The 91,708-nt window shown below is 47.3% G+C and carries 95 protein-coding genes, 1 tRNA gene and 2 pseudogenes; 79 read left to right on the top strand and 19 right to left on the bottom strand.

Annotated features, from left to right (window positions below; translation table 11 throughout):
* Together Q0274_RS07780 and Q0274_RS07785 are read left to right on the top strand one after the other, a co-directional pair.
* Window positions 1–567, top strand: a pseudogene (locus tag Q0274_RS07780) (NADP-specific glutamate dehydrogenase); the annotation flags it as partial.
* Between the two features lie 470 nt (window positions 568–1,037).
* Window positions 1,038–1,769, top strand: a complete 732-nt coding sequence (locus Q0274_RS07785) for a DUF4197 domain-containing protein (protein WP_298028722.1) — start codon at window positions 1,038–1,040, stop codon at window positions 1,767–1,769.
* A gap of 451 nt (window positions 1,770–2,220) precedes the next feature.
* Here the strand turns inward: Q0274_RS07785 and Q0274_RS07790 are convergent, their stop codons facing one another.
* From Q0274_RS07790 to Q0274_RS07835, 10 genes are all read right to left on the bottom strand, one after another.
* Complete coding sequence (locus Q0274_RS07790; protein ID WP_298028724.1) at window positions 2,221–2,493, bottom strand: hypothetical protein; 273 nt, start codon at window positions 2,491–2,493, stop codon at window positions 2,221–2,223.
* Window positions 2,494–2,556: 63 nt separating this feature from the next.
* Complete coding sequence (gene imm45, locus Q0274_RS07795) at window positions 2,557–3,342, bottom strand: Imm45 family immunity protein (protein ID WP_298028726.1); 786 nt, start codon at window positions 3,340–3,342, stop codon at window positions 2,557–2,559.
* Between the two features lie 69 nt (window positions 3,343–3,411).
* A complete protein-coding gene (locus Q0274_RS07800; RefSeq protein ID WP_298028728.1) occupies window positions 3,412–4,044 on the bottom strand; it encodes a hypothetical protein in 633 nt (210 codons plus the stop codon).
* 67 nt (window positions 4,045–4,111) lie between these two features.
* Entirely contained in the window at window positions 4,112–4,648 is a 537-nt protein-coding gene (locus tag Q0274_RS07805; protein ID WP_298028730.1) for a hypothetical protein, read from the bottom strand.
* Window positions 4,649–4,677: 29 nt separating this feature from the next.
* Window positions 4,678–4,953, bottom strand: coding sequence for an Imm53 family immunity protein (locus Q0274_RS07810; RefSeq protein WP_298028732.1), 276 nt, complete (start codon window positions 4,951–4,953; stop codon window positions 4,678–4,680).
* A 92-nt stretch (window positions 4,954–5,045) separates the two neighbouring features.
* A complete protein-coding gene (locus tag Q0274_RS07815) occupies window positions 5,046–5,399 on the bottom strand; it encodes a hypothetical protein (protein ID WP_298028734.1) in 354 nt (117 codons plus the stop codon).
* Window positions 5,400–5,517: 118 nt separating this feature from the next.
* Window positions 5,518–6,870 (bottom strand): coproporphyrinogen III oxidase family protein, encoded by a 1,353-nt coding sequence (locus Q0274_RS07820; RefSeq protein ID WP_298028736.1) that lies wholly within the window; start codon window positions 6,868–6,870, stop codon window positions 5,518–5,520.
* Between the two features lie 69 nt (window positions 6,871–6,939).
* Window positions 6,940–7,287, bottom strand: a complete 348-nt coding sequence (locus Q0274_RS07825; RefSeq protein WP_298028738.1) for an AzlD domain-containing protein — start codon at window positions 7,285–7,287, stop codon at window positions 6,940–6,942.
* Window positions 7,287–8,045: an AzlC family ABC transporter permease gene (locus Q0274_RS07830; protein ID WP_298028741.1), complete on the bottom strand. Its 759-nt coding sequence runs from the start codon at window positions 8,043–8,045 to the stop codon at window positions 7,287–7,289. The genes Q0274_RS07825 and Q0274_RS07830 overlap by 1 nt, the downstream gene beginning before the upstream one ends.
* A 220-nt stretch (window positions 8,046–8,265) precedes the next feature.
* Window positions 8,266–9,828, bottom strand: coding sequence for an inorganic phosphate transporter (locus tag Q0274_RS07835; protein ID WP_298028743.1), 1,563 nt, complete (start codon window positions 9,826–9,828; stop codon window positions 8,266–8,268).
* Window positions 9,829–10,001: 173 nt separating this feature from the next.
* Here Q0274_RS07835 and Q0274_RS07840 point away from each other — a divergent pair, with 173 nt between their 5' ends.
* Genes Q0274_RS07840 through Q0274_RS07910 form a run of 15 tightly spaced genes read left to right on the top strand, consistent with a single transcriptional unit; the run spans window position 10,002 to window position 25,119 of the window.
* Window positions 10,002–10,391, top strand: a complete 390-nt coding sequence (locus Q0274_RS07840; protein WP_005869774.1) for an NAD(P)H-quinone oxidoreductase subunit 3 — start codon at window positions 10,002–10,004, stop codon at window positions 10,389–10,391.
* Window positions 10,373–10,882 carry an NADH-quinone oxidoreductase subunit B family protein gene (locus Q0274_RS07845; protein ID WP_005869772.1) on the top strand — a complete coding sequence of 170 codons (510 nt, stop codon included), beginning with the start codon at window positions 10,373–10,375 and terminating at the stop codon, window positions 10,880–10,882. The genes Q0274_RS07840 and Q0274_RS07845 overlap by 19 nt, the downstream gene beginning before the upstream one ends.
* Complete coding sequence (locus Q0274_RS07850; RefSeq protein ID WP_298028745.1) at window positions 10,882–11,670, top strand: NADH-quinone oxidoreductase subunit C; 789 nt, start codon at window positions 10,882–10,884, stop codon at window positions 11,668–11,670. Before Q0274_RS07845 ends, Q0274_RS07850 begins: the two co-directional genes overlap by 1 nt.
* On the top strand, window positions 11,670–12,896 hold the full coding sequence (gene nuoD / locus Q0274_RS07855) for an NADH dehydrogenase (quinone) subunit D (RefSeq protein ID WP_298028747.1): 1,227 nt from the start codon (window positions 11,670–11,672) through the stop codon (window positions 12,894–12,896). The genes Q0274_RS07850 and nuoD overlap by 1 nt, the downstream gene beginning before the upstream one ends.
* A complete protein-coding gene (locus Q0274_RS07860; RefSeq protein ID WP_295151097.1) occupies window positions 12,893–13,123 on the top strand; it encodes an NADH-ubiquinone oxidoreductase subunit E family protein in 231 nt (76 codons plus the stop codon). The genes nuoD and Q0274_RS07860 overlap by 4 nt, the downstream gene beginning before the upstream one ends.
* A complete protein-coding gene (locus Q0274_RS07865) occupies window positions 13,120–13,827 on the top strand; it encodes a hypothetical protein (RefSeq protein WP_298028750.1) in 708 nt (235 codons plus the stop codon). Before Q0274_RS07860 ends, Q0274_RS07865 begins: the two co-directional genes overlap by 4 nt.
* A 1-nt stretch (window position 13,828) precedes the next feature.
* The gene (locus tag Q0274_RS07870; RefSeq protein WP_298028752.1) at window positions 13,829–16,525 is read left to right on the top strand and encodes an NADH-quinone oxidoreductase subunit G; all 2,697 of its coding nucleotides are present in this window, start codon (window positions 13,829–13,831) and stop codon (window positions 16,523–16,525) included.
* Window positions 16,522–17,517 carry an NADH-quinone oxidoreductase subunit NuoH gene (gene nuoH / locus Q0274_RS07875; RefSeq protein WP_298028754.1) on the top strand — a complete coding sequence of 332 codons (996 nt, stop codon included), beginning with the start codon at window positions 16,522–16,524 and terminating at the stop codon, window positions 17,515–17,517. Before Q0274_RS07870 ends, nuoH begins: the two co-directional genes overlap by 4 nt.
* A gap of 11 nt (window positions 17,518–17,528) precedes the next feature.
* Window positions 17,529–18,443 carry an NADH-quinone oxidoreductase subunit NuoI gene (gene nuoI, locus Q0274_RS11125; RefSeq protein ID WP_367271921.1) on the top strand — a complete coding sequence of 305 codons (915 nt, stop codon included), beginning with the start codon at window positions 17,529–17,531 and terminating at the stop codon, window positions 18,441–18,443.
* Window positions 18,440–18,967, top strand: coding sequence for an NADH-quinone oxidoreductase subunit J (locus tag Q0274_RS07885; protein WP_297989298.1), 528 nt, complete (start codon window positions 18,440–18,442; stop codon window positions 18,965–18,967). Before nuoI ends, Q0274_RS07885 begins: the two co-directional genes overlap by 4 nt.
* Window position 18,968: 1 nt before the next feature.
* Complete coding sequence (gene nuoK, locus Q0274_RS07890) at window positions 18,969–19,292, top strand: NADH-quinone oxidoreductase subunit NuoK (protein WP_005869753.1); 324 nt, start codon at window positions 18,969–18,971, stop codon at window positions 19,290–19,292.
* A complete protein-coding gene (gene nuoL / locus Q0274_RS07895; protein ID WP_298028756.1) occupies window positions 19,285–21,132 on the top strand; it encodes an NADH-quinone oxidoreductase subunit L in 1,848 nt (615 codons plus the stop codon). The genes nuoK and nuoL overlap by 8 nt, the downstream gene beginning before the upstream one ends.
* Window positions 21,133–21,139: 7 nt before the next feature.
* A complete protein-coding gene (locus Q0274_RS07900; protein ID WP_298028757.1) occupies window positions 21,140–22,669 on the top strand; it encodes an NADH-quinone oxidoreductase subunit M in 1,530 nt (509 codons plus the stop codon).
* Entirely contained in the window at window positions 22,659–24,464 is a 1,806-nt protein-coding gene (locus Q0274_RS07905) for an NADH-quinone oxidoreductase subunit N (protein ID WP_298028759.1), read from the top strand. The genes Q0274_RS07900 and Q0274_RS07905 overlap by 11 nt, the downstream gene beginning before the upstream one ends.
* Before the next feature lie 52 nt (window positions 24,465–24,516).
* Entirely contained in the window at window positions 24,517–25,119 is a 603-nt protein-coding gene (locus tag Q0274_RS07910) for a hypothetical protein (protein WP_298028761.1), read from the top strand.
* 147 nt (window positions 25,120–25,266) lie between these two features.
* Here the strand turns inward: Q0274_RS07910 and miaA are convergent, their stop codons facing one another.
* Window positions 25,267–26,172 carry a tRNA (adenosine(37)-N6)-dimethylallyltransferase MiaA gene (gene miaA / locus Q0274_RS07915; RefSeq protein WP_298028763.1) on the bottom strand — a complete coding sequence of 302 codons (906 nt, stop codon included), beginning with the start codon at window positions 26,170–26,172 and terminating at the stop codon, window positions 25,267–25,269.
* A gap of 96 nt (window positions 26,173–26,268) precedes the next feature.
* Between miaA and mqnP the strand changes: the two genes are divergently transcribed.
* The 18 genes and pseudogenes from mqnP (at window position 26,269) to trxB (ending at window position 39,696) form a co-directional block, all read left to right on the top strand.
* Window positions 26,269–27,138: a menaquinone biosynthesis prenyltransferase MqnP gene (gene mqnP / locus Q0274_RS07920; RefSeq protein ID WP_298028765.1), complete on the top strand. Its 870-nt coding sequence runs from the start codon at window positions 26,269–26,271 to the stop codon at window positions 27,136–27,138.
* 9 nt (window positions 27,139–27,147) lie between these two features.
* Entirely contained in the window at window positions 27,148–27,507 is a 360-nt protein-coding gene (locus Q0274_RS07925) for a hypothetical protein (RefSeq protein ID WP_005869739.1), read from the top strand.
* 80 nt (window positions 27,508–27,587) lie between these two features.
* Window positions 27,588–28,553 carry a GTP 3',8-cyclase MoaA gene (gene moaA / locus Q0274_RS07930; RefSeq protein ID WP_298028766.1) on the top strand — a complete coding sequence of 322 codons (966 nt, stop codon included), beginning with the start codon at window positions 27,588–27,590 and terminating at the stop codon, window positions 28,551–28,553.
* Window positions 28,550–28,792: pseudogene (locus tag Q0274_RS07935) on the top strand (7-carboxy-7-deazaguanine synthase QueE); the annotation flags it as partial. The gene moaA and the pseudogene Q0274_RS07935, both read left to right, overlap by 4 nt.
* Entirely contained in the window at window positions 28,772–29,515 is a 744-nt protein-coding gene (locus Q0274_RS07940; RefSeq protein WP_298028871.1) for a 4Fe-4S cluster-binding domain-containing protein, read from the top strand. The pseudogene Q0274_RS07935 and the gene Q0274_RS07940, both read left to right, overlap by 21 nt.
* Window positions 29,512–30,093, top strand: coding sequence for a 6-carboxytetrahydropterin synthase (locus Q0274_RS07945; RefSeq protein WP_298028768.1), 582 nt, complete (start codon window positions 29,512–29,514; stop codon window positions 30,091–30,093). Before Q0274_RS07940 ends, Q0274_RS07945 begins: the two co-directional genes overlap by 4 nt.
* Window positions 30,093–30,314 carry a hypothetical protein gene (locus Q0274_RS07950; RefSeq protein ID WP_298028771.1) on the top strand — a complete coding sequence of 74 codons (222 nt, stop codon included), beginning with the start codon at window positions 30,093–30,095 and terminating at the stop codon, window positions 30,312–30,314. The genes Q0274_RS07945 and Q0274_RS07950 overlap by 1 nt, the downstream gene beginning before the upstream one ends.
* Before the next feature lie 377 nt (window positions 30,315–30,691).
* Window positions 30,692–31,174: a hypothetical protein gene (locus Q0274_RS07955; protein ID WP_298028773.1), complete on the top strand. Its 483-nt coding sequence runs from the start codon at window positions 30,692–30,694 to the stop codon at window positions 31,172–31,174.
* Window positions 31,174–31,830: a 16S rRNA (uracil(1498)-N(3))-methyltransferase gene (locus tag Q0274_RS07960; RefSeq protein ID WP_298028873.1), complete on the top strand. Its 657-nt coding sequence runs from the start codon at window positions 31,174–31,176 to the stop codon at window positions 31,828–31,830. Before Q0274_RS07955 ends, Q0274_RS07960 begins: the two co-directional genes overlap by 1 nt.
* A 340-nt stretch (window positions 31,831–32,170) precedes the next feature.
* On the top strand, window positions 32,171–32,371 hold the full coding sequence (gene rpmE, locus Q0274_RS07965; RefSeq protein WP_005869728.1) for a 50S ribosomal protein L31: 201 nt from the start codon (window positions 32,171–32,173) through the stop codon (window positions 32,369–32,371).
* The gene (gene rsmI, locus Q0274_RS07970; protein WP_298028776.1) at window positions 32,372–33,187 is read left to right on the top strand and encodes a 16S rRNA (cytidine(1402)-2'-O)-methyltransferase; all 816 of its coding nucleotides are present in this window, start codon (window positions 32,372–32,374) and stop codon (window positions 33,185–33,187) included.
* Between the two features lie 35 nt (window positions 33,188–33,222).
* Entirely contained in the window at window positions 33,223–33,924 is a 702-nt protein-coding gene (gene rlmB / locus Q0274_RS07975; protein WP_298028778.1) for a 23S rRNA (guanosine(2251)-2'-O)-methyltransferase RlmB, read from the top strand.
* On the top strand, window positions 33,896–34,915 hold the full coding sequence (locus tag Q0274_RS07980; RefSeq protein ID WP_298028780.1) for a hypothetical protein: 1,020 nt from the start codon (window positions 33,896–33,898) through the stop codon (window positions 34,913–34,915). The genes rlmB and Q0274_RS07980 overlap by 29 nt, the downstream gene beginning before the upstream one ends.
* Window positions 34,916–35,442: 527 nt before the next feature.
* Window positions 35,443–36,648, top strand: coding sequence for an LL-diaminopimelate aminotransferase (locus Q0274_RS07985; RefSeq protein ID WP_298028782.1), 1,206 nt, complete (start codon window positions 35,443–35,445; stop codon window positions 36,646–36,648).
* On the top strand, window positions 36,648–37,916 hold the full coding sequence (locus tag Q0274_RS07990) for a homoserine dehydrogenase (RefSeq protein ID WP_298028784.1): 1,269 nt from the start codon (window positions 36,648–36,650) through the stop codon (window positions 37,914–37,916). The genes Q0274_RS07985 and Q0274_RS07990 overlap by 1 nt, the downstream gene beginning before the upstream one ends.
* A 1-nt stretch (window position 37,917) precedes the next feature.
* The gene (locus Q0274_RS07995) at window positions 37,918–38,256 is read left to right on the top strand and encodes a YraN family protein (protein WP_298028786.1); all 339 of its coding nucleotides are present in this window, start codon (window positions 37,918–37,920) and stop codon (window positions 38,254–38,256) included.
* A gap of 70 nt (window positions 38,257–38,326) precedes the next feature.
* The gene (gene trxA, locus Q0274_RS08000; protein WP_005869718.1) at window positions 38,327–38,641 is read left to right on the top strand and encodes a thioredoxin; all 315 of its coding nucleotides are present in this window, start codon (window positions 38,327–38,329) and stop codon (window positions 38,639–38,641) included.
* 110 nt (window positions 38,642–38,751) lie between these two features.
* Window positions 38,752–39,696, top strand: coding sequence for a thioredoxin-disulfide reductase (gene trxB / locus Q0274_RS08005; RefSeq protein ID WP_298028788.1), 945 nt, complete (start codon window positions 38,752–38,754; stop codon window positions 39,694–39,696).
* A gap of 156 nt (window positions 39,697–39,852) precedes the next feature.
* Here trxB and Q0274_RS08010 read toward each other — a convergent pair whose 3' ends face one another.
* The 5 genes from Q0274_RS08010 to Q0274_RS08030 all read right to left on the bottom strand — a co-directional run bounded on the left by Q0274_RS08010 (window position 39,853) and on the right by Q0274_RS08030 (window position 44,934).
* Complete coding sequence (locus Q0274_RS08010; RefSeq protein ID WP_298028790.1) at window positions 39,853–40,269, bottom strand: hypothetical protein; 417 nt, start codon at window positions 40,267–40,269, stop codon at window positions 39,853–39,855.
* 128 nt (window positions 40,270–40,397) lie between these two features.
* Window positions 40,398–40,580 carry a hypothetical protein gene (locus tag Q0274_RS08015; RefSeq protein WP_298028792.1) on the bottom strand — a complete coding sequence of 61 codons (183 nt, stop codon included), beginning with the start codon at window positions 40,578–40,580 and terminating at the stop codon, window positions 40,398–40,400.
* 276 nt (window positions 40,581–40,856) lie between these two features.
* A complete protein-coding gene (locus Q0274_RS08020) occupies window positions 40,857–43,604 on the bottom strand; it encodes an MMPL family transporter (RefSeq protein WP_298028794.1) in 2,748 nt (915 codons plus the stop codon).
* Between the two features lie 23 nt (window positions 43,605–43,627).
* On the bottom strand, window positions 43,628–44,212 hold the full coding sequence (locus Q0274_RS08025; protein WP_298028796.1) for an ABC transporter substrate-binding protein: 585 nt from the start codon (window positions 44,210–44,212) through the stop codon (window positions 43,628–43,630).
* Window positions 44,213–44,214: 2 nt separating this feature from the next.
* Window positions 44,215–44,934, bottom strand: a complete 720-nt coding sequence (locus tag Q0274_RS08030; RefSeq protein WP_298028797.1) for a VacJ family lipoprotein — start codon at window positions 44,932–44,934, stop codon at window positions 44,215–44,217.
* A gap of 183 nt (window positions 44,935–45,117) precedes the next feature.
* Between Q0274_RS08030 and Q0274_RS08035 the strand changes: the two genes are divergently transcribed.
* From Q0274_RS08035 to Q0274_RS08120, 18 genes are all read left to right on the top strand, one after another.
* On the top strand, window positions 45,118–45,906 hold the full coding sequence (locus Q0274_RS08035; protein ID WP_298028799.1) for a TOBE domain-containing protein: 789 nt from the start codon (window positions 45,118–45,120) through the stop codon (window positions 45,904–45,906).
* Between the two features lie 100 nt (window positions 45,907–46,006).
* On the top strand, window positions 46,007–46,774 hold the full coding sequence (gene modA, locus Q0274_RS08040; RefSeq protein WP_298028801.1) for a molybdate ABC transporter substrate-binding protein: 768 nt from the start codon (window positions 46,007–46,009) through the stop codon (window positions 46,772–46,774).
* Window positions 46,774–47,166 carry a hypothetical protein gene (locus Q0274_RS08045; RefSeq protein ID WP_298028803.1) on the top strand — a complete coding sequence of 131 codons (393 nt, stop codon included), beginning with the start codon at window positions 46,774–46,776 and terminating at the stop codon, window positions 47,164–47,166. Before modA ends, Q0274_RS08045 begins: the two co-directional genes overlap by 1 nt.
* Window positions 47,153–48,001, top strand: coding sequence for an ABC transporter ATP-binding protein (locus Q0274_RS08050; protein WP_298028805.1), 849 nt, complete (start codon window positions 47,153–47,155; stop codon window positions 47,999–48,001). The genes Q0274_RS08045 and Q0274_RS08050 overlap by 14 nt, the downstream gene beginning before the upstream one ends.
* 1,017 nt (window positions 48,002–49,018) lie before the next feature.
* Window positions 49,019–49,708 (top strand): molybdate ABC transporter permease subunit, encoded by a 690-nt coding sequence (gene modB, locus Q0274_RS08055; protein ID WP_298028807.1) that lies wholly within the window; start codon window positions 49,019–49,021, stop codon window positions 49,706–49,708.
* Window positions 49,709–49,759: 51 nt separating this feature from the next.
* Window positions 49,760–53,827 (top strand): diguanylate cyclase, encoded by a 4,068-nt coding sequence (locus tag Q0274_RS08060; protein ID WP_298028809.1) that lies wholly within the window; start codon window positions 49,760–49,762, stop codon window positions 53,825–53,827.
* Window positions 53,824–54,687 carry an ATP phosphoribosyltransferase regulatory subunit gene (locus Q0274_RS08065; protein WP_298028811.1) on the top strand — a complete coding sequence of 288 codons (864 nt, stop codon included), beginning with the start codon at window positions 53,824–53,826 and terminating at the stop codon, window positions 54,685–54,687. Before Q0274_RS08060 ends, Q0274_RS08065 begins: the two co-directional genes overlap by 4 nt.
* Window positions 54,684–55,934 carry an adenylosuccinate synthase gene (locus Q0274_RS08070; RefSeq protein WP_298028814.1) on the top strand — a complete coding sequence of 417 codons (1,251 nt, stop codon included), beginning with the start codon at window positions 54,684–54,686 and terminating at the stop codon, window positions 55,932–55,934. The genes Q0274_RS08065 and Q0274_RS08070 overlap by 4 nt, the downstream gene beginning before the upstream one ends.
* Window positions 55,935–56,025: 91 nt before the next feature.
* Window positions 56,026–56,577: a DUF507 family protein gene (locus tag Q0274_RS08075; RefSeq protein ID WP_291938351.1), complete on the top strand. Its 552-nt coding sequence runs from the start codon at window positions 56,026–56,028 to the stop codon at window positions 56,575–56,577.
* Window positions 56,577–57,695, top strand: coding sequence for a glutamine-hydrolyzing carbamoyl-phosphate synthase small subunit (gene carA / locus Q0274_RS08080; protein ID WP_298028817.1), 1,119 nt, complete (start codon window positions 56,577–56,579; stop codon window positions 57,693–57,695). The genes Q0274_RS08075 and carA overlap by 1 nt, the downstream gene beginning before the upstream one ends.
* An 852-nt stretch (window positions 57,696–58,547) precedes the next feature.
* Complete coding sequence (locus Q0274_RS08085; protein WP_298028820.1) at window positions 58,548–59,231, top strand: response regulator transcription factor; 684 nt, start codon at window positions 58,548–58,550, stop codon at window positions 59,229–59,231.
* Between the two features lie 278 nt (window positions 59,232–59,509).
* On the top strand, window positions 59,510–62,419 hold the full coding sequence (locus Q0274_RS08090) for a PD-(D/E)XK nuclease family protein (RefSeq protein ID WP_298028823.1): 2,910 nt from the start codon (window positions 59,510–59,512) through the stop codon (window positions 62,417–62,419).
* Window positions 62,406–65,324 (top strand): RecB-like helicase, encoded by a 2,919-nt coding sequence (locus tag Q0274_RS08095; protein WP_298028826.1) that lies wholly within the window; start codon window positions 62,406–62,408, stop codon window positions 65,322–65,324. Before Q0274_RS08090 ends, Q0274_RS08095 begins: the two co-directional genes overlap by 14 nt.
* Window positions 65,325–65,439: 115 nt before the next feature.
* Window positions 65,440–65,865 carry a 50S ribosomal protein L13 gene (gene rplM / locus Q0274_RS08100; RefSeq protein ID WP_005869672.1) on the top strand — a complete coding sequence of 142 codons (426 nt, stop codon included), beginning with the start codon at window positions 65,440–65,442 and terminating at the stop codon, window positions 65,863–65,865.
* Between the two features lie 2 nt (window positions 65,866–65,867).
* Complete coding sequence (gene rpsI / locus Q0274_RS08105) at window positions 65,868–66,257, top strand: 30S ribosomal protein S9 (RefSeq protein ID WP_005869670.1); 390 nt, start codon at window positions 65,868–65,870, stop codon at window positions 66,255–66,257.
* A 99-nt stretch (window positions 66,258–66,356) separates the two neighbouring features.
* Window positions 66,357–67,379 carry an OmpA family protein gene (locus Q0274_RS08110; protein ID WP_005869668.1) on the top strand — a complete coding sequence of 341 codons (1,023 nt, stop codon included), beginning with the start codon at window positions 66,357–66,359 and terminating at the stop codon, window positions 67,377–67,379.
* A gap of 66 nt (window positions 67,380–67,445) precedes the next feature.
* Complete coding sequence (locus tag Q0274_RS08115; RefSeq protein WP_298028830.1) at window positions 67,446–68,495, top strand: HAD family hydrolase; 1,050 nt, start codon at window positions 67,446–67,448, stop codon at window positions 68,493–68,495.
* A gap of 988 nt (window positions 68,496–69,483) precedes the next feature.
* Window positions 69,484–69,557: transfer RNA gene (locus Q0274_RS08120), tRNA-Gln, on the top strand.
* A gap of 166 nt (window positions 69,558–69,723) precedes the next feature.
* On the opposite strand, the gene Q0274_RS08125 is transcribed toward Q0274_RS08120, so the two are convergent.
* Together Q0274_RS08125 and Q0274_RS08130 are read right to left on the bottom strand one after the other, a co-directional pair.
* Window positions 69,724–70,185, bottom strand: coding sequence for a DUF411 domain-containing protein (locus Q0274_RS08125; protein ID WP_298028832.1), 462 nt, complete (start codon window positions 70,183–70,185; stop codon window positions 69,724–69,726).
* A gap of 167 nt (window positions 70,186–70,352) precedes the next feature.
* Window positions 70,353–70,781, bottom strand: coding sequence for a hypothetical protein (locus Q0274_RS08130; RefSeq protein ID WP_295151029.1), 429 nt, complete (start codon window positions 70,779–70,781; stop codon window positions 70,353–70,355).
* 219 nt (window positions 70,782–71,000) lie between these two features.
* On the opposite strand from Q0274_RS08130, the gene rplU reads away from it, so the two are divergent.
* The 5 genes from rplU to fmt all read left to right on the top strand — a co-directional run bounded on the left by rplU (window position 71,001) and on the right by fmt (window position 74,320).
* Window positions 71,001–71,309, top strand: a complete 309-nt coding sequence (rplU, locus tag Q0274_RS08135) for a 50S ribosomal protein L21 (protein WP_040303368.1) — start codon at window positions 71,001–71,003, stop codon at window positions 71,307–71,309.
* A gap of 10 nt (window positions 71,310–71,319) precedes the next feature.
* On the top strand, window positions 71,320–71,577 hold the full coding sequence (rpmA, locus tag Q0274_RS08140; RefSeq protein WP_291938329.1) for a 50S ribosomal protein L27: 258 nt from the start codon (window positions 71,320–71,322) through the stop codon (window positions 71,575–71,577).
* A 110-nt stretch (window positions 71,578–71,687) separates the two neighbouring features.
* Window positions 71,688–72,743 (top strand): GTPase ObgE, encoded by a 1,056-nt coding sequence (gene obgE, locus Q0274_RS08145; protein ID WP_298028834.1) that lies wholly within the window; start codon window positions 71,688–71,690, stop codon window positions 72,741–72,743.
* A 126-nt stretch (window positions 72,744–72,869) separates the two neighbouring features.
* Window positions 72,870–73,211: a hypothetical protein gene (locus tag Q0274_RS08150; RefSeq protein WP_298028836.1), complete on the top strand. Its 342-nt coding sequence runs from the start codon at window positions 72,870–72,872 to the stop codon at window positions 73,209–73,211.
* Window positions 73,212–73,399: 188 nt separating this feature from the next.
* The gene (gene fmt / locus Q0274_RS08155) at window positions 73,400–74,320 is read left to right on the top strand and encodes a methionyl-tRNA formyltransferase (protein WP_298028838.1); all 921 of its coding nucleotides are present in this window, start codon (window positions 73,400–73,402) and stop codon (window positions 74,318–74,320) included.
* A 326-nt stretch (window positions 74,321–74,646) separates the two neighbouring features.
* Here the strand turns inward: fmt and Q0274_RS08160 are convergent, their stop codons facing one another.
* On the bottom strand, window positions 74,647–74,811 hold the full coding sequence (locus tag Q0274_RS08160; protein ID WP_298028840.1) for a hypothetical protein: 165 nt from the start codon (window positions 74,809–74,811) through the stop codon (window positions 74,647–74,649).
* A 41-nt stretch (window positions 74,812–74,852) separates the two neighbouring features.
* Between Q0274_RS08160 and Q0274_RS08165 the strand changes: the two genes are divergently transcribed.
* From Q0274_RS08165 to Q0274_RS08265, 21 genes are all read left to right on the top strand, one after another.
* Complete coding sequence (locus tag Q0274_RS08165; RefSeq protein WP_298028842.1) at window positions 74,853–75,488, top strand: biotin--[acetyl-CoA-carboxylase] ligase; 636 nt, start codon at window positions 74,853–74,855, stop codon at window positions 75,486–75,488.
* Window positions 75,485–76,276 carry a ParA family protein gene (locus Q0274_RS08170; protein ID WP_177389424.1) on the top strand — a complete coding sequence of 264 codons (792 nt, stop codon included), beginning with the start codon at window positions 75,485–75,487 and terminating at the stop codon, window positions 76,274–76,276. Before Q0274_RS08165 ends, Q0274_RS08170 begins: the two co-directional genes overlap by 4 nt.
* Window positions 76,264–77,127 carry a ParB/RepB/Spo0J family partition protein gene (locus tag Q0274_RS08175; protein ID WP_297989228.1) on the top strand — a complete coding sequence of 288 codons (864 nt, stop codon included), beginning with the start codon at window positions 76,264–76,266 and terminating at the stop codon, window positions 77,125–77,127. Before Q0274_RS08170 ends, Q0274_RS08175 begins: the two co-directional genes overlap by 13 nt.
* Window positions 77,128–77,201: 74 nt before the next feature.
* Window positions 77,202–77,624 carry a F0F1 ATP synthase subunit B' gene (locus tag Q0274_RS08180; RefSeq protein ID WP_298028845.1) on the top strand — a complete coding sequence of 141 codons (423 nt, stop codon included), beginning with the start codon at window positions 77,202–77,204 and terminating at the stop codon, window positions 77,622–77,624.
* A gap of 10 nt (window positions 77,625–77,634) precedes the next feature.
* Window positions 77,635–78,150 (top strand): F0F1 ATP synthase subunit B, encoded by a 516-nt coding sequence (locus tag Q0274_RS08185; RefSeq protein WP_298028847.1) that lies wholly within the window; start codon window positions 77,635–77,637, stop codon window positions 78,148–78,150.
* The gene (locus Q0274_RS08190; RefSeq protein ID WP_297950556.1) at window positions 78,150–78,680 is read left to right on the top strand and encodes a F0F1 ATP synthase subunit delta; all 531 of its coding nucleotides are present in this window, start codon (window positions 78,150–78,152) and stop codon (window positions 78,678–78,680) included. Before Q0274_RS08185 ends, Q0274_RS08190 begins: the two co-directional genes overlap by 1 nt.
* Window positions 78,681–78,691: 11 nt before the next feature.
* Complete coding sequence (gene atpA, locus Q0274_RS08195) at window positions 78,692–80,206, top strand: F0F1 ATP synthase subunit alpha (RefSeq protein WP_298028849.1); 1,515 nt, start codon at window positions 78,692–78,694, stop codon at window positions 80,204–80,206.
* 12 nt (window positions 80,207–80,218) lie between these two features.
* Window positions 80,219–81,127: an ATP synthase F1 subunit gamma gene (gene atpG / locus Q0274_RS08200; protein ID WP_005869637.1), complete on the top strand. Its 909-nt coding sequence runs from the start codon at window positions 80,219–80,221 to the stop codon at window positions 81,125–81,127.
* An 11-nt stretch (window positions 81,128–81,138) separates the two neighbouring features.
* Entirely contained in the window at window positions 81,139–82,536 is a 1,398-nt protein-coding gene (atpD, locus tag Q0274_RS08205) for a F0F1 ATP synthase subunit beta (protein WP_298028852.1), read from the top strand.
* 10 nt (window positions 82,537–82,546) lie between these two features.
* Entirely contained in the window at window positions 82,547–82,951 is a 405-nt protein-coding gene (gene atpC, locus Q0274_RS08210; protein ID WP_297881207.1) for an ATP synthase F1 subunit epsilon, read from the top strand.
* A gap of 2 nt (window positions 82,952–82,953) precedes the next feature.
* The gene (locus Q0274_RS08215) at window positions 82,954–83,529 is read left to right on the top strand and encodes a MotA/TolQ/ExbB proton channel family protein (RefSeq protein WP_005869630.1); all 576 of its coding nucleotides are present in this window, start codon (window positions 82,954–82,956) and stop codon (window positions 83,527–83,529) included.
* Window positions 83,529–83,927: a biopolymer transporter ExbD gene (locus Q0274_RS08220; RefSeq protein WP_298028855.1), complete on the top strand. Its 399-nt coding sequence runs from the start codon at window positions 83,529–83,531 to the stop codon at window positions 83,925–83,927. Before Q0274_RS08215 ends, Q0274_RS08220 begins: the two co-directional genes overlap by 1 nt.
* Window positions 83,920–84,900 carry a TonB C-terminal domain-containing protein gene (locus Q0274_RS08225; RefSeq protein WP_298028857.1) on the top strand — a complete coding sequence of 327 codons (981 nt, stop codon included), beginning with the start codon at window positions 83,920–83,922 and terminating at the stop codon, window positions 84,898–84,900. Before Q0274_RS08220 ends, Q0274_RS08225 begins: the two co-directional genes overlap by 8 nt.
* An 18-nt stretch (window positions 84,901–84,918) precedes the next feature.
* Complete coding sequence (locus Q0274_RS08230; protein WP_298028859.1) at window positions 84,919–85,332, top strand: hypothetical protein; 414 nt, start codon at window positions 84,919–84,921, stop codon at window positions 85,330–85,332.
* On the top strand, window positions 85,329–86,576 hold the full coding sequence (gene tolB / locus Q0274_RS08235; RefSeq protein ID WP_298028861.1) for a Tol-Pal system protein TolB: 1,248 nt from the start codon (window positions 85,329–85,331) through the stop codon (window positions 86,574–86,576). The genes Q0274_RS08230 and tolB overlap by 4 nt, the downstream gene beginning before the upstream one ends.
* 55 nt (window positions 86,577–86,631) lie before the next feature.
* Complete coding sequence (locus Q0274_RS08240) at window positions 86,632–87,105, top strand: OmpA family protein (RefSeq protein WP_291938293.1); 474 nt, start codon at window positions 86,632–86,634, stop codon at window positions 87,103–87,105.
* Window positions 87,083–87,925 (top strand): tetratricopeptide repeat protein, encoded by an 843-nt coding sequence (locus tag Q0274_RS08245; protein ID WP_298028863.1) that lies wholly within the window; start codon window positions 87,083–87,085, stop codon window positions 87,923–87,925. The genes Q0274_RS08240 and Q0274_RS08245 overlap by 23 nt, the downstream gene beginning before the upstream one ends.
* Window positions 87,926–87,975: 50 nt before the next feature.
* Window positions 87,976–88,590, top strand: a complete 615-nt coding sequence (locus Q0274_RS08250) for a peptidylprolyl isomerase (RefSeq protein ID WP_298028865.1) — start codon at window positions 87,976–87,978, stop codon at window positions 88,588–88,590.
* Between the two features lie 8 nt (window positions 88,591–88,598).
* On the top strand, window positions 88,599–89,543 hold the full coding sequence (gene fabD / locus Q0274_RS08255; RefSeq protein WP_298028867.1) for an ACP S-malonyltransferase: 945 nt from the start codon (window positions 88,599–88,601) through the stop codon (window positions 89,541–89,543).
* Window positions 89,540–90,238, top strand: coding sequence for a 5'-methylthioadenosine/adenosylhomocysteine nucleosidase (locus Q0274_RS08260; protein WP_298028869.1), 699 nt, complete (start codon window positions 89,540–89,542; stop codon window positions 90,236–90,238). Before fabD ends, Q0274_RS08260 begins: the two co-directional genes overlap by 4 nt.
* Window positions 90,235–90,984, top strand: coding sequence for an ATP-binding protein (locus tag Q0274_RS08265; protein ID WP_298028870.1), 750 nt, complete (start codon window positions 90,235–90,237; stop codon window positions 90,982–90,984). Before Q0274_RS08260 ends, Q0274_RS08265 begins: the two co-directional genes overlap by 4 nt.
* The last annotated feature ends 724 nt before the right edge of the window (window positions 90,985–91,708 follow it).

Below are 91,708 nucleotides of genomic sequence, written 5' to 3' on the forward strand. Positions count from 1 at the left end.
TTTATCTATGATGCCGAGGGAATTGACGTGGCGCTTCTTAAAAAGCTAAAAGAGCAGCTGCGCGTAGGGCTTTGCGAATATATCAAGGAGCGCCCTGGCGCAAAATTTATCCCCGTAAGCGCCTATCCCGCGGGGCGTAACGGCGTGTGGAGCGTGCCGTGCGACGCGGCATTTCCGAGCGCTACGCAAAATGAGCTTAATCTGCAAGACGTAAAGACTCTCTATGCCAACGGATGTCGCATGGTTTGCGAGGGCGCGAATATGCCAAGCACGCTTGAGGCGATCGATTTTATGCTCGCGCAAAAAGACTTTCTTTTTGGCCCTGCCAAAGCGGCGAATGCGGGCGGCGTGGCTACAAGCGGGCTTGAGATGGCGCAAAACGCGCAGATGGCGTCGTGGAGCTTCGAGGAGGTCGATAGCAAGCTGCGCGAGATCATGCGCCACATATTCCGCACCAGCTACGAGACCTCGAAGGAATTCGGCGCGGAGGGCAATCTCGTGTTGGGCTCGAATATCGCGGGATTTCGCCGCGTAGCCGATGCGATGCTGGATCAAGGTTTGGTTTAAGCTCAACTCGCTTTATTTTGTAAAAAGCGGTAGCTCGCTTTTAAATTTAAGCTCTTTAAATTTACGGCGAGCTTTTTGGCTGCAGCGGGTTTGATAAAATTTCAATCGTTTGCGCCGAGGATATAGCCGCTCATCGCCATAATTCACTCTGCGCGGTTTGCGTTGGTATCTTGCGCGCTGTGTAAATTTTAAATGGCACTCAGGCGCAGTGCGGTTTTAAAATTTTAGCTCGTCGTAGCGATACTTTTAAAATTTAGCCGCAAGCATGACAAAGACCGCCCAGCCAAATTTCATCTTTAAATTTGGCTGGTAAATTCCGCCCGTTAAATTTAGCTTTGAAATTCTGCGTTTAAATTTAGCCTAAATTTTATCTCAGCTCGCCCGTGCAGTGCATAAATTTACACCGCGCACGGGCTGAGCGTTTACCGCAGTTTGGCATAATGGCGCAAATTTTATCCAAAGGTTGCAATATGAAAAAATTTATGATTTTGTTTGCCGCTGCGGCTCTGTCGCTTGCGCATGCGGACGTGACGGATATTCTAAAGCAGGGCGCAGACGCGCTCGGTGCGACTAGGAGCGGAAACTACAAGGATCTGCTCGCTTCCGCCGCAAACCGCGCCGTAGCCGAGCTCGCCAAGGGCTACATCCACAGCAAGACCGCTAAAATCGAGCTTCCTCCTTCGCTGAAGGCGGCTGCGAAGCTTGCGAGAAAGGTGGGTGGCGATAAATGGGAGCGCGAGCTCGTCATGAGTATGAACGATGCCGCTACCAAGGCGGTAAGCGGCGCGAGCAAGATATTTTTGCAAGATCTGAAATCGATGAGCGACGCCGACGTTAAAAAGCTCATCGGCGGCGGTGACACGGCGCTTAGCGAGTATCTGCAGAGCAAATCGGGCGCGAAGCTGCGGGCGGTTTTTAGGCCGATCGTAAGCGATATGATGAGCAAAAACAGCTTTGCGACAGCGTATAACGGGCTAAATTCCTTCGCGCAAAACAAGATCGCGGGCAATGAAGCGGTGCAAAATATCGCGCGCGGGCTGGGCGCGAGCGAGTATCTGCCTAAGCAGGGCGAGGATTTGAACGATTACATCACGCAAAAGACGCTGGACGGGCTATTTGCGGTGATGAGAGAAAAAGAAAGCACGCTTCGCGACAGCGCCGTCGGCAAAGGTGCAGGGATTTTAGGCAAGGTGCTGAAATAAAACTTGCGGCGAAGGCTGCGTAAATTTCGCCGCATAGCCGCTTATAATTGCTTTGCGCCGTAAGCTTGGGTAGCCTAAAGCTGTGCGCAAAGCGCCCTCTCGTGCAAGACAGCTGCTTGCGCCAAAGCGGGCGCGCGGCGGAATTTAGAGGTTCATTTGTCGCGCGTTTTCGCGCGATCGATTTTATACGATAATCTTGTACGGAGTTTAGTCTGCGAAATTTGAAACTGTAAAATTTAGAAATTTAGCAAGACGTAAAAGATTTGAAATTTTAGAATTCCATGCGGTATTTAGATGCGCGCATAAATTAGCGCTACGTCTGAAATTTTAAAAAACGGCGAAGTATCGGGAAGTAGAGCGGTAACAGATAAGCGCGTAAAAGTAAAGCAAGAAAGTCGTCTTGTAAATTTCGCTTCTTTCATATCTCTTTTTATGTTCCGCAAAAACCGGTTTACTCATTAGTTCTGTTATTTTCCGATTCCATTTTTCTTAATTCTTTAAGCGCTCTATTATGGACATCGGCTTTCTTGCAAACTCTGCCCTGGACGGCAACATATCTTACTAAATTTATATCATTTGTATCGATTGCTATCAATAATCTACCCATAAGCCTTTCCTCTACAAAAAACGTATAATCGCACTTTGCACACAAAGTACTTTCATAAATTATAAATAATAACAGAACTACTACGGCGCAAATTATAAATTTTAATGCTTTAACCATATTTTCTCCTTGTGTGTATTCTTGCCCGTATATATTGATAATGTCGATTAGCGAGGCATTATATCACTTCTTATTTTTAAATTTTAATCTCTTTCGCTTTATTTTTATGAAATTTTCTAACTGCTTATCGGTAAAATTTAAAACCTCTTTTCGGTTTTGCAAATTTACGTAGGTGTGCCTTATATCACAGCATCTATAAAAAATATATTTCCAATTTTTAATTAGCCAGTCCGCTTCTACCATATTTTTATCTGTTTTAAATAAAAACGGCAGAACCCATAAGCCTGCCTTGTAGCCGCTAATTACGATCAATTTTATAAAATTTACCTCATCATCGTCTTTTGCTTTTACTACGATAAAGCTTACATTTTTCTCATATGGATAGCTGGATTTTCTACATTCGATAATATCTCCGATCTTGATCTTTTCGAGGAATTTCAAGAGAGGAATACTAAGCTTTTCTATCAAATTTGTCCTTATGCGTCTATTGCGTCCGAATTTATCCCTAGATTTTGTCAGTCTGAAACCAGGGATTGTTTCGTCGCAATCTTTTAGTTCATCGCTACTAAGATAATTATCGGAGCATATAAATACCTCCTGGGGGCTTGCATTGATACCGAAATTTGCTAAATTACGAATCAATTGCTCCTTGTCCACGACAAATCCCGCTTTGCTTGATAGCATCTCGCTAGGAAGCTCAAAATATCTGGTATCTTTTAAATTTAAAAGACAAGGATTTTCTGTCCAGAAACAGCGCTCATCGCAGACCATAAGCTCATCGTCGTTAAATTTTATAATATCGCCTCTTTGTAAATCATTGTCGAAGGTTGATATTGGTAAGATAGTCATTCAAAGTCCTTTTTTGCTTGCTAGATTAAACATGTTCATAATAAATTTTCGTTATTTGTAATCGCTAAATTACACCTCTATAACCACATCCTTATACTTTTCATAAAGCCTCGGCTTTAAAATTTTATCACGATACTCTTTGCCCGCCTTAGTCATACACATCCAGTGGCTAAATCTACTCCATGTGTTAGGGTCTTTCCAAGTTATCTCTGCTTTGGGAGTTATGTTCTCCTCTTCTAAAAATTTATACCCAAAAAAGAAATTATCTCTAAAATAGACCCACTTCTCATAAAGCGACATACCTAGATCGATCTTGGATAAATTCGTATCGAAGTCAGCCCATTTCTTTCTTAAATTTTCGCCCTCTATGCCGAAGTCTATCATACCCCCTAAAAACAGCTGACCCATTACTCCGAAATACTCTCCCGCGTATGTCGGATAGGCTGAAATTTCAGGATTATCTTCGTCCGCTAGCTTATAGTCGCTTTGGATAATCCAATGTAGTTCAAACCATTCGTACCAATCAAAGATTTCATATTCAATGTAATCCAAAATATCTTTTTTTCTGGTACCGGGAATTTGAGCTAATATGCGAATAAACGAATCCATCCAGCAATCAAATCCTAAAGCCTTATAAAGTTCTTCATCTTTGTTAAAAACCCAGCCGTATAGTTCATTCGGTTTTAAAATTTTAAATTTCATAGTATCTCCTTTTTAAATTTAATCGGTTGGCGATATAAATTTACCTCATCGATCTGTTTAATTGATCTCATATAAACTCGCTAATATAAAAATTATTTGATTCCGAGAGTTTAGGCATACTTTTTATTATTTCATCTAAATCGACGCTCTTTATTTCGGCGCAATTTTTTACATCGCCGCAGATACCGATAAAAACAAGATCGTCTCTATTTTTGCCTATAAATTTACCCTTTGCATAATAGCCGCCTTCGAATCTTTCATAGGCTATATAATATAGTATTTGCTTTAAAATTTCACTTTGATCCAGCTTGAAAAAGGTGCAGAATTTCGCGCCCTTCATATCTTGCGATATGTCGGTGGCGCCTACGGAGCTTTTTTCATATTTTTTAAGATCTATTTTTCCGATATTGTTTTCATATCCTTCGCCTATTGCTCCAAGCACGTGAAAATCCCTATCTATCTCGCCGTAAATATCAAAAAACAGATAGCTACCCTTAAAGCTTTTATAGGCGAATTCCTTTACGGCGTCCTTAATGATTTCGATATTTGCAAGCGTTACTTCGGTCTTTTTGCAAGATTTGTTTTTTATCTCGACTTCGATCATCTAGGCTCCTTTATTTGCCTTGCTAAATTTTAATCCATTAGCCATTTTACCACGTATTCCAATAATTCCTCTAAATTCTCGGCTCCGCAACTTCCTTTGAGTTCGTTTTCCGTGGCATTGATGAAAAACCAATCCTCGTCATCTCTATCGACATTTATTTTGATCGGCTTTTTCCCGCTCTCGCCATCGATTTTAATCAACCAACCGGGATTATCGACCGTTTCTAGCGTAAGGCCATATTCATGCTCCCATTCTCCGTCGCATTTGGAAGCGTACCAGTTTTGTATGAGTTTTAGATTACTCATTGTTTCCTCCTTTAATTTTATAAATTTTAAAATTCTCGATTTGTTAGGCTTGGATATTGCAATTGAAGCAGGGCTTCTTTGCTATTTAAATTTTAATCGCTTATTAGAAATTTCTTTTCTACGCCATCTTCCTTTATGTCGATTATCTTCCATCCCGGTCTATTTAAAAATTTTATAGCTTTTTCATCCAGTTCGGACAATGGCTCCTCAAGATTAAATTTAGTTTTATAGTAATATAGCGAAATATCTCTTTTATTGCCCTGCTCCATAAGCTGCATTATGCACTTGTCGTTTGAATCACCGGTTATATGGCGGTTTATCATCATAAACGCCTCGCAGCTTTTATGAAACGGGAAGCGGCCGAAGTTAAAAAGATTGCCGACGAGCTCAAATACAAGGACAAAAAACAGAAATAAAATGAATAGTTTAATTCCTCTGCGTTTCATTGCGGCGCTTCCTAAATTTTGAAATCAAAGATTCGTTTGTGTTTTAAATACATAAACGGTATTTGCGCTCAAGTCGCGGGTGTACTCAAACGCTAGTAGTAGCAACCGGGCGCAAAATTTACGATGCTATCTCGCCTTTTGCGCCGCCGGTTGCGGTGGATTCGCTTTCGTCCATAATGATGAGCTGTTTTGCGCGTTTAATCTTGGCGTCGTCGCGAAACGCCCCGCGCACCTTGTCCATGCCGGTGTAAAATTCCTTCATCAAAACAAGGCACAAATACGCGCCAAATTCCGTCGTGTGGATGATCTCGCCCTCGATCCGCACGGCGCCTGCAAGCCTTAGCAGGCTAAGCTCTCTGCCTAGTTCGCGGCGCAAATTTAGATCGTTTGCGGCGTTAAATTTAGCGATGTTGATCTCGCCGTTAAAAAGCTCGGTCAAAAAGAGGTATTTTGCGCGCTCGGATCTGCTAAAATCGCAAGTGGCGATGACGGTGCTTTCGTTTTTGCGCACCCTGCTTGCGTACTCTTCGAGGTTGAACGCATTTACGAGCAGCCTGCCGCCTAGGAAACTAAACGCGCCGCTTCCGATGCCTACGTATTCGTGATTTGTGCCTACGTATTCGTCGCTCATATTTGATTTTTCGCGAGCAAAAGCCCATGCGTTGCTGCGGTGCCAGCTTGCAAATTCCTTGCAGATGATGGAGTAAAACTCCTCCTCGTGATCTACATTGCTAACGCCGAGGCTTCGCGCTATTTGATCGCGCATCAAAGGCGATTTCATCAGCGGATACAGCGTGATCTGCTCGGGCTTCACCGCCTTTGCCGCTTCGATGTCGCGAAGTAAAATTTCGCGAGTTTGAAACGGAAAATTAAAGATCAAATCCAGGCTTAAAATCGGCAAAATTCCAACCGCTCGAGATAGCTTTTCTTGCAAAATTTCGCCCGAGCCGAATTTGTCATAGCGCGAAGCTTTGCGTAAAATATCATCATCAAAGCTCTGAACCCCCACGCTTAGGCGGTCTATAAGCCCGCGAAATCGCAGCAAACTCTCAGGCTCGATGTGGTTGGGATCGCTCTCACACGAGACCTCTTTGATGCTAAAAAGCGACTTGGCAAGCTCCAGCGTGCGCGCTAGCTCATCCTCATCGATAAGCGTCGTGCCGCCGCCTACATAAAGCGTCTCAAAGTCGTAGCCTGCGTCCTTCGTGCGCTGCATCTCGGTGCGTAGCGCGCCGAAATACGCCTTGCACGCGCCGCGTTCGTAGGCGTATTTGTGAAAGGAGCAGTACGGACAAAACGTGTGGCAAAAGGGTATGTGCATGTAGAGCATATATTTTTTATCGGGGTTTGGAATTTTGGCGATATTTTCCTGCGTGATGTCGATTCTAAGGGAATTATATAGAGATTTTTGCATAGTTTCGGCGGCGTATTTTTTGGCGAAGCTATGTACCATTTGACTGATAAAATTCATAAAACTTTAACCTTTTTTAAACTTAAAAACTAATTTTTGAAGTTTATCGAAAACTAACTTATAAATTTATCAATAATTTAATAAAAAGCGTAGCGCCGCCATATATATTAGCGTAGGAAGCGCTATCGTAACGAGCGAATTGCGAAATTTAGCATGCACGACAAACGCAATAATTAGGCAAAATAGCAGCGTCGCCGTTTGCAGGACGTCCGCGCTAAAAGCCCGCTCGCCCGAAAAGCTAGGCAGCATCGTCTTAAGCGCATAGATCGTCAAAACGACCATTATCAAAAGGCCCGAGTTTTTCTGCAGATACGATAAGCTTGGACTCGCGGTCTTTTTCTTAAAAAGTAGCAGCGGCAAAAATCGCGTCAAAATCGTAGCGAGCGAGGCTAGAAAGATATAGGGCAAAATTTCCACTACCTGTTCCTTTTTAAGAATTTTCGCAGCCTGCGTCCCGCGAGCGAAGGTCGCTCGAAGTATTTACGAAAGAGCAGCAAAACCGCAGTACCAAAAATCAGAGTACCAAATAAAAAGTATTTTGTAGGAAAGATAAAAAGCCCCGCAAATGCGCAGGCAAAGCCCAGCAATAGCACTTTGTATTGCGGATTTGCTTTAAAAACTTCATAGGTTAGCATCGCGAAAAGCGCCGTTAGGCTAAACTCGACCCCGCTAAAATCAAGCTTCAAGCTTGCTCCTAAAACAGCCCCCGCAACGACGCCCGCGACCCAGTAGGAATGATTTAAGACCGCGGTTAGATTATAGAGCAGATCAAGCTCTTTTAATCTTTGCGGCGTTACGGGCTGTTCGCCGCTAAGCTCCTCGGGGCGCAAAAACGCGCGAGCTTTTAGCAGCGCAAAGGTTTCGTCCGTAAGGGCATATACGGCGTAAATTTTATGACGCACGAAGCGCAGCTCGTCCAGTAGCGACATCGTGTAGAAAAAATGGCGAAAATTTAGTAAAAACGCCACGACGAAGGTATCTACGAGCGAGGCGTGAGTTACGATGAAGGCAATCAGCACGAACTCCACGCTGCCTGCGTAGATCAGCAGCGAGGTTAGCACGAGCGCCCATACGGGCAGGTCTTGGCTGATGCCGTAGATACCAAACGCCAGCCCCAGCGGCACGTAGCCCATCATCACGGCGAGGGTGGATCTAAAAATTTCAAATTTACTCATAGCTTTCCTAAATTTAAAAGCGCGATTGTAGCTAAAATTTGATTAAATTTTATAGGGCGTGCGGGCAAATCTGTGCCGCTGCGAGCGAGTTTTGCGCTGTGATTCGCCGCAAGAGGAGCTGTAAAATTTGCTCGCTTCGGCGCCGTAAAATTTTAAAATTTAGCTTGCATAGAATTTTGCGAAATTTTAAAATTCCGGGGAGCGGATTTTTAAATTTAGCCTAAAATACGTGGCGCAAAAGCACGAATGCAAACGCCGAAAGCAGCGCCGAGACGGGCAGGGTGATGATCCACGCTAGCCCGATCGGCTTCATCAGCGACCAGTTCGTGCTGTGATTTACCAAGCCGATTCCCAAAATCGCGCCGATTAGCACGTGGGTCGAGGAGATCGGAAGCCCCAGCACCGATGCCGCCATGACGACGACGGCGCTTGCGAGCTCGGCGCTAAAGCCCGAGGCTGGGTGGATTTTCGTAAGATTGGTGCCTACGGTGGCGATCACCTCTTTGCCGATGAACCAAAGCCCCGCTATGAGGGCTACTGCGAACATTATCATAATCTGCTGCGGCACGGGAGTGGAGGGATTGATACTATTCGTAGCCATCGTATCGATGATGGCGGCAAACGGGCCCACGGCGTTTGCGATGTCGTTGCTGCCGTGCGAAAAGGCAAAGCCGCTAGCGGTGAGCACCTGTAGCCAGCTAAACATCAAAAACGCGGATTTGTTTAAATTTGAGCGGCGCAGGGTTTTAGCGAAAATAAACATCAAAAGCCAGGTAATCAGCGTCGACATACCGATGATGAGGTAGTTGTAAAAATTCGTAAGCCCGAAATTTAGATTATGCAACCCCTTAAATATCAGCATTGCAGAGATTACGAAAGCGCCGATACCCGCTACGGCGGGGATCCCGTACTCTAGGGCCTTGTGGGATTTGAGCTTCTCTTTTTTTGCGTCAAGCTCGATCACCTTTTTATAATACTCGCTATCCAGCTCGCTTGGATCGAAATCGGGATCGCGCATCGCGTAAATATCGTGATTTAGCGCCTCTGCATAGGCGATCTTTTGAATGTCGTCCAGGGTCTCGAAGGTCTTTTTATGCAATTTGCGGAGAGATTTTTTTTCGCGCTTTATGCGGTCGATCTTTATTTGAGCGTAGCGGTTGTAATCCAAAATATAATGTTTGATAAGCCAGAAAATTCCAAAGGAGATCACTCCGCCCAAAATCGGCGAGAGCACCCAAGAGATCGCTATTTTACCGATCTTATCCCACTGCACGAGCCACAATGCGGAAGTCTCTGCGGTATTAAGCAGGGCGCCTAGCGTAAGCCCCGAGCCCACGATACCGCCGATGATCGCATGAGTAGTGGATACGGGCAAGCCCTTTCTGCTGGCAAAAAGCAGCCATGCGCCAGCCGCAAAAAGCGCGCTCATCATTACGTAGATAAAGTCTCTCGGATGCACGTCCATTTTGCTAAGATCGATTATGCCGCTGCGAATCGTCGAAGTTACTTCGCCACCTGCGATTACAGCGCCGCTTGCTTCAAATACCGCCGCGATACAAAGGGCTTGCGCGATACTAAGGGTGCCGCTTCCGACGCTGGTGCCGAAGGAATTTGCCACGTCGTTTCCGCCGATATTAAAGGCCATAAAGATGCCCAAAAATACCGAAACCAAAAATAGCATTTTATCGCCGCTTCCTATAAAACCGAATCCCCAGATAAGAAAATAGATTGTTACGCCGCAGAACATGCCGTAGAAAATGAGACTTATCTTGCTAGATTTCATAGCTCTCCCTTAAAATCCGCGAAATTTTACCACACGCGCCTTAATCCCCACTAAATCGCACGGGCGAGGTATATAAATTTTAATTTTAAAAGCGAATTTAGTGGCGCGCGCTAAGCTTTATTAAATCAATACTTCGTTACAATCCACATTAAATTTTAAAACCGAGGCGAAAAATGTCTAGAATTCCGCTGCAAAGCCCGTATTTCGGAATATTCGTAATGCTAATCCTAGCCTTTTGCGTCTTTTCGCTCATCGTTAAACTATCCTCTTTGGTAGGCTCGCGTTTGGCAGACAGGCGCGATGAGCGGCTAAAGGGCGAAATTTACGAAAGCGGCCCCGAAGCCGTAAAACAGCCTAACCGAATGAACTCCCACTTTTTTTTGATAGCCGTGCTTTTCATACTTTTTGACGTCGAGATTATCTTTATGTTTCCGTGGGCGGTAAATTTTAAAATTTTAGGCGTGTTCGGGCTTGTAGAGATGGCGTTTTTCATCGTATTATTAGGCATCGGTTTCATCTACGCCTGGAAAAAAGGAGCGCTAAATTGGCAGAGCATAAGATAAACTACGCGCGCGAAAACGGGCTTCCAGTAGTTCTTACCACCGTCGATAAGCTGATCGCGTGGGGCAGGAGTAACTCTTTGTGGGCGATGACGTACGGGCTTGCTTGCTGTGCGATTGAGATGATGGCGGCGGGTGCGGGCAGATTTGACTTTGACCGCTTTGGCACGATATTTCGCGCAAGCGCCAAGCAATCGGACGTGATGATAATCGCAGGCACGCTTAGCAAAAAGCACGCCGAGTTTACGCGCCGCCTATACGACGCGATGCCCGAGCCCAAATGGGTTATCAGCATGGGCAGCTGCGCCAATACCGGAGGGATGTTTAATACCTACGCGACCGTTCAAGGCTGCGACCGCATAGTGCCTGTGGATATCTATCTGCCCGGATGCGCGCCGCGCCCCGAGACGCTGCAGTTTGCGATGATGGTGCTGCAAAAAAAGATCCGCACCCAAACCCCGCGCCGCGCGCAAAAGGCAAAAAGGCTGATCTGATGAGAAAATTTAATCCCAAAGGCGATCAGAGTAAAAAAAATTACTACAAAGATAGATTTTTCATTCCCGAGGAAACGCCTAAATCCAGCGCAAACGAGAGCGATTTCAAAGACGATCTAGACACGCTTGAAGGCGTTCAAATTTTAAACTCATATGTAGAATTTAACACTCTCGTACTCTATGTGGAGCCTGCGCAAAATTTAGCGGCGCTGCGTGCGCTTAAGGGCGCGGGATATGAAATTTTATGCGAGCTAAGCGGCGTGGATTTTACCGAGGCTCGCGGCGGCATCGAGGTTTTCTATCAGCTTTTGGATATCAAAAGAGCGCGCCGCGCGCGGCTAAAGTGCTTCGTGCCGAATGAGAGCTTTTTGCAAAGCGCTGCGGGCATCTATAAAAGCGCGAACTGGGCGGAGCGCGAGCTATACGATATGATGGGCGTTTGGATTGAAAATCATCCAAATTTGGCGCGCCTAATAATGCCCGATGATTGGTTCGGACACCCGCTTTTGAAATCCTATCCGCTGCAAGGGGACGAGTTCGCCAAGTGGTACGAGGTGGATAAAATTTTTGGGGTTGGCGCACGCGAGCGGATCGGCGAAGAGAACCGAAATTCCGCATTCGTAGATGAAAAGGATACCTTTAACTTTACGCGACTCTATCACGAGGGCGCTAGAGGCGAGCCGCGGCCGCAAGAGAAAATTTTACAAGAATACCAAGAAGAGGGCGGCGTGCGCTTCGTAAAACGCGCTAAACGCGGAATTTACAAGATCATCACAAAGAGAAAATAATGCAAAATCCAAGCAAGCTAAGACCTTTTTTCGAAAACATCGAGTACGAGCGCGAGGGCGCGAATATGATCTTAAATTTCGGTCCTCAGCATCCAAGCGCGCACGGTCAGCTAAAGCTCGTGCTGGAGCTTGACGGCGAGCGTATCGTGCGAGCCCGCCCCGGCGTGGGCTACATGCACCGAGGCATCGAAAAGATGGCAGAAAATATGATTTACGCGGAATTCGTCCCCGTAACAGACCGCGTCGATTATGTCGCATCGGGCTCGAACAACTACGGCTTTTGCGCTGCGGTCGAGAAGCTCTGCGGCATCGAAGTGCCGCGCCGCGCGCAGATCATCCGCACGATCCTACTGGAGCTTAATCGCATCAGCTCGCACCTTCTGTTTTTGGGTACGCATGCGCTTGATATCGGCGCGATGACGGTATTTCTCTACTGCTTTCGCTCGCGCGAATATATACTCGATCTGATCGAGAAATACTGCGGCGCGCGCCTTACGCACAATAATATCAAAATCGGTGGCGTATTTTTGGACCTGCCTGCGGGCTGGATAGAGGAGATGTTGAAATTTTGCGACGAATTCCCAAGCGACATTAAAGAGCTTGAAGATATGCTAGATACGAATAGAATTTGGCTAATGCGAACCGAAGGGGTGGGCATGATCTCGCACGAAGACGCTCTTAGCTGCGGCTGTAGCGGCGTGACGCTCCGCGCTAGCGGACATGCTTGGGATATCCGCAAAGAGGAGCCCTATCTCATCTACGACGAGCTTGATTTTGACGTGCCGTATGCGAGCGAGGGCGATTGCTACGCGCGCTATAAGTGCTATATGGCGGAGATGCGCGAGAGCCTTAAAATTTTACGCCAGTGCGCGAAACACTATCCGCTAAGCGATCCGCAAATTTTAGCGATCAATCCCGCTTACGTAAATCCGAGCAAAGAGCAGATCATGACGCAGAACTACTCGCTGATGCAGCATTTCGTACTGGTTACGCAGGGTTTGCGCCCGCCCGTGGGCGAAATTTACGCCGCAAGCGAGAGTCCTAAGGGAGAGCTTGGATTTTATATCCGCTCAACGGGCGAAAGCCGCCCGTACCGCCTTAAGATTCGCACGCCGAGCTTTTGGCATTGCGCGGTCTATGAAGAAATTTTACCCGGGCAGTATCTTGCCGACGCCGCGGCGATCATCGGCAGCACGAATATCATTTTAGGCGAGGTGGATCGATGAAACGCTACGATTTGAGGCATCTGGGCGATAAATTTTTAAACCGTATGGGCGAAATTTTAAAAAATTCCGCTCACGGCGAGACAATGATCTTTATGTTTGAGATGGGCGATTTTAGCGCAGTTCAAAAAAGCGCCGATCTAGTGGAGGGGCTAAATTCTACGCTATTAAGCTCGATTCGTTATAACCAAGTCGATTGGATGGTCGTCGCCAAAAAGGGGAGAGGATGAAAATTTTAAATTTCGCGTCGCTGCTTAGCTTGCAAAATCCCGCGCTTGCAGAAGGTTTTAAGAGCGCTGAAATTTTAAGCGTATCGCCGCTGCAAGACCCGCATCTTTCCGGCGAGTTGATAAAATGCGAGATCGGCGCGCAAAGCTTCGTGCTGGCGCTAATCTGCGCTAGTTTTTGCGACGAGCCCTATTTTGCGGATCTGGATGCGGAGTACCTAAGCGGCGAAAGCAGCGTGGGCGAGGAGGAGATCGAGCAGATCGCGGAGTTTCTGCAAAGCGGCTGCGACGCGCTTTTAATCGACGATGCGCTCATTAAAACCCATCCCGACGCTGAAAATATCAGAGCTTTTATATCTATCATAGCGGCAAAATTCGGGATTAAAATTTTAAGCTTACGCGGCGAGCGAGCAGATTTGGGCGCGCAAGGATGGGCAAATTTAAGCCCTCTAAAAGAGCCTGAGAATTTCGACGGCGCCGTGGTTTTCAAACACGATGCGAACGAGCGGCTCATCGGCGGAAGGTATTTTTGCATGGTCGCAAAGATCAAGGGCGGCGATCGCGTCCGTATCAAAACGCCGCACTTAAATTTAGAAAAAGAATTTATTTTGGATGAGGAGCTAAAGGGCACGATCGCGCTTTTGGGCTCGGGCGGGCAGGGCTTTAGCGGCTATAATTTCGAACTCGCAGAAATTTCTAAGGTTTAAAATGGCAAAGATCACGATCGACGGTAAAGCTTGCGAGTGCGACGAGGGCGAGTACATCTTGCAGGTCGCGCGTCGCTGCGGCGTTTTTATCCCAGCGCTTTGTTATCTAAGCGGCGGTACGCCGACGCTCGCATGCAGGCTTTGTATGGTCGAAGCGGACGGCAAGCGTGTCTATAGCTGCAACGCCAAAGCCAAAGACGGCATGGTCATCTACAGCCGCAGCCCCGAGATTGACGCCGAGCGCGAGGCTATTACACAGGTTTATTGCATCAACCATCCGATGGCGTGCGGGGTTTGTGATCAAAGCGGCGAGTGCGAGCTTCAAAATTTAGCCCATCTAATGCGCACGAACGCCCAAAGTTACGCTATCCGCGATACGGCGCGCGAGGTGCAGGATTGGGGGTATTTGAGCTACGATCCTAGCCTTTGCATCGTTTGCGAGCGCTGTATTACCGCCGCAAAAGACCGCTTGGGTGTAGATGCGTTTAAGCTCGTTCCGCGCGGCGGAGACGCGCTTAGCAAGGAGCAAAAGGACGCGATGCCCAAAGATGCCTACGCCGTGTGGAACAAGCTGCAAAAAAGCCTAATCGCGCGGGTTAACGATGAGGATGATTGCGTAAACTACGGCGAGAGCGCGGCGGTCTGCCCGACGGGGGCTCTGGTAGAGCGCGCGTTTAAATACGTTTCAAACGCCTGGGAGCTGCGTCAAATCCCCGCTTCCAACCCGCACAGCAGCGATTGCGAGCTACTTTATTACGAGATCAAGCGCCGCGGCATAGGCGAGCCGCGTGAAAAAATTTATCGCGTTAGCAGCGACATAAATTTTAGCGTCCTGCACGCCGCAGCACGCTTCGGCTGGGATTTTTCAAACGAGCGGGCGAGCAAAAACGAAGCGGTTTTTAGCCGCATCGTGCGCGGTATCGAGGATGGCGAGATCAAAAATATTAAATTTAATAGTTTCATCACCAATGAAGAAGCTCGGATTTTAGAGCTTTTGCGGCAAAAATTTAAACTCGCTCTGATCAACGACGAAGCGCTTGCGTATCAAAAATTCCTGCGCGAATTTTCAAAGCTTAGCGGCACGAAATTTTATAATGCGGATTCACAGACGATTAAAAACAGCGATTTCATCGTCGTTTGCGGCACATTTTTGCGCAGCGACGCTCCAAATCTAGGCTATGCGGTAAACAGCGCCTGCAAGCTAAATAAGGCAAGCGGGATCTATTTTCATCCGTTTTGCGACGAGGGTATTAAGGGCTTTAGTAAAAATTTCATCCATCAGCCGCACGCCGCGGGGTTGGAGGCGCAGATCCTGCTTTGGATCTTGCAAAAGTTCGGGCGCGATCTGCCTGAGTGGCTGGATGCAAAACTCGTGGCGGAATTTAAAATTTCGCGCGCCGCGGCGGAGGAAAATTTAGACGAGAAACCCGCAGATTCGCAAGATCTTGAGAATTCTGCGGAGGCAAATGGCTCTGGAAACGTTGCGAGTGCGAGCGGTGCCGAAAATTCCGCAAGTGCTGACGGCAACGCTGAAAATTCCGCGCAGAATTCCGAAAATCCCGCGGAAAGTAAAATTTCAAATTTTGCCCGCACGCTCGGGCTGAACGAGCAGAAAGTGGATGAGCTTTTGGCTAAAAAGGAGAGTTTTTCGCTCATCATCGGTGAGGATTTTATCCGCACGCCAAATAGCGCCACGCTCGCGCGCCTAGCGGGTTTGGTGCAGCGCTACACGCCGCTAAAAGTGCTAGTAGTGCCGCCGCGCACGAACAGCCTTGGCGTCGCGCTCATCTGTGAGCTTAGCGCGCAAATGAGCGCGGGCGAGACGCTAGGCTACAACGAAGCGGGCGATATAAGCTTTGGCGTGCTGGAAGCCGATTTGGACGCACCTAGCTTGGTGCAGCAGGAGGGCACGTTTACGAACTACGACAAGCGCGTAGTGCCTACGAATGCGGCGCTTGATTACGGCGGATATGAGCTAAACGACATCGCCTGTGCGCTGGGAGTTTGCGCGGAACACGCGATCAGTTATACGCCGAGCCTGGGCGCGGATTTTGAGCAGGTTAAATTTGACGATTTAGAAAATTTTTACGACAACGGCGGCGCAAATCACCGCGGATATGAGCTGCGAAATGAGGAGTTCGCCGCTAGCGAGGAGGAGTTTGAAATTTCGTCTTCCGCGCCGCTTAAAGCAGGCGAGGGCGAAATTTTAATCTATGAGGCGAATCCGCTGCATCAATTCAATAAATTTAGCGGCGCAAGCAGCGCTCTGGGCGAAGCGGGCGCACTGTATCTAAGCCCTAGCATCGCCGAAGCTCTGGGCGTAAGCGCAGGCGACGTCGTTAAAATTTATCAAGCAGACGATGCGGGGCATAATGAAAAAACTAGAGACGCGGGCAAAACGGGCGCTGCTAGCAACGAAAGCGACAAGGGCGGCGCCGGTTGTGCAAAAAAAGCGGATCGTGCTAGCGACGCGCATAAAGCCGATGCCTTCGGTGATGAAAATAGCGAAAGCGGCGCAGAGGGGCTCGTAAGCTTAAAGCGCGAAATCGTCGCTAGCGTAAAGATCGATATGGGCTTTAGCGGCGCGTATCTGCCGTATTTTGATGAGAAACTACGCGGCGAGATATTTTTCAAAACCTCGCGCTACGCCATTGTAAAAATCGAGAAAATTTCAAATTCCAAAGGAGAGGGCAGATGAGCGATAATGCATTTTATTTCGTAGCCACCGTCTTAAAGGCGCTCTTGATTTTAGCCGTCATCGCGCTACTCTCAGGGCTTGCGACCTATGCCGAGCGTAAGGTGCTTGCCTTTATGCAGCGCAGGATCGGGCCTTCTATGGTTGGACCTGCGGGACTTTTGCAGGTGGGTGCGGATATGATAAAGCTTTTTACAAAAGAGGATGTGATTCCTGCGCGGGCAAATAAGCTTCTTTTTAAGATCGCGCCGATCATATCGGCTACGGGAGCTTTCGTGGCGCTTTCGGTAGTGCCGCTGCTGCCGGAGTTTACGATCGGCGGACGGACGATACAGCCGATTTTAAGCGATATAAATGTGGGAATTTTGTTCCTACTCGGGGCTAGCGGCACCTGCGTTTACGGGCTGCTGATCGGAGGGCTTGCGAGCTACAATAAATGGGGCACAATAGGCGCGTTTCGCGCGTTTTTGCAGATTACCTGCTTTGAGGTGATAAACGGGCTTAGCCTGATCCCTATCGTGATGATCACGGGCTCGCTCTCACTTATTGACATCGTAAGCGCCCAAAGCGGCGGCATCGACAAGTGGTTTATCTGGAAAGAGCCCGTCTGCTTCGCGCTATTTCTCATCGCCGCTTTCGTAGAGTGCAACCGCACGCCGCTATGCCTTACCGAAAACGAAACCGAGATCGTAGCGGGCGCAGGTACGGCGTATTCGGGAATGCGCTGGGGTATGTTTTTTATCGGCGAATACGCCAATATCATAACCTACTCCGTCGTTACGACGCTGCTGTTTTTGGGCGGATTTAACGCGTTTTGGTTTATCCCCGGCGGCATTATGATGGTATTAAAATCAAGCCTCGTGTTTTTCTGCTTCCTATGGGCGCGCGCGGCGTGGCCGCATCTGCGCCCCGATCAGCTGATGGGGCTTTGCTGGAAAGTCTGCATGCCGTTAGCTCTTGCTTGCGTGCTAATTACCGCGCTAGCGATCGTTTAAGGAAGGGTGCGATGGCAAGATACGCTCAGATCGATAAACGAACCCCTATTAAATCCGGCGGCGATAAGCTGCGCAGATTCCTCTCCCGCACCTTTAACGGCGAGCTTTTCGTGGGGCTGTGGGTGGTGCTCAAAAATATGTTTAAGCGTGGCGGCTCGCACACGCTTCGGTATCCTATGGAAAAATTTGTTATGTCGCCTAGATATCGCGGCGTGCATAAGCTAATGCGTCTGCTCGAAAGTGGTAGCGAGCGCTGCATCGGATGCGGCTTGTGCGAGAAGATCTGCGTGGCGAACTGCATCGCGATGGAGACCAGCCTCGGCGCCGACGGCCGCAAAAAGGTAGATAACTACTCGATAAATTTAGGGCGCTGCGTCTACTGCGGGCTTTGCGCGGACGTCTGCCCCGAGATCGCTATCGTGCACGGCTGCGAATACGAGCTTGCGAGCGAACAGCGGGCATACTACGGCTTCAAAGAGGATCTTTTGATTCGCGGCGAAAATTTATGCTTAAATGGCGCGGCGCAGGAGTTTGCGGGCTACGGCAGCCTGGATGAAAACGCGGGCGCGCGGATCAAGATGACGCCGAACGCCTATATAAAAAGCGACGCCGCAAGCGACGAGTCAAGCTTAAAGAGCGCAGGTTTAAATTTAAAAAGTAGCGCCGTGGAAAGCTCCAAAAAAGAGGGTGCCGCTAGCGATAAAATTCTATTTTCAAAGGGTGCTGGCTTAAGCGGCGAAATTTTGACCGAGCGACAAGACGCCGAGCTGGCAAGCTTAAAGGAAAGTTCCGCCGCAAACGCCGAAAATTCTAAAGAAAATTCCGCTGTCGCTAAAAATTCTACGCTTGATTCGCAGCGAAATTCCAAAGAAAATTCTGCTTCGCAAAGCGCAGAAGATTCCGCCGCGCAGGGGGAGGAGCAATGATACAAACGCTTGCATTTTATTTTTTCAGCGCGGTTTGCCTGGCGCTTTTTTGCATCAGCGTTTTTAGCAAAAACGTTCTTTACGCCCTTAGCGCGCTGGCCGGCGGCATGGTATTTATGAGCGGATTTTTCTTCTTGCTGGATGCGGAGTTTTTGGGCGTAGTGCAGATCATAGTTTACACGGGCGCCGTGATCGTGCTTTACGGCTTCGCACTGATGTTTTTGGGCGCAGATAAAAACGTAAGCGAGCCGAAAAAGGGTGCAAGGCTATTTTTCGCGCTTAGCGGCGTGATCGCATTTTTGCTCGTGATTATCGTGCTTGGCGCGGTGGTTGCGAACAACGTAGAAACGCTTAAAATTTTAAACACCGACGATACCGAGGCGCTTGGGATGATTATCTTTACGAAATATCTAGCGATTTTCGAGCTTGCAGCCGTGATGCTGCTCGTGGCGATGATCTGCGCTATCGTGCTTGCGCATAAGCAGATGGACGCGAGCCTGACATACGAAGAGAGCGAGGGGTAAAATGGGTCTAAATCACTATCTGATCGTCGCTGCGATGATGTTTGGGCTCGGGCTTGCGGGTATGATGAAGCGACGGAATTTAATAATGCTCTTTTTTTCGAGCGAAATTTTATTAAACGCCGCAAATTTAGCCCTCGTCGCCGTGGCGAAATTTTACGACAATATAAACGGCGAAATTTTTGCGCTTTTCATCGTAGCGATCGCCGCGAGCGAGATGGCCGTGGGACTTGGGCTGCTCATCTTGTGGTATAAGAAAACGGGCAGCATCGAACTTGACAGTTTCGTAAATTTTAAAAATCCTTCTAAGGATGGGCCGGATGCTTGATACCGTTTTTGTATGGCTCTTAATCGCCCTTTTCGCACCGCTTGCCTCGGCGATCTTCGCAGGCGTTTTCATTCGCGCCAAAGATAAGATGTTTATTGGCGTAGTCTGCTCGGCGCTGGTGATTTTAAGTACTATCGCGTCGCTTGCTTTGATGGAGCTCGTCTCTGACAACCGCCTAATCAGCGTAAGCTTAGCCGATTTCATAAGCACGGGATTTTTGGACGCAAAATTTAGCTTTCTCATAGATAGCGTAAGTGCGGTGATGATGGTGGTCGTAGGCATCGTTTCCAGCGTAGTGCACGTGTACTCGATCTACTATATGTGGGATGATGAAAACTTCGCTAAATTTTTCAGCTTCCTGGGGCTTTTCGTTTTTTCGATGCTGGTTTTGGTAACGAGCGATAATTTTTTAGGACTTTTCATCGGCTGGGAGGGGGTCGGACTCTGCTCGTGGCTGCTGATTGGCTTTTGGTATGATAGGGAGGGTTACAGCTGGTGCGCCAACGAGGCTTTCATAATGAACCGCATCGCAGACCTTGGGATGCTGCTTGGAATTTTTCTGATCTATTTAAATTTCGGCTCGCTGCGCTACGAGGTGGTGTTTGCGAACGCAGCGAGCTTAGAGCCTGAAATTTTAACCCTGATCGCAGCGCTTTTATTTATCGGCGCGATGGGCAAAAGCGCGCAGTTTCCGTTTCATACCTGGCTAGCCGACGCGATGGCGGGTCCGACGCCCGTATCTGCGCTTATTCACGCAGCGACGATGGTTACGGCGGGCGTTTATCTGGTGATCCGCGCAAATGCGATTTTCGCGCTCGCGCCCGAAGTAAGCGGTTTTATCGTCTGCTTGGGCGCTTTTGTGGCGGTCTTTGCGGCGTCGATGGCGCTGGTTCATAACGATCTTAAAAAGATCATCGCCTACTCCACGCTCTCGCAGCTTGGCTATATGTTCGTAGCCGCGGGGCTCGGGGCGTATTGGATCGCGCTATTTCATCTGGCGACGCATGCGTTTTTCAAGGCGCTTTTATTTTTGGGCGCGGGCAACGTAATGCACGCGATGAAGGATGATCTAAATATCCAAAATATGGGCGGATTATACAAGTTTATGCGGCCGACGGCGATTTTAATGTGCGTAGGCTCGCTCGCGCTTTGCGGATTTTATCCGTTCGCGGGTTTTTTCTCAAAAGATAAAATTTTAGAAGCGGCGTGGAGCGCGGACGCGTATTTTATCTGGGCGCTGCTGTTTGCGGGCGCTGCGATGACGACGTTTTACAGCGTGCGTCTGATAATGCTCGTGTTTTTCGATAAGGCAAAATACTCGCACCATCCGCACGAGGCGAAAGGCTTTGTCCTTATCGCGATGGACGTATTAGCCGTGCCTGCGGTGATCGCGGGCTTTTTCGAGCACGATTTTGCGGAGTTCGTGCTTAGCATACTTCCGGGCTTTAAAGCTTCGATCCCGCACGGCGTAGAGGTAATTTTGATCGCCATAACGCTAGCGATGATAAGCGCGGTAGCGATCGGCACGATTTGGACATACGGCAAAGGTAAATTTAGCCAAAATTTAAAGAACTGCAAATTTTATAAAATTTTGATCGCGCAGTATTTTATCCCGCAAATTTATGAGCGCGTGATCGTGCGCGGATACGCCAAGCTTAGCGAGATCTGCGCTAAATGCGACGGCGCGATCATAGACGCCAGCGTTGATCTGATCGCTCGCATCGCGGTAAAAGGTGGTGAAGGAGCGGATCGCGCAAGCAATAGCGGAGATTTGAGCGCAAATTTAAGGTGGATGGTTTTGGGATCTTTCATTTTGCTGATTTTGGCGTTTGCGCTGTGAGGTGGGCATGGAATACTTTTTAAGTTTGGTTATATTTTTTCCGGCGGTAGCTGCGGTTTTAGGCTTTTTGATCGACGAAGCGAGCATCAAGACCTACGCCGTTACGATGAGCTTTATAGAGTTCGTGCTTTCGCTAGTTTTGTGGATACTCTATGAGCCGGTGGACGGCATCGCGTTTAGCGTGCTGCACCCTTTCATAAGCGAATACGGCATCAATTACTTTATCGGCGTGGATGGAATTTCGCTGTTTTTGGTGATCCTAAGCACGCTGGTTACATTTTTGGCGCTGCTTAGTCTAAGCATTAAAGAGCGCGCGAAAAATTTAATCATCTGCATTCTGTTTTTAGAGATGACGATGGTGGGCGTTTTCGTGGCGCTGGATGCGATACTTTTTTACATCTTTTGGGAGCTTTCGCTTATTCCGATGCTCTATATCATCGGCGCGTGGGGCAGCGGCAAGAGAATTTACGCCGCGGTAAAATTTTTCATCTACACCTTTCTAGGTTCGATGTTTCTACTCGTAGGACTCGTAGCGATGAGCTATTTCTATCACGAGGCTACGGGCGAGTATAGCTTTAATATCCTAAACTGGCAGAGCCTGTCGCTGCCGCTTAGCACGCAAATTCCTCTATTTTTGGCATTTTCGCTCGCCTTTGCGATCAAGACGCCTTGCTTTCCTTTTCATACCTGGCTTCCGTACGCGCACGGGCAGGCTCCTACGATAGGCTCGGTTCTGCTTGCCGCGGTGCTTCTTAAGATGGGCACATACGGCTTCGTGCGATTTTCGCTGCCGCTATTTCCCGACGCGAGCGTCTATTTTAGCGGGATGATGTGTGCCGTAGCGATCGTTATGATCATCTACGCGAGCTTCATCGCCTTTGCGCAGAAGGACATCAAACAGGTAATCGCGTATAGCTCGATCGCGCATATGGGCGTCATAATGCTAGGAATTTTTTCAATGAGCCGCGAAGGAATTAGCGGCGCGGTATTTTTGATGATCAGCCACGGTATCGTAAGCGGCGGGCTTTTTATGCTCGTAGGCTTTTTATACGATCGCAAGCATACGAAGCTTTTCAGCGAGTTCGGCGGGCTTGCGCGGGTGATGCCGCTTTATGCGTTTTGCTTTTGCGTCGTACTGCTAGGCTCGATAGGCCTTCCGCTTACGATCGGCTTCGTGGGAGAATTCCTAAGCCTTGTAGGAATTTTTAAAATAAGCTTTAGTTACGCGCTCTTGGGTGGACTCGGCATCATAATGGGCGCGATCTATTCGATGAATCTTTATAAAAAGACCTTCTTCGGCGCGCTCGTGCATGAGGAAAATAAAAAGCTAAGCGATCTAAATAAAACCGAGCTTTGCTCTATTATCCCTATCTGCGTGCTGGTGGTAGTGCTGGGCGTCGCGCCGAATCTGATGTTAAAGAGCATCGAGCCCAGCGTGACGCAAAGCCTTGAGCTGATGTTTAATAAAGCCTCTCAGACCGCAACTCGCGCCTATATGGAAAAAGCAAATTTTAAGGTAAGAAGCGATGCAAAATAATCTTTTAAATTTAGCCTCGATCGCGCCTATGGCGATACTCGGAGGATTTGCCCTACTGATGCTCGCGGTTTCGCTTTTTGCGCGCACGCTATCGTATAAATTTTACGCCGTCATCACGATACTAGCACTAGCTCTTGGCTTCGGGCTCGTTTTTGGTTACAACAGTGGCATACGCGGGCTTTTCGACGTGATGCTAGTGGACGGAATCGCGACGCTATCGATGCTTATCATGCTCGCAGGCTCGATATTTTTCATCTTTCTGTCTTTGGGTGCAAGAAGCGCGCACGAGTACCACACCGCGGAGTTTTTCGTGCTGTTTTTATTCGTGCTCGTGGGGTATGAGTTTATGGTCGCGAGCGAAAGCTTAATGATGATCCTCGTGGGGCTTGAGACGGGTTCGCTGGCGCTTTATACGCTAATTGCTCTTCATAACCGCGCCAGATCAATCGAAGCGGCGCTAAAATACTTCATAATGGGCGCGCTGGGATCGGGCTTTTTCGCATTCGGCGCGGCGATGTTCTTTCTATCGACCGGCTCTATGGAAATTTCAAACATCGCGCAGATCGCTAAGAGTTCAAATTTACAAACCAGCGTCCTGCTTTTCGCCGCCTGCTCATTTATGATCGTCTCTATAGGATTTAAGCTCTCGCTGATCCCGTTTCACACCTGGACGCCCGACGTTTACGAGGGTGCGAGCTCGGCTATGGCGGGCTTTTTGTCCGTCGTGCCCAAGATCGCGGGCTTTGTCGTGGCGATCAGGCTGTTTGAAGCGCTGCAAAGCATCGGCGTGCAGTGGCTGAACATCGTACTCTACGCCGTAGCGGTGCTTACGATGAGCTTAGCGAACCTTATGGCGCTCGTACAGCGCGACGTCAAGCGGATGCTCGCTTTCAGCTCCGTTTCGCACGCGGGCTTCGTACTCTGCGCGATCGTGATCGGCTCGACGCAGGCAAATGCGGCGCTTTTCACCTACTGGATCCTATACGCCGTGGCGAACCTCGGGGCGTTTGCCTTCATCTGGTGCGTACGGCAAAGGCGCGCACGCTCGTTAAATTTAAAATTTAAAGCCCGAAGCCCCGCTTTAAATTTAAATGCAAACGGCGACGAGGATGGGAATTTTATCTCAAACGCAAAGCTTTCTTTTTCGCAAAATCACGAGTTAGGTTCTGCCGGCGAGTTAAATTTGGGCGCGAACGGAGAAAATTTAGCTTGCGGCGAGCAGAGCTTTAAAGCAAGCGAGCAGAATTTTAAAGTAGGCGAGCAAAATTCCAAAGAAAACGAGCAAAATTTTAAAGCGAGCGAGCCCGGCGCGGAAGTGATCCCTTTCGGCACTGAAACTTGCGAGCCCGGCGCCGAAATTTGCGCGCAAAGCTCCAAGTTCGCGGCTCGCTTCGAGCATCCGTTTGAGAAATTTGACGGACTGATCCGCACCCATCCGCTCTTTGCGCTATGCTCGGCGATCTTTATGCTCTCGCTTGCGGGCATTCCGCCGTTTAGCGTGTTTTGGGGCAAGATGTATCTGCTAAGCGCCGCGGTCAATTCGGGCTACTTTGCCCTCGCCGCCATCATGGCGGTAAATAGCGCGCTCGCGCTGTATTACTACCTGCGCCTCATCGTGCGTATGTTTTTGCACGAGCCGCGGACGGATGCGGAGCTTGACGGCTCGCTGAGCGCGGTATCGGTGCAGATAAAATTTGCCGTCGTGCTAGCTAGCGTGGCGTGCGTGCTGGCGCCGTTTTTGGTAAAATTTCTAACCGGCGCGGTAAACAATTTCGTCTTTTTAAGCGGATATTGAGCTAAAATTTAAGCGCGAGCTGAACCGCCGCGCTTTGCTGGCAAGGAGAGATATGTTTTTGGGCGAGCTAAGTGCTGACGGCTACGGTTTTGCGCTGCTTGATGTGCGCGATTTGAGTGAGTTTTTAAAGGAGCGAAAATGCAGAGCAAAAAAGCTTCTAAGCTACTGGGACGCGCACAAGCAGCTGTTTTATGACGCCGTAAAGGGCGCTAAAGTTTTACCCTTCTACCCGCTTACGGTGCGCAGCTATGAGATCTTCGTTTGCACAGACGGGGATTTTGCGCCGCCTGCGGGCTACGAAGTAGCTTTCAAGCGCGATAGGCTGTATTTCGCCCCGCAAAGCGACTCCGTGATCCTATCTAGCTTCGATGCTTTGCAGCATCGTTTCGATAAGCTAAAAAGCGGCGAACTCGAGCTAGGCTATGAGTGTCAAAGTGGCGTTGCGGGCAAGATACGAAAATTTAATTCCACGCTCAAGCTTGGCTTGCAAAGTGGCGCTTACGAGCTTTGCGTCGTTGGGCTAAAAAACAGCTCGTCGCACTCCGAGAAATACGGCTACGCCTTTATTTTCAAGCGCAACGCAAGCGCGGAAAATCAAAATTTCAGTAGGCTTGATAACGATAAATTTAGCTTTGATATTTGCGAAGGTGATTAAATTTAACCTGAGCTTCGCGCCGCACGAGATCTCGGCGCGACCCGCAAAATTTTAAAGATACGACCGGCGCGGTAAATTTAAATCTAAATTTTACTTCCTTGTCTCACTTTTTTCTAGCAAGCGCACAAATTTTGATAAATTTTGATTTTAAATCTCGCGGCGAAGGAGCTTTAAAATTTCACGCTCCAGCTCTTGCGGCGGCGCTGAAATTTTATCCGCAAACTGCGAGCGGTTGAAGGTACGTTGGCGCTTTGCAAGCTGTACCGTGTGCAGGCTTACGAGCTGCTCGCACTGCGCCCGCGAGATCTGCCCGCGCAAAAGCTGCCCGCACTCCTTTAGTCCGATGCAGCCTAACGCCCTGCACTCCGCGCCATAGCGGGCGAATAAAAATTCCGCCTCCTCCAAAAGCCCGCGCTCAAACATCGCCTTCGTGCGCGCCTCGATGCGCTGCGTAAGCCACTGCTTAGGTGCTTCAATCTCAAAAATTTTAATATCCGAAATCACGGGCGGAGCGGTGTTTTCGCGCAGAAATTTACTCGGAGCCTCGCCGCAAAATTTATAGATACTGAGCCATTTTTTTAAACGAAAGCTGTCCTCCGCGCTAAATTTCGCGGCAAATTCCGGATCGATCCGCTGCACTAGGGCGTAAATTTCATCGTTTGAAATTTCGCTTTTAAAATCGGGAACCTTCGGCGCCAGCCCGCTTAGCATCGCTTTGAGATAAAACCCGCTACCGCCCGTGATTATCAAAGGCGCGCCGCTGCGCCCCGCGAAAGCCCGCGCGGCTACGTATTCTTTAATAAACTCGCCGACACTAAAGTATTCGTTTGGATAGATTAAATTTACGCCGAAGTGCTTGATCTCTCGCAGCTGCTCCTCGCTAGGCTTGGCGCTTGCGATGTCGATCTGGCGGTAAATACAGAGCGAGTCAAGGCTCAAAATCACGGCGCCGATTTCGCGCGCGATACTTAGCGCAAGATCGCTTTTGCCGCTTGCTGTGGTGCCGATGATAGCGATCTGCGGGCTTGTGTGCGAGTTTTGATTTTGGCTCAAGGCGTTTCCTTTCGTAAATTTTTCGTTCAAATTATATCAAATTTAGAGCTATTCTTACTTTTTTTTGATACAATGGTGCCCAAAATAAGGGGCAAAATGGCTAAATTTAAAGAAATTTTATCCGATATCAACGAATTAATAATTTTTAAACACTCGGTTTTCGCGCTGCCGTTTATCTTTACGGCGATGATTACCGCGAGCAAGCTGCAAAACGGCTCGGTATGGTTCGGCTGGAAGTTGCTTTTTTTAGGGACTTTATGCGCCGTGAGCGCAAGAAGCTTCGCTATGGCGCTAAATCGCTACTTGGACGAAGACATCGACCGCACCAATCCGCGCTGCGCTTCGCGCCCTAGCGTGGACGGACGGATCGGGCGCGGGAATTTGCTGCTTTTCATCATCGCAAACGCGGTGGTTTTCATAGCGGTTTCGGCGCTTATAAATCCTTTGGCGTTTAAGCTTTCGGTGCCGATTTTAGCGGCATTGGGCGGGTATTCGTATTTTAAGCGCTTTAGTGAGACTGCGCATTTGATGCTCGGCTTTTGCTTGGGGCTTGCGCCGATTGCGGGCGCGATCGCCGTTAGCGGCGGAATTCCGCTATGGTCGGTGCTGTTGTGTCTCGGGGTAGTATTTTGGGTAGGCGGCTTTGACGTGCTGTATTCGCTTCAAGATATGGAATTTGACCGCACGGCGGGGCTTTACAGCATCCCTGCGCTTTACGGCAAGGAAGCTTCGATGTTTATCTCTAAAATTTTTCACGCCGTAGCAGTGCTTTTTTGGCTGCTGTTTTGCGCGGCGGCAAATTTAGGCTTTTTTGCCTATCTTGGTGTGGCTGCGTGCGCGGCGATCCTGTACTTTGAGCATAAGATAGTGCGGAAAGATTTTAGCAAGATCGATCGCGCGTTTTTTACGCTGAATGGCTACTTGGGCATTGCGTTTTTCGCTTTTATTTTTGTAAATTTATTTTAAGGAACCCCTATGGATCTTAACACTATCATCATTTTAGGACTTTGCGTCGTTATATTTTTGATGTTTTTCGTCATATATTTTAAGGATAAGCAAGCGGATAAAAAATTCGAGCGATTCGATCAGGTATTGACCGATGCTATGCAGGAAAACTATCTGCTTAAAAAGAAGGTCGAGGAGCTAAAAGAGATGATCGATTCGGGCGGCAAAGTCGCTCCTAATATCGATATAAACGCGATTGCAGACGTAATCGACGAGACGATAGAGCAGAGACTAGACGTAGTGCCTACGATGATCGACGAGCGGGTAGAAAAGCAGATCAGACCGCTTCTGGATCAGCTTAAAGAACTCATCGGCTCTGTAAGAAAATAGCCAGAGCAATATAAAAATAAAATTTTGCAAAATCGCTTTGTTTTTTATATAATCGCCGCAAATTGATATTAAGGTAAAATATGCTAATTGATAAATTTGGACGAACGATCGATTATTTGCGCATTTCAGTTACGCAGCGGTGTAATTTCAGATGCAGATATTGCATGCCTACTACGCCCTTTAATTGGGTGCCGCGAGAGAATATTTTAAGCTTTGAGGAGATGTTTTTATTCGTCAAGGTTGCGATCGACGGCGGCGTAAAAAAGATCCGCATCACCGGCGGCGAACCGCTAGTGCGAAAGGGGATCGAAGATTTTATAAAGATGATCGCGGATTATGCTCCGGACATCGATCTTGCGCTTACTACCAACGGATATTATCTCAAAAACTACGCGCGCGCCTTGAAAAACGCGGGGCTAAAGCGCATCAATATGTCGCTTGACTCTCTGCGTCCGGAGCGGGCTAAATTTATAGCTCAGCGCGGCGTGCTTTATAACGTCTTAGAAGGCCTTGACGCCGCGCTTGAAGCGGGATTAAAAGTCAAGCTAAACACCGTCGCGCTAAAAGGCATCAACGACGACGAGCTGATCTATTTGCTGGAATTTGCCCGCGAGAAGGATTGCCAGATCCGCTTCATAGAATTTATGGAAAACACCCATGCCAGCGATCTTACAGGCTTAAAATCAAACGAAATTTTAGATATTTTAAGGCGTAAATTTATCTTTACCGCTCTGCCGAAATCGCAAAGCTCGCCCGCGTCGCTTTACGCGCTAGCAGACGGCTACACTTTCGGTATCATCGATCCGCACAAGCACGATTTTTGCGAGAGCTGCAACCGCATCAGACTAAGCGCCGAGGGGCTTTTGATCCCGTGTCTTTACTTCGAGGACGCGCTAAGTATCAAAAAGGCGGTCAAAGAGGGCGACATTGCCGCAGCCGCCGAAATTTTGGCTAAAATTTTAGCGAATAAGCCCGAAAAAAATCGCTGGCAAGCGGACGCTTCGAATGAAATTTCAAGCCGTGCATTTTACGAGACGGGCGGATGAGGCTTGTTGAGAGCTTTTTAAGTATCCAAGGCGAGGGCAAATACGCAGGCAGGCTCGCGTTTTTCTTTCGCTTTGCGGGCTGCAATCTGCGCTGCGGGGGCTTCGGCGGCGAGCGCATTTCGCCAAAGACCGGCGAGATCTTGCGCGGCTGCGATACGATCCGCGCGGTTTTTACAAATCACTTCGAGCATGAAGAAATTTTAAATTTAGCGCAGCTTTTGAATAAAATTCCAAATTTATCAGGTTCGTCCTGTTCCGCACCCGCATGCTCTGCGCTGGGTTTTTGCGCCGCGGAGTCTTTTTCTGAAAGCGATACGTTAAATTTCGCCGCCGCACAAACGCCTCCCCGCTCAAACAGTAATGCAGAAAAATCTTTAAATTTAACGAGCGAGAATTCTTTAAATTTCGCGGCGCAGAATTCTTTAAATTTAAATCCGCAAAGCTCCGCATCACCGCAGAGCGCTAAGCTTTATCAAAAGCCGATCGTCGTTATTACAGGCGGCGAGCCGATGTTGCATCACAAAGAGGCGCTATTTTACGAGTTCGTCTGCGAGCTGCTTGCGCGCGGATACGAAGTGCACTTCGAAACCAACGGTACGATTTTAGTGGATTTTGAAAAATTTCCCGCCTACAAAAGCTGCGTCTTTGCGGTCTCGCCTAAGCTTTCAAACTCCGCTGAGCCGCGCGAACGCAGGTTAAACTTCGCCGCGCTGCGAAGCTTAAAACAAAACGCGAAGGATAGCTTTTACAAGTTCGTCATCTCGCCCGAGTTTGACGCGCAGCCCGAAATTGCCGAAATTTTAGCGGCGTGCGAGAGCGAGGTTTATTGTATGCCGCGCGGCGCGGATCGTCGCGAGCTGGAAAGCGGCGCGCAATTTTGCGTGGATTTTTGCCTAAAAAACGGCTATAATTACTCCGATCGCCTGCACATTAGAATTTGGGGCGAGAAGGACGGGGTATGATAATCAGGAAATTATACGAATTCGAAAACGCTCACATCGTGCGCCTGTGCGGCTCGAAGCGGTGCCGCACGAGCATCCACGGCCACTCCTACAGATGCGAAATTTTGCTTAGCTCAAATTTTTTGGATGAAGCAGGGATGGTATATGATTTCGGCTACATGAAGCTCGGTATCCGCGAGCTTATCGACAGTTTTGACCACGCCGTGACGATCTATGCGCGCGATGATGCGAGCTACATCGCGGATCTGAAAAAACACAGCGCGCGCTGGGTGCAGATACCGCTAAATCCGAGCGCAGAGCAGTTTTGTAGAATTTTTTTCGTTCTAATCGACCGACTTTTGAGCCTGACTCAGATGCAAAACGGCGAGCGCGAAGTAAAGCTTCACAGCGTCATCGTGCACGAAACCGCGACCGGCTACGCGCAGTGTTTCCGCGAGGACGCCTACAACGCGCAGATGGGCGAGATCGCGCTGGAAGAGATAGAATTCTCGCCGGCCGTGCGCGAGGAATGGAGGCAGCCGGAGCTTTGGCAAAAGCTTCTGCGCGGCGAAAAAATCATCTATCCAAAGGATTGCTGATGAGAAATTTCTTTAAATTTGACGCGGTGTTTATGCGCGTTTTTGCCGCGTGCGCGATCTTTGCCTGCGCGCTTGCTTTGAGCGGCTGCGACGATGAGAAAAAGGACACCTTGCAAAAGCCGCCGGTAGATAGCGAGGTGCCGAAGGACGTACCTATCGCGCCTAGCGAGCCCAAAGTCGATATAAATGCCGATATGCTGCCGCTTCCGGTGACCGAATAGGACGGAGCGTTGAAAAATCGGCGGCTAAATTTGAAAATTTTTAAAATTTGCGTGGTTTGTATGCGGCGCGTAGGCGCGATTTTAGCGTCTTTTTTGCCCGTGCGATCTGCGCAGAGAAATTTTAAATTTTATAAAGCTTTATCTGCAAAATTTCATTCTTGGCGCGAGATATGCTGCGCGAAACCGAGGTTAAGAGAGCGTGCGATAAATTTTAACGCAACAAATATCCGCAGCCGCTTTGAAGAGTTTTTAAAATTTCAAAGGCGCAGAGCCGATCCGTTTTATCTCGCGCCGAAAAAGTTTGCGTTGAAATTCGGTCGTTTCGGCTCTAGTCACGCAAAATTTTATACTGTAAATTTAACTCCCTGGCGGAATTGATGGATTATCTGTATCAAAGCGCTCTGGGCTTTCATAAGTTTTTTGCGCTAGCTGCGACAATTTTAACGATAATTTATCTGATATTTACCCAGCTTAAGATCGATACGGCGACGGAATTTTGCTCGCGCGGCAAGGCTTTAAATTCCGCCGCCTCTGCGCCGCAAGCTGAAAATTTAAAGCAAAAGAGCAGATCGGGACTTAGATTTCTTAGGCGCATCAGGCTGTTTTTGCCGATCTATTATTCGTGCATCGCGGCGCTGATAATTAGCGGGAGCGTGATGCTAGCGGTGCTGCGCTTTGATCTGAGCTTTAGAATTTATTTCATGGCGGCCGCAGCTCTAGCGATGATCATACTTGGCGCGGCGTCTTACAAGCGGCTAAAAATCGCGTATCTGAGCCAAAACTTTGCGCCGTATCAGCGCAAAATGCGGGTGATTTTGGGGCTAAGCTTAGCGATAATTTTGATAGCGAGTGTTATTTGATGGTATATTTTTACGATAAGCTTGCAGGCGAACAGAGCCTAGTTTTGCAGAATGATCAGTTTTTACACCTAAAGGCCAGGCGGGCAAGGGCGGGCGAGCGCATAGACGTGCGCAATCTTGAGGACGGGGCGAGTTATCTATATGAGATCGCCGAAATTTCGCGCAAAGGCGCGGCTCTGAATTTAGTTTTTAAAAGCTCTGTTTTTACGCCGCCGCACGATTTTTGCGTCGCTTGGGCGGTCGTCGAGAGCGCCGTGATCGAAAAGAGCCTGCCTGCGCTAAACGAGATGGGCGTCGGGCGGCTTGTTTTGGTCTATGCCGATCTGTCGCAGAAAAACGTGCGGCTCGATCCGCAAAGGATGGAGCGGATTTTGATCAACTCGTCGCAGCAATGCGGGCGAAATTCCATCATGCAGATCGAGGTTTTGGGCGGCTCGGACGAGCTTGCACAAAGATATGAAAACGTAAGCCTGATCGATTTTGGCGGCAAGAACATCGACATTTTCGGCGGCGAGGAGATCGCGTTCGTAGGCCCCGAGGGCGGATTTTCGCCGCGCGAAAGGGAGAAATTTAAAAACGCCTATGCGCTTAATAGCCCCTATATTTTGCGCTCAAACACCGCGCTGATCGCAACTTGCGCAAAATTGATGTTTTAAGCGCTCGGCAAATTTTAAAATTTAAAAAGATCGCGCGTTTTAAATTTTGGAATTTAAAATTTACTCTGCGCGACCCGCTATGTTTATCGGCGGCTTGATGCACTGCGCGTATTTGCCGCGGCGTATCTTCGCGCACTTGTATTTTGCACGCCGCAGTAGGCTGCAGTGAAATAAAATTTTACCCGCAAGCGGGCTAAATTTTAAAATTTTGCGTCCAAAAAGCTTGCTCGAAAGAAAATCCGCCGCTTCGCCGAGAGATTTTTAAAACCCTTTAAATTTGCTTTTTAGATAAAAAAGTTGTATAATCGCTGCCTTTTAAAATCATCAAAAAGGATTAAAAATGAAAAAAGATATTCACCCAAACTTTGTCGAAACGACCGTTACTTGCGCTTGCGGAAATACTTTTAAAACGCGCTCGAACAAGGCCGAGATCCGCGTCGATATCTGCTCCAATTGCCATCCGTTTTTCACAGGCAGCGAGAAGATCGTAGATAGCGCGGGCCGCGTCGAGAAATTTAAGCAAAAATACGGAATGAAATAGTTGCTATATCTCATTCCTACGCCGATAGGAAATCTAAGCGATATCTCGAGCCGCGCGCTTGAGGTATTGCAAAGCTGCGAAATCCTAATCTGCGAGGATACGAGGGTTTCAAAAAAACTTCTAAACTTATTATCCGATAAATTTCAAATTTCATTTAAAATTTCACAGTTTTACTCGCTGCACACGCACAACGAAGCGGAATTTTTCGCTGACTTTGATCCGGCGCTTCTGCGCGAAAAAGCTTGCGCATACGTAAGCGACGCAGGCATGCCTTGCATCAGCGATCCGGGGATCGCGCTCGTAAAATTTGCGCAACGAAGCGGTGTGCCTTACGAGGTGCTTAGCGGCGCAAACGCTCTGCTGCTCGCAGCCGCCGCAAGCGGGCTGGTGGAGAAAGAATTTAGCTTTTTGGGCTTTTTGAATAATGACGGCGCGCAGCGCAAAGCTCAGATCTTAAATTTAATGCAAAGCCCCTATCCGTGTGTGCTCTACGAATCCCCAAAACGCGTGGTAAAGCTAATAGAGCAGATCGCGGGGATCGATGCGCAGCGCAAAATTTTTGCGATCAAAGAAGCTACGAAAAAATTTGAAACAAAATTTTTCGGTAGCGCCGCAGAGGTTCTATCTAGTCTAAACGGCGCAAATTTAAACGGCGAATGGTGCGTCGTGATTGACGGCGCAGGCGAGAAAAGCTTTGAAAAAATCACGCAGGAAGATATTTCGTCGCTTGAGATCGCGCCGAAAATAAAAGCGAAACTGCTCTCAAAAATCAGCGGCGAACCCGCCAAAGAAATATATAAAAATTTGATACGCTAAGTCATATTTTAACCGTTTTTCGCTAAAATCCTAAAATGATTATTTACGGCAAGCAGCTGTTTTTGCACCTTTTAAACCGGCATCCGCAGAAATTTATCCGCATCATCCTTGCAAAGGAGTGCGAGAAAGAAATTTTTAAAAAGATCGCCGCGACCGGCGTAAAGATTGAGCGCGCCGATGCGAAAAAAGCTCAAGCCCTCGCTCGCGGCGGCAACCATCAAGGCTTCTTGGCCGAGGTGGAGGAGTTTAGCTTCGGCGATCTGGCTAGTGTCAAAGACGATAAATTCGTGCCGATCCTTTATGGACTTACCGACATCGGGAACATCGGCGCGATAATGCGCAGCGCCTATGCTTTGGGCACAGACAGCGTGATCGTCGTCGCAAATAATCTAAATATGGCGGGCGTAGTGCGCGCGAGCTCGGGCGCGGCGTATGAGCTAAACGTCGTTAAGGCCGCAGACGGGCTTAACGTGATAAACGAGCTTAAACAGAGCGGCTTTGAAATTTACGCCGCGAGTGCGGACGGGACGAGCTTTAAGGAGTTAAAGCTCGGCGCGAAAAACGCACTCGTAATGGGGAACGAAGAAGAGGGGATACCTGCTAGAGCACTTAAAAAATGCGACCGCGCGGTATCAATAAAGATGCGCGAAGGCTGGGATTCGCTTAACGTAAGCGCAGCATTTGCGATACTATGCGATGGAATTTTAAATGGAAGAAATAGAAGAGAAGTTAAATAATACGGACGAGCAGGCGGAACAAACCAAGAAGCCGGAGCAAACACAGCAGCCAAAAAGCAGCGATCTGGATAAATTAAAATCTATGGATCTGATCGAGATTGCGCGCACGACGCGCATCGACGCGCAAAATTTAGAATACATCATAAACAAAGACTTCGAGAAGCTGGCAAATTTTAACGTGAAGGGTTACATTAAAATTTTAGAGCGCGAGTTCGGGCTGGATCTATCGGACTGGCTTAGCGAGTTTGAGAGCGCCAAAGCGAGCTTTGCGCCTGTTAAAAAAGCCAAAGTCGAGCAGGTTTATGGTCAAAGGGTCAGCCCTAACAAAAGCGGCAGCGGTTGGCTTTTATGGCTGCTTGCAATGGTATTAATCATAGGCGCAATCTTTTATTTCGGACTTTATAAAAGCTTCGGCGAATTTTTGGGCTCGCTTTTATGGGAACAAAACAAAACCACCTACTCGGACGCTCCGATCGTAAATAACACTCAAAAAAAGCTTGAAAACATCGGTATCGACGTCGTTTCGCACAACGCTACAGATGAAAAATTCGCACTAAAGTCAGATGCCAATGCAGCCGCTGCTGCGGATGAAAATTTAAGCTCGCTAAACGCGCTGGACCGCTCTATCAGGATCGAGCGCGCGAGCATTAAGACTGAGGAAAATTTTACCGACGAAAACGCCACGCAAAGCAAACCCGCGCCGAGCAAAGATATCGTGCTTAGCCCGCGCGGTAAGATGTGGATAGGCGTTATCGATCTAAAAAGTGGCAAGAAGCGCGAGATGGTCATAAATTCCCCTTACGTCGTCGCTTCGCAAGGAGATGAGGAGCTGCTAATCTCTACCGGTCACGGGATGTTTGAGCTCGGTAAAGCCGATGGCAACGTAACTTTCAGCGAAAGGAACACTCAAAAATTTCACGTTAAAGATGGCAATATCACTAAAATTTCGGCCGACGAGTTTCTGCGCCTAAACAAGGGTAAGAAGTGGTAAAATCCTCGCTGTCGCGCGGTTTTTCACTGGTAGGGCTTCGCCGCCGCCGAGGATAGAATTTTGGCCCGCTGCGGCGAGTGCGACTTAAAATAAACCCACGAGGGTAAATTTAGAGGGTTTTGAACCGCGCCGCCTTAGATAGAATTTTAAGCGGCGCAGGTAAAATTAGCGGTGCGATAAAATTTTAAGCGGTGCGGGCGCTTGCGGTAGCGCGCTAAATTTAAGAGGTGTAGTCCACGGCGCCGTGCAAAACAGAAGCTTTGATCGTTATCGTTTTGATCGGACGTAAATTTAAACAGCGCCGCAAAGGGTCGCGACGCGATAAATTTAAACGATCAACGCCTCCGCCCCCCGCGGTTTTAAAATTTTAGCGAGGTAAAAGTTTAAATTGCTCGAGCAATATAAAAAGCGCCGCCGCATCGCCGCTAAGGCTTGAAATTTTGCCTACGTGCGCACGCACAGATCGCGCATTAAGGCGCTAAATTTTAAATAAAGCTTGAAAATTACTTTAAGATAAGAGGTTTGAGATGTTTGACGAAATCCGTTTTTCAAAAATCGAGCGTTTGCCCAATTACGTTTTTGCCGAGGTCAATGCCATAAAAATGGCGGCGCGCAGAGCTGGCGAAGATATAATCGATTTTTCGATGGGCAATCCCGACGGCAGGACGCCGCAGCATATAATAGACAAGCTTTGCGAAAGCGCGCAAAAGGACAAAACGCACGGCTACTCCGTAAGCCAGGGCATCTACAAGCTGCGACTTGCGTGCGCGAATTGGTACAAGCGCAAATACGGTGTGATCTTAGATCCGGAAAGCGAGATCGTCGCCGTGATGGGCTCTAAAGAGGGTTTCGTGCATCTAACAAGCGCGATCGTAAATCCGGGCGATGTCGCGGTGGTGCCCGATCCTGCCTATCCGATCCACACTCAAGCCTTCATTATCGCAGGCGGTAACGTCGTTAAAATCCCGCTTGCCTATGATGAAAATTTAAATTTTAATGAGAATAAATTTTTCATCGATCTGCAAAAAACCTTCGACGAGAGCATTCCGCGCCCAAAATACGTCGTCGTAAATTTCCCGCACAACCCCACCACTGTCGTCGTGCAAAAAAGCTTCTACGAGCGGCTCGTGGCGATGGCGCGGCAGGAGCGGTTTTATATCATCAGCGACATCGCTTACGCGGAGATCGCTTTCGATGATTACAAAACGCCGTCGATCTTTGAGGTTCAGGGCGCGAAGGACGTCGCAGTCGAGGCATACACTCTCTCTAAAACCTACAATATGGCGGGCTGGCGCGTAGGTTTTGTTAGCGGCAACAAAAAGCTCGTCGCCGCGCTTAAAAAGATCAAGTCGTGGTTTGATTACGGCATGTTTACGCCGATCCAAGTAGCCGCCACGATCGCGTTGGACGGGTCGCAGGAGTGCGTAGAGCAGATCCGCGCGAGCTATGAGAAGCGTAGAAATTTTTTGATTGACGCTTTTGCGGACGCGGGCTGGCAGATCGCAAAACCTAGCGCGTCGATGTTTGCGTGGGCGAAATTACCGCCAGCGGCGGCTCATCTAAGAAGTATGGAGTTTTCCAAGCAGCTTCTTACCAAGGCGCGCGTCGCCGTAAGCCCGGGCGTTGGCTTTGGCGCGGCGGGAGACGATTACGTGCGGATCGCTTTTATCGAAAACGAAAACAGGACCCGCCAGGCTGCTAGAAATATAAAAAAATATTTGAAAGAGATCTGATGAAGGTAGCGATTTTAGGCGTCGGCACCGTAGGTAGCGAAGTTGCAAACATTTTGATCAAAAACAAAGATATCATCCTTGCGCGCGCAGGCGTTAGCATAGAGCCCGTAATCGGGCTCGTGCGCGATACGAGCAAAAAAAGGGGCGTGCAAATTCCGCTTAGCAGCGACGCACAAAGTATCATCGAGCGCGATGACATCGACGTTTTTGTAGAGCTTATGGGTGGGGTAGAAAAGCCCTACGAGATCGTAAGCGAAATTTTAAAGCGCAAAAAGGCGGTCGTTACAGCAAATAAGGCGCTTTTGGCTTATCATCGCTACAAGCTCCAGGCTTTGGCAGGCGATACGCCTTTTGGTTTTGAAGCGAGCGTAGCGGGCGGAATTCCGATTATCAAAACCCTGCGCGAGGGGCTAAGCGCCAATCGTATCGAAAAAATAATCGGCATCGTAAACGGCACGAGCAACTTTATCCTTACGAATATGATGCAAAAAAACGAGAAATTTGAAGACGCGCTAAAGAGAGCTCAAGAGCTCGGATACGCCGAAGCCGATCCAAGCTTTGACATCGGTGGGTTCGACGCAGCGCATAAGCTTTTGATCTTAGCTAGCATCGCATACGGCGTGCACGGCGACCCCGAAGATATCCTAATAGAGGGGATCGAGGAGATCACGCAGGAGGATATCTATTTTGCGCGCGAATTTGACTTCATAATCAAGCTGCTTGCGGTAGCCAAGCGCGCGTGCGACAACAAAGTCGAGCTGCGCGTCCATCCTGCGCTCATTTCAAAAGATCAAATGCTTTCAAAAGTAGACGGCGTGATGAACGGCGTGAGCATCTACGGAGACTGTGTCGGCGAGAGTATGTATTACGGCCCCGGCGCGGGCGGAAGCGCTACGGCAAGTGCGGTTATAAGCGATCTTATCGACATCGCGCGCGATAATAAAAATCCAATGCTCGGCTATAAAATTTTGCCGAGCGAAAATTTTATGCAAATTCTGCCGAGCGAGCAGATCCGCACGAAGTATTATTTCAGGCTGCGCGTGCGCGACGAGAAGGGCGTGCTGGCGAAGCTTACGAACATTATGAGCTTAAACGATCTTTCGATCGACAGCTTTTTGCAAAAGCCTAAGCTCAAAACGGACGAGGAGGTGACGCTGTTTTTCACGACGCATACGTGCTGCGAGAAAGATATCAAGCGCGCAATAAGCGTGATTAGCGGCGAAAATTTTATCACGCAAAAGCCTTTTATGATCAGGATCGAAAGCTAACTTGAGCTTAAAAGAATATCTTTTCGGCTTTGCTTGCGAGGACTGTGCGGCGGAATTTTTACGCGGCGAAGGGTTTGAAATTTTAAAGCGAAATTTCCGCTGCCGCTTCGGCGAGATTGACATCGTCGCGCGCAAAGACGGGATTTTGCACTTCGTCGAGGTGAAGGCCACGAGCGGCGATTACGACGCCGCAGAGCGCGTGACGGGCGTCAAGATGGCTAAAATTTTAAAGGCGGCGGAATTTTATCTGATGAGCTGCGATACGGACGAGCCGTGGCAGATCGACGTCGTGGAAGTTTATCCAAAGCAGATAAAATTTATCGCCAACATATCTTTTTAAATTAGAATTTTTATTATTTATTTAAGATAATGAACTATAATCCGCAGAATTTTAACACAAGGAGAACATTATGGGGAAGTATATAGAGCTTACTTCGGAGAATTTCGACGTTACTAAAGAGGGTGTCGCGCTAGTCGATTTTTGGGCGCCTTGGTGCGGACCGTGCCGTATGATCGCCCCGATCATCGAGGAACTTGCGAACGATTACGACGGCAAGGCTAAAATTTGTAAAGTAAATACCGACGAAGCGCAGGATCTTGCGGTGCAGTTCGGCGTTCGCTCGATCCCAACGATACTATTTTTCAAAGATGGCGAGCTAAAAGCTCAGCTCATCGGCGCGCAATCCAAGCAGATTATAGCCGACAAGCTAAACTCGCTTCTGTAAATTTCAAAAGGGCGGCTTTCGCCCTTTCTCCTCTCACTCATCGTTTTATTAATTAAACTCGTAAATTTAACGCTCGCGGCTTTACTTAATAAAATAATTAAGGAGAAAAAATGTTAGATTTAGCAATTATCGGCGGCGGTCCTGCGGGGCTAGCGGCGGGGCTTTATGCTACAAGAGGCGGTTTAAAGGACGTCGTGATGTTTGAGATGGGGATGCCCGGCGGGCAGATCACCTCAAGCTCCGAGATGGAAAACTACCCGGGCGTCGCTGCGGTGACCGACGGGATGAGCTTTATGGCGCCTTGGCAGGAGCAGTGCTTTCGCTTCGGGCTGAAGCATGAGATGGTGCGCGTGCTGCGCGTTTTAAAAGATAGCGACGGAAATTTTACGATCTATCTTGAGGGCGATCAAACGCGTCGCACTCGCGCCGTTATCGTGGCTACCGGCTCTACTCCGCGCCGCGCGGGGATCGAGGGCGAGGATGAGTTCTTCGGTCGCGGCGTTAGCACCTGCGCGACCTGCGACGGATTTTTTTACAAAGGCAAAGAGGTTGCCGTCCTCGGCGGCGGCGATACGGCGCTAGAGGAGGCGCTGTATCTAGCTAAAATTTGCTCTAAAGTCTATCTGATCCACCGCAGGGACGAGTTTCGCGCCGCGCCTTCGACCGTGCAAAAGGTGCGCGAAAGTGAAAATATCGAGCTCATCACAAACGCGCTCGTAGAGCAGATAAAAGGCGATGCAAGCGGCGTAACTGGCGTCGTAGTCAAGGATAAAACAAGCGGCGCCGCGCGCGAGCTGCAGCTGCCTGGGATCTTCGTATTTGTGGGGCTTGACGTACGAAACGAGGTGCTAAAAGACGAAAGCGGCAAGTTTATCTGCGACGTCACGCCGGGCGGACAGGTCGCGGTAAATTTAAAGATGCAAACAAGCGTACACGGGCTATTCGCGGCGGGCGATATGAGACAGGATGCGCCTAAACAGGTCGTTTGCGCGGCAGGCGACGGCGCGGTTGCCGCACTTAGCGCGATTGCGTATCTGCAAGGACACGATAAATAAACCTATCTTCGGAGCAAAATTTCACGGCGCGGCGGGCAAAACTGCTTCCGCCGCGCTTTAAATTTAAAACTTCACATAAAATTTTGAATGAAATTTTGATATAAAAAAGCGGCTAAATTTTAAAATTTCATAAAATTTAGCCGCGAGATGAGGCGCTTATTGCCTTTCGTAGAAGCCTGCTATGACATCTTTTGACTTCATTTTATTCACGGGATCTTCTTTGCCATTCGTGATAAGTTTAAATTTATCAGACAGATTTACGCTTTTACCCTCATTTACGATAAAATTTAGCTCGATAGCAAGCTTTGATGATCCGCCTTCTTTATGTCCGAAGCTCGCGTCCAATTGTTCTGCGGTTATTTGCGAGTAATAAATGGCTGCTTTTAAGCGCTCCATAATAGAGTCTATGTAGATTTCTGTGTTGCTCTCTTTTAGTATCTCCCCTTTTAATTTGTCGTCACAATCGACCGACTTCCATTTCTCCTCAAAAATTCTATTTTGCCTTTGGTTTTTAAGCGCTTCTTGAAATTTAGCTTCGTTTAATTTGCAGTGTTCTTTTGCCAGCTTAAGCAAACCCTGCGCGTCGTAAGCCTTACCCTAATAAAAAGTCATAACCCTTTTTAAAGACGAGTCCAACATCTCTTGTTTATATGATTTAAGCCTCTGCTCTACATCCACGTCGCAGACCATCTTAACCGTTTTTAATCCGCTATTTTCCTCTTTACTCCACGTGATATTTTTGCAGATTTTCGAACCTCGATCGCCGTACCGATACTCATAGATTCAAAATCTGGCAGAGTGTAGTTTTTCACAAGTCCCACATCGTCATCGCCGCATCCTGCAAAAATAAATGCCGCAAGTGCAGCGCCTAATGCGTATTTCATACTCGCTCCTTCAAGAAAAGTTAACGAGCAATGCTACCCATCTCTGTTTAATAACGGATAAATTTAGAGCCGAAATTTGAGATAAATTCGTGAAGCACGTGGTTAAAAGCGTGAAAGATAAAATTTAAAGATGGAATTTTTAAAAGAATTCGGCGAGAGAGGGAGGGAATCGAACCCCCCGGAAAACGGTCAACCGCCCTCCTATCGGATTTGAAGTCCGCAGACGCCACCAGGTCGCCATCCTCTCCAAATGCGGGAATTATAGCAAGATAAAATTTATTTAGCTTTAAAGAGGCTAAATTTTAAGCCCTTTCGGCTCATTATTAGCGACGGCAGGATTATGAGCGCGCCCAAAAGCAGCAGGCTCATCACCAGACATATCAGCAGGCCGAAGTAGATCGTAGGCCAGAAATTACTCATCATCATCACGCTAAAGCCCAAAATGATCGCAAACGACGTATAATACATCGCGTATCCGATGCTTGCGTGGCTCGCTCGGATCGCCGCAGCCTCGTCGCCCAGGCGCGCAAACTCCCGCTTGTAGCGGTAGATGTAGTGGATGACGTCGTCAACGCCGATACCGATGCTAATCGCCGCTATCGTGATGCTCATAATATCTAGTGGAATGCCCGCAACCCCCATAATGCCGAAGCAGGCGCAAAGCGGGATCAAATTTACGACGATCGCGATAAGAGCGTATGAAAACGAGCGAAAGATGATCACGAAAAGCACGAAAAGCACGAGCACGGTAATACCCAGAGTGCCTATCTGCGAGCTCATCAGGCTTTGAAGCATATTGTTATAAAGCACCATTATGCCGCTAATCTGCACCGTGACGTTATCATTGGCGAGCAGGGAGTTCAGATCGCGCTTAAGATCGGCTAGGAATTGCGCTCTGCGAAGATTCGGATCGCTATCTATCGTGCGGATGCTAAAGTGCGCCTCGTTTGCCTCAATATTTACAAAGGGCGAAAGCACCAATTCGCGGTAGTTTGCGGGCATTTCAGAGTAGATCAAAGCAAGGCTTAGATCGTCCAGATCGCGCCCCTGATTAATCTGCTTGCCGAGCTTTAAAAGCGATGCGAGCGAGCTTACGTTGCCGATAAACTCATGCCCCGTGACGTTTTTATCCTTCAAAAAATCATCTATTTTGCCGATGATACGCATCTTTTCGGAGGTGAACCAATACTGCGGCTTGTTTTCGTTGGCGGCGTATTCGGCTTCGAAATCGCCAAAATCGTCGCTCGCGGTGGAATTCTGCTCTAAATTTGCGGCGTGGGTTTGATCCGAATTTGCGGCGTCGCTTGGTTGTGTTGCCGCAGCGGAGTTTTGCTCGGAAAAATTTTGATCATTGAAATTTTGCGCGATAGAATTTTGCTGAGTAGAATTTGCAACAAAATTTTGTCCTGTGGGATTGGAATTTTCGCCACTCTTAGAATTTGCGCTGCCGCTTGCGGAATTTTCGCTCTCGCTAGCGGGATCTGCGCTGCTCGCGCTTTTAAATTTAACGACGATATCAAGCGGGATCGTTCCGCCGAGATTTGTATCGATGACCTCCATACCTGCGCGGATGTCGGTGCTTTTTTTGAAGTAGCCGATGAAGCTATTTTCGACGCGCAGCTGCGAGATACCGTACAGCCCAAAGATCACCGCCGCAGCGCACACTCCATAGACCGCGCCTCTGCTACGCAGCGCCGTTTCGGCGCACCAAAGCGTAAATTTAAAGTGCTGCTCGAAGCTGCGGTTATTGTGCGTGCGCGGCAGAAGCGACATAACCGCGCCGAATACTCCAAACGCCGTAACTAGCGAGATACTGATGCCTACGCTCATCATAATTCCCAGAGAAATTACGGGTTTTATATCGCAAAAAATTAGCGACATAAAGCCGATAACGGTCGTAAAGATCGCGAAAAAGCAGGGTCTTGCGCGTTCGCGAAGCACTGCGTAAACGAGCTGGCGCTGCGAAAATGCGTGAAAGCGCGCGCTAAACTCGCGGTAGGCGACGATTAGGTGGATACAGACCGAAACCGTGATGATGAGCTGAAGCGCTATAAAATTTGAGCTAATCACCGTGACCTCAAAGCTCAAAAAGCCGAATAATCCCGCTGCGAGCACGACCGAATACGCGCAGATGATAAGCGGCAGTAGGATAAATTTGGCCTGTCTAAAAAAGAGCCAAAAGCAAGCTAGCAGAAGCACCAAAGCGCCGAGTCCGTAGGTCGCCAGATCCGAGCGGACGTAGCCTACCATATCGTCTGCGATCATATTCAGTCCGCCTAGAAACAATCGGTCGCCCGCGAATTCCTTCTCAAAGCCCGCGATCAGCGCGCGCAAAGCCATGATATCGCGGTGATCCTTTTCGCGTAGTTCGTCGCGGTAGGATTTAAAATTTTGCTCCGCAACTTTAAGCGTGTCTTTGAGCTCTGAAATTTGAGCCCCCGAGCGGTTGCCCTCGTGCTCCGCTTGCTCTAGAGCGCTTTTAGCTCCGTCTCTTAGGCGCAAAAGCTCCTCGTAGCGGGTCTGCGGTTTTAAATTTATCAAAATTGCGGTAGTGCGAAAATCGGCGCTTACTAAATTTGACGCGTAAAAGGGGCTCGTGGCAAACTCGCGTCTAGCCGCAGTTAAATTTACGTCCGCGTCGGTAAGAGTGGGTATGTGCTTAAGCAGCTCGCTCATGCCGCCACCTTTGTTTAGCAAAAGCGGTACGTTCGTGATGTCCGTGACGCTAGCGACGAAATCAAGCTTGGAAAAAGCCGCGTCCATCTGCGCTATTTTGCGGATCGTCTCGGGCGCTAAAAGATCGCCAGCGGGAGTGTATGCAAGCACCAAGAAATTTGGCGTTTCGTAGCGTTTAGATACTTCGCGCCAAATTTGAAGGTCTTTGTCATTGTCTAGTAGAAGCGTCTGGCTTGAAGCGTCGATCTCAAGCTTTGTGGAGTAATATCCGAAAAACAGCGCCAGCGCCGTAAAAAGCGCAAGCGTGATTTTCGGAAACGCGACGATTAAGCGAAAAATTTTTTTCAAATACCGCTCTTTTAGGCGCGCTGCTATTCGCCGCTATTGATGACGGTGGAATTTAGCCGCTTTATAAGCTCGTCAAAGCCCAAGCTTTGCGTTACGTCGCCTAGCTGCGAGCGGTAGGTCTGAATGAGGCTGACGCCCACGATATCGACGTCGTAGATGCGCCAATCAGAGCCGGTAGGATAAAATTTAAAATCTATGTCGTAGTTTTTCTGCTCGCCGATGACCTGCGTTTTCAGCACGCGGCGCTTATCGCTCGGGCTTTGTTTACTTAGCACCTTCATATCTTGATCGGTATAAAGCGAAAGCTTTTCGATAAAGGAGCGCTTTAGATGCGCCTCGAAGGCCTTATCAAATTCTGCGATCTGCGCCGGGCTAAGGCTAGCGTAATGCTTCGCAAGGGAGAGCTTTGCCATCATTTTATAATCAAAATAGCCGTCAAAAAGTGCAAAAATTTTTGCGGGCTTTGCGTCTTTTGGAGTACTGCTTCGCATAATATTTACGGCCTCGGCAACCTTTTGGCTCATCACCGGCTCGATATCCGCATCGCTAATAGCGTGCGCCGAAATCAAAAGCGCTCCGCAAAGCGCTAGAACTTTTAAAATTTTCATTTTTATTCCTTTATTAATTTCTCGCGATTTTGCTCGTAAGCATCGCGCAAAAACGGATATAGATCCACTGCATCTTTGGTCATTTTTTCATAAAATTTCGGATCGCGCGAGTAGTCGTTAAATATTCTAAATCCATTGACGGAGTTTCGCACCGTGCCATCTTTAATATAATTTATCGGGTTTGAAAAATAATCTCCGACAAGTCCTGCTGTATCGCGGAGATTGCTCTGCCCCAAAATCGGCCAGACGATGTGCGGACCTGCCGGCACACCCCAGTATCCTAGCGTCTGCCCGAAATCCTCGTCGTGGCGCGGAATTCCGTAGTATTTGCCCGCCATATCGTTAAGCCCGCCGAAGCCCACAGTCGAGTTGATCAAAAACCGCTTCGTCTCGTCCCAAGAATTTTCAAATTTACCCTGCAATAGGTTGTTTACGAGCCTCATCGGATATAAAATATTATAGAAAAAATTTGAAAACGCGCCCTGGATCGGATCGGGCATTACGTAATCGTAGCCGCTGGCTACGGGGGTTAATATGTATGAGTAAAATACGTCGTTAAAGCTCGTCATAACGCGGTTATAGCCGCTAAGCGGATCGAAAACCTCGCGCTTGGCAAACTCCTCGTCAAAACCATCTGTATCGCCAGGCGCTATGTCTTGCTTTTGCGAGCAACCGCAAAGTGCCAATGCCGCGGCTAAGAATAGAATTTTTATAAATTTCAAATGCGACCCTTCTTTATAAATCAAAGTGGCGATTTTACAAATTTAAAGAAATTTTGTCAATAAGGGTAAAATTTCGTATAGAATTTTCCTCTTTATATCGCAGAATAAAGCCCGTAGCTGTTTAAGAAATATATCAGAGGATATATTATAAAATCACGCGAAAGTAAATAAGAAAGGATGAAAATGGACGCAAAATTTGCTTTGGAATTTCTGCTTGGCAACGAAGCATCGCTTTTAGCCAAGCACATTAAGCTGCTTAAGGCTGTGGACGAAACTAAAAGTATTACAAAGGCCGCAGAGATCGTAGGAGTGTCGTATAAAAACGGCTGGGACGCGCTAAATTTAATCAACAACGCGAGCAAAAAGCCGCTCATCGTCCGCACTCAAGGCACTAAGAAAAATAGCGGCTCCGAGCTTACCCCTTACGCTCACAAGCTGATTCGCGCTTATGATGCTATCAGCCACGCGGGCGAGACGTTTTTGAGTGAAATTTTAAAGCTTGATGAGATCACCGAAGAGAGTCTTTTAAGCTTAGAGAAGATCGGTATGAAGCTTTCTGCACGCAATCAGCTAAGTGTTGAGATTACGGATGTTCAAACAGGCGCTGTAAATTCTCAAATCACGGCTAAACTCGCAGGTGGTGAAATTTTATGCGCGACGGTAACCGTAGAGAGCGAAAAAAATTTAGGGCTGAAGGCTGGCAAGGATGTGCTGTTTTTATTCAAAGCCCCAAGCGTCATCATTGCCAAAGGAAGCTCGGAGAAGCTAAAACTTAGCACGACGAATCAAATCAAGGGCACGATTAGCGAGGTCAAAATCGGCGCGGTAAACGCAGAGATCTGTCTAGGCACAAGCTCGCATCAAAACATCACCGCGATCATCACGCGAGAATCTGCCACCGCGATGGGTCTAGGAGTAGGAGATGAAGTGACGGCGATCATCGAGCCTAGCGAGATCATTATTGGCGCGTAATAGGATGAGATCGGGTGCGCAAAATCTTAAAATTTAAGGCGCAAATTTAAAATTTTAGATACAATTCAATTCTGGCGAGAGCCGAAACGAAAGGCATAAAATGAAGTTGAAAGCAGTGCTTTTAGGAATTTTAACCGCAGGCGCGCTTAGCGCAGGCGAGGTCAGCATCGCAGCCGCTGCGAACACGACGTATGCGTTTGACGAGATCAAAGCGGAATTTGCCAAGCTACATCCGCAAACCACGCTAAACGTGAGCTTGGGCGCCAGCGGTGCGCTTAGCACGCAGATCAAAAACGGCGCGCCGTTTGATATTTTTATGGCGGCGGATATGAAATTTGCAGACGATCTGCATAAGGAGGGCTTTGCGACGGCGCCTGCCAAAACCTACGCAAAGGGCAAGGTCGCGATGTTTAGCGTGCGCGGTGTAGATCTTAGCAAGGGGCTTGAAGCTTTAAAAGACCCTAGCGTCAAAACGATTTCGATAGCAAATCCAAAGACTGCTCCTTACGGCACTGCAAGCGTGGAAGCTTTCAAAAAAGCGGGAGTTTACGATGAGATCAAAGGCAAAATCGTAGAAGCAAAATCGATCGGCGAGGCTCTTTCGCAAGCGCTTAAGGCGTCTGACGTCGGCTTTATCGCGGCCAGCGCGATGTATGCGCCTAAGATGGCAAAGGACGGCTGCAACGGCAAGCCTTGCAAAGAGGGAGAGAATTTTATTTTAGTCGATACCAAGCTCTACGAGCCGATAGCCCAAGGTATGGTCGTGCTAAACCGCGCCAAAGACAATGCCGAAGCCAAGGCATTTTATGATTTTATCCTAAGCGACAAGGGCAAAGAGATCTTTGCTAAATACGGATACGAGTTTTAATGATTAGAGCGAGAATCAACGAAATTTTACAAAAAGACGGCATCCATTCTGTAGGATTTATCGCGGGCGGCATCAAGCTACGTGGCGTATTTCTGCAGCTAAGTAGCGAGCTTAAGGTGGGTAGCGAAGTTTACGTGGGCTTTAAAAGCACCGATGTGCTTTTATCTCGCGAAGCCCTAAGTGGTGTATCTAGCGAAAATGAAATTCACGGCAAGATTATGAGCCTAAGCTTAGGTGAAATTCTATGCACGCTCAGGTTTGAAGGCAAGATAAGCTTTGATGTGCTCATTAGCGCGCATTGCGCGCAGGAGCTTGCTTTACGCGAGGGCGACGAGGTTTTCGCATACGTTAGCGCCACTGCGATATATATAGAAAAATATGATAACGATTGATTGTAAGAAAAAAATCAGTGATGATTTCTCGATTGATGCTCGCTTAGAGATTAACAAAGGCTCGTTTGTGTGCCTATATGGGCGCAGCGGCAGCGGTAAGACTACACTGCTGCGCATTTTGGCTGGATTTTTGCGCGCAGATAGTGGTAGCATAAAAGACGGCGATCGCGTGCTACAAGAAGGCAATGAATTCTTAAGTGCGGGCAAGCGCAGGATCGGCTTTTTGTTTCAAGACTACGCACTTTTTGAGAATATGAGCGTGACAGGCAATCTGCTTTTTGCCAGAAACGATCCGCAAAAAGCTGCGATGCTGCTTGAAATTTTAGAGCTTAGCGAGTTTGCAAAATCTGGTGTCGAGGGTCTTAGCGGCGGACAGAAGCAGCGCGTAGCACTTGCTCGCGCACTGATGCAAGAGCCTGAAATTTTGCTACTTGACGAGCCGCTTTCGGCGCTTGATTTTACGATGCGTGAAAAAATCCAAGAATATCTGCTAAAAATCCACGAGCAGTTTCATCAGACCGTGATTTTGGTAAGCCACGACGTAAGCGAGATTTATAGACTTTGCAAGCGGGTTTATGAGATGAAGGACGGCAGGATCGTCCGCACCGGTACGCCGGAGGAAATTTTTCTTAAAACAAACGGCTCGCAGAAGTTTTCTTTCGCGGGCAAGATTGTCGATTTGCAAGCACGCGACGGGGTCAAAGTGGCTGTCGTAGCGATCGGCAGCCAGCTATGCGAAGTGGTGCTAAGCAATGCAGAAGCCGAGGGCTTGCAAGTAGGCGATGAGGTCAAAACAGGCGCTAAAGCTTTTAATATCACTCTGCGTAAAATTTAAACTTGCAGACAGGCTTTTGAATACGCCTAAGTGAGAAATTTCAACTGGATTAGAGATTTTGACGTAAACCCTTGGAATTTTGCGAAATTTTAGCTAGATTTGTCCGCAAAATACGGTGAGATTTTAAAATTTCATTCGCATCGCGCTTAGATTTTCATGAAACACAAAATTTAAACGCAGGCTAGAGTAAAACCGCAACGCGAGACTAGATAGCGTGCGGGAATTAAGCTTTAAATTTTAGATTTTGCGCAGACAGGCGCCGTTAAATTCCTTCTTTGAATTTATTAATTGGTGCGGTAGGTTTATTTTTAAATTTAGCGGCTTTTAGCTTACTTTTTTGGCAGGAGTTGCTTGAATTCTATCATGCGATCTTGGTAAAAAATTTAATGTGAAGTTTCGCGCAAACTTAAAATTTTTAGATTTGGAATTTTGCCTGGATTTTATGGCTTTGAAATTTTAAAAGCTTTAACGGCTCGAAGCTTGCGTGCTAAACTCGCTTAATTTGCAAGCTGTGGCAAGGTTTCGTTAACCCGGTCTTTTAAGTTTGCGAAATTTTAAAATTTTGTTTTGTCAGGCTCAATGTAATTCCACTAAGTTGTTCAGAGAATGCCGTTTGGCTATATCTTGCGTGAAATTTGCGCTCAGATGAATTTTGCCCGCTCAAGTTTTAAAGCCGAGCGAAGCTTTTTAGAATTTAGCTCGGTAAACGTGGTCTTAAAAATTTGCTAGCTTGGTAGGGCTTAAAAGTTTGGCAGAATTCGCACGCTTGAAGGAATTTATAGCCAAGCACTTTTATAAATTCCGCCCAGTTTAGCTTGCACGGAATTTTTAAAATCTCATTTGGCTAAAGCTCTTGCGCAGCTAGGTCTGCGCAGAATTTTTCAAAATTTTATTTTGCAAGACCTTATGGCTATGAGGTTTGCGCAAATTCTATCTAGCTTTGCCTCTAAATTTTAAAGTAGGGCTAGGCTTTTAAGATTTTATAGTTTGGGCCCAGCGGCTCGGCTCGGAGGATAAATGTTTGAAATTCTAAAGGGGCTCGATTACACGCCGTTTCTCGTTTCATTAAAGCTTGCCAGCTTGACGACGCTCGCGTTGTTTATCATCTGCGTGCCGCTCGCGTTTTTTATGGCGAGAAAAAATTTCCGCGGCAAAAGCGTAATCGAATCGATCATCTCGCTTCCGCTGGTGCTGCCGCCCTCGGTGCTAGGCTTTTACCTACTCGTTTTTTTATCGCCGTATTCGGTGCTAGGGGAGTTTTTTGACAAACACTTCGGACTTCGGCTCGTATTTAATTTCAGCGGGCTCGTGATCGCAAGCTGTATCTACTCACTGCCGTTTATGTTTTCGCCGCTGGTTTCGGGCTTTCGCTCGCTTCCTCGCTCGCTTTTTTGGGCGTGCGATTCGCTAGATAAGAGCTATTTTTCCAAGCTTTTTCGCGTCGCGTTGCCTGCGATTCGCCACTCCCTGCTTAGCGCCTTGGTGATCTGCTTTGCGCACACGATGGGCGAGTTTGGCGTCGTGCTGATGATCGGCGGTAGCGTGAGCGAGCAGACCAAGGTCGCTTCCATCGCGATTTATGAAGCGACTGAGACGCTCGATTTTGCGCAGGCTCACGCGTATTCGGCGCTGATGCTTATCTTTAGCTTCGCGGTACTTTTAATGATGCATTTTTTGGGTGCGCGCGGAGCGAAAATCAAAGCTTAAATAGGCTTTAAAACGAAATTTGCTAAAATCCCGCAAAATTTGGAATTTGGCATGAAAAACAAAAAAGACTTCGTTACCGAAAGATTTAACGCCGCCTTGATTTTAGGCGCTGCGCTACTTACGCTTGTAGTAGTTTGTGAGATTAGCTTTTTGCGCACCAGGATCGCTACGCAGCTTGATTTGCGGACGCGCACGGCGATTACTTTACTCAAAAATACCGACGAGTCGCTTTTTAGCGAGCTTGAAATTCTAAAAGAAAATATCCTTTCTTTGGACGCAAGGCATGAGGCTGCGCAAAGCGAGCTTTATGCGGATTTGATCCGCAACGTCGTAAAATCTTCTCATAGATTTGACGCTATTTTTTATCTGCGCGCCCACGGCGCGGAACAGGAGAGCTTGGCGCATTTTTCATCGGATGCGCGCATTTCGGATCTTGGTGAGATACGGCTTGAGGATATCGCAAGCGAGCTAAAAAAGGATGAATGGGTATCGCGCTATATGATGATGGACGGGGCGTGGCGGTATTTTTTGATCAAGCGCGTAAACGCTGATTCATATCTGCTAGGCTTTGCCAATACCGCTAGGCCGATTGCCAGGCTCTCTTCGCTGGGAGATATCTTGGTCTTTAATACCGAAGGCAAATTTTTTAACGCTCCTGGCAGCGCAACCGATATATTAGGGCAGGATTTTGATTTTTCGCGCCTAGGCGAAGTGGTAAGCTTCGAAGACGAATCTGGGCTAAGCTTTGCCTATCTTGCGAAATTTGGAGATAATTTCGTAATGGCTCGCGAACGAGCCGGCTATTTTTTGGGCGCGGACGATTTTATCGTCGTAGCACTAGCAGCGGCGATTTTAGCTTATTTAATCCTTCTAATTTCAAATTTTACGTTTTTAAAAAAGCGCGTTTTTATCCCGCTTGCGGCAGTTCAAAACGCTCTGCGCCAAGGGGATTACCACTCCAAAATTCGCGATATAGAAGCGCTAAATCCGCTAAGCTCCGTCTTAGAAATTTCTAAATCCATAGATGAGGTTTTGAAGTCTAATTTGCGCCACGGCGATTTTAGCCTCAGCTTTAAAGATGCGCTAAAATACAGCTCCCTTTCGGTGCTTAGTATCGATAACGTCGCAGGTACGATCGAAAGCGCTAGCAATGGCGCGCGCGAGCTTTACGGCGATGACGTCGTGGGGCGAAATATCTTCGCGCTGCAAGCAGGCTCGTTTTACGATCACGCCTATCAAACCCAGCGTGCAAACTACGTCAAAGAAAACTACGTCGTAACCCGCCAAGAGACCAAAAACGGCGTCAAAGACCTTTATGTTAAAAAATCTTATATCCGCGACGGAAGTAAAATTTCAACCCTTTTTGTGGTGCTGGATGCGTCAAAATATCGCAGATTTTACGATGAGACTAAGCAAAAATATGAGTATTTAAATCACGCGCCTATCGTTACGCTTGTGTTTGACTACACTTCGGGCAAGATCGTAGATGCTAGCAAAAATATAAAAGAGCTTTGGGGTTACGAAGCGGCGCAGTTTTTAAGCGGCGAGATAAGGCTATGGGATTTGCTGGATGAAAAGGACGCGAATGAGGCTAAAAATGAAATTTTAAACCGCTTAGCCGATATGCCCTCAGAAGAGCTAAGCTTTTCTCAAAGCTATAAAATTCGCCACAACGACAATATCCGCTATAGCTACGAAGTGAGCATCTATGTCAAAAAGTCCGCCGCCAGGGCTGCGTTTTATTTTCAAAATATTGATGACGATGTTAAGGCGATCCGCGGCCTGCAGGAGGATTTGGACTTTTACCGCACCGTAATCGAGACTAGGAATTTTTGCACCTGCTTAATCGATCTTGACGCGCAGACGCTGTCGTTTGATAAAAATTACTTTAAAATTTTAAAATATCGCGGCAAAAGGCTAAACACTGCGATGAGCTTTGGGGAGTTTAGTTATGAAATTTACTTCGCGGATTTAGAGAATTTCAATAAAATGATCCGCGAATGCACCGCCGGGCTTAGAAATGATTTTAGCTGCGAATTCCGTCTGCGAAATGCCGCTAATGCCTATACCTGGATCAGTATGCAAGGCTACGTCACCGAAAAGCACGGCTCTCGCTCTCGCCTTGTAAAAACTACGCTCGAAGATATCAGCTCGCGCAAGCAGACGGAGCTGGAGTTAAATTTAAACGCTAACGTGTTTTCGCGCTCGCTAGAGGCGATCTTAATCACAGATGAGAGCGGTCGCGTGCTGCGCGCTAATAACGCCTTTTATGAAATCACTGGCTATAGCGAAAGCCAAACCATCGGCAAAATTCCAAATTTCTTCGCTCCTACGGAGGGCGGGGCAGACGTGATGGAGAGGATTAGAAAAAATCTCGTCGGCAAACAGACCTCTTACAAAGATGAAATTTACGGGCTAAAAAGAGGTGGTGGCACCTTTCCTGCGCTATTTACGGCAATTGCGATAAAGGATGATTTTTCGCTTACTTCAAATTTCATTCTGATGTTTACCGAAATTTCGCAGATCAAACAAAAGGAGAGCGAGCTAGCCAAGATCGCCCATCACGACGCGCTTACCGGGCTTCCAAATAGAGTGTATTTTATGAAGGCTGCGCAGAGATTTACCGCAAACTCGGGCGAAAATTCCAAGCTTATGGCAGTGCTTTTCATCGATTTTGACGGCTTTAAGGCGATCAACGACACCTACGGGCACGAGGTCGGCGATATGTTTTTGCAGGCTATCTCAAAGGCGATGAGCGGACTGCTGCGTAAAGGCGATATTTTAGCGCGCCTAGGCGGTGATGAGTTTGGCGCCATTATCGGCGATCTGCAAAGCAAGGATGCCGCGCATGTGCTATTAGATCGTCTGCTTGGAATTTCAAAGATGAAATTTAACCTCAAAGGCAACGAAATTAGCGCAAGCATCAGTGTTGGCGCAGCGTTTTACGACGGCAGCGAAAAGATCGATTTTCCAGGACTTTTATCGCGCGCCGATAGAGCGATGTATCGCGCTAAAACGAGCGGTAAAAACCGCTACTGCATCTTTGAGCGCGCCGAAGCAGAAGAACCTAGCGAGGAAGGGATTGCTGCAGCGATCGAAGAGGGAGAGTTTTTCGTGCTCTATCAGCCGATCATTAGCGGCGCACAGATTTACGGATATGAGCTGCTTTTACGCTGGGATCGAGGAAAGCGCGGAATTCTTGCCCCGCAGGATTTTGCGCAGATATTAAGCGAGCCGCGATTTGAGTTGCCGATCTCAAAATTTGCGTTTTCAAAGATGATGAAATTTAACGCTCAAACGGGCGCAAACTGCTCGATAAACGTAAGTCTAGCCGTGCTTGCAAACGACGAATTTTACGATTTCGTAGCTCACAGCTTGCGAGACAGGGCTAATGCAAAAGGCGAGTTGATGTTTGAGATAACCGATTTTAGCGAGCAAAATTTTAAGGAATTCGCCCCTGCGCGTGGGCGTTATGCAGATCTTGGGGTTAAATTTGCTCTTAATAGCGCAAATAAAAATAATATCCCATTCCTGAATGCCCAGCCTTTCGATATCGTTAAAATCGACCGCGAGCTCTGCCTTGACATAGGCAAGAAAAAAAATGCTATCCGAACGATGGTGGAGATCACGGGCAAGCTAAAGCGGGAGTTTGGATTCGCTCTGGGCGCTCAAGGGGTAGAAAACGCGCTATCGCTGCGGCTTTTAAACAATTTGAAATTTAACTATCTGCAGGGAAATTTTATCGCAAAAGCGCTGGATCGCAAAGAGATAGACGCTTTCATCGCGCGATTTAAAGATACGCCCAAGCTCGCAGCCATCGACAAAGATGAGTTTATCGGCTTTTTAAACGCGCTTGATTACAAAGAGCTTGCTTTAAGCTTCATCGCGCGCGCCGATGCGGGCGATCTGAGCCCCGGAGAGTTTGAAGGCTTTAGAGCGAAATTCGGCGAAATTTTAAATAAAACTCAAAGCGCGGGCAGCGAAAAATTTGCGCTAAATACAGAAATACGTAAGCAAATTTTAGATATTCTTTCGCTTGATTACCGCGTTTTGGCAAGCTTCATTCAGAGCTTTAAAACGCGGCTAAATCAGTTCATAAGCGATTTGGAGGCAGCATGATAGATAGCGTTAGCGCCGATTTCGATCACGAGATACCAAACGGCTCGAGGCTGTATTTCGGAAAGAGCGCGCAGCTCAAGCGCGAGCTGGAAAATAAAGCGAGCGAAATCCTCGTTAAAAACGGCTTTAGCGAAATTTTAACGCCATATTTTTCATATCATCAGCACCTAAGCGTCGCGCCGCAAAAGCTTCTTAAGCTCTCCGATCCCACGAACCACGAGCTTGCGCTTCGCGCAGACAGCACCGTGGACGTCGTGCGTATCGTGCGCAAACGGCTGAAAGACGATAAGCTAAGGCGGCTATTTTATGTGCAGCCGACCTTCAAATACCCAAGCGACGAGTTTTATCAGATCGGCGCGGAGCTGATCGGAGAGAAAAATTTGCCCCTTGCGATTAAAATCGCGCAGGAATTTTTTAAAGAATTTGATCTTATGCCCGCGCTTCAGCTAAGCAATATCGAAATTCCGAAAAAAATTTGCGAAATTTTAAACCTGCCGCTTGAAATTTTTGAAAAGGGTAAGATTGAGACGCTGCTTGAGCAAAATTTGCCCTGGTTGGACGCTACAGCTCGCGCCACATCGCTAAAGGACGTGCAAGCTCTGCGCGCGCAGGTGCCTGAAGAGCTAAAGCCCTGCTTAGATGAAATTTTAAACCTAGGCGTGGATTACGAGCATATCTGCGTTTCGCTGCTGTATTACTCCAAAATGCGCTATTATGACGCGCTATTTTTTAGATTTTTAGATGCGGGCGCGGTGTATTGCAGCGGCGGAAATTACGAGATAGACGGGCTAAAATCCAGCGGCTTTGCGCTGCTAGTGGATGCTTTGATAGAAAAAATTATGCAAAAGGATGAGAAATGAGCAAAGTTGACGTAGTCATCGGCGCCCAGTGGGGCGATGAGGGTAAGGGTAAGATCGTAGATATGATAAGCGCGAATTACGATTTCGTATGCCGCAGCAGCGGCGGGCACAACGCAGGCCACACCATCGTTATAAACGGCGAGAAATTTGCGCTGCATCTGGTGCCTAGCGGCGTGCTTCATAAAAATATCATCAACATCATCGGAAACGGCGTCGTGATCAACCCCGACGTACTGATTACGGAGATGGCGCAGTTTGAAAATTTAAAGGGCAGATTTTTCATAAGCGAGAAGGCGTTTTTAAATTTACAGTACCACTCGCTGATCGATCAGGCGCGCGAAAAAAGCAAGGGCGAGCTTGCGATCGGCACCACCGGCAAGGGCATAGGGCCTGCGTATGCCGATAAGATCGCACGCACGGGACACCGCGTAGCGGAGCTTTTGGAGCCTGAAAGGCTCGCCGAGGCGCTATCGCGCGATTTTGCTTCGCATGAGAGCGTTTTTGAAAAAGCGGGGGTTAAAATTCCTAGCAAGATTGAAATTTACGAGGAGCTAAAGCGCTATAAAAGCGCGCTCGAGCCATACATCGCCGATACCACGCACATGCTGTGGAAGGCGCTTGATTACGACAAGCGCGTGCTCGTAGAGGGTGCGCAAGGAAGCCTGCTTGATATCGATCACGGCACCTATCCTTACGTCACGAGCTCGACTACTATCGCGGGTGGGGCTTGCAGCGGGCTCGGGCTCGCGCCGAAAGATATCGGCACGGTGATGGGAATTTTAAAAGCCTACACCACCCGCGTGGGCAACGGCGCGTTTCCTACCGAGGATAAGGGCCCGCAAGGCGAGGCGATGCGCGAGATCGGCAAAGAGTACGGCACCACGACGGGCAGGGCGCGCCGCTGCGGTTGGTTCGACGGAGTGGCTACGAAATACGCCGTGCGCCTTAGCGGCATCGACAAGCTCGCGCTGATGAAGCTTGACGTCTTAGACGGCTTTGAGAGCATTAAAATTTGCCGCGCGTATCGCTATAAAGGCGAGGAGATCGATTATTTCCCGATCGATTTGGAAGCTGCCGAGCCGGTTTATGAGCAGATGCCGGGCTGGGATAGCGTCAAGGGAATTTCAAAATTTGAGGATCTGCCGCAAAGCGCGCAAAATTATATCCGCAAAATAGAGGAGCTAAGCGGCGCGAAAGTGGGTTTCATCTCCACCAGTCCCGAAAGAAGCGACACGATAATTTTATAAAATCGGGCGGAATTTTAAGAATTTTAAAATTCCGCCGTTTGCAAACGCGGGCGGCGCGACCGCTCATAGAACTGAATTTAAAGGAACGATCATGCGAATACGACTACCACACGTGCCATATATCGCGCATAAAATAGCGCTGGATCTGCTAAACTCGGGCTGCGTTACGCTGAGTGCGGGCATAGAGCCCGTCGCGAAGGAAGCCGACGAGATCATAAGAGCCGATCTGCAAAAAGAAAGAGCGATAGACGAGCGCGCAAACGAGCTGATAGATGAGCGCATAAGCGAGCTAGATGAGATGAGCGTGAATAAAAAAGATATGTTTTGGCTCATCAAACGCCATATCGCAAACGACGAGAATTTCGAGCTAAATTTCGAGGATCGCTACGGCACCATATCGCATAAAATTTTAGAAACCGTTTGGAAGAAAAATTTGATCGATTACAAAGTCTCGGAAAATAGGCTAAAGACAATAATTTATAACGCGATCGACGAATATCTTAAAAATTATCAAAAGATTGAGGATGCGGTCTATGAAAAGATCGATGGCTACAAGCAAAAACTGATCCCCGGCACCGAAGAATACGAGCTTGTGTTTGAAAAGCTCTACGAAGAGGAGCTAAGAAAACGGGGCATGCTGTAATGAACGCGTATATCTATATAGAAAACGGCATCTATCTGCAAGCCAAGGCGTTCGGCAAGGGCGGCAGCGCATTCGGCGAGCTCGTGTTTAACACCTCCGCCACCGGCTACGAGGAGATCATCTCCGATCCGAGCTACGCGGGGCAGTTTATTATTTTCACTATGCCTGAAATCGGTATCGTAGGTATCAACGAAAACGACAAAGAAAGCTCCAAAATCCACGCAAGCGGAATTTTCATAAGAAATTTTAACAACGAGCCTTCAAATTTTCGCTCGCAGATGAGCTTGGAGGATTACTTTCTGCAAAACGGAAAATTCGGCGTTTACGACATCGACACTAGATTTTTAACCAAGATGCTGCGCGATCAGGGCAGTCTGCGCGCCTTCGTCTCTACCGAGATCAGCGATAAGGCGGCTCTTAAAAAGGCGCTTAGCGAGTCTGCGCGCATAGAGGAGATCAACTACGTAAGCATCGTAAGCACGAAGGCGCCGTACAAGCACACCTCCGGTCGCTGGGACGCCGCGCGCGGAAGCTACGCTCAGCCCGCAAGCTGCGGCAAAAAGATAGCCGTGATCGATTACGGCGTCAAGCGAAACATCCTAAATGAGCTTTGCGATCTAGGGCTCGGCGTCGAGGTTTTCCCGCACGACGTTAAAGCGGAGAGCTTGATTGCTAAGCTTAAAGAGGGGCAGATCGACGGCGTGTTTTTATCAAACGGCCCGGGCGAGCCTCGCATGCTTAAAGAGGAGATCGCACAGATCAAAAAGATGGTCGAAGCGCGCGTGCCGATTTTTGGAATTTGCTTGGGTCATCAGCTGCTAAGCAATGCGATGGGATATGAGACCTACAAGCTGAAATTCGGCCAGCACGGCGCAAACCACCCCGTGCAAAATTTGCGCACCAAATCGATCGAGATCACCGCGCAAAACCACAACTACAACGTCCCAGAAACGATCGCGCAGATCTGCGAAATCACGCACCGCAATCTTTTCGACGGCACGATCGAGGGTGTGCGCTACAAAGACTATCCCGTATTTTCGGTGCAGCACCACCCCGAAGCCAGCGCGGGGCCTACCGAGAGCAAGTATATCTTCAAAGAATTTCTTGAAATTTTATGATTTTTGAAATTTTGCCCGCATGAAATTTTACCGCGGCCCTGCGGTAAAATTTTAAATTTGCGGGAAGCTTTAAATTCTGACGCGGTCTTTGCATTGTAAATTTAAAGCCCGTCGCAGCCTGGGTAATTGCAGGCTGGAGCGGTACGCAAAGCGCGCTTTTGCGGGCTAAGGATTGCTGTAATGATTTTGAAGTAAGTGATTTTTGGATAAACGAATCTGTGCTAGTCGCGATTTTAAATTTAAACTGGCTATCGCGTCGCATGCTTTTCATTCGTGCGATTTTGCTTCCACATAGCTTTTAAGCGCGCGCTCGGCTAAATTTCGTGCGTTTTAAATTTAAAAATTGGACTTGGTGCGCTTAGCCCTTTCAAAACAGATCCTACGGTACATTTAGCATGGTTTCAAGCTCTTAAATTTGACGAACCATTTTGTTGCCGTTAAAAGTTACGCTAGTAAGCTGCCTTGCCGCCTGTAAAATTTTATCTAACGCCGTTTACCTACTAAAACCTTATCGGCGCCGTTTCATTTCCCTCTAAAATATTTGCCTAAAATAAAATTCTGCCCCGCCGCGTAGCGAAATTTTACCTGCGCCAACTTTGAAATTTTACTTTCAGCTGTTATTAAATCTCTTTCGCACCGATAAGATTTAGCTCGCGTTACTTTAAATTTTTGCTCCATTCCTAGGCTACAGTTTTTACTCACGCTTGTTTTTTAATCCCGCCCATATTTGCACCTAAAATAAGAGTTGTGTTACTTTATGAAATTAAATTTTTAACTTAACATTATTTTAAGCTCAATAAAAGAGAAAATTTGAAAGAATTTCGTTTGAAATTTCGCCTTGAGGGGTCTGCTATGAGCTGCGCTTTAAAAGAGCTGGACGTCTTGCTAGTCGAGGATGATACTAAATTACTAGCCTCGCTACATAAGGCGTTTGAGGGTATTTTTAACAACGTTTACAATGCCCAAAACGGGCTTGAAGGTGTGAAAAAATTCAAAAAATTTAGCCCTAATCTCGTCATTACCGACATTCTAATGCCGATTGAAGATGGGCTAGCGATGATACGTCAGATCAAGCAGATCTTTCCGCATGCCCCTATCGTGGTGCTTAGTGGCTTCAGTAGGGAGGAGCAGTTAAAAGGCGTTATGGAGATTGGCGTCGAGCGGTATTACTTTAAGCCGGTAGATATCGCCGCATTTGCGCTAGAGATAAGTGCACTGATGAAGTCTAAGCTGGACTCTGTGCGAGTCGTAAATATGGGCGCAGGCTACGTATTTGACGGGCTTCGCCGTATTTTGTTGAAGGATGGCGAGCAGATCGTGCTTACTAAAAAGGAGCTTTCTTTTGTCTCGCTGCTAGCCAGTCGCGTGGGCGAGCTGGTGCTTTACGAGGAGATCAAGCGTTACGTCTGGACTGAAGGAGCCGTGAGTGATACGGCGCTTCGCACCTTCGTCAAGCGTATCCGCGATAAAGTGGGAGACGAAATCATAAAAAATGTCCCAAGCCTGGGATACAAGATCGAGCTTGAGCCTGCTTAAATTCCGTCGCTTTTTTGCCGCTTTGTAATTTACGGAATTGCACTCGTAAAATTTTGCGTCGAAATATGCCGCGATTAATGCGGAGCGAGACAGAATTCCGCGCTCAAAGCGCAACAGATTAAAATTTTACGCTCATCCAAAATTTGCTAAATTTGACTTGATAAAATTTAGCCTCTCAAGCTTTTCAAAAACTTCTTTGCTTAAAAGCCCAAACTAAAAATTTCTTGCTAAAATATCGCAAAATTCCGCGTTCTGCAGATCGCTCTAAAGGATTTGTTTTGAAAAATTTGCCCTCTAAAAATCTCTTTGTCTACACCAGCTCGCGTGCGCTACGCGCGGCGCTGCAAAACGAGAGCGGCGGCGTGCTGGCGCCTAGGATTACTTTGGCGGAATTCTACGAAAAGGCGCTTTTTGTACCGGATCTTGTCGCTTGCGGCGAGATAGACCGCGCGCTTTTTATGAAGCAGGCGGTGAGCGAGAGCAAGCGCGCAGGCGAGAGGCTTAAATTTCCTAGCGAGCTTTACGAGTTTATGCGTAACCGTGAGTATCTTTTCGGCTTTTTCAAGGAGCTTGCGACGGAGCGTGTGAGTATCGATGCGCTCGATCTTAGTGACACTTACACGTGGTATGTCGAGCATTTTGAAATTCTGCGAGAGCTAGCGGGGGCGTATGCAAGGATTCTGCGCGAGCATGGATTTTACGACGAGATCACGCTGCCCGCGCTTTATGAGATAAATAAGTCCTACTTGCGCGGCTTTGAGCGCATAGAAATCAAAATCGACGGCAATCCTAGCGCATTTGAGTTCGAGATTTTTAAGCGCGCTGCGGAGCTTAGCGAGGTTGTGTTGAGCTTTAGAGCCACGACTTTAAATTCTAAGCCCGTGCGCGCGGTGGAGGAGCTTTGCGGCATAAGTTTAGAGTTAGGTTTTGCATACTGCGTAAATCTTGGTACGGGTGAAATTTTAAGCCGCGAGCCGCTAAGCGTGGGCGGAGCGGTCGTGTGTAGAGGCTTTGAGCTGCGAAGCTTGCAGGCTAGCTACGTTTTTGAAAAAATTTCATCTTTCGTGCGCGCGGGCATTGCGCCGGAGCGCATCGCGGTGATTTTGCCCGACGAGAGCTTTGCCGGCACACTGCGGCTTTACGACGAGCGCATCGCAAGGGCTCGTGGCTCGCACCGCATGTTAAATTTTGCGATGGGAGAGAAGCTTAAAGATAGCCTATTTTACGTAACGCTAGAGAAAATTTCGCAGTGCTTAAAAGAAGCGCGCATGCCGAAATTTGGCGTAGATTACCGCACATTAAAAAGCCCGGACGGAGAATTTTTGGATACGGGGGATTCCGCGATACAGCAAAATTTAGCGCTTGGGAATTTCGCTTTGGAGAATTCTATTTCACAAAATTTTGCACAGCAAAATTCCGCGTTTGATTTCGAAATTTTTTCAAATTCTAAAGCGGATTTAAATTTTATGTCTGCGGGGGCGTTTGAAAATACGGAAAATTTTGAAATTCTGCGCGAAATTTCGGCAGAACGCATGCATAGTGCGGAGGAGCAAAGCTTTTCGGTAGAGTTTGCAGAGTTGCAAGAGCCCTTAGAGTGTTCGCAGCAGCGCGATTATTCGGTTAGCGCAAAACAGCAAGAGCTTTTAAAGCAGCAAGAGAGCCTACGACACTCTATGCAACTTGAGCATATAAAGCTTGAGGAAGAAGACGGGCATTCAAAAAGTCCTAAACAGCGCGATCGCTTTAGGCGCTCTAAAATACGCGAGGGCGCAGATGAGTATCCGCAGCGCCCAAACCCACAGGAGCTTGATCTGTTTTTTGCAAGTGTGGGCGTGGATGAAGCGCTTTTTGGCGAGTTCGCGCGCGATTTTGCAAAGCAAGTAAGCTTCGAGCATTTTGAAGCGCTAATTACCAAGCTCGCCTGTTTACCTAAAATTAGCGACGCGCTGCTACAAGAAAAGCTAAAAGAGCCGCTATATCTAATTAAAATTTTACTTCGAAAATTTAAGGACGAAAACCTAAGCTTAGGCAATCTGATCGATCTTTTTTTATTAGAAATTTCGCGCATCAAGCTCGATGATGTTCGTGGTGGAAAGGTCACGGTAATGGGGCTTTTAGAGAGCCGCGGGCTGCAATTTGACGGCGTGATAATCCCTGATTTTAACGATGATCTGGTGCCTAAGCGCAGTAGCGGAGAGATGTTTTTAAACTCCGCTTTGCGCGCTAGAGCAGGGCTCATCAGCCACGCAGACCGCGAAAATTTACAAAGATTTTACTACGACGGCTTGCTAAGAGGCGCTAAAAAAAGCGCGATTTGCTATCTGCAAAGCGTCGAGAAATTGCCTTCGCGGTTTTTGAGAAGCTTTGAAGTGCAACAAGACGCGGAATTTTCGCAGGAGGATTATTTGCGGCTTTTTGGGAGAGAGGAATTTAAGCCCGCCTTATGCGGACAAGAAGATCCCGTGGCTCGCCATGATTTTTTTGCCGAGGAGCTGTCGTTTTCGCGGCTGGATACGTTTTTGGAATGCAAGAGGAAGTATTATTACCGCTACGTTTTCGGGCTGAGGGAGGGGCTAAAATTTGGCGAGGACAATGCGCTTTTAGGCAAAATTTTGCATACGAGTTTTCAGCGTTTATATGAGCGAGCGGGGATAAAATTTAGCATGGAAAAATTCCGCTCTATTTATTCGCAGCTTGCGCGAGAAGCGGGCATCGCGCGCTTTGATGCGGAGCTTGAGCTAAAATCGGTAGAAAAGCTAGCTAGGCTTTTGGAAGGGCATGAGCAAATTTGGAGCTTTAGCGGTAGTGAAGTATCGCTAAAAGGCGAGCTTGACGGGGTGCGACTGAGCGGGCGGATCGACCGCATCGACGAAGACAAGACAGGGCGGAAGTTCATCATCGATTACAAACGTGGTTCAGCTAAAAAGCATATGGAAAAATTTCAGCTTACATTTTATCGTGCGCTTTTAGCCCAGGAGTGCGAATGCGCCTATCTATCGCTAAAAGACTGTGCGTTTGCGGCTCCTGGCGATAAAACGCCTAGCTTAGAAAATCTGCGCGAGACGTTAAGCTCTATCGGCAAGGAATTTGCAAGCGAGGTCGCTTTTACGCGCACGGAAGCGGTGCAAAGCTGCGAATACTGCGATTATAAAATCATTTGCAAGGGGCAGATTGATGGCAAAATTTGAAAATTATCTGGCGCTTGAAGCGAGCGCAGGCAGCGGCAAGACCTTCAATCTCGCGGTCAGGTTCATCGAGCTGGTGCTAAAAGGCGAGCCGATCAATGAAATTTTAGCGCTTACCTTTACTAAAAAAGCGGCTGCTGAGATGAAAACGCGTATCGTGGAGAAATTTCAAAATTTGCTGCTTTTGCAGGATGGCTCGCTAAAGCCTAGCGCCGAGCTGGAGCAAATTTGTGCTGATTTGGGGCTAAGCGTGGATGAGGTTATGGCGGCTCAAGAGCGGCTGAGCCCAAAATATTTAAGCGAAAGCTTAAATATTTTTACCTTTGATGCGTTTTTTGCAAAAGCTCTGCGCTCTTTTGCGCTAAACAGCGGCATTGACCCAAGCTTTGAAAACGATGAAGGGATTTTGGGTGTGCAGCAGGCGGCGTTTTTAGGCGCGATTTGTAAAAACGAAGCGCTACTAAGAGAGGTCGTGGACTACGTAAGCGACTCAGGAATGACAAAGGGCGAGTTTTTAAATAGCTTACAAAGCATTTGGAGAGGCGATATAAGCATAAATCCGCCCACACTTCCCGCAAGCTCCGCGCTAGCAGAGATAAATGAAATTTTATCCCACTTGCAAAAAGCGGCGAGAGATGCGGGCGTAAGCGCTGGAGCCGTAAATGGGCTAAGCCCTGTTAGCGATCTTTCAAAATTATCCTCTGGTTTCATTCTTTCGGCTCTTGCTAACGGCAGTTTCGATTATCCGCGCTCGCAGCTTAAAAAAATTTCGCATTTTGACGGCAAGTTAGCAAGGCTAAAAGACGCCATAGCTCGCGAAATAGCGTGGATGGATGCGACATATGCGGCTAAGCTGGCAGGACTAATTAAAATTTATGCCGAAGCACTTAAATCGGTGCAGCGCAAAAGCGGCAAGCTCACGTTCGGCGATATCACCGCAGCCGTGCACTCGCTGCTAAATCCGAGTGCAGAGGCGTCGCGGGGCAACCGCGAGCTTTTGTATTTCAGGCTCGATTCTAAAATCACGCATATTTTAATAGACGAATTCCAAGATACCGACATTTGCCAGTATGAAATCATGCTGCCGCTAATCTCCGAGGCGCTTGCCGGCAAAGGGGCGGAAGAGCGCTGCGGTAGCTTTTTTTACGTAGGCGATAAAAAACAGAGCATCTATAAATTTCGCGGCGCAGAGAGAAAAATTTTTGATATTTTGCGCGAGCAGTTTAGTCAAATCAAAACGCAGAGCCTGCCACGCAATTATCGCAGCTTAAAACTTATCGTAAAATTTGTAAATGAGATCTTGCGCGATCAATTCGCAGCTTATGAAGATCAAATCGCAGCAAATAAGCTAGATAGCGATCTGCCCGCTTCGGTGCTGCAAAAAATCAAGGATTATCCTCTTTCTCATCCACAAATGCCACTATTTGAGGCGCAAAGCGACGATTACGGCTATGTAGCAGCGTTTTCATACGACGACGTGCTAAAGGGGGCTGTGGAGCAAGCGCGCAGACTTGTTGAGGAGTGCGGCGTAAGAGCTGATGATATAGCGATTTTATGTTGGAAAAACGAGCATGTAAGCGCGCTAAAAGAGATGCTATCGGAATTTTGCGAGGTGTGTAGCGGCTCAAATAAGGCCCTGCGTTGCAGCGAGCAGGTAAATGCCGTAATTCAGTACGCGAAATTTTGCGTAGGTGGCGATGAAATTTATCTGCGAAATGCCGAAGTGATTTTGGGTAGGCGGCTTAAAAAAATAGCGGTTGATCTGCATAAAAACGCGCAAAAAACGGCGGAATTTATCGCTAGTGCGTTGAAATTAAATTTCGTCGATCCGGATCTGCTGCTATTTTTCGAGACGCTGGCAAAATTTAATAGTTTTAGCGAGTATCTGTTTGCAAACGACGAAACGGAGGTATTTGTCAAGGAACAAAGCGGCATTAAAATTATGACCGTGCATAAGTCCAAGGGGCTTCAGTTCCCACACGTAATCGTTTGCGACCGCATCGGGGGAAAAGATCGGGGCGAGAGCTCAAAGCTCGCGACGGACTATGATTTCGCCACGCATAAGTGGAGGATTTTTTATAAATTTGCGAGCAGAAAGAGCCTGGATACGGAATTTGCAGCATTAATGGATGAAAACGATCGCTCTGCGCATGAAGAGGATATAAATAAGCTCTATGTGGCATTTACCCGCGCCGAACGCTCGCTCGTAATCGTAAAACGCTCCGAGGCAAAAATAGATCAATACAATTATAGCTTTTTTTCGCCTTACGCCAAAAAGACCAAAGGCGCGGGCGTCGTGGAGTGGCTGGATATCCCGGATTTTCAATACGGCTACGTAATCCCAAGCTCCGTAAAATCAGAAGAGCAGCCACCGCGTAAAAAGATCGCGCTCGTAGCGGGCGAGCTTCAAGGCGCGCAAGAAAAAGCAGGCGGCGGCGAAACGGAGGCGCTAAGCGCGATATATTTCGGCGAGGCGCTGCACTATGCTCTGGAGATGAGCGAAAGCTTTACGGCAGATGAAATTTTGCGAGGAGTGAGTCTTGCAAGAGGTCGCTACGCCAAATTTTTAAATGATGCGGATTTTGAAAATATCGCGACGCGGGCGCTAGGATTAAGCAAAAACGAGGAATTTTTAGCTCTGATAAGAGGCGCTCAAGCTTATAAAGAGATGCCGATCAAAAGCGCGGAGGGTGATCTTTTGCGCGTGGATTTGGCGTGCTTTGGGCAGGATGAAATTTTGCTTTTTGATTACAAAAGCTCCGAAAAATACCTCGCGCAAAACAAAGCTCAAGTGGCGCGGTATAAAAGCGTGATCCGCGAGTTTTATCCGCATGCGCGAGTGCGCGCCTTTGTGCTGGCTCTCGAAGCTGCGGGCGCTAAGCTGATCGAAGTAAATGAAGAGGGATAAAATTTTAAAGCTTAGATGGAATTTGAGTGCAGACAGATTAAAAATAGCTTAAATTAAGCTATACGTAAGGATATTTCTATATAATCACAGCTCAAATTTTAATAAGGCGGAAACCATGACAGAAATTACAAAGCCTAGCGAAGTTAAGCGCGACTGGGTCGTTATCGACGCGACCGACAAAAGATTCGGTAGGATGCTTACCGAAGTTGCGGTATTGCTACGCGGCAAACACAAACCAAGCTACACTCCAAACGTGGATTGCGGAGACTACGTCGTTATCATCAACGCTTCAAAAGCCGTATTTACCGGCAATAACAAAGGCGACGATAAACTTTATCACAGCTACTCGGGCTATTTCGGAAGCGTAAAGAGCGTGAAATTTCAAGACCTGCTTAAAAACAATCCTGCAAAGCTCTACAGACTTGCGGTTCGCGGCATGCTTCCTAAGACGAAGCTCGGCAAGGCGATGATCAAAAAGCTATTCGTATATGAAGGCGGCGAGCACCCTCATACTGCGCAAACAACTAAAAAAGGAAAATAATCATGGCGACAATTTATGCAACCGGAAAGAGAAAAACTGCCGTAGCTAAGGTTTGGGTAAAACCTGGAAGCGGCAAGATCGTAGTAAACGGTATGGATCTAAATACCTGGCTAGGCGGTCACGAAGCGATCAAACTAAGGGTCGTTCAGCCGCTTTTGGCGACTAAACAAGAAACCTCGATGGATATTACCGCGCAGACTTTGGGCGGCGGATATTCGGCCCAGGCGGATGCGCTAAAGCACGGAATTTCAAAAGCGCTTGCCGCAATGGATAAGGATTTTAGAGCGGCTCTTAAGCCAAAAGGTCTGCTAACTCGCGATAGCCGTGTGGTCGAGCGAAAGAAATTCGGTCGCCGCAAAGCGCGTAGAAGTCCGCAGTTCTCTAAGAGATAATGTTTTTTACAAATTTGTGGCGAAATTGTCGCAAATTTGTAAATTCTTTAAAAATTTTATGGTAATATCGAATTACAACTTTATTTGAAAGGATGTTTAATGAAGAAAGTTCTACTTGCATTAAGCTTGTGTGCATCCGGCGCATTGTTTGCTAGCGATGCTGATTATCACTGGGAGATTACCCCTACTGTTGGCGGAATGACTCATGAGGGAAATATGGATTTAGATTCGAATTTTATGTTCGGTCTACGCCTTGCTAAAAACCTACAGAATTCATTCATTGATCAATTAGAGGCAGGTTTCGATTACTCTCGTCATATCGGGGTAGAGGATCTAGCTTACAGAGCCGGCAATGCTAAGCCTAGCGCTAGATACTACCACATCAATGCTGTAAAAGACTTGGTAAATTTCACCGATAATTTCAAATTATACGGCTTGCTAGGTCTTGGATATATGGATTACACTAAAGACGTTTACAACGATGGCGACCAAGATAGCGGCTTCGGTCAATACGGCTTGGGTCTAAAATACTATATCACCGACAACTTCGCTACAAAGCTTGAAGCACGCGATGCTATCAGATTTGACGACGGCAACCACGTATTGTTCTATACTCTAGGCTTTGCGGTTGATTTTGGCAAGAGATATGCTGACGCAGCTCCAGCTGCCGCTCCGGCTCCTACAGGCTGCAAAGACGCAGATAACGACGGCGTATGCGATAATGTCGATAGATGCCCAGGCACGCCTGCCGGCGTAGTTGTTGATGAATACGGCTGCGAGAAGGTTATTAGATTAAATTTGGGCGTAAATTTCGCTACAGATAGCTCAAAAATTTCCCCTGAGTTTATGAACCAGATCAAAAACGTAAGCGACGTGCTAGTGGCTCACCCTGATTACAAAGTAATTCTAGAGGGTCACACCGATAGCACCGGTTCGAATGCATATAATCAAAAGCTTTCCGAGCGCAGAGCTGCTGCTGTTGGAGGTGCGCTTAAGAGCTTCGGCGTAGATGCCAGCAGAATCACCACTGTAGGATACGGCGAGACTAAGCCTATCGCTACAAACGCTACTAAAGCAGGCCGCGCTCAAAATAGACGCGTTGATGCTAAATTTAGAAAATAATCTTTTCTAGATCCACATAAGCGGAGCTTCGGCTCCGCTTTTTTTATATCCAAATTAAATTTTAAAATGCCAAAATTCCAAATTACACTGCTTTTCGATCTGGACGGCACGCTCATAGACTCCACGCCCGCGATACTGGACGGCTTTCACTACGCGTTTGCGCATTTGGGCGCCGCAGAGCCTAGCGACGAAGCGATCAAAAGGCTTATCGGCCATCCGTTAGAGGTAATGTTTGAGCGTCTAGGTGTGACGCGCGATGTGCAGAATTTCGTGCTCGCTTATAAGCAACGATACGCGCAGATATTTTTGGATCAGACCGTTCTGTTAAGCGGTGCGTTCGAGGCGGTTCGTGCGGCGAGCGAGTTTGCAAATTTAGGCGTCGTAACCACTAAAACGTCGAAATTTTCTAAAATTTTATTGCAGCATCTGGGTATCGCGGAATTTTTCGGCACCATCGTCGGACGAGAGGATGTGAAAAAACCCAAACCAAGCGCCGAACCGATCTTAAAGGCGCTCGAAAATTTAGGAATTTGCGGCGCGACCGCTAGCAAAAGCCCGCATGCGGCTCGCGGTAAAACTCACGACGCGACTGCCGATGAAAATACAAGCGCTACTAACAGGAGTACGATTTTGAGCGAAATTCCGCCATCCAATCTACCGAGTATTCTTGCGCTTGATCCTGATTCTAGCAAAGTTTTCGAGCAAAATTTAAGCAGTATTGCGAGTAAAAATTCCGATACAATTTCGCTTAAAAATTTAAGCGAAGTAAAGAGCGATAGATATGAGGCTGGCAATAAGAGCCAAAAGAGCGGTGTCAGCATCGAGGGCGAGAGCGATAAAGGCGGAGCGCGCGGCGGTAAAATTTATGATGCACATGAGCTAAATTCCACTCCTTGTTATGACAAAATTTGCAGTGACGAAATCCTGCCTTCTGTTGGCCAAAATATCTTTATGATCGGTGATACGTCGCTTGACGCCATCTCGGCAAAGTCGGCAGCGGTGCGAAGCATCGGCGTGAGCTGCGGCTACGGCAGCGCCTCGGAGCTACGGGCGCACTTCGAGTTCGTATGCGCGGACGCAAAAGAGGCGGTTGAGTTGATACGCGAAATTTCGTAGAAATTTTAAAGCGCGACGGAGCGAAATTTTACCTAGTTTTGATGCGCTATTTTTACAAATATTTAAGCGAATTCGCGCTCGAGATTTAAAATTCCAATTAATTCGCTTTTTAAACAGCACGCGATATAAATGTCCGCGCTATTTAGCTGGAGAGCAAGACGCTTTCTAAGTGTTCAAACGATAGGCGGAGTTAAATTTCGCATATTTCTACTCTGGTCTAGCAATAGCCTGTGCTGAACTAACAATGTACGGGAATATTTCACTTTGTCCATAGTACTTGATCTGATTCGTCAATGTTCGGTATTAACGACGTATGGGAAAATTTTGCTACCTCGAGTAATTGTGTTCTATTCACTTTCGGTTTGTATTAACACAATGTATGAGAAAATTTCACCGCAGTCAAATTTTATGTAATTTCGCAATATCTTTTGAGCTTGTGAACGGCTTTTGCAAGAAATTTAATGCAAGCTTCGCACTCAAATTTTGGCTTTGATTCTAGTTAAACCCAACTTAATCGCGATAAATTCTATGTTACGCTTGAGGCAAGTATTTGGTAAGACTTTTTTTGTGCGATCTTGTCGCAAGCATATTTGACGCTTATTTAGGCGCCGTATTCGGGTTTTTCACAATTATGCTCGCTGCGAATTTTCGGTGAGATTTATAGTATTTACGGCTGTGCTCACCAGGCGAGCATTAAATGGTATATGTTTTTAAAGTAGGTTTATATGCTAAAATTTCATCCTGCGACAAATAGCTCGCAAAGGCGCAAATATAGGATAAACTAGCCAAATTTTAAAATTTAGCTCCTCGGCGAGCAGTCATATTCTTTTATCGAAGCCTATGAAAGCAGCGTTAGCTTTTGCGTTTGAATTTTATCGTTTCGGCGCAGCAGGGCTTTAAATTTGATCTAAAATTTTACGAAATTTTAAAATTCCGCCCGCTCTTATGCTTTTTTAAAGCAAAATGCTATAAAATACCGCTTCCGCAATGGGCTATCGTCTAATGGCAGGACAACAAACTCTGGATTTGTGAATATAGGTTCGACCCCTATTAGCCCATCCACTTAAATTTTGAATCCCCTTTATCATAGTTAGTGTTTGAAATTAATTTGCGCGTTATTTTTGCAGATCGTGACAGCATTCGCCGGCTAAAGCAAATTGCGTCGAGCCATAAAATAGGCAAAATTTTAGCGAGCTAATAAGTAAGTTTGCCGCTTTGAAGCGGCGGATTATTTGATTTTTTCTTTGCCTTTGTAAGTGGCAATGCTTTGATATGAGCCGTCTTTTTTAAACGCTACCACGTCATAGACCTCGGGCTGAGAGCCTTGCTCCATACCTGGCGCTTCTAGTGGCATGCCAGGTACTGCTATGCCGATGACGTCTTTAGGCTTATTTTTTAGTAACGTGCGGATCTCACTTGCTGGCATATGCCCTTCGACTACATATCCGTCTATGATCGCGGTGTGGCAGCTAGTGAGTTCCAGCGGAAGCCCAAGCTCATTCTTCTTCTGGATAAGCGGCTCGTCAGCCAGCGAAATCATCTCGACTTCAAAGCCATTTTGCTCCATATATTTTGCCCAGTTGTGACAACAGCCGCAGCTCTCGCCGTGATAGACCTTGATGTGTTCGCCCGCCGCCGCATAGCTACCTAATGCCGCTAAAAGCGCACCTGCAAATAAAATTTTCTTCATATTTTGCTCCAGTGATTAAAGGTCCTCGATTATACAATACGAATAGTAAATTTTTAAGAGTGAACCGTAGAATGTTAAGATTAGATTTGGCGAAGCATACCCGCTCGTAAGCCGAAATTTTAAGAAATTTCAAAATTTCGGCGTCGCGGATAAAGCGGATAAATTGGTTATAGGCACTGAGACAGTGCTGATTTGATAGCGGATTTTGATACGTAGCCTTCCGAGTCGCTGGTAAGTGATACGTCGCAGCCCGGCTTATAGTTTTTCCAGGTGTAGATATTACCATTGTCTTCGGTTGTTTTGATGGAGTCTGGCTGTTTATTCCACGCAGAAATTACTTGATTGATGTGAAATGCATCGCTGCGATCTTTCGGCGCATTAGTCATACCTGTGCTATCGGGTAAGGTCGTTTCGACCATATCAGTGGTGCCTGCGGTGGAGACCTCTTGGACTTTATCATTTACGCCGCCGATATTTGTTTTGCTGCTTTGGGATTTTGTTTGATTGCGTACTCCGCTTGGTTCGTTGGATATATTCCAGTTGGAACAACCGATAAAAAATACCGCTGCTATGAGCGCAGCTATTAAATTTCTCATAAAATTCTCCTTCAAAAATTTCGTTGCGATAGTAGCACATTTATCTTTAGTTTAAAATAAATCCGAGCCCTTGAAATTTGAAATTTCGTAGGAATTTTGCGAGGCGTTTCAGTAGGAATTTATAAAATTTCGGATAATATTCAAAGTTTCATACCAAACGGGCTTTTAAATTTTGCACGGCAAATGCCTTTTTGGCTACCAAATTTTAAAGGATTTTTGATGTATGCTATCATCAAACACGGCGGCAAGCAGTATAAGGTCGAAGAGGGTAACTACCTAAATTTAGACCATTTTAATGCTGAGCCGAAAGCAAAGCTCGAGCTTAGCGAAGTTTTAGCGCTAAACGACGGCGAGTTAAAGGTAGGAGCACCGTTCGTAAAGGGTGCCAAGGTGGTTTTGGAGGTCGTTTGCGAAGGCAAGGATAAAAAAGTCGTTATCTTCAAAAAACGCAGACGTAAAGATTCAAAAGTAAAACGCGGCTTCAGACGTCAATACACCCGCGTCAAAGTTGTTTCGATTAACGCATAAAGGATAGGAAATGGCACACAAAAAAGGTCAGGGCTCAACCCAAAATAATAGAGATAGTATCGGGCGTCGCTTGGGCGTCAAAAAATTCGGCGGCGAGTTCGTTCGCGCGGGCAACATCATCATCCGCCAGCGCGGCACTGCGACGCACCCGGGCTGCAACGTAGGCATGGGTAGCGATCACACGATTTTCGCGCTGATCGACGGCGTCGTAAAATTTGAGCGAAAAGATAAAAACCGCAAAAAAGTATCGGTTTATCCAGCCGCGTAATTACCGCTAAAATCTTCGGGGGCGCAAGCCCCTCTTTTAAAATTTCATCCGTTTAAAAATTATCTTCAACTCATTTGGCTATAATTGCCGTTTTAAATTTAAGGATAGTTATGTTCATAGACAGCGTAAAATTTAGCGTCAAATCAGGGGACGGCGGCGCGGGCTGCGTCAGCTTCCGCCGCGAAAAATTCGTCATCTTAGGCGGTCCCGACGGCGGCGACGGCGGCGACGGCGGCGACGTGTATTTTAGGGTTGATAAAAATTCCCACACCCTCTCATCCTACAAGGGCAAGCGGGAGTTTAAAGCGCAAAACGGCGCGCCCGGCGAGGGTCGCAAAAAGACCGGCAAAAGCGGCGAGGATCTCTATCTCATCGTCCCTCCCGGCACCAGCATTTACGACGAGGATAGCGGCGAGCTGGTGCTTGATATGCTAAATGATGGCGAGACGAGGCTTTTTTTGCAAGGTGGCAAAGGCGGGCTTGGCAACGTGCACTTTAAAAGCTCGATCAACCAAGCCCCCGAATACGCGCAAAAAGGCCTAGAGGGGCAGACGCGCGAGGTGCGCTTGGAGCTAAAGCTCATCGCAGACGTTGGGCTCGTGGGCTTTCCAAACGTCGGCAAAAGCACGCTCATATCCACCGTCTCAAACGCCAAACCTCAGATTGCTAACTACGAGTTTACCACGCTCACGCCAAAGCTCGGCCTCGTCGAGGTGGACGAATACAGCGGCTTTGTTATGGCCGATATCCCGGGCATCATCGAGGGCGCAAGCGAAGGGCGTGGGCTTGGCGTGCAGTTTTTAAAACACGTCGAGCGCACTAAAATTTTGCTTTTTATGCTCGATCTTGCGAACTACCGCAGCCTTGAGGAGCAGTTTGACGCGCTGAGGGCCGAGACGGCGAAATTTTCCGGAGAGCTTGTAAAAAAAGATTACGCGATCGCTCTAACTCGCGCGGACGCGGCCGAAAATTTGCAGGAAAAATTTGACGCGTTTTTGTCGCATTTGGGGCTTGTAGTCACGGCGGGCGAGATGAAATTTAAACAAGATATTTATGAATTTGACGCCGCTAAGCCGTTTTTCGTGATGCCGATATCTTCGGCTACGGGACAAAATATAAACGAGCTAAAATTTAACCTGCTTGAGCTACTTAAAAAGGAGCTGTAGGTTGCGCTAAAGCCGCGCCGCATAGGGCTTTTGCGAACGCGGGCCTTAAGCGCGCCCGAATATGTGGGTAAATTTTATGTTTATCGCTCGCAAACGTCGCAAAAAGATAAAATTTAAGAAGGCGAAATGAATAAAATTTTTATCCTAGTATTTTTATGCTTCGGCGCATACGGTTGCGATCCCGCCGATCCGGTGTCGAATTTTATGGACTTTAACGACAAGGATCGCGACGGCGCGCTGAGCTTGCAAGAGTGGATGGCGAGCGAGGTGCCGTCTGGGCTGAGAGTAGAGCTAAATCTGCGCTCAGGCTCGGAATTTAAGAGCTTAGACGCTAATCGCGACGGCAAGATTAGCCTAGATGAGCTGGGAGCGAAACCGTCTGCAAAGATTTATTGGTCCGAAGATCCGTGTGCTTTTTGGCCTTGGTCGGACGGATCCGAGGATAAAAATCAATCCGCCGTCAAATAAACGCGAAAAACGGCAATAATGCGGCCTTTTGCACGGGGTTTGGTTTGTGCGACGCGTATAAATTTTACTTCGTGCGAGCAGATGCGGACCGGGTTTGCTTCGCGATCTGCGTAAAATTTGCTTCGCTTGTGCGGTCGGCGCCCGCATTATTGCTCGCGTCGTGATTTGGCTAAATTTAAAGGAAAAGAATGAATATAGTTTTTATGGGAACGCCCGAGTATGCGGCTAAAATTTTACGCGCGCTTGCGGAGGCGAAATTTGAGATCGCGGCCGTCTTTACGCAGCCTGATAAGCCCGTCGGCAGGAAGCAAATTTTAACTCCGAGCGAGGTTAAAGTTTACGCGCAGCAGTATCTGCCTGCCGTGCCGATCTTTCAGCCCGCGACACTCAAAGACGAGGCGGTCGCAGCGCAGATAAAAGAGCTAAAGCCTGATTTTATCGTGGTTGCCGCATACGGTAAAATTTTGCCGCAAAGCGTGCTTGATATCGCACCTTGCATAAATCTGCACGCTTCGATCCTGCCTAAATACCGCGGCGCAAGCCCGATCCAAAGCGCGATCTTGGCGGGCGAAAAGCAGACGGGTGTGACGGCGATGTTGATGGATGCGGGGCTTGACACGGGCGATATGCTTGATTTTGCTTACACACCTTGCGAGGATAAAATGGCGGCGCAGCTGTTTAGTGAACTGGGCGATCTAGCGGGCGAGCTGATCGTGCGAGTGTTGCGAAATTTTTCGAATTTAACGCCGCTTAAGCAAGAGGGCGCGCAGGCTACGCACTGCAAAAAAATAAGCAAATCAGACGGGCTTTTTAGCTTTGAGGAAAGCGCACGCCAAATTTATAACAAATTTCGTGCGCTAACGCCCTGGCCGGGGATTTATCTAGCTAGCGGGTTAAAAATTTTAGAACTAGAGCTTTTGCGCGAATCTCGCGGGCGTAAATTTGAACGCGCGAGCGAAATTCTGTGCGTTGATAAGCTCGGCTTTTGCGTTTCTTGCGGCGAGGGCGCGGTTAAGATCATAAAGGTGCAAGAGCCAGGCAAAAAGCCCGTGGACGCTAGCGCGTATCTAAACGGCAAGCGGCTAAAGATCGGTGATCTGCTATGCTAAGCGGGATTTTAAATTCTCGCGTTTTGTGCCGCGCTTATGATGCTACGCGGAAATTTTATTTGCGCCGCACTTTTGGGATCGCGGCGAAATTCTGCCTTGGGTATCGCCGCAATCGTGAAGTAAAATTTTACTGTGCGGAATTTCGAAGCGAAGCTCCAAAATCAAGGCTTTATAAAATTTTAAAACCTCGCTTCTATGCTCTAAAATTTTACGCTCACAGGAGCTTGAAATTTCGCCGCCGCAGTTGCGGACTTTACAGCGCTATACCGAACACGCACAGTTTAAAATTCTATGATCGTGCCGCAGAATTTTTGCGAGACAGGGCTTTAAAATTTTATCGAAATGCCGCTGGGAAAATCCGCGTTACCGAAAAATTTAGCAAGAGCGTAAAATTTCATCGCACAAAATTTCACTATGTCGTAAAATTTAATCATGCTAAATTTTATCTTGTCGCAAAATTCTATCGCTACGCGGAATTTAAACGCTTGCAATATTTCAAGGCGAGCCCTTCGTCTTACGCAAGGAGCGGGTTTTGCAAGTAGAATTTGTAGAGCAAATACCCTCCACGCAGGAGTTTTTGGTGGGCGCCGTGCGCGAAGGCAGGATAACGCCGCCCTTTGCGATCGCCGCAAATCGCCAAAGCGCCGGTATCGGCTCGCGCGGCAATGATTGGGAGGGCGCGAGCGGCAACCTCGCATTTTCGTTCTGTGTCGCGCAGAGCGATCTGCCTGCAGATGTGCCGCCTCAGTCGGCGAGCATATATTTTGCGATGATTATGCAGGAGCTTCTCGCATCGCTCGGTTCGCGGCTTTGGCTGAAATGGCCCAACGATTTTTATGTAGATGGGCGCAAAATCGGCGGAGCGATGACGAATAAGATCAAAAATACCCTCGTCTGCGGCATCGGCATGAACCTACTCGGTGCGCCCGAATATGCGGGAATTTTAGATATAAAAATCAGCGCAAAAGACGCTATAGAGGGCTTTTTTGCGCTATATGAAAATAAAATCTCGTGGAAGCAAATTTTTAGAAATTTTTCGTTACAATTCCAAAAATCGCAAAAATTTAGCGTTCATCTAGGCGGTGAAAAAATTTCGCTTGCGCAGGCTAAACTTTGCGAAGACGGATCGATCATAATAAACGAAGAAAGGGTTTATGCTTTAAGATGAGTGAAGTAATTACGATTGCCAATCAAAAAGGCGGCGTCGGAAAGACGACCACGGCGGTCAATCTCGCTGCGTCGCTAGCGATAAAGAAAAAGCGGGTTCTACTGATTGACGTAGACCCTCAGGCGAACGCTACAACCGGGCTTGGCTTTAACCGCAGCGACTTTGAATTTAACATTTATCACGTCCTAACAGGGCGTAAGAGCATGTCCGAAGTGATCCAAAAGACCGAACTTGAGTTTATGGATTTAGTGCCGTCAAACATCGGACTTGTAGGTATCGAGCGCGAAGTAAGCGAAGAGAAAGACTTCAAACTAATGCTAAAAAATAAAATTTCCGAGGTTAAGGACAGATACGATTTCATCATCATCGATTCGCCGCCGACGCTGGGTAGCATTACTGTAAATGCCTTAGTCGCAAGCGATAGCGTCATCATCCCGATTCAGTGTGAATTCTACGCGCTTGAAGGCGTCGCGTTGATCCTAAATACCGTAAAAGTCGTTAAGCAAACGCTCAATAAAAATTTAAAAATTCGTGGATTTTTGCCTACGATGTATAGTTTGCAAAACAATCTCGCCAAAGAAACGGTCGCGAATTTACGCGAGTATTTCGATGATAAGCTCTTTCGTATCGGCAAGAGTGATGATCTAGTCATCATTCCGCGCAATATTAAGCTAGCCGAAAGCCCAAGCTTTGGCAAGCCGGTGGTTTTATACGATATAAAATCTGCTGGCTCCATCGCTTATCAAGACCTCGCTAAATCCATAATGGAGCAAAAATGGGCAAGGTAAAAAGAGCGCTCGGGCGTGGGCTCGGTGCGATTTTAGACGACGTAGAAAGCTCCTATAACAGAGAGCTAGAAAGCGGAAATGCCGATAGTTTAGTTATCGAAATCGATGTCGATAAAATCGAGCCAAATCCATATCAACCGCGGCAGAGCTTCGATGAGGAGGCACTTAGGCAGCTGAGCGAAAGCATCGCCCGCCACGGGCTTATTCAGCCTATCATTGTTATTCAAAAAGATGATTCTTATGTCCTTATCGCCGGCGAGCGACGTCTAAGAGCGACGAAGCTTTTGGGCGAGAGTAAAATCAAAGCCGTAGTCGCGGACATAAAATCTCAAAATTTAAGAGAGCTTGCCCTTATCGAAAATATCCAGCGTGAGGATCTAAATCCTATTGAGCTTGCTAAGTCCTATAAGGAGCTTATCGGTGAATATAGGATCACGCAAGAGGAGTTAGCCGACATCATCAAAAAGTCCCGCACGCAGATTACCAATACGCTAAGGCTTTTAAATTTATGCTCCGAAGTGCAAGACGCCATAAGCGCAGATAAAATTTCGCAAGGGCACGCCAAGATAATGGTTGGACTCGAAAAAGAGGATCAAATTTTAGCACTAAACACCATTTTAGGACAGCGTCTAAGCGTAAGAGATACCGAAACTTTAGTAAAAAAGCTCAAAGATAAAACCGTTCCGAAAGAGAAAAAGCCTGGCGCGGAATTTCAAAGCTTCAAGCCCGAGCTTTTAAAGCTAAAGGCCAAGCTTGATCAATTTGGTAAAATAAGTATCAAAGAGCGTAAAATTTCGATCGAATTTAGCGAAATTTTACAAATTTCCGAGTTTTTAAAGAAAATCGGATGATTTTTTATAGTGTATTTTAATTTTTCATATTGTAAAATACGCATTTTGTTTAAAACTAACCTGGAGGAGGTGCGATGCTAGACGTAAGTTTAACCGCCATGATAACGACCATCGTCGTATTTTTAGCTTTGATTTACTTCTTAAATATCAAGCTTTATAGACCGCTACTTTTGCATATGGAAAAGCGAGAGGCTATTATTAGAGAAGATGAGGCAAATGCGATGAAAAATGCACAGGATGCAGATGCCGATAAAGCAGAGATCGTAAGAATCATGGATGCTGCGAAGTTGCAAGCTGTTAAAATAAAGCAAGAGGCGATGGATAGCGCAAAGCAGGCTGCCGCCAGAGAAATAGCCGAGAAAAAAGCCGCGATGGAGGAGGATTTTGATCAATTTTTAGGCGGTTTGGATGAGCAAAAACGTGGCCTAAAAAATGATTTGCAAGCCAAAATTCCGGAATTTAAAAATGCTCTAAGTACTGCCGTGGCTAAAGTATGAGGATTTCAGTATGAAAAAATATCTATTTTTATTTATAATTCCGGCGTTTGTTTTAGCAAGCGGTGGGCACGATGGAGTCAAAGACTACGACGTGCTGTGGCGAAGCATAAATTTCATTTTGTTTTTCGGAATTTTGTTTTATCTTTTAAAAGGTCCCGCAAAAGCAGCATATCAAGGTAGAATCGACGGCATCGCATCTAGGCTTGAAGCTAATCAAAAAATTTTAAAAGAGTCTGCAGCTCGCAAGGAACAAGCTAAAAAAGATCTGCAAGATGCCAAGGTTCAAGGCGCAGCTTTAATCGAAACCGCTAAAAAAGAGATCGTGTTCGCTGCCGAAAAGATAAAAAATGCAACCGAGCAGGAGATTGCGAATTTGCAAAAATCTTTCGACGAACAGAAAAGCTTTGAGGCGCGCAAGATCAAAAAAGAGGTCGTAAGCGAGATAATGGATGACGTTTTTACATCGGATGACATTAAATTCGGTCAAGATAAGCTGGTTAAAATCGTAGATAAAAAGGTCGGATGATGATAAATAACACCTCAAAAAGATATGTAAACGCCCTTATACTGAGCTATAAAAAAGATGAACTAGGCTCTGTTTTGCAGACGCTCGAGAGCGTCGCGAGCGCATTTAGAATTCCAAAATTCCAAGATATTGTAAAATCTCCGACGCTAAAAGAGGAATCCAAAGTGGAACTTATTGCGTCGTTTATAAAAAATCCAAGCGAAAAAATCGTAAATTTTATTAAACTCCTAGCCAAAAATAGGCGTATTGCGCTAATCCCGCAGATAGTTGAGGAACTGCGCAAGAATATTGCGGCGCTGGATAATAAATACTTAGGTAAAATTTATTCCGCTACCGAAATAGACGTCGCGAAAATAAAAGAGCTAGAGGCTAAAATTTCAAAGAAATTTAATGCAGATATTACCCTACAACCCGTTAAAAGTGAGCTTGAGGGCATTAAGATCGAAGTAGAGGATCTTGGATTTGAGATTAGTTTTTCAGTTGATAGATTGAAACAAAAAATGAGCGAATATATTTTAAAAGCAATTTAAAGGAGTAAAGCGTGGGTGCGAAAATTAAGGCAGACGAAATCAGCAGCATAATCAAAGAGCGAATCGAAAATTTCGATCTTAGCGTTGATATCGAAGAAACCGGTAAGGTCGTTTCGGTCGCAGATGGCGTTGCTAATGTTTACGGCTTAAAAAACGTAATGGCTAACGAGATGGTCGAATTCGAAAACGGAGCTCGTGGTATCGCGTTAAATTTAGAGGAGAGCAGTGTCGGCATCGTTATTTTAGGCGATACTAGCGGTATTAACGAAGGTGGTAGCGTTAAAAGATTGGGTAAGCTTTTGCGCGTTCCGGTAGGTGATGCCCTAATAGGTCGCGTGGTAAACGCTCTAGGCGAGCCGATCGACGGCAAAGGCGCGATAGAGACCAGCGATACTAGATTTGTCGAAGAAAAGGCCAAAGGCATCATGGCTCGTAAATCCGTCCACGAACCGCTTCAAACCGGTCTTAAAGCGATAGACGCGCTAGTGCCGATCGGTCGCGGACAGCGCGAGCTCATCATCGGCGACCGCCAAACAGGAAAAACCACCGTTGCTGTTGATACTATCATCAATCAAAAGGGCCAAGATGTCATCTGCATATACGTAGCAATCGGCCAGAAGCAATCTACCGTCGCGCAAGTCGTTAAAAAGCTTGAAGAATACGGTGCGATGGATTATACAATCGTAGTTGCAGCCGGTGCTAGCGAGGCGGCCGCGCTTCAGTATTTGGCTCCGTATTCAGGCTGCACCATGGGAGAGTATTTCAGAGATAACTCCCGCCACGCGCTTATCATCTACGATGATCTTAGCAAACACGCGGTCGCATATCGAGAGATGTCACTTATTTTGCGTCGCCCGCCGGGACGCGAGGCGTATCCTGGCGACGTATTTTATCTACATTCCCGTTTGCTTGAGCGCGCTAGCAAACTAAGCGATGCACTCGGTGCAGGTAGCCTAACGGCGCTTCCTATCATCGAGACGCAGGCAGGCGACGTTTCGGCGTATATCCCTACAAACGTCATCTCTATCACCGACGGTCAAATTTTCCTAGAATCTGGTCTATTTAACTCTGGAATTCGTCCTGCGATCAACGTGGGTCTATCCGTTAGCCGCGTCGGTGGTTCCGCGCAGATTAAAGCGATCAAAAAGGTCTCGGGAACCTTGCGCCTAGATCTCGCTCAATACCGTGAGCTTCAGGCGTTTGCGCAGTTTGCGAGCGATTTGGACGAGAGCAGCCGTAAGCAGCTGGATCGCGGACAAAGAATGGTCGAAATTTTAAAGCAACCTCCTTATTCGCCGCTTCCGGTCGAAAATCAAGTGGTCATCATCTTTGCGGGAAGCCGCGGATTTTTGGACGATGTGCCTACGAGCTCTATTGGCAAATTTGAAGCTGAGCTATATCCATATATCGAGGCGAAATATCCTGATATTTTTGAAGAGATTAGAAGTAAAAAGACCATCGAGAAAGATTTGGAAGAAAATTTAATCAAGGCTCTAAATGACTTTAAAGCGACCTTTGCCGCTTAAAAGGGCTAAATTATGGCAAATTTAAAAGATATAAAGCTACAGATCAAAAGCGTCAGAAATACGGAGAAGACTACCAAAGCTATGAAGCTGGTCTCCAACGTTAAGCTTAAAAACACAAAAGAAGCGGCGATGCGCTCGCGAGCTTATGCGGTGAAGATTAACGAGGTCTTGGGTGAAATTTCTGCGCGCGTTAAAAATTACGTAGGCAACAATTCGGGCAACGACGAAAAACTTAGAATTTTTGATACCACTCGAGAGGTAAAGGTGGTTGATCTGCTGTTTATTACCGCAGATAAAGGGCTTTGCGGCGGTTTTAATATCAACACCATCAAAAAGATCAAAGCTTTGATCGAGGAGCTTAAAGCGAAAAAGATCAAGGTTCGCCTTCGCGCCGTCGGCAAAAAGGGGATAGAGTATTTTGATTTTCAAGGCATTGAGCTTTTGGAGCGATATATCGGCGTGAGCTCATCTCCATCGTCCGAGAAAGCTAACGAGATCGTCCAAGCCGCAGTTAAGGATTTTAACGAAGGTAAAACTGACGAAGTCATACTTATCCACAACGGCTATTTGAATATGATTACCCAAGAGATGCGGGTAAATACGTTGGTGCCAATCGGTGAGCCTGCGATTAGCGAGGATGCTTTAAAAACATCTACATTGGAAGTAGAAGTTGAAAGCCCTGAGGATGAAGAAACATTGATGTTAAATTTAATCCAGAGCTATCTTAGCTACAGCATGTATTACGCGCTTATTGACTCTTTGGCAGCGGAGCATTGCTCGAGAATGAACGCTATGGAGAATGCGACAAATAACGCCAAAGAACGCGTATCGCAGTTAAATTTAGCATACAACAAAGCCAGACAAGGCTCTATCACGACTGAGCTTATCGAGATCATAAGCGGCGTCGAATCAATGAAATGAAAGGAAAACGGATGAAAGGAATAATTTCTCAGGTAATGGGTCCCGTGGTCGATGTCGATTTCAAGGACTACTTGCCGAAGATTAATGAAGCTATCGAGGTTAAATTTGACGTCGAAGGGGCTCATCGTAGGCTGATCCTAGAGGTAGCTGCACACCTTGGAGACAACCGCGTCCGTACGATTGCTATGGATATGAGCGACGGACTGAGGCGAGGACTTGAGGCCGTCGCTTTGGGCGCGCCTATTACTGTGCCAGTGGGCGAGAAGGTTTTGGGCAGAATTTTTAATGTCACGGGCGATCTGATAGATGAGGGCGAGGATGAGAAATTTGAAACGCGTTGGTCGATCCACAGAGATCCACCTAGCTTTGAAAATCAAAGCACGAAGAGTGAAATTTTTGAAACCGGCATTAAGGTAGTCGATCTGCTAGCCCCTTACGCGAAGGGCGGTAAGGTAGGATTATTCGGCGGTGCGGGCGTCGGTAAGACCGTTATTATTATGGAGCTAATTCACAACGTCGCTTTCAAACACAGCGGCTACTCCGTATTTGCGGGCGTCGGCGAACGAACGAGAGAGGGAAACGACCTTTATAACGAGATGAAAGAATCGGGTGTTTTGGATAAGGTTGCCTTAACCTACGGTCAGATGAACGAACCGCCGGGAGCGAGAAACCGTATCGCGCTAACCGGCCTTACGATGGCTGAGTATTTTCGCGACGAGCTTGGGCTTGACGTTTTGATGTTTATCGACAATATCTTCCGTTTCTCGCAGTCGGGTTCGGAGATGTCCGCGCTTTTAGGACGAATTCCGTCCGCGGTCGGTTATCAGCCTACGCTTGCTAGCGAAATGGGTAAATTACAGGAGCGCATCACTTCGACCAAAAAGGGCTCTATCACCTCCGTTCAGGCCGTTTACGTGCCTGCGGACGACCTTACCGACCCAGCTCCTGCGACCGTTTTCGCGCACCTTGATGCGACGACCGTTTTAAACAGAGCGATTGCTGAAAAAGGAATTTATCCTGCCGTCGATCCACTTGATTCGACCTCAAGAATGCTTGATCCGCAAATCATCGGCGAGGAGCATTACAAGGTCGCTCGCGGCGTTCAGGCAGTACTTCAGAAATATAAAGATTTGCAAGACATTATCGCGATTTTAGGTATGGACGAGCTTAGCGAAGAGGATAAGCTCGTAGTCGAGCGCGCTAGAAAGATCGAGCGCTACCTATCTCAGCCGTTTTTCGTAGCCGAGGTATTTACCGGAAGTCCGGGCAAATATATCTCGCTAGAGGAAACTATCGTTGGCTTTAAGGGAATTTTAGAGGGCAAATACGACGATCTGCCGGAGAATGCCTTTTATATGGTGGGAAATATCGACGAGGTAGTAGCAAAAGCTGAAAAGATGAAAGCATAGGAATTTTAAGATGAAAGAATTTTTGCTTTTAGATATCGTTACGCCCGAAGGGATGGTCTTTTCGGGTGAGGTTAAATCCGTCCAACTCCCTGGCATCACCGGTGAGATGGGCGTTTTACCTGGGCATGCGAGTTTGCTAACGGGACTTAAAGACAAAAGCGAAGGCGGAGTCGTTGAGATCGTAGATAAAGATGGCAAAAAGCAGCTTGTTTTGGTAAACGACGGATTTTTGGAAGTTACCGAAGAAAAAACTACTATTCTAGCCACTCAAGCCGTAGCTATCGGAGGTGATAGCGAAAGCGCCGTAGCGAAGTCTTTGCAGCGCGCCAAAGATATGCTTGCGTCCATTAGCTCCGATGCGGCAAATTCCGCAGCGATAATGGCTAGAGTCGACGAATTCGCAAGGCAAAGTTAAATATGCTAGATCTAATTTTAAGTTATTTTACGAGAAGCACGTTCATTACGATATTCGTGCTTTCTTGGTTATCCGTCTATTTTGTCGTTACTTTTACGATTTTGATCTCCAGATTTGTAGGGCTTAGTGCGTGGCAACACCGCGAAGCAAAAGCACTCGAATCCTTGCTGATGGGCGGTAGGATTTCGCTTTCGGGCTCTATTTTTCAAAAAGTAAATACCGATAAAATTTCAAAAGAAGCCTTGGAAATTTATAAAGGCAAGGCCGAACGCGACTCCACTAGCGGACTTACCTGGCTATCTATCGTCGCCTCTACTTCGCCATTTATCGGGTTATTTGGTACGGTCGTTAGCATACTTCACACATTTTCCAAGCTCGGCGGTGGGAATTCCGGCATCGATACTATCGCTCCTGCGATCAGTGAGGCGCTAGTTGCCACAGGATGTGGAATTTTTGTAGCGATCCCTGCATACACCTTCAGCTTACTTATAAAACGCAAAGCATACGAAGTTATGAGCATTATAAATCGTACAGCGGATATTTTGCTATTTAAAGCAAACACTGGAAAAGCTATTTAATGTATAATTTCGACGAAAATCCAGAGTTAAATATCACTCCGCTCGTCGATATTATGCTTGTTTTGCTAGCGATTTTAATGGTCGCGCAAACGGCGATTATCTACGATGAGAAGATCGAACTGCCTAGCGGCTCAAAAGCACAGGTTTCGGAAAATACCGCAGAATTCTTGCTTGTGCGTATCGGCGAAGATCGCAAGGTTTATATCGACAAAAGCTCGATGAACCTAGTTGAATTCCCGGATAATCTCGTGCTGCTTAAAGGCACCGGCAAGTATAGCTTGGAAAAACCCGTCTATATCCAAGCCGATAAGAGACTCGTTTACGACGATGTGATGTTTGTCTTAAAGAGCTTAAAGCAAGCGGGTTTTACAAAAGTCGCGCTTCAAACAAATGGCTAATTATTCAAATTTTACGGGGGTTAAATACGATAATTTTAAATCGTTTTTAATCGCCCTTTTTGCCTATCTGCTGGTGATTTTTGTTCTTTTATATCAAATTTCAAAGCCGCAGGAAAAATTTAAAAAATATACTGACAATCCCAACGATTATATGGATGTTACTTTTGATTTCGAAATAGATGATAAACTTCCGTCTGCGCCTGAAATCGCTAAAGAAACAAAGCAAGGCGAGTTTGAAAATAAGAATGTGAAGGATGTGCCGGAGGATAAAATTAAGACTACGGCGCAAGTAGTTCCGCCACCTCCGGTGCAGGCGAAGCCAAAAGAGCCCGAAAAGCCGAAGGAAGAGCCGAAGCCGGAACCTAAAAAGGACGAGCCTAAGGCTGAGCCCAAAAAAGAGGAGCCCAAGCCCGAGCCTAAGTTGGAAGATAAACCTTCCGAAAAAGTAGTAGAGAAAAAAGAGGAAGCTAAGTCGGAGCCAAAAAAAGAGGAAAAACCGAGCTTGAGCGATCTTTTTTCGGATACGACTAAGGACAATAAGAAGCTTGAGGAGAGCGCTAAAGCTAGCGACGCCGTTCAGAGTAACAAAAAGTCCGATAAAGAAACCGCCACCTCTAGTGCTAAGGATAAAGCGGCATCTAAAAATGCTGTGGTCAAATCCGATAAGCTTGGCGGCAGGACGCAAAGGACGGGCGAGTATAACGCTTATTACGGCGCTATCGAGAAGAAGCTTCAGGTTCTATGGAGCAGATATGTGGCGACCGCGAAGGACGACGCAAGGATTAAGATAGTCTTTGGCGCAGATGGGCGAGTGGCAGATTATACTATTATAGAGCTGGGGCGAGAGACTGAATTTAATCAGAAGTTGCGAGACTTTTTGGATAATCTATCGACTCAGACTTTCCCGAAGTCTCCCGACGGAGCGTCGCATGAGATTGATACTAGGATGTCCGACGTGATGAAGACAAATTAGAATTCGTAAGGGAAAAAAGTGAAGAGACTTTTTTGTATTTTTGCGTTTTGCTGTATGCTTTTTGCAAAGGATGTGGATTCTGCTAAAAATTCTACCTCTTCAAATTTAAACATCGAAATTCAAAATTCCTATAAAATTGAGATTTATTATAATGATGTTAAAAAACAGCTGGGTTATTTGTGGCGGGCGCAAAAAATGACCCCTGCTGAAGGTAGCGTGCTGCTCAATGTAAGCTTAAGTGCTGATGGGAAAGTTATTGATTATAGCACAGATTATTTGGAGGGGGATGAAATATTCCGCAAAAAACTTAAGAACTTTTTGGTGAGGCTTCCGAAACAACGCTTTGCAAAAGCGCCAGACAACGAGCCTCGTAAATTTGGGATTTCTTTAAAATATAATGTTAAGTCAGATCAAATTAAGGAGAAAAGATGAAGAAACTACTTTTGATTCTTGCATTTTGTAGTAGCATTTTCGCGGCAGATGCGACTATGTCTATCGTAAACGAAGGGGTAAATCTACCTAAAATCGTCGTTCAGGATGCATCGAACCTTGCAAATTCAGAATTTGGCAACAAATTCTTTAAACTTATGGTGGGCGATCTAAAGGTCGGCGCGACTTTTGAAGTCAGCGACGAGTATCTACAAAGCAGCTATGATGCGGGTGCTTCCGATAATCTAGGCTCTAGCGGTGCCGCTCTTATCGTGCGTTACGCGGTAAGTGATAAAAGCTCGCCGATGAGCCTAAAAGCCAAAGTGCTCGAGGCGAACAGCGGCAGGGTGATGTACGAGAAGAGCTTTACGCTTTCAAATGCCGAGAAATATCCATTTTTAGCACACATGGCGGTATCTGAAATCGTCAAGCAGCTAGGGTACTCAAACGTCGATTGGATGAAGGAGATGATTTTGCTCTCTCGCTATACTTCGACGCGCGAGAGCGAGATTATGGTGGCGGATTATACGCTTACCTATCAGCAGGTGGTGCTTCGTGGCGGATTAAATATCTTCCCTAAATGGGCAAGTGCAGCGCAGAACGAATTTTATTACACCTACTATGTCAATAAAAATACGCCCGCTATCTATAAATTTAATCTATCCAATGGTAGCAAGAGTAAAATTTTTACCGGTCACGGCATGACAATAGCTTCAGATGTAAGCGCCGACGGCAGAAAGCTTTTAATCACCAATGCGCCTAAAGATCAACCCGATATTTATTTGTATGATATAGCCTCGGGCAGCGCTAAACAGATTACTGATTACGCTGGCATTGATGTAAATGGAAATTTTATCGACGGCGATTCGCGCATAGCTTTTGTTAGCGACCGTCTGGGTTATCCAAACGTATTTGCCACTAGCATAAACGGCGGCAACGTTCAGCAGCTCGTCTATCATGGCAAAAACAATAACTCCATCAGCACAAATGGCAATTACGTTACTTACTCTAGTCGCGATGGCGGGGGCGGATTTAATATATATTTAATCTCAACTCAAACCGATATGATTCGCCAGTTAACGGCTAGCGGCAAAAATATGTTTCCTAGATTTTCTAGCGATGGCGGTAGCATTATGTTTATCAAGCAAGACGGCGGCGGAAGCTCGGTAGGTATTATCAGAGTTAACGAGAATAAAAGTTTTCAATTTCCGTTAAGAGTGGGTAAAATTCAATCGGTTGATTGGTAAAATATTAAAAAATCTCGTGATATAATGACTTCAATTTTTTTTGAAAGGATAGAAAATGAAACATTTAGTTTTATCTTCGATAGCAGTTGCTGCTCTATTATTGAGCGGTTGTTCTAAAAAGACCCCAGAGGCCGATACTACAAGCACAAGTAATGCAGATAGACTAGCTGCTTTGGCATCTCAGATCCAAAGTGAAGTTGGCACTGTTTATTTCGACTTTGATAAATTTAATATTAGAGCCGATCAACAAGGCACAATCAATAATAACGCAGCTCTATTCAACCAAGCAGGGGCAGAGTCTCTAACTGTTAAAGTTGAGGGTAACTGCGATGAGTGGGGTTCTGATGAGTACAACTATGCTCTTGGTCTAAAGAGAGCTACTGCAGCTAAAGACGCATTGGTTGCTCAAGGCGTAAATGAGAGCAGAATTTCCGTAGTAAGCTACGGCGAGAGCAATATGGCTTGCACAGAGCATTCTAAAGAGTGCGACGCTCAAAATAGACGCGATGAATTCAAAGTTGGATTCTAATTTGAAATTTAAAAATTTCACGGTGGCGGCTCTTTGTGGAGTCGCCACTTTTTTAAATGCAGAAACTTCTGCATTTGATGCTGGCAATATTGATTCAGGTAGCTCTTATGGACTAACCGAAAACGAACAAGTATTGCGCGATAACCGCAAGCGTATAAGCGAGATGCAAACTAGCGTAGATAATACACGCGAGAGTGTCGAAGGTTTGCGAAGCGTTTTTGAAGGAACAAATTCTAAAATTTCGAACCTGGAAAACAGGGTGGCGGATCTAGAAATTCGTACTACGGGCAAAAGCCAAGGCAACAGCGAGCTAGATCAGATGAAACGAGATATCGCAACTATAAAAGCCCAAATCGCTGAAATCAATAAAAAATTAGGTAGCGGCGGCAGCGTAAAAAAAAACGCTGAATTAGACGCAGGCACTGCTTCAGTCCCTGCTAGTACAAAATCAGACTCCGATTTTAAATCAAAAGATCAGTCTTCAGTATTGAAAGAGGCTGACACTTTATATGCCAAAAAAGACTATTCCGGCGCAAAAGAGCGCTACAATTATTTAGTATCTAAAAATTACAAGCCCGCTAAGGCAAACTATATGCTGGGCGAAATTTCATATTTTTCCGGCTCATACGCAGAAGCGATAAACTACTACAAAAAGAGTATCTCGCACAATGAGAGCCAAGACTACACCCCAAAACTTCTTTATCACACCGCGATCAGCTTCGATAAGATCGGCGATAAAGACAGCGCAGATAAATTCTACAAAGCGCTAAAGGCTTCATACCCGGATTCCAAAGAAGCTAAAGCCGCGCCCACTAGATAACCTAAATTTAAATACAAACTCAAAAATAAAATTCTAAACAGGAGAAAACTATGGCTAACAACCGAGTTATAAAGATGCATTATGAGCTAAAAGACGGTAAAACCGGCGAAATTTTAGAGTCAAATTTAAACTCCGACCCGATCGCCTTTCTTAGCGGGAAAGATCAAATCATCCAAAAGCTGGAGGATGAAATTTTAAATCTACAAGCGGGCGAGAGCAAAACGGTTCGCATAAGCCCGAGCGACGGGGTCGGCGAGTATAAGCAGGACGCCGTGCAGATCCTACCTAAAGAGCAGTTCGCGGGCATCGATCTGGTCGTGGGTATGGAGCTTTTCGGCCAGGCGGAGGACGGTGCAACTACCCGCGTGAGCGTCAAAGCTATCGGCGAGCAGGACGTTACCATCGACTTTAACCATCCATTCGCGGGCAAGGAGCTGGAATTTAATATAAAGATCGTCGAGAACCGCGAAGCGACGGCGGACGAAATTCTTACCGGACAGCCGGAGGGTGCGCACAGCTGCGGCTGCGGTCATAACCATCATCACGAGGGGCACGAGTGTTGCGGCGGACACGGACACGATCACGCAGAGGATCACGAGTGTTGCGGCGGCCACGATCACGGAAAAGATCACGAGTGCTGCGGCGGGCACCACCACGAACATTAGGCTTTTTTATGAAATTTGCTTTTATCTTCCCCGGACAGGGCTGCCAAAGCGTAGGCATGGGCAGGGAGTTTTACGAAAACTCCGCTTCTGCGCGCGCGCTTTTGGATGAGGCTTCAGACTTTACCGGCATCGATTTTAAAAATTTACTGTTTGAGCCCGGCGACAAGCTTGACGTTTCGGAATTTACGCAGCCTGCTATCGCGCTAAATTCTATGATGGCGCTTTCGGCGCTACAAGAAAGAGCGGATCAAGAAAAGCTTAACATCGCTCCGCAGTTCTTGCTCGGACATTCGCTGGGCGAGTTTAGCGCGCTAAGCGCCGCGGGAGGCATAGAATCAAAGCAAATGCTAAAGCTAGTAAATATTCGCGGTAGGCTCATGCAGAACGCCTGCGAGGGCAAAGGCGCCGGAATGATGGTGATCTTGGCTCTTGCCGACGAGGCAGTTGAAAAAATTTGCGCGAATGCGACGAGTGCAGGCAAGCAGGTTTGGGCGGCGAATTATAACTGCGACGGGCAGATCGTAGTTGCGGGCAAAAAAGACGATCTCGCGGCACTCGAGGGCGAGTTTAAGGCCGCAGGCGCAAAGCGCGCGATGTTGCTGAATATGAGCGTCGCAAGCCACTGCCCGATGCTACAAAGCGCCAGCGACGAGCTTTTGGAATTTTTGCGCCCCGCGCTAAAAGAGAGCTTCGCCCCAGTCGTCGCTAACGCCACGGCGCGAGCATACGGGGCGAAATCCGAGGCGCTGGAGCTGCTTAAAGCCCAGCTTATCAGTCCCGTGCTTTACAAACAAAGCATCAAAAATTACGAGAGCGAGACGGATTGCTTCGTCGAGTTCGGCGCGGCGGTTTTAAAAGGTATAAACAAAAAGATCACGCAGAAGCCGACCTTCAGCATCACGGATCTTGCGAGCCTAGACGAGTTTTTGAAATTTGCAAAGGAGAATGGATGAAAGTAGCGATCTTGGGCGCTATGTCCGAAGAGATCGAGCCGCTATTGTCCGCACTGCGCGAGCGGGGCGTGAGCGTGGAGGCTACGGAGCATGCGAATAATAAATTCTACGCCGCCAAGCTTAACGGTCACGATCTAGTGATCGCATATTCGAAGATCGGCAAGGTAAATTCCGCTCTGACGGCTACGGTTATGATCGAGAAATTCGGCGCGCGCGCGCTCATTTTTACAGGCGTCGCGGGGGCTTTGAAGCGCGGCATTAAGATCGGCGAAATTTTATACGCCACCTCGCTCGTGCAGCACGATCTGGACATCACGGCGTTTGGGCATCCGCACGGATTCGTGCCTGGAAGTAAAATTTCAGTCCAAACCGACGCAAAGCTAAATTCTATCGCGCAAAGCGTCGCCGAGCAGCTTGGCATCACGCTAAAATCGGGCATTATCGCTAGCGGCGATCAGTTCGTAAGCGGCGAGGAGCGCAAGAGCTGGATCGAGCGGACGTTTGACGCGAGCGCGGTCGAGATGGAGGGGGCGAGCGTGGCGCAGGTATGCGACGCGCTGGGTGTGCCGTTTTGCGTGCTGCGCGCGATAAGCGACGAGGCGGGGCACAAAGCCGAGTTCGACTTTGACGAGTTTATGGTAAAAAGCGCACAAACGAGCGCAAATTTCGTCCTAAAAATGATCGAAAGGTTATGATAAACCTCTCCAAAAAGTTACTGCGCCGGGTCGGACAAACCAACGCCAAATACAAGATGTTCGAGCGCGGCGATAAAATTTTACTAGCTCTTAGCGGCGGCAAGGATAGCATGAGCTTGGCGCACGTGCTGAAGCATTTCCAAAACGTAAGCCCGCTAGATTGGGAGTTTCGAGCCGTTACCGTCACCTACGGTATCGGCGAGGACCTGCGCGAGATAAGTGCCCATTTTAAAGAGCACGAGATCCCCTACGAGATAATTGATACTAAAATTTTTGAATTCGGCAAGGAAAAGATCCGCGCAAACACCACGTTTTGCAGCTTTTGCTCGCGTATGAGGCGCGGATACATCTACTCCTACGCGCTTGAGCACGGCTTTAATAAGATCGCCATCGCCCACCACCTCGACGACGCCGCGGAGAGCTTTTTTATGAATTTTACCTTTAACGGCGCGCTTCGAACTCTCGCTCCACGCTATGTCGCCGAAAACGGGCTTGTGATCATCCGCCCGTTCATTCTTGCGCGCGAGCGCCAAATCGCCGCTTGTGCTAGAGATAACGAGCTTCCGATCATGCGCGAGGAGGAGGTTTGCCCCGCGAAGCAATACGGAGACAAGGCACCCACCGCGCGTGCCGCTACGAAGGAGCTTTTGGCACAGTATGAAAAGACTCATCCGAGGTTTTTTATCAGCCTGCAAGCCGCCTTTGCCAACATCCACGAAGAGACTTTTTTCGAGCCTAAATTTTAAAATTTTAAGCGGTTTGTACTCCTTCGCTCAAACGAATTCAAAGCGCGCATTTCTTGCGATAGCATGAGTTTCGTGCGCCTAGTTCGATTTTTTGGCTTGAATGAGCCTGACGCACGTAGAGCAGTTGTCTTCCCCTGTGCTCGAACGAGCTGTGAGCCACAGCGTGAGTAGTTGGATCACTGTGTCTAAATTGCGGTGCGGGCGATTGCGTTTCTGGGTATGGGTTGTGCACGAGCCGCGGCGAATAGCTATCCCCCTGCGTCTAAAAAGCCGTGCGCGCGAGCAGTTGCTCCCTCTGCGCCCGAGAAGCTACGAGCTATAGTAGGTTGTGCGTTGCTGTATCTGTTTTTACAAAACAGCCGTGGCTGTTTTCGGCGCCGCCCTCTCGTCTTGCTCAAAAGCCGCCCGTACCAAGCGGAGCCTTACGAGCGAGTGTTAAGAGGCTCGCAAAGCTTGCTCGAAAGATAGTTGTAGAAATTTTATTCCGAAAAGTATTTTTGAAATTTTACTTCACAAAATTTTCAAATTCTCAACCAGACTAAATTTTAAAATTTTAACGAACCCCGATTCAAAACTCCGACGAAGCCGAATTATGAAATTTTACCCCACAAAATTTTAAAATTTTATCCGCAGGCTATAGTTTGAAGCGTATTCGTAGATCCGATCGTCGTGCGCCGTAAATTTAAACCGCTCGCCTGTTCTGCAAAATGTTTCAAAAATTTTA

It is taken from the genome of uncultured Campylobacter sp. (assembly GCF_937973075.1).
Classification (GTDB): domain Bacteria; phylum Campylobacterota; class Campylobacteria; order Campylobacterales; family Campylobacteraceae; genus Campylobacter_B.

Coding starts and splice junctions, on each gene's coding strand:
- imm45 (WP_298028726.1), bottom strand. CDS start 3,342: ATGACTATCTTACCAATATCAACCTTCGACAATGATTTACAAAGAGGC.
- nuoH (WP_298028754.1), top strand. CDS start 16,522: ATGAGCGATAATGCATTTTATTTCGTAGCCACCGTCTTAAAGGCGCTC.
- rlmB (WP_298028778.1), top strand. CDS start 33,223: ATGATTATTTACGGCAAGCAGCTGTTTTTGCACCTTTTAAACCGGCAT.
- Q0274_RS07815 (WP_298028734.1), bottom strand. CDS start 5,399: ATGAAACGCAGAGGAATTAAACTATTCATTTTATTTCTGTTTTTTGTC.
- Q0274_RS08190 (WP_297950556.1), top strand. CDS start 78,150: ATGATAAATAACACCTCAAAAAGATATGTAAACGCCCTTATACTGAGC.
- nuoK (WP_005869753.1), top strand. CDS start 18,969: ATGGGTCTAAATCACTATCTGATCGTCGCTGCGATGATGTTTGGGCTC.
- Q0274_RS07960 (WP_298028873.1), top strand. CDS start 31,174: ATGGTATATTTTTACGATAAGCTTGCAGGCGAACAGAGCCTAGTTTTG.
- Q0274_RS07805 (WP_298028730.1), bottom strand. CDS start 4,648: ATGATCGAAGTCGAGATAAAAAACAAATCTTGCAAAAAGACCGAAGTA.
- Q0274_RS07865 (WP_298028750.1), top strand. CDS start 13,120: ATGAAAATTTTAAATTTCGCGTCGCTGCTTAGCTTGCAAAATCCCGCG.
- obgE (WP_298028834.1), top strand. CDS start 71,688: ATGTTCATAGACAGCGTAAAATTTAGCGTCAAATCAGGGGACGGCGGC.
- moaA (WP_298028766.1), top strand. CDS start 27,588: ATGCTAATTGATAAATTTGGACGAACGATCGATTATTTGCGCATTTCA.
- Q0274_RS07800 (WP_298028728.1), bottom strand. CDS start 4,044: ATGAAATTTAAAATTTTAAAACCGAATGAACTATACGGCTGGGTTTTT.
- Q0274_RS07955 (WP_298028773.1), top strand. CDS start 30,692: ATGGATTATCTGTATCAAAGCGCTCTGGGCTTTCATAAGTTTTTTGCG.
- Q0274_RS07945 (WP_298028768.1), top strand. CDS start 29,512: ATGATAATCAGGAAATTATACGAATTCGAAAACGCTCACATCGTGCGC.
- Q0274_RS08035 (WP_298028799.1), top strand. CDS start 45,118: ATGGACGCAAAATTTGCTTTGGAATTTCTGCTTGGCAACGAAGCATCG.
- modA (WP_298028801.1), top strand. CDS start 46,007: ATGAAGTTGAAAGCAGTGCTTTTAGGAATTTTAACCGCAGGCGCGCTT.
- modB (WP_298028807.1), top strand. CDS start 49,019: ATGTTTGAAATTCTAAAGGGGCTCGATTACACGCCGTTTCTCGTTTCA.
- Q0274_RS07850 (WP_298028745.1), top strand. CDS start 10,882: ATGAGAAAATTTAATCCCAAAGGCGATCAGAGTAAAAAAAATTACTAC.
- Q0274_RS08085 (WP_298028820.1), top strand. CDS start 58,548: ATGAGCTGCGCTTTAAAAGAGCTGGACGTCTTGCTAGTCGAGGATGAT.
- nuoI (WP_367271921.1), top strand. CDS start 17,529: ATGGCAAGATACGCTCAGATCGATAAACGAACCCCTATTAAATCCGGC.
- Q0274_RS08250 (WP_298028865.1), top strand. CDS start 87,976: ATGGCTAACAACCGAGTTATAAAGATGCATTATGAGCTAAAAGACGGT.
- Q0274_RS07790 (WP_298028724.1), bottom strand. CDS start 2,493: ATGGTTAAAGCATTAAAATTTATAATTTGCGCCGTAGTAGTTCTGTTA.
- Q0274_RS07820 (WP_298028736.1), bottom strand. CDS start 6,870: ATGAATTTTATCAGTCAAATGGTACATAGCTTCGCCAAAAAATACGCC.
- Q0274_RS08015 (WP_298028792.1), bottom strand. CDS start 40,580: ATGAAATACGCATTAGGCGCTGCACTTGCGGCATTTATTTTTGCAGGA.
- mqnP (WP_298028765.1), top strand. CDS start 26,269: ATGGCTAAATTTAAAGAAATTTTATCCGATATCAACGAATTAATAATT.
- Q0274_RS07885 (WP_297989298.1), top strand. CDS start 18,440: ATGATACAAACGCTTGCATTTTATTTTTTCAGCGCGGTTTGCCTGGCG.
- Q0274_RS08060 (WP_298028809.1), top strand. CDS start 49,760: ATGAAAAACAAAAAAGACTTCGTTACCGAAAGATTTAACGCCGCCTTG.
- trxB (WP_298028788.1), top strand. CDS start 38,752: ATGTTAGATTTAGCAATTATCGGCGGCGGTCCTGCGGGGCTAGCGGCG.
- Q0274_RS07785 (WP_298028722.1), top strand. CDS start 1,038: ATGAAAAAATTTATGATTTTGTTTGCCGCTGCGGCTCTGTCGCTTGCG.
- Q0274_RS07810 (WP_298028732.1), bottom strand. CDS start 4,953: ATGAGTAATCTAAAACTCATACAAAACTGGTACGCTTCCAAATGCGAC.
- Q0274_RS07985 (WP_298028782.1), top strand. CDS start 35,443: ATGTTTGACGAAATCCGTTTTTCAAAAATCGAGCGTTTGCCCAATTAC.
- nuoD (WP_298028747.1), top strand. CDS start 11,670: ATGCAAAATCCAAGCAAGCTAAGACCTTTTTTCGAAAACATCGAGTAC.
- nuoL (WP_298028756.1), top strand. CDS start 19,285: ATGCTTGATACCGTTTTTGTATGGCTCTTAATCGCCCTTTTCGCACCG.
- Q0274_RS08130 (WP_295151029.1), bottom strand. CDS start 70,781: ATGAGAAATTTAATAGCTGCGCTCATAGCAGCGGTATTTTTTATCGGT.
- rpmE (WP_005869728.1), top strand. CDS start 32,171: ATGAAAAAAGATATTCACCCAAACTTTGTCGAAACGACCGTTACTTGC.
- Q0274_RS08265 (WP_298028870.1), top strand. CDS start 90,235: ATGATAAACCTCTCCAAAAAGTTACTGCGCCGGGTCGGACAAACCAAC.
- Q0274_RS08150 (WP_298028836.1), top strand. CDS start 72,870: ATGAATAAAATTTTTATCCTAGTATTTTTATGCTTCGGCGCATACGGT.
- Q0274_RS08025 (WP_298028796.1), bottom strand. CDS start 44,212: ATGAAAATTTTAAAAGTTCTAGCGCTTTGCGGAGCGCTTTTGATTTCG.
- Q0274_RS08170 (WP_177389424.1), top strand. CDS start 75,485: ATGAGTGAAGTAATTACGATTGCCAATCAAAAAGGCGGCGTCGGAAAG.
- rplU (WP_040303368.1), top strand. CDS start 71,001: ATGTATGCTATCATCAAACACGGCGGCAAGCAGTATAAGGTCGAAGAG.
- Q0274_RS08175 (WP_297989228.1), top strand. CDS start 76,264: ATGGGCAAGGTAAAAAGAGCGCTCGGGCGTGGGCTCGGTGCGATTTTA.
- Q0274_RS08125 (WP_298028832.1), bottom strand. CDS start 70,185: ATGAAGAAAATTTTATTTGCAGGTGCGCTTTTAGCGGCATTAGGTAGC.
- Q0274_RS07830 (WP_298028741.1), bottom strand. CDS start 8,045: ATGAGTAAATTTGAAATTTTTAGATCCACCCTCGCCGTGATGATGGGC.
- Q0274_RS08225 (WP_298028857.1), top strand. CDS start 83,920: ATGGCTAATTATTCAAATTTTACGGGGGTTAAATACGATAATTTTAAA.
- Q0274_RS08185 (WP_298028847.1), top strand. CDS start 77,635: ATGAAAAAATATCTATTTTTATTTATAATTCCGGCGTTTGTTTTAGCA.
- trxA (WP_005869718.1), top strand. CDS start 38,327: ATGGGGAAGTATATAGAGCTTACTTCGGAGAATTTCGACGTTACTAAA.
- Q0274_RS08245 (WP_298028863.1), top strand. CDS start 87,083: ATGAATTCAAAGTTGGATTCTAATTTGAAATTTAAAAATTTCACGGTG.
- Q0274_RS07990 (WP_298028784.1), top strand. CDS start 36,648: ATGAAGGTAGCGATTTTAGGCGTCGGCACCGTAGGTAGCGAAGTTGCA.
- Q0274_RS07900 (WP_298028757.1), top strand. CDS start 21,140: ATGGAATACTTTTTAAGTTTGGTTATATTTTTTCCGGCGGTAGCTGCG.
- Q0274_RS07905 (WP_298028759.1), top strand. CDS start 22,659: ATGCAAAATAATCTTTTAAATTTAGCCTCGATCGCGCCTATGGCGATA.
- Q0274_RS08050 (WP_298028805.1), top strand. CDS start 47,153: ATGATAACGATTGATTGTAAGAAAAAAATCAGTGATGATTTCTCGATT.
- carA (WP_298028817.1), top strand. CDS start 56,577: ATGAACGCGTATATCTATATAGAAAACGGCATCTATCTGCAAGCCAAG.
- Q0274_RS07835 (WP_298028743.1), bottom strand. CDS start 9,828: ATGAAATCTAGCAAGATAAGTCTCATTTTCTACGGCATGTTCTGCGGC.
- Q0274_RS08075 (WP_291938351.1), top strand. CDS start 56,026: ATGCGAATACGACTACCACACGTGCCATATATCGCGCATAAAATAGCG.
- fabD (WP_298028867.1), top strand. CDS start 88,599: ATGAAATTTGCTTTTATCTTCCCCGGACAGGGCTGCCAAAGCGTAGGC.
- rplM (WP_005869672.1), top strand. CDS start 65,440: ATGACAGAAATTACAAAGCCTAGCGAAGTTAAGCGCGACTGGGTCGTT.
- Q0274_RS08070 (WP_298028814.1), top strand. CDS start 54,684: ATGAGCAAAGTTGACGTAGTCATCGGCGCCCAGTGGGGCGATGAGGGT.
- Q0274_RS07860 (WP_295151097.1), top strand. CDS start 12,893: ATGAAACGCTACGATTTGAGGCATCTGGGCGATAAATTTTTAAACCGT.
- Q0274_RS07950 (WP_298028771.1), top strand. CDS start 30,093: ATGAGAAATTTCTTTAAATTTGACGCGGTGTTTATGCGCGTTTTTGCC.
- Q0274_RS08095 (WP_298028826.1), top strand. CDS start 62,406: ATGGCAAAATTTGAAAATTATCTGGCGCTTGAAGCGAGCGCAGGCAGC.
- atpG (WP_005869637.1), top strand. CDS start 80,219: ATGGCAAATTTAAAAGATATAAAGCTACAGATCAAAAGCGTCAGAAAT.
- rpsI (WP_005869670.1), top strand. CDS start 65,868: ATGGCGACAATTTATGCAACCGGAAAGAGAAAAACTGCCGTAGCTAAG.
- Q0274_RS07925 (WP_005869739.1), top strand. CDS start 27,148: ATGGATCTTAACACTATCATCATTTTAGGACTTTGCGTCGTTATATTT.
- Q0274_RS08180 (WP_298028845.1), top strand. CDS start 77,202: ATGCTAGACGTAAGTTTAACCGCCATGATAACGACCATCGTCGTATTT.
- atpD (WP_298028852.1), top strand. CDS start 81,139: ATGAAAGGAATAATTTCTCAGGTAATGGGTCCCGTGGTCGATGTCGAT.
- Q0274_RS07980 (WP_298028780.1), top strand. CDS start 33,896: ATGGAAGAAATAGAAGAGAAGTTAAATAATACGGACGAGCAGGCGGAA.
- Q0274_RS07840 (WP_005869774.1), top strand. CDS start 10,002: ATGTCTAGAATTCCGCTGCAAAGCCCGTATTTCGGAATATTCGTAATG.
- Q0274_RS07910 (WP_298028761.1), top strand. CDS start 24,517: ATGTTTTTGGGCGAGCTAAGTGCTGACGGCTACGGTTTTGCGCTGCTT.
- Q0274_RS08220 (WP_298028855.1), top strand. CDS start 83,529: ATGTATAATTTCGACGAAAATCCAGAGTTAAATATCACTCCGCTCGTC.
- rpmA (WP_291938329.1), top strand. CDS start 71,320: ATGGCACACAAAAAAGGTCAGGGCTCAACCCAAAATAATAGAGATAGT.
- Q0274_RS08065 (WP_298028811.1), top strand. CDS start 53,824: ATGATAGATAGCGTTAGCGCCGATTTCGATCACGAGATACCAAACGGC.
- atpC (WP_297881207.1), top strand. CDS start 82,547: ATGAAAGAATTTTTGCTTTTAGATATCGTTACGCCCGAAGGGATGGTC.
- Q0274_RS07870 (WP_298028752.1), top strand. CDS start 13,829: ATGGCAAAGATCACGATCGACGGTAAAGCTTGCGAGTGCGACGAGGGC.
- fmt (WP_298028838.1), top strand. CDS start 73,400: ATGAATATAGTTTTTATGGGAACGCCCGAGTATGCGGCTAAAATTTTA.
- Q0274_RS08215 (WP_005869630.1), top strand. CDS start 82,954: ATGCTAGATCTAATTTTAAGTTATTTTACGAGAAGCACGTTCATTACG.
- Q0274_RS08115 (WP_298028830.1), top strand. CDS start 67,446: ATGCCAAAATTCCAAATTACACTGCTTTTCGATCTGGACGGCACGCTC.
- Q0274_RS08045 (WP_298028803.1), top strand. CDS start 46,774: ATGATTAGAGCGAGAATCAACGAAATTTTACAAAAAGACGGCATCCAT.
- Q0274_RS08260 (WP_298028869.1), top strand. CDS start 89,540: ATGAAAGTAGCGATCTTGGGCGCTATGTCCGAAGAGATCGAGCCGCTA.
- Q0274_RS08110 (WP_005869668.1), top strand. CDS start 66,357: ATGAAGAAAGTTCTACTTGCATTAAGCTTGTGTGCATCCGGCGCATTG.
- tolB (WP_298028861.1), top strand. CDS start 85,329: ATGAAGAAACTACTTTTGATTCTTGCATTTTGTAGTAGCATTTTCGCG.
- Q0274_RS08240 (WP_291938293.1), top strand. CDS start 86,632: ATGAAACATTTAGTTTTATCTTCGATAGCAGTTGCTGCTCTATTATTG.